The 115,343-nt window shown below is 65.3% G+C and carries 100 protein-coding genes and 1 riboswitch (1 of these 101 running past the window's edge); of the genes, 81 read left to right on the top strand and 19 right to left on the bottom strand.

From position 1 onward, the window contains the following. From rpoC to M2390_RS14210, 3 genes are all read left to right on the top strand, one after another. Positions 1–3,367 carry the 3' portion of a DNA-directed RNA polymerase subunit beta' gene (rpoC, locus tag M2390_RS14220; protein WP_121687523.1) on the top strand. 512 nt of this gene lie to the left of the window's left edge, so 3,367 of the gene's 3,879 nt are visible here — the last part of the coding sequence; the start codon falls outside the window, past its left edge; its stop codon occupies positions 3,365–3,367. Positions 3,368–3,671: 304 nt separating this feature from the next. Beyond that, on the top strand, positions 3,672–4,418 hold the full coding sequence (locus M2390_RS14215) for a hypothetical protein (RefSeq protein WP_259179665.1): 747 nt from the start codon (positions 3,672–3,674) through the stop codon (positions 4,416–4,418). Between the two features lie 32 nt (positions 4,419–4,450). Then, on the top strand, positions 4,451–5,137 hold the full coding sequence (locus M2390_RS14210; RefSeq protein ID WP_259179664.1) for a hypothetical protein: 687 nt from the start codon (positions 4,451–4,453) through the stop codon (positions 5,135–5,137). A 221-nt stretch (positions 5,138–5,358) separates the two neighbouring features. Here the strand turns inward: M2390_RS14210 and M2390_RS14205 are convergent, their stop codons facing one another. Beyond that, positions 5,359–5,622, bottom strand: a complete 264-nt coding sequence (locus M2390_RS14205) for a hypothetical protein (protein WP_259179663.1) — start codon at positions 5,620–5,622, stop codon at positions 5,359–5,361. 55 nt (positions 5,623–5,677) lie between these two features. Here M2390_RS14205 and M2390_RS14200 point away from each other — a divergent pair, with 55 nt between their 5' ends. From M2390_RS14200 to M2390_RS14165, 8 genes are all read left to right on the top strand, one after another. After that, entirely contained in the window at positions 5,678–10,678 is a 5,001-nt protein-coding gene (locus M2390_RS14200) for an SdrD B-like domain-containing protein (protein ID WP_259179661.1), read from the top strand. Between the two features lie 224 nt (positions 10,679–10,902). Next, a complete protein-coding gene (locus M2390_RS14195) occupies positions 10,903–16,023 on the top strand; it encodes an SdrD B-like domain-containing protein (protein WP_259179660.1) in 5,121 nt (1,706 codons plus the stop codon). Between the two features lie 197 nt (positions 16,024–16,220). Further along, a complete protein-coding gene (locus M2390_RS14190) occupies positions 16,221–16,985 on the top strand; it encodes a hypothetical protein (RefSeq protein WP_259179659.1) in 765 nt (254 codons plus the stop codon). A 145-nt stretch (positions 16,986–17,130) separates the two neighbouring features. Beyond that, positions 17,131–17,961, top strand: a complete 831-nt coding sequence (locus M2390_RS14185) for a hypothetical protein (RefSeq protein ID WP_259179658.1) — start codon at positions 17,131–17,133, stop codon at positions 17,959–17,961. 134 nt (positions 17,962–18,095) lie between these two features. Continuing rightward, positions 18,096–19,667 carry a hypothetical protein gene (locus tag M2390_RS14180; protein ID WP_259179656.1) on the top strand — a complete coding sequence of 524 codons (1,572 nt, stop codon included), beginning with the start codon at positions 18,096–18,098 and terminating at the stop codon, positions 19,665–19,667. 9 nt (positions 19,668–19,676) lie between these two features. After that, on the top strand, positions 19,677–20,186 hold the full coding sequence (locus M2390_RS14175) for a GAP family protein (RefSeq protein ID WP_259179654.1): 510 nt from the start codon (positions 19,677–19,679) through the stop codon (positions 20,184–20,186). Positions 20,187–20,247: 61 nt separating this feature from the next. After that, positions 20,248–20,415, top strand: a riboswitch (M-box (ykoK) riboswitch). A gap of 296 nt (positions 20,416–20,711) precedes the next feature. Continuing rightward, positions 20,712–23,462, top strand: a complete 2,751-nt coding sequence (gene mgtA, locus M2390_RS14170; RefSeq protein WP_259179652.1) for a magnesium-translocating P-type ATPase — start codon at positions 20,712–20,714, stop codon at positions 23,460–23,462. 119 nt (positions 23,463–23,581) lie between these two features. Continuing rightward, positions 23,582–24,340 carry an MgtC/SapB family protein gene (locus M2390_RS14165; protein WP_187977418.1) on the top strand — a complete coding sequence of 253 codons (759 nt, stop codon included), beginning with the start codon at positions 23,582–23,584 and terminating at the stop codon, positions 24,338–24,340. 87 nt (positions 24,341–24,427) lie between these two features. Here M2390_RS14165 and M2390_RS14160 read toward each other — a convergent pair whose 3' ends face one another. Beyond that, positions 24,428–29,524 (bottom strand): SdrD B-like domain-containing protein, encoded by a 5,097-nt coding sequence (locus tag M2390_RS14160; protein WP_259179649.1) that lies wholly within the window; start codon positions 29,522–29,524, stop codon positions 24,428–24,430. A 286-nt stretch (positions 29,525–29,810) separates the two neighbouring features. Between M2390_RS14160 and M2390_RS14155 the strand changes: the two genes are divergently transcribed. From M2390_RS14155 to rplQ, 38 genes are all read left to right on the top strand, one after another. After that, positions 29,811–30,449, top strand: a complete 639-nt coding sequence (locus tag M2390_RS14155) for a spermidine/putrescine ABC transporter substrate-binding protein (RefSeq protein WP_259179648.1) — start codon at positions 29,811–29,813, stop codon at positions 30,447–30,449. 404 nt (positions 30,450–30,853) lie between these two features. After that, a complete protein-coding gene (gene rpsL, locus M2390_RS14150) occupies positions 30,854–31,228 on the top strand; it encodes a 30S ribosomal protein S12 (RefSeq protein ID WP_030147978.1) in 375 nt (124 codons plus the stop codon). Beyond that, positions 31,228–31,698 (top strand): 30S ribosomal protein S7, encoded by a 471-nt coding sequence (gene rpsG, locus M2390_RS14145; RefSeq protein ID WP_030147979.1) that lies wholly within the window; start codon positions 31,228–31,230, stop codon positions 31,696–31,698. The genes rpsL and rpsG overlap by 1 nt, the downstream gene beginning before the upstream one ends. 96 nt (positions 31,699–31,794) lie before the next feature. After that, entirely contained in the window at positions 31,795–33,909 is a 2,115-nt protein-coding gene (gene fusA, locus M2390_RS14140; RefSeq protein ID WP_030147980.1) for an elongation factor G, read from the top strand. Between the two features lie 158 nt (positions 33,910–34,067). After that, positions 34,068–35,261: an elongation factor Tu gene (gene tuf, locus M2390_RS14135; RefSeq protein ID WP_030147981.1), complete on the top strand. Its 1,194-nt coding sequence runs from the start codon at positions 34,068–34,070 to the stop codon at positions 35,259–35,261. A gap of 184 nt (positions 35,262–35,445) precedes the next feature. Continuing rightward, positions 35,446–35,661 carry an antitoxin gene (locus tag M2390_RS14130; protein WP_259179646.1) on the top strand — a complete coding sequence of 72 codons (216 nt, stop codon included), beginning with the start codon at positions 35,446–35,448 and terminating at the stop codon, positions 35,659–35,661. Between the two features lie 540 nt (positions 35,662–36,201). Then, positions 36,202–36,510, top strand: coding sequence for a 30S ribosomal protein S10 (rpsJ, locus tag M2390_RS14125; RefSeq protein WP_030147986.1), 309 nt, complete (start codon positions 36,202–36,204; stop codon positions 36,508–36,510). A gap of 8 nt (positions 36,511–36,518) precedes the next feature. Beyond that, complete coding sequence (rplC, locus tag M2390_RS14120; protein WP_030147987.1) at positions 36,519–37,175, top strand: 50S ribosomal protein L3; 657 nt, start codon at positions 36,519–36,521, stop codon at positions 37,173–37,175. A gap of 5 nt (positions 37,176–37,180) precedes the next feature. Then, positions 37,181–37,870 (top strand): 50S ribosomal protein L4, encoded by a 690-nt coding sequence (gene rplD / locus M2390_RS14115; protein WP_030147988.1) that lies wholly within the window; start codon positions 37,181–37,183, stop codon positions 37,868–37,870. After that, positions 37,867–38,169: a 50S ribosomal protein L23 gene (gene rplW, locus M2390_RS14110; RefSeq protein WP_030147989.1), complete on the top strand. Its 303-nt coding sequence runs from the start codon at positions 37,867–37,869 to the stop codon at positions 38,167–38,169. Before rplD ends, rplW begins: the two co-directional genes overlap by 4 nt. Before the next feature lie 18 nt (positions 38,170–38,187). Continuing rightward, positions 38,188–39,027, top strand: a complete 840-nt coding sequence (gene rplB / locus M2390_RS14105) for a 50S ribosomal protein L2 (RefSeq protein ID WP_030147990.1) — start codon at positions 38,188–38,190, stop codon at positions 39,025–39,027. Between the two features lie 12 nt (positions 39,028–39,039). Further along, positions 39,040–39,321: a 30S ribosomal protein S19 gene (gene rpsS, locus M2390_RS14100; protein WP_030147991.1), complete on the top strand. Its 282-nt coding sequence runs from the start codon at positions 39,040–39,042 to the stop codon at positions 39,319–39,321. Between the two features lie 24 nt (positions 39,322–39,345). Continuing rightward, the gene (rplV, locus tag M2390_RS14095) at positions 39,346–39,711 is read left to right on the top strand and encodes a 50S ribosomal protein L22 (protein ID WP_030147992.1); all 366 of its coding nucleotides are present in this window, start codon (positions 39,346–39,348) and stop codon (positions 39,709–39,711) included. Next, complete coding sequence (gene rpsC, locus M2390_RS14090) at positions 39,711–40,463, top strand: 30S ribosomal protein S3 (RefSeq protein ID WP_030147993.1); 753 nt, start codon at positions 39,711–39,713, stop codon at positions 40,461–40,463. The genes rplV and rpsC overlap by 1 nt, the downstream gene beginning before the upstream one ends. Further along, positions 40,463–40,882 carry a 50S ribosomal protein L16 gene (rplP, locus tag M2390_RS14085; protein ID WP_030147994.1) on the top strand — a complete coding sequence of 140 codons (420 nt, stop codon included), beginning with the start codon at positions 40,463–40,465 and terminating at the stop codon, positions 40,880–40,882. Before rpsC ends, rplP begins: the two co-directional genes overlap by 1 nt. Then, positions 40,882–41,202, top strand: a complete 321-nt coding sequence (gene rpmC, locus M2390_RS14080; protein WP_030147995.1) for a 50S ribosomal protein L29 — start codon at positions 40,882–40,884, stop codon at positions 41,200–41,202. Before rplP ends, rpmC begins: the two co-directional genes overlap by 1 nt. Before the next feature lie 2 nt (positions 41,203–41,204). Next, a complete protein-coding gene (gene rpsQ / locus M2390_RS14075; protein WP_030147996.1) occupies positions 41,205–41,504 on the top strand; it encodes a 30S ribosomal protein S17 in 300 nt (99 codons plus the stop codon). Positions 41,505–41,536: 32 nt separating this feature from the next. After that, the gene (rplN, locus tag M2390_RS14070) at positions 41,537–41,905 is read left to right on the top strand and encodes a 50S ribosomal protein L14 (RefSeq protein WP_030147997.1); all 369 of its coding nucleotides are present in this window, start codon (positions 41,537–41,539) and stop codon (positions 41,903–41,905) included. A gap of 2 nt (positions 41,906–41,907) precedes the next feature. Next, entirely contained in the window at positions 41,908–42,267 is a 360-nt protein-coding gene (rplX, locus tag M2390_RS14065) for a 50S ribosomal protein L24 (RefSeq protein ID WP_030147998.1), read from the top strand. Further along, positions 42,267–42,848, top strand: a complete 582-nt coding sequence (rplE, locus tag M2390_RS14060) for a 50S ribosomal protein L5 (RefSeq protein WP_121687508.1) — start codon at positions 42,267–42,269, stop codon at positions 42,846–42,848. Before rplX ends, rplE begins: the two co-directional genes overlap by 1 nt. A gap of 159 nt (positions 42,849–43,007) precedes the next feature. Then, positions 43,008–43,406, top strand: coding sequence for a 30S ribosomal protein S8 (gene rpsH / locus M2390_RS14055; protein ID WP_030148000.1), 399 nt, complete (start codon positions 43,008–43,010; stop codon positions 43,404–43,406). Between the two features lie 6 nt (positions 43,407–43,412). Further along, positions 43,413–43,949, top strand: coding sequence for a 50S ribosomal protein L6 (gene rplF, locus M2390_RS14050; protein ID WP_259179642.1), 537 nt, complete (start codon positions 43,413–43,415; stop codon positions 43,947–43,949). Positions 43,950–43,951: 2 nt separating this feature from the next. After that, the gene (gene rplR / locus M2390_RS14045) at positions 43,952–44,311 is read left to right on the top strand and encodes a 50S ribosomal protein L18 (RefSeq protein WP_030148002.1); all 360 of its coding nucleotides are present in this window, start codon (positions 43,952–43,954) and stop codon (positions 44,309–44,311) included. Further along, complete coding sequence (gene rpsE, locus M2390_RS14040) at positions 44,308–45,033, top strand: 30S ribosomal protein S5 (protein WP_030148003.1); 726 nt, start codon at positions 44,308–44,310, stop codon at positions 45,031–45,033. The genes rplR and rpsE overlap by 4 nt, the downstream gene beginning before the upstream one ends. Then, a complete protein-coding gene (gene rpmD, locus M2390_RS14035; protein WP_030148004.1) occupies positions 45,033–45,215 on the top strand; it encodes a 50S ribosomal protein L30 in 183 nt (60 codons plus the stop codon). Before rpsE ends, rpmD begins: the two co-directional genes overlap by 1 nt. Beyond that, positions 45,215–45,799 (top strand): 50S ribosomal protein L15, encoded by a 585-nt coding sequence (gene rplO / locus M2390_RS14030; protein ID WP_081863945.1) that lies wholly within the window; start codon positions 45,215–45,217, stop codon positions 45,797–45,799. Before rpmD ends, rplO begins: the two co-directional genes overlap by 1 nt. 161 nt (positions 45,800–45,960) lie before the next feature. Beyond that, entirely contained in the window at positions 45,961–47,283 is a 1,323-nt protein-coding gene (gene secY, locus M2390_RS14025; protein ID WP_259179637.1) for a preprotein translocase subunit SecY, read from the top strand. Continuing rightward, positions 47,280–47,864: an adenylate kinase gene (locus tag M2390_RS14020; RefSeq protein WP_259179636.1), complete on the top strand. Its 585-nt coding sequence runs from the start codon at positions 47,280–47,282 to the stop codon at positions 47,862–47,864. Before secY ends, M2390_RS14020 begins: the two co-directional genes overlap by 4 nt. A gap of 45 nt (positions 47,865–47,909) precedes the next feature. Further along, positions 47,910–48,710 carry a type I methionyl aminopeptidase gene (gene map / locus M2390_RS14015; RefSeq protein WP_259179808.1) on the top strand — a complete coding sequence of 267 codons (801 nt, stop codon included), beginning with the start codon at positions 47,910–47,912 and terminating at the stop codon, positions 48,708–48,710. Between the two features lie 76 nt (positions 48,711–48,786). Continuing rightward, positions 48,787–49,665 carry an aminotransferase class IV gene (locus tag M2390_RS14010; RefSeq protein ID WP_259179635.1) on the top strand — a complete coding sequence of 293 codons (879 nt, stop codon included), beginning with the start codon at positions 48,787–48,789 and terminating at the stop codon, positions 49,663–49,665. A 172-nt stretch (positions 49,666–49,837) separates the two neighbouring features. After that, the gene (infA, locus tag M2390_RS14005) at positions 49,838–50,059 is read left to right on the top strand and encodes a translation initiation factor IF-1 (RefSeq protein ID WP_030148010.1); all 222 of its coding nucleotides are present in this window, start codon (positions 49,838–49,840) and stop codon (positions 50,057–50,059) included. A gap of 171 nt (positions 50,060–50,230) precedes the next feature. After that, entirely contained in the window at positions 50,231–50,974 is a 744-nt protein-coding gene (locus M2390_RS14000) for a cupin domain-containing protein (RefSeq protein WP_259179634.1), read from the top strand. Beyond that, on the top strand, positions 50,971–51,963 hold the full coding sequence (locus M2390_RS13995) for a helix-turn-helix domain-containing protein (RefSeq protein ID WP_259179633.1): 993 nt from the start codon (positions 50,971–50,973) through the stop codon (positions 51,961–51,963). Before M2390_RS14000 ends, M2390_RS13995 begins: the two co-directional genes overlap by 4 nt. A 206-nt stretch (positions 51,964–52,169) precedes the next feature. Continuing rightward, positions 52,170–52,283: a 50S ribosomal protein L36 gene (gene rpmJ, locus M2390_RS13990; RefSeq protein ID WP_030148013.1), complete on the top strand. Its 114-nt coding sequence runs from the start codon at positions 52,170–52,172 to the stop codon at positions 52,281–52,283. A gap of 171 nt (positions 52,284–52,454) precedes the next feature. Next, entirely contained in the window at positions 52,455–52,829 is a 375-nt protein-coding gene (gene rpsM / locus M2390_RS13985) for a 30S ribosomal protein S13 (RefSeq protein WP_030148014.1), read from the top strand. Between the two features lie 42 nt (positions 52,830–52,871). Then, complete coding sequence (gene rpsK / locus M2390_RS13980; RefSeq protein ID WP_030148015.1) at positions 52,872–53,270, top strand: 30S ribosomal protein S11; 399 nt, start codon at positions 52,872–52,874, stop codon at positions 53,268–53,270. A 123-nt stretch (positions 53,271–53,393) separates the two neighbouring features. Continuing rightward, a complete protein-coding gene (locus M2390_RS13975; protein ID WP_030148016.1) occupies positions 53,394–54,386 on the top strand; it encodes a DNA-directed RNA polymerase subunit alpha in 993 nt (330 codons plus the stop codon). A gap of 50 nt (positions 54,387–54,436) precedes the next feature. Next, positions 54,437–54,952, top strand: coding sequence for a 50S ribosomal protein L17 (gene rplQ, locus M2390_RS13970; RefSeq protein ID WP_121687502.1), 516 nt, complete (start codon positions 54,437–54,439; stop codon positions 54,950–54,952). 75 nt (positions 54,953–55,027) lie between these two features. On the opposite strand, the gene M2390_RS13965 is transcribed toward rplQ, so the two are convergent. Further along, the gene (locus M2390_RS13965; RefSeq protein ID WP_259179629.1) at positions 55,028–55,765 is read right to left on the bottom strand and encodes a GTP pyrophosphokinase family protein; all 738 of its coding nucleotides are present in this window, start codon (positions 55,763–55,765) and stop codon (positions 55,028–55,030) included. A gap of 164 nt (positions 55,766–55,929) precedes the next feature. Between M2390_RS13965 and M2390_RS13960 the strand changes: the two genes are divergently transcribed. Beyond that, the gene (locus M2390_RS13960; protein ID WP_259179627.1) at positions 55,930–56,955 is read left to right on the top strand and encodes a GNAT family N-acetyltransferase; all 1,026 of its coding nucleotides are present in this window, start codon (positions 55,930–55,932) and stop codon (positions 56,953–56,955) included. 89 nt (positions 56,956–57,044) lie between these two features. Here the strand turns inward: M2390_RS13960 and M2390_RS13955 are convergent, their stop codons facing one another. Further along, the gene (locus tag M2390_RS13955) at positions 57,045–58,940 is read right to left on the bottom strand and encodes an acyltransferase family protein (RefSeq protein WP_259179625.1); all 1,896 of its coding nucleotides are present in this window, start codon (positions 58,938–58,940) and stop codon (positions 57,045–57,047) included. Between the two features lie 73 nt (positions 58,941–59,013). Between M2390_RS13955 and M2390_RS13950 the strand changes: the two genes are divergently transcribed. From M2390_RS13950 to M2390_RS13920, 7 genes are all read left to right on the top strand, one after another. Beyond that, positions 59,014–59,946, top strand: a complete 933-nt coding sequence (locus M2390_RS13950) for a tRNA pseudouridine(38-40) synthase TruA (RefSeq protein WP_259179624.1) — start codon at positions 59,014–59,016, stop codon at positions 59,944–59,946. 185 nt (positions 59,947–60,131) lie between these two features. Further along, the gene (gene rplM / locus M2390_RS13945; RefSeq protein ID WP_030148022.1) at positions 60,132–60,578 is read left to right on the top strand and encodes a 50S ribosomal protein L13; all 447 of its coding nucleotides are present in this window, start codon (positions 60,132–60,134) and stop codon (positions 60,576–60,578) included. Between the two features lie 29 nt (positions 60,579–60,607). Continuing rightward, positions 60,608–61,090, top strand: a complete 483-nt coding sequence (rpsI, locus tag M2390_RS13940; RefSeq protein WP_081863944.1) for a 30S ribosomal protein S9 — start codon at positions 60,608–60,610, stop codon at positions 61,088–61,090. Between the two features lie 16 nt (positions 61,091–61,106). Beyond that, positions 61,107–62,471, top strand: a complete 1,365-nt coding sequence (gene glmM, locus M2390_RS13935; RefSeq protein ID WP_259179622.1) for a phosphoglucosamine mutase — start codon at positions 61,107–61,109, stop codon at positions 62,469–62,471. A gap of 199 nt (positions 62,472–62,670) precedes the next feature. After that, a complete protein-coding gene (locus M2390_RS13930) occupies positions 62,671–67,668 on the top strand; it encodes a glycosyl hydrolase (RefSeq protein ID WP_259179620.1) in 4,998 nt (1,665 codons plus the stop codon). 210 nt (positions 67,669–67,878) lie between these two features. After that, entirely contained in the window at positions 67,879–72,456 is a 4,578-nt protein-coding gene (locus M2390_RS13925; protein ID WP_259179619.1) for a glycosyl hydrolase, read from the top strand. Positions 72,457–72,662: 206 nt separating this feature from the next. After that, positions 72,663–74,222, top strand: a complete 1,560-nt coding sequence (locus tag M2390_RS13920; protein WP_259179618.1) for a hypothetical protein — start codon at positions 72,663–72,665, stop codon at positions 74,220–74,222. A gap of 69 nt (positions 74,223–74,291) precedes the next feature. Here the strand turns inward: M2390_RS13920 and coaA are convergent, their stop codons facing one another. Continuing rightward, complete coding sequence (gene coaA, locus M2390_RS13915; protein ID WP_121687494.1) at positions 74,292–75,245, bottom strand: type I pantothenate kinase; 954 nt, start codon at positions 75,243–75,245, stop codon at positions 74,292–74,294. A 34-nt stretch (positions 75,246–75,279) separates the two neighbouring features. Between coaA and glmS the strand changes: the two genes are divergently transcribed. The 7 genes from glmS (at position 75,280) to tsaD (ending at position 81,533) form a co-directional block, all read left to right on the top strand. After that, positions 75,280–77,130, top strand: coding sequence for a glutamine--fructose-6-phosphate transaminase (isomerizing) (glmS, locus tag M2390_RS13910; protein WP_259179615.1), 1,851 nt, complete (start codon positions 75,280–75,282; stop codon positions 77,128–77,130). Between the two features lie 3 nt (positions 77,131–77,133). Beyond that, positions 77,134–77,496: a holo-ACP synthase gene (locus tag M2390_RS13905; protein ID WP_121687492.1), complete on the top strand. Its 363-nt coding sequence runs from the start codon at positions 77,134–77,136 to the stop codon at positions 77,494–77,496. Next, positions 77,493–78,632, top strand: coding sequence for an alanine racemase (gene alr, locus M2390_RS13900; RefSeq protein WP_259179613.1), 1,140 nt, complete (start codon positions 77,493–77,495; stop codon positions 78,630–78,632). Before M2390_RS13905 ends, alr begins: the two co-directional genes overlap by 4 nt. Continuing rightward, positions 78,629–79,105, top strand: coding sequence for a tRNA (adenosine(37)-N6)-threonylcarbamoyltransferase complex ATPase subunit type 1 TsaE (gene tsaE, locus M2390_RS13895; RefSeq protein WP_396823141.1), 477 nt, complete (start codon positions 78,629–78,631; stop codon positions 79,103–79,105). The genes alr and tsaE overlap by 4 nt, the downstream gene beginning before the upstream one ends. Before the next feature lie 94 nt (positions 79,106–79,199). Further along, entirely contained in the window at positions 79,200–79,847 is a 648-nt protein-coding gene (gene tsaB / locus M2390_RS13890; protein ID WP_259179611.1) for a tRNA (adenosine(37)-N6)-threonylcarbamoyltransferase complex dimerization subunit type 1 TsaB, read from the top strand. Then, complete coding sequence (gene rimI, locus M2390_RS13885) at positions 79,847–80,431, top strand: ribosomal protein S18-alanine N-acetyltransferase (RefSeq protein WP_310503995.1); 585 nt, start codon at positions 79,847–79,849, stop codon at positions 80,429–80,431. The genes tsaB and rimI overlap by 1 nt, the downstream gene beginning before the upstream one ends. Before the next feature lie 25 nt (positions 80,432–80,456). Then, positions 80,457–81,533: a tRNA (adenosine(37)-N6)-threonylcarbamoyltransferase complex transferase subunit TsaD gene (gene tsaD / locus M2390_RS13880; RefSeq protein WP_121687489.1), complete on the top strand. Its 1,077-nt coding sequence runs from the start codon at positions 80,457–80,459 to the stop codon at positions 81,531–81,533. Here the strand turns inward: tsaD and M2390_RS13875 are convergent. After that, a complete protein-coding gene (locus tag M2390_RS13875; protein WP_259179607.1) occupies positions 81,530–82,342 on the bottom strand; it encodes a putative protein N(5)-glutamine methyltransferase in 813 nt (270 codons plus the stop codon). The genes tsaD and M2390_RS13875 overlap by 4 nt on opposite strands. Before the next feature lie 190 nt (positions 82,343–82,532). On the opposite strand from M2390_RS13875, the gene M2390_RS13870 reads away from it, so the two are divergent. Then, entirely contained in the window at positions 82,533–83,072 is a 540-nt protein-coding gene (locus M2390_RS13870) for a hypothetical protein (protein WP_259179605.1), read from the top strand. Between the two features lie 44 nt (positions 83,073–83,116). Here the strand turns inward: M2390_RS13870 and M2390_RS13865 are convergent, their stop codons facing one another. Further along, a complete protein-coding gene (locus M2390_RS13865; RefSeq protein ID WP_259179602.1) occupies positions 83,117–84,304 on the bottom strand; it encodes a class I SAM-dependent methyltransferase in 1,188 nt (395 codons plus the stop codon). A 163-nt stretch (positions 84,305–84,467) separates the two neighbouring features. Here M2390_RS13865 and groES point away from each other — a divergent pair, with 163 nt between their 5' ends. Further along, positions 84,468–84,764 (top strand): co-chaperone GroES, encoded by a 297-nt coding sequence (gene groES, locus M2390_RS13860; protein WP_030148038.1) that lies wholly within the window; start codon positions 84,468–84,470, stop codon positions 84,762–84,764. 63 nt (positions 84,765–84,827) lie between these two features. Here groES and M2390_RS13855 read toward each other — a convergent pair whose 3' ends face one another. The 3 genes from M2390_RS13855 to M2390_RS13845 form a co-directional block, all read right to left on the bottom strand. Beyond that, on the bottom strand, positions 84,828–85,325 hold the full coding sequence (locus M2390_RS13855) for a DUF4190 domain-containing protein (protein ID WP_259179598.1): 498 nt from the start codon (positions 85,323–85,325) through the stop codon (positions 84,828–84,830). Between the two features lie 123 nt (positions 85,326–85,448). Further along, the gene (locus M2390_RS13850) at positions 85,449–85,847 is read right to left on the bottom strand and encodes a DUF4190 domain-containing protein (RefSeq protein WP_259179597.1); all 399 of its coding nucleotides are present in this window, start codon (positions 85,845–85,847) and stop codon (positions 85,449–85,451) included. A gap of 111 nt (positions 85,848–85,958) precedes the next feature. Next, positions 85,959–86,339, bottom strand: coding sequence for a DUF4190 domain-containing protein (locus M2390_RS13845; protein ID WP_259179595.1), 381 nt, complete (start codon positions 86,337–86,339; stop codon positions 85,959–85,961). A 160-nt stretch (positions 86,340–86,499) separates the two neighbouring features. Here M2390_RS13845 and rarD point away from each other — a divergent pair, with 160 nt between their 5' ends. From rarD to M2390_RS13830, 3 genes are all read left to right on the top strand, one after another. Beyond that, a complete protein-coding gene (gene rarD, locus M2390_RS13840) occupies positions 86,500–87,489 on the top strand; it encodes an EamA family transporter RarD (protein WP_259179593.1) in 990 nt (329 codons plus the stop codon). Positions 87,490–87,591: 102 nt separating this feature from the next. Continuing rightward, on the top strand, positions 87,592–89,094 hold the full coding sequence (gene guaB, locus M2390_RS13835; RefSeq protein WP_030148043.1) for an IMP dehydrogenase: 1,503 nt from the start codon (positions 87,592–87,594) through the stop codon (positions 89,092–89,094). Positions 89,095–89,230: 136 nt separating this feature from the next. Next, complete coding sequence (locus M2390_RS13830) at positions 89,231–91,918, top strand: LuxR C-terminal-related transcriptional regulator (RefSeq protein WP_259179592.1); 2,688 nt, start codon at positions 89,231–89,233, stop codon at positions 91,916–91,918. Between the two features lie 64 nt (positions 91,919–91,982). Here the strand turns inward: M2390_RS13830 and M2390_RS13825 are convergent, their stop codons facing one another. Then, entirely contained in the window at positions 91,983–92,657 is a 675-nt protein-coding gene (locus tag M2390_RS13825; protein ID WP_259179591.1) for a GAP family protein, read from the bottom strand. A 175-nt stretch (positions 92,658–92,832) separates the two neighbouring features. On the opposite strand from M2390_RS13825, the gene M2390_RS13820 reads away from it, so the two are divergent. Both M2390_RS13820 and M2390_RS13815 read left to right on the top strand, forming a co-directional pair. After that, entirely contained in the window at positions 92,833–93,789 is a 957-nt protein-coding gene (locus tag M2390_RS13820) for a DUF1254 domain-containing protein (protein WP_259179590.1), read from the top strand. Continuing rightward, positions 93,786–95,096 carry a DUF1254 domain-containing protein gene (locus M2390_RS13815; RefSeq protein WP_259179589.1) on the top strand — a complete coding sequence of 437 codons (1,311 nt, stop codon included), beginning with the start codon at positions 93,786–93,788 and terminating at the stop codon, positions 95,094–95,096. Before M2390_RS13820 ends, M2390_RS13815 begins: the two co-directional genes overlap by 4 nt. A gap of 49 nt (positions 95,097–95,145) precedes the next feature. Here the strand turns inward: M2390_RS13815 and M2390_RS13810 are convergent, their stop codons facing one another. The 3 genes from M2390_RS13810 to M2390_RS13800 all read right to left on the bottom strand — a co-directional run bounded on the left by M2390_RS13810 (position 95,146) and on the right by M2390_RS13800 (position 98,268). Beyond that, the gene (locus tag M2390_RS13810; RefSeq protein ID WP_259179803.1) at positions 95,146–96,297 is read right to left on the bottom strand and encodes a globin domain-containing protein; all 1,152 of its coding nucleotides are present in this window, start codon (positions 96,295–96,297) and stop codon (positions 95,146–95,148) included. Between the two features lie 145 nt (positions 96,298–96,442). Further along, positions 96,443–96,907, bottom strand: coding sequence for an Rrf2 family transcriptional regulator (locus M2390_RS13805; protein ID WP_259179588.1), 465 nt, complete (start codon positions 96,905–96,907; stop codon positions 96,443–96,445). A 107-nt stretch (positions 96,908–97,014) separates the two neighbouring features. After that, positions 97,015–98,268 carry a GAF domain-containing protein gene (locus M2390_RS13800; protein ID WP_259179587.1) on the bottom strand — a complete coding sequence of 418 codons (1,254 nt, stop codon included), beginning with the start codon at positions 98,266–98,268 and terminating at the stop codon, positions 97,015–97,017. Between the two features lie 276 nt (positions 98,269–98,544). On the opposite strand from M2390_RS13800, the gene adhP reads away from it, so the two are divergent. Next, positions 98,545–99,558 carry an alcohol dehydrogenase AdhP gene (gene adhP, locus M2390_RS13795; RefSeq protein WP_259179801.1) on the top strand — a complete coding sequence of 338 codons (1,014 nt, stop codon included), beginning with the start codon at positions 98,545–98,547 and terminating at the stop codon, positions 99,556–99,558. 322 nt (positions 99,559–99,880) lie between these two features. Next, the gene (locus M2390_RS13790) at positions 99,881–101,053 is read left to right on the top strand and encodes a pentapeptide repeat-containing protein (RefSeq protein WP_259179586.1); all 1,173 of its coding nucleotides are present in this window, start codon (positions 99,881–99,883) and stop codon (positions 101,051–101,053) included. A gap of 116 nt (positions 101,054–101,169) precedes the next feature. On the opposite strand, the gene M2390_RS13785 is transcribed toward M2390_RS13790, so the two are convergent. The 3 genes from M2390_RS13785 to M2390_RS13775 all read right to left on the bottom strand — a co-directional run bounded on the left by M2390_RS13785 (position 101,170) and on the right by M2390_RS13775 (position 105,071). Beyond that, positions 101,170–103,461, bottom strand: coding sequence for a heavy metal translocating P-type ATPase (locus M2390_RS13785; RefSeq protein WP_259179585.1), 2,292 nt, complete (start codon positions 103,459–103,461; stop codon positions 101,170–101,172). A gap of 64 nt (positions 103,462–103,525) precedes the next feature. Continuing rightward, positions 103,526–104,362 (bottom strand): siderophore-interacting protein, encoded by an 837-nt coding sequence (locus M2390_RS13780; RefSeq protein WP_259179583.1) that lies wholly within the window; start codon positions 104,360–104,362, stop codon positions 103,526–103,528. A 220-nt stretch (positions 104,363–104,582) separates the two neighbouring features. Next, complete coding sequence (locus tag M2390_RS13775) at positions 104,583–105,071, bottom strand: hypothetical protein (RefSeq protein ID WP_259179581.1); 489 nt, start codon at positions 105,069–105,071, stop codon at positions 104,583–104,585. Between the two features lie 125 nt (positions 105,072–105,196). On the opposite strand from M2390_RS13775, the gene M2390_RS13770 reads away from it, so the two are divergent. The 5 genes from M2390_RS13770 to M2390_RS13750 all read left to right on the top strand — a co-directional run bounded on the left by M2390_RS13770 (position 105,197) and on the right by M2390_RS13750 (position 109,177). After that, complete coding sequence (locus M2390_RS13770; RefSeq protein ID WP_259179580.1) at positions 105,197–106,105, top strand: LysR family transcriptional regulator; 909 nt, start codon at positions 105,197–105,199, stop codon at positions 106,103–106,105. 37 nt (positions 106,106–106,142) lie between these two features. Then, the gene (locus M2390_RS13765) at positions 106,143–106,430 is read left to right on the top strand and encodes a hypothetical protein (RefSeq protein ID WP_259179579.1); all 288 of its coding nucleotides are present in this window, start codon (positions 106,143–106,145) and stop codon (positions 106,428–106,430) included. Then, a complete protein-coding gene (locus tag M2390_RS13760) occupies positions 106,423–106,785 on the top strand; it encodes a ribbon-helix-helix domain-containing protein (protein ID WP_259179577.1) in 363 nt (120 codons plus the stop codon). Before M2390_RS13765 ends, M2390_RS13760 begins: the two co-directional genes overlap by 8 nt. A gap of 103 nt (positions 106,786–106,888) precedes the next feature. Continuing rightward, positions 106,889–108,181, top strand: a complete 1,293-nt coding sequence (locus M2390_RS13755) for an adenosylhomocysteinase (RefSeq protein ID WP_259179576.1) — start codon at positions 106,889–106,891, stop codon at positions 108,179–108,181. Between the two features lie 75 nt (positions 108,182–108,256). Further along, on the top strand, positions 108,257–109,177 hold the full coding sequence (locus M2390_RS13750) for an IclR family transcriptional regulator (protein WP_259179575.1): 921 nt from the start codon (positions 108,257–108,259) through the stop codon (positions 109,175–109,177). Between the two features lie 81 nt (positions 109,178–109,258). Here the strand turns inward: M2390_RS13750 and M2390_RS13745 are convergent, their stop codons facing one another. Together M2390_RS13745 and M2390_RS13740 are read right to left on the bottom strand one after the other, a co-directional pair. Next, complete coding sequence (locus tag M2390_RS13745) at positions 109,259–110,545, bottom strand: cation:proton antiporter (RefSeq protein WP_259179574.1); 1,287 nt, start codon at positions 110,543–110,545, stop codon at positions 109,259–109,261. Positions 110,546–110,610: 65 nt separating this feature from the next. After that, positions 110,611–111,675, bottom strand: a complete 1,065-nt coding sequence (locus tag M2390_RS13740) for a GTP-binding protein (protein ID WP_259179573.1) — start codon at positions 111,673–111,675, stop codon at positions 110,611–110,613. A gap of 78 nt (positions 111,676–111,753) precedes the next feature. Here M2390_RS13740 and ykgO point away from each other — a divergent pair, with 78 nt between their 5' ends. The 3 genes from ykgO (at position 111,754) to M2390_RS13725 (ending at position 115,185) form a co-directional block, all read left to right on the top strand. After that, positions 111,754–111,876, top strand: coding sequence for a type B 50S ribosomal protein L36 (gene ykgO / locus M2390_RS13735; protein ID WP_030148064.1), 123 nt, complete (start codon positions 111,754–111,756; stop codon positions 111,874–111,876). 105 nt (positions 111,877–111,981) lie between these two features. Further along, complete coding sequence (locus M2390_RS13730; protein WP_259179569.1) at positions 111,982–113,100, top strand: GuaB3 family IMP dehydrogenase-related protein; 1,119 nt, start codon at positions 111,982–111,984, stop codon at positions 113,098–113,100. Positions 113,101–113,418: 318 nt separating this feature from the next. After that, positions 113,419–115,185 (top strand): glycerol-3-phosphate dehydrogenase/oxidase, encoded by a 1,767-nt coding sequence (locus M2390_RS13725; protein ID WP_081863940.1) that lies wholly within the window; start codon positions 113,419–113,421, stop codon positions 115,183–115,185. Positions 115,186–115,343 lie beyond the last annotated feature (158 nt).

Raw genomic sequence — 115,343 nt, 5'->3', positions numbered from 1 at the left:
CGACCGCCTGAAGAAGCTCGAGGACGACCTCGCAGCCCTTGAGGCCGAGGGTGCCAAGTCCGACCAGAAGCGTCGTGCGAAGGATGCGGCTGAGAAGGAAATGACTCAGACCCGCAAGTCCTTCGACGAGCAGATCGCTCAGCTCGAGCGCGTGTGGGAAGACTTCCGCAACCTGAAGGTTGGCGAGCTGAAGCCCGAGGACACCGTGTTCCACGAGCTGCAGGACCGCTACGGCATGTACTTCGAGGCATTCATGGGTGCCGAGGCAATCAAGAAGCGCCTCGAGACCTTCGACCTGCCCGCCGAGGCCGAGCTGCTGCACCTCCAGATCGCCGAGGGCAAGGGTCAGAAGAAGATCCGCGCCATCAAGCGTCTGAAGGTTGTCAACTCCTTCATTCAGACCGGCAACTCGCCGGCCGCCATGGTGCTCGACGTTGTTCCGGTGATCCCGCCGGAGCTGCGTCCGATGGTTCAGCTGGACGGTGGCCGCTTCGCGACCTCCGACCTCAACGACCTGTACCGTCGTGTGATCAACCGCAACAACCGTCTGGGCCGTCTGCTGGATCTCGGTGCCCCCGAGATCATCGTGAACAACGAAAAGCGCATGCTCCAGGAAGCCGTCGACGCCCTTTTCGACAACGGTCGTCGTGGACGTCCGGTCACCGGTACCGGTAACCGTGCCCTCAAGTCCCTGAGCGACATGCTCAAGGGTAAGCAGGGTCGATTCCGTCAGAACCTGCTGGGTAAGCGCGTGGACTACTCGGGCCGTTCGGTCATCGTGGTGGGCCCGCAGCTGAAGCTGCACCAGTGTGGTCTGCCCAAGCAGATGGCTCTGGAGCTCTTCAAGCCGTTCGTGATTAAGCGCCTGATCGACCTGAGCCACGCTCAGAACATCAAGGCCGCCAAGCGCATGGTTGAGCGCGCCCGTCCCGAGGTCTGGGACGTGCTCGAGGAGATCATCCGTGAGCGTCCGGTGCTGCTGAACCGTGCACCTACCCTGCACCGCCTGGGTATCCAGGCCTTCGAGCCTCAGCTCGTTGAGGGTAAGGCTATTCAGCTGCACCCGCTGGTTTGTGCCGCGTTCAACGCCGACTTCGATGGTGACCAGATGGCTGTTCACCTGCCGCTGTCGGTTGAGGCTCAGGCCGAGGCTCGCATCCTGATGCTCGCCTCGAACAACATCCTGAAGCCGTCGGACGGTCGTCCGGTGACCCTGCCCTCGCAGGACATGATCATCGGTCTGCACCACCTGACCACCGTGACCGAGGGTGCCACCGGTGAGGGCCGCGCGTTTGCGACCGTCTCCGAGGCGATCATGGCCAAGGACCAGGGCAGCCTGGACCTGAACGCCATGGTGAAGATCCGTCTGAACGACGTGCACTTCTACCCGGCCGTCAAGCCCGAGGGCTACGAGGGTGGACCCATCGTGGTCGACACCACCCTGGGTCAGGCACTGTTCAACGAGCTGCTGCCCGCGGACTACCCGTACGTTCAGGACGTCGCAGACAAGGGCCGCCTGTCGGCCCTGGTCAACGACCTCGCCGAGCGCTACCCGAAGAACGTGGTTGCCGCGACCCTGGACAACATCAAGGACGCCGGTTTCCACTGGGCTACCCGCTCGGGTGTCACCGTGGCACTGTCCGACGTTCTCACCCCGCCGAACAAGCGCGAGATCGTGGCCGGCTACGAGAAGAAGGCCGCCAAGGTTCAGAGCCAGTTCGACAAGGGTCTGACCACCGACGCCGAGCGTCGTGCCGAGCTGATCGCCATTTGGACCGAGGCTACCGACAAGGTCGCCGAGGCCATGCGTGCGAACTTCCCCAAGGACAACACCATCAACCGCATGGTGTCCTCGGGTGCACGTGGTAACTGGCTGCAGATCCGTAACATCGCGGGTATGCGAGGCCTGGTGAACAACCCGAAGGGTGAGATCATCCCTCGCCCGATCATCTCGTCCTACCGTGAGGGCCTGTCGGTTGCGGAGTACTTCATCGCAACCCACGGTGCTCGTAAGGGTCTGGCCGACACCGCTCTGCGTACCGCCGACTCGGGTTACCTGACCCGTCGTCTGGTGGACGTCTCGCAGGACGTCATCATCCGCGAGGACGACTGTGGCACCACCAAGGGCCTCTCGCTCCCGATCGCCGCCGTGGACTCCACCGGTGTTCTGGTTCGTGACCCCAACGTGGAAAACTCGGTGTTCGCTCGTTCGCTGGCAACCGCCGCGGTAGCCGACAACGGCACCCTGGTGGCCGACGCCGGTGCCGACGTGGGTGACGTGCTGATCGACGAGCTGGTTGCCGCCGGTGTTCACACCATCAAGGTGCGTTCGGTGCTGACCTGTGAGTCCGCCGTCGGTGTGTGTGCTGCCTGCTACGGCCGCTCGCTCGCTACCGGAAAGCTCGTGGACATCGGTGAGGCCGTGGGTATCATCGCGGCCCAGTCGATTGGTGAGCCCGGTACTCAGCTGACCATGCGTACCTTCCACACCGGTGGTTCGGCTTCGGCCGATGACATCACCCAGGGTCTGCCCCGCGTCCAGGAGCTCTTCGAGGCTCGTACCCCCAAGGGTGCAACCCCGATCGCCGAGGCCGCAGGTCGCATCACCATCGACGAGACCGACAAGGCTCGTAAGGTGATCCTGACCCCGGATAACGGCGATGAGCCGGTTGTCTACCCCGTGCTGAAGCGTGCGACCCTCCTCGTTGAGGACGGCCAGCACGTTGAGCTGGGTGCTCCGCTGCACGTTGGTGCCGTGGACCCCAAGGAGGTGCTGCGTGTGCAGGGCGTGCGCGAGGTGCAGAAGCACCTCGTGGGCGGCGTGCAGGGCGTGTACCGCTCGCAGGGTGTGCCGATTCACGACAAGCACATCGAGGTTATCGTTCGTCAGATGCTGCGCAAGGTGACCGTGGTTGACCACGCCGACACCGAGCTGCTGCCGGGTGAGCTGGTTGACCGTTCGCGGTACAACGAGCTGAACCGTGCCGCACTGGCAGAGGGCAAGCGCACCGCCTCGGCGCGTCAGGAAGTCATGGGTATCACCAAGGCTTCGCTGGCCACCGAGTCGTGGCTGTCGGCCGCGTCCTTCCAGGAGACCACCCGGGTTCTGACCCAGGCGGCCATGGAGGGCAAGTCCGACCCGCTGGTGGGCCTCAAGGAGAACGTCATCATCGGTAAGCTGATCCCGGCCGGTACCGGTCTGGCTCGCTACCGTAACGTGGCTGTCGACGCCACCGACGAGGCGAAGGCCGAGCGCTACCCGAACCGGATCTTCGCATCCGACGGTGTGTTCGACGAGAACGACCTCTCGTTTGTGGACTTCGACTCCTTCACCGGTGACGACTTCACCCCGGGTACCTACAACTAGTAGATAGCCAGATAAGACCCCGTCCGCCTCCTCGGAGGCGGGCGGGGTTTTGCGTTTTCACCGGGAATTATCGCGACTGGATAACGAAATAGTTTGTGGGTGTAGTTTGCACTGGCGCAGACGGCGGTGGGACATAAACTGGGAACAATTCATCACGCTGGGAACGTGGTTGATCGGGGTGTGGCCGGCACGGGGATTTCTGACCGGGGTGCATCCAGGTTGATCGAGGCTCTGCCTCTCCCGGTACGGCACGGGTCAAACGACCCATTAATTGGCGCGCCAAGACGCGAGGAAAGGAACCATCATGACCACACCCGAGGGCCCCAACGTTCCGGAAGAATTTCCGGCGGAGGCCTCATCCACCGAGTCAAAAAAATCACATACTGGTCTGTGGATCGGTATCGGCATTGCGGTTCTGGTGGTGATTGCGGTGGTGATAGCCGCGGTTTCGGGTGCGTTTGGTGGCGGGAAAACGGCGGAGTCCCCGAGTCCGAGTGCCGAGGTTTCGGCCTCCGCTTCGGCCAGCCCGTCGGTGGCGCCGTCGGAAACGCCGACCGCGTCGGAGGCCCCGACCGCCCCGACCCGAGTGTCCGTTCCCACCGACTGTCAGGCCGTGTTCACCCCGGCATTCTTGCAGAAGATTGACGGTGATCCGAACTACCCGCTGAACAACCCCGATGTGGGCCAGGACAGCAGTCGTGACGACCAGATCATCGCCCTGACCAAGACCCTGGAGCCGCGCATCTTCTGCAGCTGGGGTGCACCCAGCGATAGCGGCGCGAACACCACCGTGGCCGCGGTCACCGAATCCCAGGCCGCGACCGTGAACGCCAGAATGAAGGCCATTGGTGCGACCTGCACCGAGGTTGACGGCGGAACCCGCTGCGTCCTCAGCCGGGTTGCCCCCGAGACCATTGAGCAGTATGGAATGTACGCGGGCGTAGCGGAGAGCTCGTTCACCCGGGACGGGCTGTGGATCAGCACTCAACAGGTGAACTTCCGCGCTGAAGACTACCTTCAGGACTCCATTAACGCGATTTTCGGCTCCTAAACCGAGCTGTTACACGGAAAGTAAAAACACGAATGACTGAACACTCGTCGGAACAAGACGTAGTCCGCCCCCGCCGCACCGGCCTCTGGGTCGCCATTGCCCTGGTTGTCGTGGTGATCGCGGGCCTGATCATCGCGGCCGTCTCCGGCGCCTTCGGCGGTGGAAGTGGCGCATCCTCCAGCCCCTCGGCGTCGGCATCCGCCTCGCCTTCGGCGACGGCCTCGGAGTCACCCTCCGCAACGCCCGAGCCCTCGGCAAGCGCGCCGGTACCCGCTGCGCTGCCTGCGGACTGCACCGCGGTCTATTCGCCGGGGTTCCTGGCCGAATATGCCGAGCGCAACCCGTTGAATGATCCCACGAACCAGCTTGACGGCTCCTCGGATGATAAAACAATCGCGCTGATCAAGGCGGTTTCGGATAAGCAGCTGCGTTGCACCCTGGGTGGTGCCGGAGAGAGCGGGGCATCGACCTTCGTCTCTCAGGTCACTCCCGAGCAGCAGGCGGCAGTGCTCGCCCTGCTGGCCGAGCGCGGTGCCACCTGCGACGCCGAGCTGGACGGCACCCTGTGCCAGGTTCTGACCCTGCACTATGAGGGAATCGATCGCGCGTGGGAGACCAGCTACTTCCGCGACGGACTGTGGATTCAGGCCGAGCAGGTGCAGTTCCTGGACAAGCGCGACTTCATCACCGACATCGTGCACACCGTTTTCGGGTCCTAAACCCGGTCACGGTATCCCGCGTCCCGTCGCTCTCTCCCGAGAGTGGCGGGACGCGGGCGTTTAAGGTGTCGCGCAGGGGATGTCATGATGACGCATATAACGAGCGAATTTTGCGTGTTTCTTCTTGCGACAGGTGTGGCATCATTTTGCGCCATCCCGCGGGAGTATTGGCGGCGGCTCGACCGTGGAACATGACGTCGAGCTCTGACGTCGTCCCGGGTCTAGTCGGCCAGCCACATGCGGTTATCGCCGTCATTCCGCCGCAAAACATAGCGAATGTTTTTGATTGGATAATCCGCCGGACACACGGTGTGGAACAACGCAAATCTGATCGGGTTTTTCAAGTCGAAACGGCCGAAAATATCGAGGTGGCCGACTGATTCGGAGTCGAGATCCCGATGCCGACTACTTGCCCCATTCACGGGGATGATTAACCTATTGGTCAGAACGTAGCCTGGAGCCATGTACGCATCAACGGGGGTCATAGACGGCGAACACCCCACGACACAACGCCGGGGCTTTTCGCGCCTTCTCGCGAGTTTGCTCACACTCATCCTCCTGGTCACCGGGTTTACCGTGCTCGGGGCCACCCCCGCGCAGGCCGCGACCGGGTCCTTTGACGCCGCCAGCATCACCGTCGACAACGACGGGGTCTCGGCGGTCCCGGGAGACACCTCCCGCACCGATGGCATCGTCGCGATTCGCAACTCCGTTGTGTTTAGCTGGCGTACCGAGTTCACCAGTCTGACCGACGGCGTGATGACGCAGACCCTGCCTCCGCTCTGGAAGTGGGATGCGGCAAGCCTCGACAAATCCGGGCTGAACTCCACCGGCGTGACCGGCGGGTACCGTTCGTCCTACGTGCTCAGCGAAGACGGTCGCACGGTGACCGCCACCGTCTCCGCCACCGAGGACGCGGGGGGAACCGTATCCGTTTCGTTCCCGAACCTGATCGCGGTGGTCCCCGAGACCGCCGACGTTCCCGGTAGCAACACCTATGTTCCCACCCTCACCGTGACCGATGGGGCCGGCGAGCGGACGGCGGATATCGCCGGTCCGGTCACCGAACTCACGGTTGTCTCGCAGCAGCGTGCAGACCTACTGACCGTGCAGTGGCAGCTCGGCCCGAACGGGCAGGAGACCACCTTTGACTTCGGTGATGGACTCGAGCCGGCGATTCGCCGTTACTCCGAGGTTCGGCTGACGCAGCCGAACGCGGCCGGGGATCGTCCGTATCTGTGGGCCGACAACGTGCGCGTGCGGGTAGATGTGAACCTTATGCACCATGGTGAGCCCTATACCGGGCCGCTGGGTCTGAAGCAGTCAAATGCCACAAATGCCGCTCAGGGTAAGGCGACGCTGGAGAACGCTTCGTCGGATAATCGCAGCTTTGAGCTCAACTACTATTCCGATGGGCGCGATATCGGGTATTACCTCACCGTCGTGGACTACTTTGTGCCGCTTCGGCTGGCCGATGACCTGGAGATCGCCGGTGGTGAGCAGATCCATCTGAAGGGCACCGTGTCCTATGTGACGCCTCCGACCACCGTCGAGGGCAACACCCTGATCAACGTCAAGCCCAACGGTGAGCCTCTTGCCGTGGACTTCGCCTACGTGCGTGGCATCGAAACTCAGCCTGCGTCGGTCCTGGGCCGGGTCGCGTATCGGAACAACATCGGCTCCACCATTGCCGACTGGAACACCAGCGTGCTCCCCGGTTTCGCCGGCGGAGACCTAGGCGTCACGTTCCGACCCAAGGCCACCCACCCGCGGAACACCACCGAGCCGTGGACGGCTGTTCCCACCACGAACACGAACCTCTACGCCTATACCAAGACGGGCGAGTACGAGCTGGATCTCGATAATAGCTCGATCCAGCTGGGGCAGGGGCGCGGCGGAAAGTGGTTCACCGAGGGAACCGACTATCGGATCTACTACACCACGGATGCCGTGGACACGTCGGTGGTGCCCGGGCAAAACCCCGAGACAATGAACTGGATCGAGCGCTCGGAATACACCGGAGATCTGAAAGATGTCACCGGAGTTCGTGCTGAGTATCTCGCTAACGGAGGGACCTGGGATCCTGCGCCTGAAAAGAACGTGGTTGATCTCAACATGGTGCTCCGTATCCCGGTGAAGGTCACTCGACCTCTGCCCGTACGTACCGACCTCACCGACCGTGGAATGGCCTACATGCAGGGCTGGGTAACCGGAGCGAACACCGAGCCTCTCGCCCTGAGCGAGCGACACTGGCTGATTGTACGACAGGCCATCCTGGATCTGGTGACACGAGTCAACGCGCTGGATGCCGCCGGTGTCCCGGCGGATCCGGCCCGAAACAATATTCTTGCCGGTGAGACAGTCCGTTATACGGTTACGGCCTCGACCCGGGTACTGCCGGCGAATGCGACCGAGGATCAGAAGATTCTGAAAAACGTCGAGTTTGAGATGTGTTTCCCGGCCAACGCCGTGGACTATTCGCTGACCCCGCTTGACCAGGAACTCTGGAACGTGGAGTACTCCGCCGAGCCGTGTGGAGCCGCCCCGAAGTATTCAACGGGCAAGCTGATCCTGACCCCGAAGTTTGATGTGCGGGTGGATAAGCCGATTCCCGCCTTCCAGGTGGATGTGGTCACCGACGTCTTCCCGCCGGCGACCAACAACGGAAGCTTCGAGGGATTCGCCTCGGTTCACTCCGATGGAGTCGGAACCGTCACCAGCCAGTGGGGTTGGGGCGGAGTGACCAACGCGGCAAGTGCCGTTGCCTTTGCCGCGGCTCCCACGGTCGCGCTGTATAGCGTCAACCGAAAGGCACCCGAAGTCGCACCGGGCGTGAACCCCGAGTTCACCCTGACCTGGGGTAACTACCAGCCGGGGCCCGATGGGAAGGCCGCGTTTGTCTCGGTCCTGCCCTATAACGGCGATGCCGCGAGCACCTCGATCAGCGGACCGCTGACCCTGGCCTCGGCCTCGTTGAAGGCCCCGGCGAATACCGGATCTAAGCTCCAGCTCACGATCGATCCGGCCATTCGAGAAGGCAATAACGGAGCGGCGCCGGCCGATTCGGTGACCTGGATCGACTATGCCAGCGCAACACCGGAACAGCTGGCCGCGGCTACCGGCCTGCGTTTCACCGCGGATAAGCTCCCCGTGGGGGCCAGCGGTGTGGGGAGCATGACCTTCACCCTGAACGCTCCGGAATCCAAGAACGGTGACACCGTGCTGGCTTCCGCCTCGGGCATTGTCAACGAGGGGGTCACCGGTTCCCAGGTCATCCTGGCCGCCGGTAAGGCCGCCCGCGTCGATGTGATCGACACCTCGATTCGGGGAACCATCTGGCACGACCTCGACGGCAACGGATCATTTGGGGACGAGCCTGGTCTCGGCGGTGTGAGTGTTGCGCTGCTGCATGAGGACAAGTCGCCGGTGCTCGCCGAGGACGGAACGCCGGTTACCGTGGCGACCGACGAGGACGGAAGCTACTACTTCGGTTCGATCGCCGAGGGGAACTACCGGGTTGCGGTGGACACCTCGACCCTGAGCGCGGACCAGACCTGGACCTACACCTCGGGCACCGGGGACCCGGTCTCCGACCCGGTGACGCTCGCCAAGGGGGATGACAGCGTGGGTACCGACTTCGGTTTCCGTGCGCTGCCCGCGTCGCTGACCCTCACCAAATCCGGTGTGGCACCGGCGACCGTGGCCGCCGGCGAGAACCTCCCGTTCACGTTTGTGGTCACCAACACCGGTGAAACCGCGCTGACCGGCGTCGCGATTACCGATGCCCTCCCGGGGGTCGGTGCGATTACCGTGGCAACCTGGCCGAACCCGGCAACCCCCGGTGTTCTGCCGGCCGGGACCAGCATCACCGCAACCGCCAACTATGCGCTGACCCAGGCCGATGTGGACGCCGGTGGCGTCACCAATAATGCGCTGGTAAACGGCACGAGCCCCACGGGTAACGTGGTGCGTGCCGAGGCCAGCACCACCGTTCCGCTCTCGGGCGTGGCCGGACTGGGTCTCACCCTGACCGGGACCGTGGCGAGCGAGCCGGTGGCGGTGGGGGACACCGTAACCTTCACCTACCTGCTGGCCAACACCGGTAACACCACGCTGACCGATGTGGCTCCCGCATCCAAGCTCACCGGACAGTCGGACTTCGTGCCCGGCCTCTGGCCGAGCGCCGCGGGCACGCTGGCACCGGGGCAGACCGTCAGCTTCACCACGACGATCGTAGTCACCCAGGCCATGCTTGACGCGGGCAAGGTGGTCAACCCGGGTACCGGGGCCGCCACCGATCCCGCCGGGACTCCGGTCAACGCGGATGCCACGGTGACGGTTCCGCTGGTTGCCGCCTCCGCGCTTGACGTGCAGGCGAGTGCGGCGATCCCGTCGGGGGTTGCCGCGGCCGGGGAGAGCGTGGAGTACACGCTCACCGTTACCAACTCGGGTAGCGCCCAGCTGGAGAACGTGCGGCTGGACCCCAACGGACCGTGGGCGGGTAAGGACTTCACCGTCGTCTGGCCCGATCCCACCAAGCCCGGCGTGCTGGGTGTGGGGGAATCGGCCAAAATCGTGATCACCGATACGCTGACCCAGGCTCAGGTTGACGCGGGGCTGGTCTCCGCGGACGACCTGGTTGTCGAGGGAACCGATCCGAGTGCCACCACGGTGATCGGAACCGGAACGGCCTCGCTGGTGCTGAGCCCCGCCGTTGCGGTGAGCCTCACCGCAACCGGCGAGATCATCGGGGAACCGGTCGCGGGCAGCCGAGCCGAGTACAGCATGCTGATCACCAACACCGGTGCCACCACGCTGTCCGGCACCGAGCTGACCTCATCGCTGGCGGGACTGGGAGAGATAACCTTCGGGCCCATCCTGACCCGCGCCGCGGTGCCCGGAGCGCTGGCACCCGGTGCCAGCGTGACGGCACGGGCCGGTATCGACCTCACCCAGGCGCACGTGGATGCGGGCAAGATCGTGAACCCGCTGAGTGTCACCGGAACCGCCCCCTCGGGCGCAACCGCCACGGATACTGACGAGGTTGTGCTTGAACTCGTCGGTGCCCCGGGGATCACGCTCACCAAGACCGCGACCCTCGAGGGTGACCAGATCCGCTATGCGTTTACGATCACCAACACCGGCGCGGTCACCCTCGCCGGGGCGGCGATCACCGACGCCCTGCCGGGTCTTGGAGCCATCACCTACGTGTGGCCCGCCGAGGCGGGAGTGCTGGCACCCGGTGCCACCGCGACCGCTCAGGCCACGCTGACCGTGACCGATGCGCTGCGAGGCACCGCGGTGATCAACCAGGCCAGTGTCACCGCCACGGCACCCAACGGTGACCCGGTGACCGCGACCGATACGGTGAGTGTGGACGTGCCCGCGGCACCCGGCATCACCGACCCGGGCGGACTCGCACTCACCGGTGCGGGCCTGGTGTGGCCGATCCTGATCGCGCTGATTCTGCTGATCCTGGCGGGCGCGGGGCTTCTGATCTGGAAGCGTCGTCGCGACCGGGACCGTGAGGTCACCGAGTAGTACCCGATATCGCAACGCTCCCCGTGCCGTTTGGGCACGGGGAGCGTTGTGCTGTGTGGGTGTGGGAATGGGCCCAGGTGTTCCCGGAAAATGCGGGTATTTTTGCAACAGTCGTTGGCTAATTCGCGGATTAACCTGGTTTTTCTCTCGAAACCGAACGTTGAACGGTCAATATGCGACACTGATATACCGGCATCGAATTACCGCGATTAGCGTTCACTATTATGACGATATTTACGCCCGGGCCGAACGCTGCCCAAGTAACACGCCCTCGTTGGCGGCAGTCACGGCTTCTCGCCGGGATCGTCGCATCGGCCCTCGCCATCGGTGGCCTGGTGGTGCTCGACACCACCAACGCCCACGCGGCCGAGGGCTCCTTCCTGCAGTCTTCCGTCTCGATTGACGACGACGGTATCTCCGGTGTTCCCGGAGACGAATCCAAGACCGACGGCCTCGTGGCCGTGCGCAACAGCGCATATTTCAGCTGGCGGATGAGCCTCAACGAGCTCAAGGACGGCACGATCACCCAGACGCTGCCCCCGCTCTGGAGCTGGGATGTGGCCTCGATCAATGCCTCGGGCATGCACAACCCCGAGGGTGTGAGTGGGTATACCTCCACCTATGCGCTGAGCAATGACAACCGTACCCTGACCGCCACCGTTTCGGGCACGGGTACTTCGACCGGCGCGATGAGCGTGGTGTTCCCGCGGCTGCGCGCGGTCGTGGGGGCCAACGCCACCTCGGGTGAGAGCATCAAGTATGCCCCCGAGGTGATCGTGACCGATAAGGACGGGTCGCGCACCGCGGAGGTTCGCGGCGACGTGAAATCGCTGGATGTCGTCTGGCGCAACCGCGTCCAGACCGTCATCAACGTGAAAAACAATTCCGGTGGTGCCAACGAGACCTTCGACTTTGGTGCCGGACCCGAGGATGCCCTGCGCATCAACGGTGGAATCTGGACCCAGAACCCGGGTCAGGCCGGAGACGCAACCTTTGAACTGGGGAACAACCACAAGTATGTGGGCACCATTGAGCTCAAGACCCGTGACGGCAAGCCGTACACCGGTCCGGTGTCCTTCACGATGCAGCCCGATGACCGCGGCACCTACGGTCTCCTGGACTATAAGTACGACCAGGCCACCGGAAAAATCACCGTAAAGTTTGATCGCAGCGAGGTGCAGACCCAGCAGTTCTCCCTCCTCTACCAGGTGCGTATTCCTAAGAAGAACGCCCCGGATATCTCCACCACTAGCCTGGACAACATCATCCAGGCGCGCTACTCCTTCGTGAAGGATGGCGACTGGAAGACCCAGGACGGTGCCCCGATCGTGGACGCCACCCCGCAGGGTGTCTCTTCCTGGGGTGAGTTCTACTACCGCTCGGAGAGCACCGGTGGTGGCGGCGGTGCCGGTGCGCAGTACAGCTACAACGTGTGGGACAGCACCCTCAAGACGCTCTACAACAATGCCCGTGTGATGCCGGGTACCGATATCAGGACACAGTCGTACTATGTGCCGCTGTCCACTCAGAAGGAGGGCGACGCCACCTTCTATCCCCAGCCCCTCGCCGACACCACGATGTACAACCTGTGGAACGCCGATCAGATGACGCTTAAGGACCCCTCTGGCATTCGATTCCAGGTGCGTACGGCAGCCCTCCCCGAGGAAACCTTCAACACGTTTGTTGAGGGCACCGATTACCGCCTGTACTACACCACCCAGACCTGGGGGCCGCTGATGCAGCGTCAGGACATGAACGCCGCCACGTGGACCCTGCGCTCGGACTTCACCGGCGCGCTCGATACCGTTTCCGGTGTCAAGGTCGAGTACATCAAGAACGGTGGTGTGTACGCTCCCGAGGGGAACGTTGACCGTGACCGCTTTGCTCTGCGCTTCAATGTGCCGCTGACCGTCATCAAGGAACTGCCCAAGGGCACCGATGAGGCAAACGCCGGTGCCGCACCGTCCCAGGGACTGAACTACACCCATATCGCTCCGGTGGGCGAGGCCGTGGGTCCGCTCGCTATCGCCTCGGGTGCCCAGAACGTGTTTGTCCGCATCGCCGAGGCGACCCTGCCGATAGCGGTGAACGCGATCGATGGCAACAAGAACCCGGTGGTTCCCGCCCGTCAGCGAATCCTGGCCGGAGAGTCGGTGCGCTATACGGTGCAGCCGCAGTTCTCCGGGCCCGCCGTGGGCCTGACCGAGGCCGATAAGGTGGTCAAGAACGCTCGTTTTGAGGTCTGCCTGCCGCCCAACGCCAACGCGATTGATCTGGCTCCGATCGACAAGACCCTGTGGAACGTCACGATCTCCCCGGAGGCGTGTGTCACCCCGAACGGTGCCTGGAACAAGCCCTTTAGCGGTCTGGGCAAGCTCGTGGTGACCCCGAAGTTTGACCTGCGTGTGGACAAGCCCGTGCCCTCGTTCGCCGTGGACATCGAGACCTCGATGATTCCGCCGCGGAACCAGGAGGGCTCGTTTGACGCGATGGCCTTCTTCTGGGGTGACGGCTTTGCCCGCAACGGCACCGAGTGGAACTTTGTCACCGTGGCGAACTGGGTGCGTGGCTTTGCGACCGCACCGGCTATCGCCCGCTATGAGCTGACCAATGAGGCACCCGAGGTGGGTGGCGGAGACTCCGTTTCCTTCACCCTGAACTGGATGAACTACCAGCCCGGTCCCTCGGGCCAGGCCAGCTTCGTTGCGGTTTTGCCCTATAACGGAGATGCCGCCGGCACCAAGCTCACGGGTCCGCTGACCCTGGAGAGCGCCGTGCTCGACATGAAGCCCGAGACCGGCTCGACCCTGCAAATCTCGGTGGATCCCGCCGTGCGTAACGGGAAGACCGGCGATGCTCCGGCCGGCGAAGTGGAGTGGATCAACTACGCCGATGCCACCCCGGAGCAGATTGCCGCGGCCACCGCGATCCGGGTCTCGATCGAGACGCTGACCGTCGGCCCGGACGGCGTGGGATCGGTGACCATTAACATGGCCGCCCCGCAGTCCCAGGCCGGCGATGAGATTAAGCTCAACGCCACCGGCATTACCAACATCGGTGACCCCGGTTTCGAGGCCACCCTGGGTAAGGGACAGCCGAGCACGGTGAGTGTTGTGGACAGCGTCATCTCCGGCGTGATCTGGAACGACGCCGACGGCAACGGCATTCGTGCCGCGGGTGAGGACGGACTGCGTGCGGTCACCCTCACCCTGGTGGACGCCGCCGGCAACCCGGTGCTGGATGGCGCGGGTAAGCCGCGTCTGGCCACGACCGATGCCGCAGGAGCCTATGCGTTTGGCAGCCTCACGGCCGGGTCCTACCGCGTAGCCGTAGACGTCAAGACCCTGCCCACAAGCGAGCAGTGGAAGTACACCTCGGGTACCGGGGAGCCGATCTCCGCCTCGATCTCGGCCGTGCTGAACGGCGAGGTTGCGGATATCGACTTTGGTTTCCAGGCGCTGCCGGTGGGGATCACCTTCATCAAGTCGGGAACGGCTCCCGCCAAGATCGCCGCCGGTGAGCCCGTCACCTTCACCTTCACGGTGACCAACTCGGGGGGAACCGAGCTCCAGGGTGTGGCCATCACCGATAAGCTCGCCGGCCTGGGTGCCGTCGAGTTTGGTGCCTGGCCCGACGCCGCACGCCCCGGTGTGCTGCCGGTGGGTGCGAGCGTATCCGCGACCGCACTCTACCCGCTGACCCAGGCGGATATCGACCGCGGCAGTGTCACCAACGACGCCACCGTGACCGGTAAGAGCGCCGAGGGTAAGTCGGTCACCGAGAAGGCTCAGGCCGTGGTGCAGCTGCCCGGAACCTCGGCGATCGCCCTGGTTCTGACCGGAACCGTGGACTCCGCGGACCCGGCCAACAACGCCAGCGGCGACCCGGTGAACTACGAGTACACGGTGACCAACACCGGCTCGCAGACCCTGACCGGTGTCACCCTGACCTCGGAGCTCAAGGGTCTCTCGACCATCACCTTCGGGACCTGGCCGAAGACCGCGGGCACCCTGGCACCGGGTGAGTCGGTGACCGCTACCGCGAGCACCAAGCTGACCCAGGCACACATCAACGCGGGAGTCATCACGAACCCGAGTGCGGTGACCGCGCAGAACCCCGCCAAGGCGGATGTGACCGCGGCACAGAGCCTGGATATTCCGCTGGGAGCAACCAGCGGCATCCAGATTGTGGCCAGCGGCACGGTTCCCTCCGGGGTCTCCGCCGCGGGGGAGGGCGTCGAATACTCGGCGACCTTCACCAACGGTGGCGGCACCACGCTCACCGATGTGAAGCTGGACCCGGCCTCGCCGTGGGCGGCCAAGCCGCACACCATCGTCTGGCCGAACCCCGCCGCCCCCGGCGTGCTGGAGCCCGGCCAGAAGGCCTCGGTTGCCTTCACCGACGCGCTGACTCAGGCGCAGGTGGATGCGGGTAAGGTCATCGCCGATGACTTCGTGGTGGTGGGTACCGACCCGTCGTCCGCGACCGTGACCGCCTCCGCACCGGTAGAGATTCTGCTGGACCCGGTGGTTGCGATTAGCCTGACCGCAACCGGTGAGATTGTGGGCGAGCCCATCGCCGGCAGCCGGGCCGACTACGAGATGGTCATCACCAACACCGGTGCGGCCACACTCACCGAGACCGAACTGCTGTCCGATCTCAAGGGTCTGGGCGACATCTCGTTTGGGAACAAGGCCGCCCGCGGCATCGTTCCGAGTGAGCTTGCTCCGGGTGCCTCGGTAACCGCGCACGCATCGATCGATCTGACCCAGGCCCATGTGGACGCGGGCCAGATCGTGAACCCGGTGAACGTCACCGGAACCAGCGCGCTGGGTAAGACCGCGGTGGACACCGACGAGGTTGTGCTGGCACTGCCGGGCACCTCGGGTCTGGCCCTGGTCAAGACCGCCGAGCTGGTGCGCGACGGTGCCGGAATCGACTATGCGTTCACGATCACCAACATCGGAACCGTGACCGTTTCCGAGATCGTCCTCGCCGATCGGATGCCGGGCCTGGGCGCGATCACCGTCGTATGGCCGGGGGTCGAGGGTGTGCTGGCCCCGGGTGAGGTTGCGACCGCGACCGCAGCCTACGCCACCACCGAGGCGGATCACGGGACCACCGTGACCAACCTTGCCTCGGTGACCGGTGTTGATCCCGCCGGCGACCCGGTGGAGGCCTCGGCCACCGCCCAGACGGATGTTCCGAAGCTGGCAGATCCCCCCGGGATCCTCTCGCTTACCGGTGCCGAGGGCGCGGGGCTGTTTGCCACGCTGGTTCTGCTGCTGCTCCTGGCCGGTGCCGCGCTCATCCTCTGGAACCGTAAGCGCGAGCGTAACGCCTAGCGAGACGCCGTACTGAACACCGCCGGGGTGGATCGTGATGATCCACCCCGGCGGTGTTTGGCGTGGAGCCAGGGTCGATCGCAACTCGGTAACAAAGTGGTGATTCCCCACCCAAATCACACGGGGAGCTCGCGCAATGCGCTTATTCTAGAACGGGCGTATTTGCGCCGGATGACTGTGCCATGGGAGGAACCAGGATGACCGAACCCGGTCCGGGAACCGACCCGTTAACCCCCGAGGATGCCGGGCAGGTCGTCGAGCCCACCCGAGACTCGAAGCGCACCACCTGGATCATCGTGGCCGCGGTGGGTGCCCTGGTGGTTATCGCGTTGGTCGTGTGGGCCCTGGTGGTTCGGGCCGCACCCGCGGGCCATGCCGATGCGTCCGCATCCGCCACGGCCTCGGCCTCTCCTCCCTCCTCATCCTCGCCCACGGCCTCGGAAACCCCGAGCGCGTCCCCCTCTCCGGTCGTCTCATCGAGTCCGAGCCCCACGGTTCCCACGCTCGAGCTGCCCACCGACTGCTCGGCCATCTATTCGGGGCCGATGTTCGCCTCGCTGCGGGCTCTTCAACTGCCGCTGAACGATCCCTCGCTGGCCGACGAGACCGGCACCGCAATCCCCGAACTCGATACCCTGCTGCGCGCCAACCCCGGTTTGCACTGCTCCTGGGGGCTGCCCAGCGAGCTGGGTATCAACACCAACGTCACGCTGATTGACCCCGCCGCCGCCCAGAACATCGAGGCCACGCTGGTTGCTCGCGGGGCAACCTGCGAAGAAAAGGACGACGGTACGCTGTGCACCCTGGTGCACGTGGGCCCGGGCATCGAGGACTGGGCCGAGGGCGACCCGCAGGCCGGCGAGAACCACTTCTTCCGGGATAACGCCTGGATCGCCACCCACTGGAGCACCGTCGAGATGAACGGGTACACCCCGGACATCGTGCACACCCTGTGGCCCTAGCGGCCGGACCGGCTTCCTGTGTACCGCCTCGATATGAGCCGCGGTACCCCGCGCCCCGAGCACGACAGCGAGGCGAACATGGCAGACTGGGTGTACACCGTGCTGCCGATCCGATCGGCACCACTTCGCGACTGAAAGGGCGAGCGTGAGCGATCTTCCCCCTTACCCTCCCCGACCCCAGGGACCCGATAGCGCCGGAATCACCCCGGAACCGATCGGGGAGACCCCCGACCCGCTGGTGACCGGCGGAATTCCCGCGCTGCCGCTCACGGTCCCGCCAACCCCCGCGCCCCGACGCGCTCGTGGCCCGCGCTGGGTGCTGGGGATCATTGCCTCGATTCTGGTCCTGATCGCGATGATCGCCGGAGTCATCGCGATCGATAACGGTGCGCTCAATCTGTCGGCACCCAGTTCGACCAGCGGCAGCGCGAACGAGCGCCCCCGTCCCGAGGTGGTTCCCGGACCGGTCCCCGTGGTCACCCCCGCACCCTCGGATGTGCCCTCGGCCACCCCCTCCACCTCGCCGGTCGCCGAGGGGCTGCCCGCCGACTGTGATGCGCTCTACTCGGATGCCTTCAAGGCGGCGCTCGCCGCCGATGGTGCCCCCAATACCGCGGCGGGTCTGGCCTACAGGCCCACCACCGATTCGCTGCTGGAACCGCTGCTGGCGACCCCGGGGTCGCTGCGATGCAGTTGGGGCGACCCCACCTCCCGGGGACTGCTCACCACGATCGCCTCGATTGGGAAAACCTCGGCCGCCAATGTGGTTACCCGGCTGGAAAGCCTCGGGGCCAAGTGCTACGCGGAGTTCTCCGGGACCCGCTGCGTGCGCAGCATGACCGGAACCGGCGGCGGCCCCCGCGGCGAATCGCACCTGCTGCGCAACGGCATCTGGATCTCCACCTACTGGACGGCCCTGAGCCCCGATGGCTACACCGCGGAGCTTGCCAAGCACGTTTTCCCCGCCGGTCGATAGCTTCGGCACGGGGGTCACGGTCGCCAGATTTTGCGTCCTGACCGGCCCCGCTCCCACCAAAGTGGTCGTTGTGGCGATAAAGTATGCCCAAGCGAGCGCGAAATCACGACCCGCAGTGAGTGAGGAGTATCGACATGCCCGAGAACACCACCGGTGCCGAGCAGCCGGATTCTGACGCAACCACGCCGGTAACACCGCCGCTTTCGACCCCCGCGAATGGGCAGCCGACGCCGCCATTGACCAAGCCCGCCGATCCCGCCACGGCTACCTCGGCCGAGGACACCACCGTGACCGCGACCGTACGTGACCTGGGTGAGGAGATCACCGGAACGACCGCGGATGCGGTCACCGCGGGACCACCCACCGAACCCGCACCGATTCCGTCGGCCGCGTGGAGTCCGCTGGGGGAGGCCGCCGATGGCGAGCCTGCCGCGGGACCCGTGGCTGTTACCGGAACTGTGGACACTGCCGGACCCGTGGACGCTGCCGGCGAGCCCGCCGAGCCCTTCGTGGTGGATGCCTCGGGCGCCATCGATCTGCCTGCGGCCGAGAGCGTTGCCGGTGAACCCGCGCTCCCCGAGAGCGTGGTCGACGCCCGCGCAGCTGCCGAGAGTGCGGCTGCCGAGAGCCTGGCTGCCGAAGAGTCCGCACCGGTCGAGTCGGCCGCCACCGCCGAGGCTGCCGTCCCCGTCGAAGTTGCTGCTCCTGTTGAACCTGCCGAGCCGACTGCTTCTGCCGACGCTGCCGCCACCGCCGAGACCGTTGCTCTGCCCGAGACAGCTGCCCCCGTCGAGCCTGCCCCGCCCGCCGAGCCCGCTACCCCGGCCGAGCCTGCTGGCCCCGCCGTCGCCGCCTCGGGTCTGCCGCTGGTAGACCCGGCACCTCCGGTGGATCCCGCACCCCCGGTGCGCCATTCGGGGGTGGTCCCCGATCCCGCACCCCAGCCCGATCGTGGACTGGCCGGCCAGTCTCGTGCGGTCCCCCTCACGGCACCCGCATCGGTAGCCGATGAGGAGTGGGTGGGCACCGAGACCGTGGCTCTGGACGCCTCCGAACTTCCGGGTGCCGCATCCGCCGCGCAGGCGGCCGAACCCGCGCCGACCATTCTGCCGCCCGAGCCGCAGCCCGAACCGGATAGCGTCCCCGCCCCGGTCCTCACCACCCCGGCCGTCTACGTCGAGGCCCCCGAGCGTCCCCGCCGTGCCGGAAACCGCCTGGCGGGCATCCTGATCGGGATCCTGGCGACGGTCGTATTTGCCGCCGCATTCTTCGGCGCAAACTATGGTGTGCGTGTGCTTTCCAACGAGCCCACCGAGCCGCTGCCGCTCATCTCGGCCGCCTGGTTCTGGGGCGCGACCGCATTCTTCTTCCTCGGTACGGTCTTGATGGCGGCGATTATCAATCGCGGTCCCTGGTGGACGCACGTCCTCGGGGGCCTGCTGGTGGGCTTGTTCGCGGCCGCGGGGACCGTGGGCGGGCTGCTGCTCGCCGACGCCTACACGATCTTCCCCGAGGACCTGGGTGCCGCGCTGATCGAGCGCACCTTCAGCGTCCCGACCCTGATCGCGTTTATCGTCGGACGTGAGGTTCCGGTGTGGTTCGGCCTGTGGGTGTCGGCTCGTGGCCGTCGCCTGACCCTGCGGAACCAGGAGGAACTGGCCGAGTACGAGCGCCAGATCGACGCGGGCCCACAGCTGGCTAGCTAGCCGGTCCGGATGACCACCCCTCGCCCCTCCCTCGCTCGCGCTCTCGGTTATGCGGCCGCGGCCACGCTGGTGTACCTGGCCGGGGTGATCGCGGGGTTTGGGATGGTGAGCCTGTTCACCGACACCGAGGTTGTCGACGAACCCGCGCTCGGCACCCTTCCGGGACCGATCGCGATTGTGGTGACCGGGGTGCTGTTTGCACTCGGTGCCCTCCGGGCTCTCGACCGTGCGGGCCGCCGGGACGCTCACGCACAGAGTTGGGCGACCCGAATCCTCAGCGCGTTCTGGATCGGACTGGCGGTGCTGGCCGGGTATACCGCGAGCCTGGTGATCGCCCTGGTGTGGAACGGTCTGGATGAGTTTACTTCGGCCCTTGTCCACACCCTCCTCAGGCCCTACCCGTGGACCGCGGCGGCGATCGCCAGCGCGATCATCCTGGCCCTGCTGCCCCTTTCGGCGGCGGCTCTACGCGGCCACACCCCGCGTCGCTGGTACTGGGAAGACGACGAATCCGAGTAGTTCCTGAGCGCGGAACACAAACGGTTGTGCGCGGTCGGCAAAGTCGTGCTATGTTTTTCCCGCAGCACTTCGTTAGGCGAGGCTCCTGCACGAATATAGGCCACTGATCTGACGACGTCGAGAGACGCCCAAGATTAGGACAGGTTCTCCCGGATTAAGGGTTAACCCCAAGTGGCTTCCCGCGAGGGATACGTCGTGCAGTGCCAAAGCTCTTACGTGGAGGTAGCGCACCGAAGCCCCCTAAAGCTTCATGCCTTCACGCGCGTGGGAGTGTGTGCATATGTGAAGGAGGTGACCGCGATGAGCGCGGACCATAGTCGTTCGTACCTGACTACCCCAGTACGCGGCCGCCTGGAGAATACTCCGGCCCTGTAGCCGCATGTCCCGATCCTCAGCGAGATCGGGGCGAGTTTATGTCCCGTTGCGAGCCCTCGTAACCGGTGTTTGTTGATGATTCGTCTCCCCAATTGAGGCGGTAATTGTCGCGCCCGGATTCGATCTCGCCGGTTTGAGAAGAGATTCATCATGCGTTTCCCCACCAGCGGCTTCGATGAGGCCACCACGAGCTTCGAGGCGGCAACCCCGCCGCCCACCCGTCCCACCCGCAACCCTCGCCGGTTCACCGAGACCGCCGGCAAGGGTCTGAGCGCCGCGCAGCAGGAACTGCTCCTGCTGGCCACCCACCGCGAGGCCGAGGCCACCATCCTCGCCCAGCAGAGCACCCTCAACGGCCTGACCCCGGATCAGGTGCGCGAGCGTACCGACCGCTTCGGTGCCAACGAGATCGGTCGGGACAAGCCGGCCCCCGCGATCGTCCAGTTCCTGAAGACCTTCCTCAACCCGTTCATCCTGATCCTGCTGTTCCTGGTGGGCGTGATGTGGGTGACCGATGTGTGGATGGCCGACCCGGCCGACGGTCCCGACTACACCGGCATGATCACCGTGAGCATCATGGTGCTGGTCTCGGCGGTGCTGCGCTTCTGGCAGGAGTACCGCTCGGCCAAGTCCGCACAGAAGCTCTCCGCCATGGTGCGCACCACCACCGCGGTGACCCGCCTGGTGGACGGGACCGCGGTGACCCGCGAGCTGCCGATCACCGACGTGGTTCCCGGTGACGTGCTGCAGTTCGCCGCCGGCGACATGCTGCCCGCCGATGTGCGCTTCCTGCGCACCAAGGACCTGCAGCTCAACCAGGCCATGCTGACCGGTGAGGCGCTGCCCGCCGAGAAGACCATCGAGGCCGCCCGGAAGGTGCAGATCGCGGACATCCTGGATGCCCCGAACCTGGGGTTCATGGGTACCTCGGTGGTATCCGGCTCGGGTACCGCAATCGTCATCGGAACCGGCGACAACTCCTACTTCGGCACGATGGCCCGCACCCTGGTGGGAGCCCGACCGGAGACCGCGTTTGATGTGGGTATCCGCCGGGTATCCTTCACCCTGATCCGCTTCATGCTGATCATGGTCCCGGTGGTGTTCATCATCAACGGTCTGACCAAGGACTGGACCACCGCACTGCTCTTTGGTGTGACCACCGCCGTGGGCCTCACCCCCGAGATGCTCCCGCTGATCGTAACCGCCAACCTCGCCAAGGGTGCCCAGCACATGGCGAAGCACAAGGTGATCGTCAAGCGTCTGAACTCGATCCAGAACCTCGGGGCGATGGACATCCTGGCCACCGACAAGACCGGCACCCTGACCGAGGACCGGATCGTGCTTGAGCGTCACCTGGACGTGGACGGCCGCAGCAGCGAGTCGACCCTCGGCTACGGCGCGATCAACGCCCACTTCCAGACCGGTCTGCGCAACCTCCTGGACGGCGCGGTACTGACCGCCGCCGGCGAGGACGAGCTGGACCGGATCACCGCCGAGTACACCTACGTCGACGAGATGCCCTTCGACTTTGTGCGCCGCCGGATGTCCGTGGTGGTCGGGGACGGGTTCACCCACACCATCATCACCAAGGGTGCGGTCGAGGAGGTCATGGGCCTCTGCACCACCGAGCTGCACGGCATGGAGCAGCGTCCGCTGTCGGCCATGCGGCTGATGGAGCTCGAGGACCTGGTCGCCGAGCAGAACGCGCTGGGGCTGCGGGTGCTCGCCGTCGCGATCAAGACCATCGACGAGGTGGGTCCCGAGGGTGATGAGACCGAGTACACCCTGGCCGATGAGCAGAACATGACCCTGGTTGGGTTCCTCGCGTTCCTCGACCCGCCCAAGGCCAGCGCGGCCGAGGCGATCCGTCAGATCCAGGCTCACGGCACCACGGTCAAGGTCATCACCGGCGACAACGCACTGGTGGCCGCAACCGTGGGCCGTGAGGTGGGGCTGGATGTGGGCACCATCGTGACCGGACCCGAGATCGAGAACCTGACCCTGGTGGAGTTGGGTGAGCTCGCCGAAACCACCACCATCTTTGCCAAGATCACCCCGACCCAGAAGGCCCGCATCGTCGAGGCGATGCGCACCCACGGACACACGGTGGGCTTCCTGGGCGACGGCATCAACGATGCCCCCGCCCTGCGCACCGCGGATGTGGGTATCTCGGTGGACACCGCGGTGGACATCGCCAAGGAATCGGCCGACATCATCCTGCTGGAAAAGGACCTCACCGTGCTTGAGCAGGGCATGATCGAGGGCCGCCGCACCTTCATCAACACGATGAAGTACATCTCGATGACCGCCTCCTCCAACTTCGGCAACATGTTCTCGGTCCTGGTGGCCAGCGCCCTGCTGCCGTTTATCCCGATGATCCCGATCGTGGTGCTGGTGCAGAACCTCACCTACGACCTCTCGATGCTCACCCTGCCCTGGGACAAGGTGGACCCCGAGGACCTGAAGAAGCCCCGCGCCTGGGAGAGCAAGAGCCTCAGCCGGTTCATGATTCGGATCGGACCGCTGTCCTCGATCTTTGACATCACCACGTTCGCCCTGATGTGGTTTGTCTTCGCCGCGAACACCCCCGAGCACGCCGCCCTGTTCCAGTCCGGCTGGTTCATCGAGTCGATCATCTCGCAGACCCTGATCGTGCACCTGCTGCGTACCCGGAAGCTCCCCTTCATCCAGTCGCGGGCCAGCCTCTCGGTGCTGCTGGCCACCGGCGCCGTGTGTGCCTTTGGTCTGGTCTTGCCCTTCATCGGATGGGGCCAGAGCCTCGGCCTGGTGCCGCTGCCCTGGACCTACTTCCCCTGGCTGATCGCCACCCTGGCCGCCTACTGCGTGGTGGTACAGCTGGCCAAGCGCCGCTTCATCGCTCGCTTCAACTCCTGGATCTAACCGGCAGATTCCTTCCTAAAACCCCTGTCGGCCGGTGCCGCGTGTTTACCCACGCGACACCGGCCGCACCTATGCTTCCTGGCGCGGTCACCCCGCGTCCGCCTCGATCGGAGACCCTCATGACCATCACCACCCTGACCCCAGAATTCTTTGGCATCGTGTCCGGTTCGCCGGTCGATCTGGCCCTGCGCGTGGGGATCGGCGCGTTCCTCGGTGCGGCCATCGGCTTCGAACGGCAGTGGCGTGCCCGCACCGCCGGGGTGCGCACCAACGCCCTGGTGAGCCTCGGAGCCGCCCTGTTTGTGGTGATGGGGGCGTTTAGCTTCAACGGCCCCGATGCCGATCCCACCCGGGTGGCCGCCCAGATCGTCTCGGGCATCGGTTTCCTCGGTGCCGGCGTGATCATGAAGCAGGGGGCCACGATCTCCGGGCTCAACACCGCGGCGACCCTCTGGGCCTCGGCGGCGGTGGGCGCGCTCGCCGGGGGCGGGCTCTACCTGGTGGCGCTCGGGGGAGCGGCGGCGATCATGCTGGCCAACACCCTGCTGCGTCCGCTCGGGCGTGCCCTCGATCGTCGCCGCGGCGAGGAGGGCCGCGAGCACCCGGCCGCCGAGTACCGGTTCGAGGTGTACTGCCCGGTGGATGCCGAGGGCGCGGTGCGCTCGCTCGTGTTCGATGCGGTTCACCGTCCGGAGTTCACCGTGCTCTCGATCGACGCGCTGGACCTGCCCGATGACAAGGGGGTGCGCATCACCGCGATGATCCGCTCGGATGAGCGCAACGACCGCGAAATCGAGGAGGCCATCGCCGAGGTAATCCGTACACCCGCGGTGACCGCCGTGCGCTGGAGCGCCGAGGAGATGGCCGAGACCGATTAGGCGTGCGCCCCGTCACGACCGGGAAAACACACGCGGGGTGTGTCCTCAGGACACACCCCGCGTGGTGGTTACCGCGAACCGTTCGGACTAGCCGAGGGTGGTTCCGGTGCGACGACGCCTATTCCAGAACAGGAGTCCGGCACCCGCCAATAGGAACACACTCAGCACCGCCGAGAACAGCGGGACTCCGCCGGCACCGGTGAGCGACAGGATGCCGCCCGGGTCCTTGGGGAGCTTCGCTACCGCGAGCGTGGCCGTGGCCTTGGCCGAGAGCGCGGTCCCGGTCGGGTCGGTCCCCGATGCCGTCGCCACATTGACCACGGTGGTGCCACGGTTGGCATCGGTGATCGAATAGGCGGCGGTGGCGGTGACGGTCTGACCCGGCAGCAGCGTGCCCGCGGTTCCCGGCCAGACGTAGCTGAGCGTACCCAGCGCGGTCATCGGGTCACTCACGGTGACCTTCTTCAGCGTCACGTTTCCGGTGTTCTTCAGCGTGAACGCGTAGTTGATCTTCGACCCATCGGACGAGAGCGTCGCGGTCTTGGCAAAGACCACGGTCCGCTGTGCGGGAAGCAGCAGGGTCACGCTGGCGGAGGACTCCGCCGTGGCCTTGCCCGCGGTTTTCGAGCGAGCCGTGATGGTGTTGACGATCTTGCCCGCATCCACGTGATCCTGGGTCAGCGCGATCCTTGCCCGCGCATTCACCGAGGCACCCGGGGCCAGGACTCCGGCCGAGGCCGGGTCCGCCGTGTTGTCGAACTCGAAGTCACCGAGACCGGTGAGATCCGAGGTCAGCTCGGTTTCGGTGAGCGTGGTGGCACCGGTGTTGGTGATGACGGTGTCATAGGCCGCGGTGCTGCCCTCCGCCGGGTCACCCTCAAGGGTGCCGGTTGCGGCCAGATCAACCGTGGTCACCGGGGTGAGCACGATGGTGGCCGTGGTGGTTGCGGTCCGCTCGGTGCCGCGCGGGTCGGTACCGGTCACGGTGAACGGATCGGAGGTCAGCGAGCCCGCATCCACCTGCTTCTGCGTCAGCTGTGTGACGAAGGTGACCGTGGCCTGCTCGCCGGGCTTCAGCACACCGGGGCTGGCCGGGGTGGGCCAGGTGATGGTGTGCGGAACCGAAGCCCAGGACGATGCCGGGTCCAGAACCACGCCGGTCAGCGTGTTGCCACCGGTGTTGGTGAACGCAACCTTGTACTCCACATCCTCACCTGCGGCGGCGACTCCCGAGGGAACGCTGCCGGCGGCGGTGATGTCGAGGGCACCGGTTGAGGACAGGGCCACATCCACCGAGGCGGCGGCCCGAACCGTGGTTCCGGCCGGGTTCTTGGCCGTTGCCGAGCTGGCGTTGGTCACGATACCCGCATCGATCTGCTGCTGAGTCAGCGCCAGGGTCGCGGTCGCGGTGACCGTTTCTCCCGGGGCCAGCACGCCCGTCTTACCGGGCCAGGTTCCCGGCGTGATGGCCGAGATTCCGGGCAGCTCCGAGGCGATGTCGAGATCCGTCAGCGTCTGATTGCCGTTGTTGGTGACCGCGTAGCCATACGAGACCGCGTCTCCGGGCTTCTGATCGCCCGCGGCAACCGAACCGCGCAGGGTCATCCCCAGCGCCGAGGTACCCGAGAGCAGAACCGTGGCCGAGGCCTTCTCGGTGACGTTCTTTCCCCCGGGGCTGGTGCCCGAGGCGACGGCGGTGTTGAGCACCGATCCGGCATCGATATCGGCCTGGGTGATCGGGTAGGTGGCACTCGCCGAGAGGGAGGCTCCCACCGGGATGGTTCCCGGTCTGGCCGGATCCGGCCAGGCCTCGACGCGCGGGGCGCTGACACCCGGGAGCGCATCATCGATGGTCACCTGAGAAACGTCGACCGAGCCGGTGTTGGTCAGGGTGAAGGTGTACTCGATCGGGTTCCCCGCGGCGATGGTGGCCGGAGCCGCACCCGACTTGGTGAAGGAGAGCGTCGGAGTCTGCGACTGGAAGCCGAAATCGGCATCCGCCACGGTGTTTCCGATGATCACCGGGATCGGGTCGGAGATGGGCTCACCGATGCCGCTGGTGAAGGCCCAGTCCTCGCCCGCGGGAAGCGTCGAGGTGTCTACGCCCATCCGGTAGCTGGCGGTTGCCAGGCCGGTGACCCGGTAGGAACCGTTGGCATCGGTCTGCACCGTGCGTGGCGTTCCGTCGGCACCGAGGATCGGGGCACCCGTGGCATCCAGCAGGTTTACCCGGACATCGGCGAGGCCGGGCTCTCCGGCGGTGCGCGTTCCGTCGCCGTTCTGGTCGTTCCAGACGCTTCCGGTGATGCCGGTGTCGGCGACCTTTACCTCGCTCGGGGTACCTCCGGCGAGCTTGGTCTCAAACGCCGCATTGCCGAGGTTGGTGACCCCGTTTGCGCCGAGGCGAATGCTGTCACCGGCACGAGACTGCGGGGCATCGAGGCGTACATCGAGGCTTCCGGTGCCGTCGGTGCCCACGGTCAGGGTGTCCACCGATACGCGCAGCGCGGTGGCCTGGGTGATCTGTTCCGAGGTTGCCTGGTCATAGGGTGTCCAGGCGACCTTGTCGGCGGGGGCGTCGGACTGATTGGTCCCACGGATGCTTGCATCGGTGGTGAGTTCCAGTACCGACCCGGTTCCCGCATGCGCGTTGAGGGTTGCATCGGACAGCGAGAGCGGTCCATTGACCCGGGTTCCACTCTGATCGCCGTTGGTGGGGAGCACGGCGATGAAGCTCGCGGCGCCCGCGGGGCCGGGCTGATAGTTGAGCCACGAGAGACGGAACTCCGCCTCATCCCCGGGCGCGATGACCGGGGCGCTGTTGCTCACTTCATACTGGGCGATCGCCGGAGCGTTGCCCCACATGTCGAGGTAGGCGATGGCCGCGGTGTAACCGTAGCTGGCATTCTGGCCCAGGCCGTCACCCCAGAAACCGGTGTGTAGACGGAACGCGCCGCCGCCGTTCTTGGTGGGAATGATCGAGGTTTCGATATCCACGGTGAAGGCGGGGATGGGCTGATCGGCACGCATGTCAAACTTCGGGGTGACAATCAGACCACCCTTATTGGAGGTCATCCCGGGCACGGTCTCGCACTTATTCTCGGGGAAGTAGGTAACGTTCCAGAGCTTGGTATCGATCTCCTTGGCCGAGTATCCCACGGTGTTCTCGGGGAAACAGACCTCAATCTTGGCGTTCTTGATGATCGCGTTGGTGTCGTTCAGGCCCTGAGCCAGGTAGCGGTTCGCCGGCGCGATGGTATAGCGCACGGTTTCGCCGGCGACGATGTTGCGTCGGTCGGGGCTTGCGGGCTTCCCATCGAGGTTAAACCCGGTGGCACCCAGGGTGATGTACGCGTCGGCGAGGCGAACATAGAGCTGACGGACGACGTTGCGGCCGTAGTACACGCTGTCGCTGCCATCGGCGTTGCGGGTCGACACGTTGACCACACCCGCATGACGTACGGTGGCATCGTCCAGGGTGCTGCCCAGCTCGGCCAGCGCCCGGGTGAGCTTCAACGGCACAAACATCTGAATCGTGAAGTTCTTGTAGTTGTCGGTCTGGGCGGGGGCATAGACGCCGTTGTTCCCGATCCATTCGAACCGGACACCGGCCACGTCACTGAGCTTGCCCTGATAGGCAGAACGCTCGGTCCAGCTCAGCCCCGCCGGGTTTCCCGGGCGGTTGGGATCGGCCACCACATCGGTGGTGTACGAGAGCCGGTAGTCGGTGCCCTCCACCAGGTCGCCGAGGGCGGTGTTCACCTGGATTTTTGCGGGATCGCGGAACTCGGTGTCCGCGGGATTCCAGAGCGTATAGAGGTTGATCGCGCTATCGGCCGAGGCCTGCCACTTGTCGGTGCTCCCCGCGGGACGCGATGCACGTGGGCGGTAGGAGGTCCGGGACTTATAGTCCAGGCCCGGCAGCGTGCGCAGGTCGTTCAGAGCCTGGCTGCCATCGGGGGAGAACAGGTCGTGAGCCCAGTCCTGGGCGACACTCTCGTCCCCACCGGGACGTCCGTCGGTGTGGAAGAACTGCACCGATCGCTTGGTGGAACCCACACCGGTGATGTCGGTGATGGTGTTGCCGGCCGCGTCTTTCCAGGTGCCCGTTGCGGTGGGCGCCACGGTGAGGAGCAGCGGCTTCTGATCCTTGTCGTTGAGGTTCGGGGCCAGGCGGCGCGGGATATACACGTAGGTGTGGATATCGAAGCGGTTGATGCTTTTCCCGGCGGCATCGAGGCGAATGTTCATGGTGCGCGGATTGCTGCCGGACACCGTGGTGGTTGAGGTGCCGTTCTCGTCCAGATACTTATCGAATCCGAACGGTCCGTTCCAGGGCTGACCGTCAATCGAGAGGGTGAGCGGGGTGGTGATGTTGAGGTTGTCACCCATCTGAAGCGGGCGATCGCCCAGCCCGGTCGCTCCGACGACGCGGAATGCCAGGTGGTTACGCAGCGCCTTTTCGGGACCGTTACCGAAATCAAATTCGGCGTCCGAACCACCGGCACCGCTCACGGCACCGTTGTAGTCCATCACGATGTAGGCGCGGGACTGGGCGACCACGTCGAGGGTCTTGACCTTGCTGGTGGTGGGGGCAACCCGGGTTCCGGTGGCATCGGTAATGCTCAGCTCCGGGGTATAGCGCTTGCTCTCGGGCTGCTCGGCGCGATCGGTCACGATCGCACGCAGTCGCGGGAATACCACGTTCAGTGCACCGTTGGCCCCGTTGCCGCCGCTGAGGTTCAGGGTCAGCGTGCGGTTGGCCTCGGAAAGTTCGTAGGTGGAGGTGTATCCTCCGACGCCGGTGGGGTTGTCCAGCCCGGCGGATTTGAATGACGTGGCGTCCCAGGCCCAGTTCGGCGGGAGGGTCTGCGTCATGGTGCCGTTCTCAAGCTCGTGCAGGTTTACCCGCCACGTCAGCGAGACGCCATTGCGCAGTGCGACCTTGCCATCGTCGATCGCGTCGTCCCCGGGGACGGGAGAGGTGCCATCGTCATCGATCGTGAGCGCGGCATCGGTAAAGGTGCCGGCCGGCGTGCCTGCAGCCTGGGCGGCCCCGGCGTCGAGGGCGATAATGCTGCCGACCGCGAGGAGGGTCGAGAGTGTTGCGGCGAGGAGGCGGGGTGTGCGTTTACGCAAACCCGGCGAGGGGTCATCAGTGTGGAGATTTATGGGGTTGGTCATGCGGGAAAAAATAACAATTTTCCGTCCCCCGAAATAGGGGTTGGCGCGGATTGTATGACGGCCGTTCGTAGATAACAAATGGGCAATTGATCAGGGTTTTCCCGAAGTCCGGATTGACCGGGTGTGCGGCGCGTGGATGCTGTCGCTAAAACGGTGGCGGGATGGCGGAATCGGGGGAGCGACGAGCCAATTTTCCGGAAAGTAATCAGGTCGGCTGGTGTAGGGGCGGTGAATCGGATGTTCGAACCCCCTGGTGTCGCGAGCGAACGCGGGTTACGCTCGCCGTATGGATCGGACGCTGGAGGACCGGGTGGCCGCCGCCGTGCGCTCCTGGGGTCGCTGGGTTCCGCGCTGGCAGCCCGGGGATTCGCGTGCGCGCACCCGGCCGTGTCGCCTGTGCCTCGGCTCCCCGCTGCTGCGGCAGGCCGGGCTCGATGCCGACGTGCCCCACGCGGTGGGACATGCGCTCGCCACGCGGTTGAAACGCATCACCGATGCCGAGGTGGCATCGTATACGGATCGCAACCTGCCCACCCTCTCCGCCGAGCTGAGCCACGCCGAGGATCGCGCCCGGGTTGCCTATCGGCCGCAGGAGGGCCTGGATCCCGAGTTTGAAGGTCTGCCGCTGGATCCCGAGCCCGAACCGGGCGCACCCTTTCTCTTCACGATCGAGGGCCTCGCCCGCCAGAGTGCCCGCGACATGCCCGCGCCTCCTCCGTTGAGCGAGGAGGCTAAGGCCGCCCTGCGCACCGAGATCCGCCTGGCCGATGAGTGCGGGCAGCACGCAACCGCGCTGATCTCCCGTGTTCTCGAGGGTCATCGCCAGGAGATCCGTGGGGTGCTTGCCCGTTATGTAGAGCCTCAGATCCAGGCGCTCCTGGCGGACCTTCAGCGTGAGCTTGATTTCCCTCCGCTCTCGGGCTGACCGTATCCGCGGAGGCGGTCCGGACAACTCGGGCGTGTCCCCTGTCGCATGGTGGCGGGTGTTCGGGCGGAATTACGCGCGAAACCCCGTTTGACCGCAGCCTTCGGAGGGCATAAGATTGGTGGGTGTGCGTTTTGGCGTGCCTGCTCGAAAAAATCCCCGGATTTTGAGGGAATTTACGTCGTCATGTCACACACCCGGGTGCATCTGTTTCGATAGATGACCCCCACGGCATACCCACGGTTTTCGGTCCGGCCATCTTGGCGGACTGGTGGGTCATATGAGACCGGGCCGAGCAATCGGAACGGACGAACATGTAGATACCGCCTCGGGACTCGTCTCGGAGTGGTCAATGCTAAAAACATGTCATTGCTGTCACCGTGCAGCACAAACAAGGAGAAGTAGTGCCAACTATTCAGCAGTTGGTCCGGAAGGGGCGTACGCCGAAGGTCACCAAGACCAAGGCTCCCGCTCTGAAGGCCAATCCCCAGCAGCGTGGTGTTTGCACCCGTGTGTACACCACCACCCCGAAGAAGCCGAACTCGGCGATGCGTAAGGTCGCTCGTGTGAAGCTCTCCAACGGCACCGAGGTCACCGCCTACATTCCCGGCGAGGGCCACAACCTGCAGGAGCACTCGATGGTGCTCGTGCGCGGCGGTCGTGTGAAGGACCTCCCCGGTGTGCGTTACAAGATCGTTCGCGGCGCTCTCGACACTCAGGCAGTGAAGAACCGCAAGCAGGCTCGTAGCCGCTACGGCGCCAAGAAGGAGAAGAAGTAATGCCTCGTAAGGGACCCGCTCCGAAGCGCCCCGTCGTTGCCGATCCGGTATACGGCGCTCCGATCGTCAGCCAGCTCGTAAACAAGATCCTCGTCGATGGTAAGAAGTCCCTCGCCGAGCGCATCGTGTACGACGCACTGGCTGCCGTTTCCGCCAAGAACGGCCAGGACGCCGTTGTGACCCTGAAGAAGGCGCTCGACAACGTGCGCCCGACTCTTGAGGTTCGCAGCCGTCGTGTTGGTGGTTCGACCTACCAGGTGCCGGTTGAGGTTAAGCCTCACCGTGCCAACACTCTCGCACTGCGCTGGCTCGTGTCCTACGCCAAGGGCCGCCGCGAGAAGACGATCATCGAGCGTCTCACCAACGAGATTCTGGATGCATCGAATGGTCTGGGCGCCGCTGTGAAGCGTCGTGAAGACACCCACAAGATGGCCGAGTCGAACCGGGCATTCGCTCACTACCGCTGGTAGCGAGAGTTCCATTCGCGGGCGGGCAGGATTTTTTCCTGTCCGCCCGTGGATGGGCCCGAGTTCGGCTTCCCGACCTACTAAATATCGGAGGAACCCGTGGCACTTGACGTGCTCACCGACCTGAACAAGGTCCGCAACATTGGCATCATGGCGCACATCGATGCCGGTAAGACCACTACGACCGAGCGCATCCTTTTCTACACCGGTGTGAACCACAAGATCGGTGAGACCCACGACGGCGGTGCCACCACCGACTGGATGGAGCAGGAGCAGGAGCGCGGCATCACGATCACGTCTGCCGCCGTGACCTGTTTCTGGAACAAGAACCAGATCAACATCATCGACACCCCCGGTCACGTTGACTTCACCGTTGAGGTAGAGCGTTCGCTCCGCGTCCTCGACGGCGCCGTCGCCGTGTTCGACGGCAAGGAGGGCGTTGAGCCCCAGTCCGAGACCGTGTGGCGTCAGGCTGACAAGTACAACGTTCCGCGTATCTGCTTCGTCAACAAGATGGACAAGCTGGGTGCTGACTTCTACTTCACCGTAGACACCATCGTCAACCGCCTGGGTGCCAAGCCGCTGGTTATCCAGCTGCCCATCGGCTCCGAGAGCGAGTTCGAGGGTGTTGTTGACCTCGTCGAGATGAACGCTAAGACCTGGCGCGGAGACGCAAAGGGTGACGTTCAGATGGGCGCCAAGTACGCCACCGAGGAGATCCCCGAGGACCTCAAGGAGAAGGCTGCGGAATACCGCACCGCTCTGCTGGAGACCGTCGCCGAGACCGACGACGCCCTCATGGAGAAGTACTTCGGCGGCGAAGAGCTGACCATCGCCGAGATCAAGGGCGCGATCCGTAAGCTCACCGTTAACTCGGAGATCTACCCGGTTCTGTGTGGCTCGGCCTTCAAGAACCGTGGTGTGCAGCCGATGCTGGACGCCGTTGTTGACTACCTCCCCTCGCCGCTGGACGTTGGAGCCATCGAGGCTCGCGACGTGCGCGACGAAGAGGTCATCATCGAGCGCAAGCCCGACGCTTCGGAGCCCTTCGCGGCTCTGGCCTTCAAGGTTGCCGTGCACCCCTTCTTCGGTCGTCTGACCTACGTACGTGTCTACTCGGGTTCGGCTGAATCCGGTGAGGGCATCTACAACGCCACCAAGGGCAAGAAGGAGCGCATCGGAAAGATCTTCCAGATGCAGGCCAACAAGGAGCTCCCCGTTGACCGCGTTACCGCCGGTCACATCTACGCCGTGATCGGTCTGAAGGACACCACCACCGGTGACACCCTGACCGACCCGAACAACCAGGTTGTTCTGGAGTCGATGACCTTCCCCGAGCCCGTCATTGAGGTTGCTATTGAGCCCAAGACCAAGGCCGACCAGGAGAAGCTCGGTACCGCTATCCAGAAACTGGCTGAAGAGGACCCGACCTTCCGGGTTGAGCTCAACCAGGAGACCGGTCAGACCGTCATCAAGGGTATGGGTGAGCTTCACCTGGACATCCTCGTTGACCGTATGAAGCGCGAGTTCAAGGTTGAGGCCAACGTGGGTAAGCCCCAGGTTGCCTTCCGTGAGACCATCCGTCGCACGGTTGACAAGCACGACTACACCCACAAGAAGCAGACCGGTGGATCCGGTCAGTTCGCGAAGATCCAGTTCGGCATCGAGCCGATCGAGGTCACCGAGGACACCATCTACGAGTTCGACAACAAGGTCACCGGTGGCCGTATTCCGCGTGAGTACATCCCCTCGGTTGACGCCGGATTCAAGGATGCGCTTCAGGTTGGTGTGCTCGCCGGCTACCCCGTCGTGGGTGTCAAGGCGAACCTGCTTGACGGTGCTGCGCACGACGTCGACTCCTCGGAGATGGCGTTCAAGATTGCGGGCTCGATGGGTATGAAGGAGGCTCTGCGCAAGGCGAACCCCGTCCTGCTCGAGCCGCTCATGGCCGTTGAGGTCCGTACCCCCGAAGAGTACATGGGTGACGTTATTGGTGACCTGAACTCTCGTCGTGGACAGATTTCTTCGATGGAGGACGCCTCCGGTGTGAAGGTTATTCGCGCCGCTGTTCCGCTTTCGGAGATGTTCGGATACGTCGGTGACCTGCGCTCGAAGACCTCGGGTCGCGCCGTCTACTCGATGACTTTCGAAAGCTATGCTGAGGTCCCCAAGGCTGTTGCCGAGGAGATCATTCAGAAGAACCAGGGCGAATAGCCCCTGCGCTGCCTGGCGCGTCGTCGCTGACCTACGCTACATTTGCGACGACGCGCCGGGACACCGGCGAAACCTAGTAACATATATTGACAATCCCTGTGGTGTGCCGCGTGCAATCCAGCGCGTGAACACATTGCACAAGTCCTGAGGAGGACCCAGTGGCTAAGGCCAAGTTCGAGCGGACCAAGCCGCACGTAAACATCGGAACCATCGGTCACGTTGACCACGGTAAGACCACCCTTACCGCGGCCATCTCGAAGGTTCTGGCTGACACCTACCCGTCGGCAACCAACGTTCAGCGCGACTTCGCTACCATCGACTCCGCTCCCGAGGAGCGTCAGCGTGGTATCACGATCAACATCTCCCACGTGGAGTACGAGACCGAGAAGCGTCACTACGCACACGTTGACGCCCCGGGTCACGCCGACTACATCAAGAACATGATCACCGGTGCCGCTCAGATGGATGGCGCAATCCTCGTGGTTGCCGCTACCGACGGTCCGATGGCTCAGACCCGTGAGCACGTTCTGCTCGCCAAGCAGGTTGGTGTTCCCTACCTGCTCGTCGCACTGAACAAGTCCGACATGGTTGAGGACGAGGAGATCCTGGAGCTCGTTGAGCTCGAGGTTCGCGAGCTGCTCTCCAGCCAGAGCTTCGATGGCGACGACGCTCCGGTCGTGCGCGTTTCGGCTCTGAAGGCCCTCGAGGGCGACGAGAAGTGGGTCGGCCAGATCCTCGAGCTCATGAAGGCTGTTGACGAGAACATTCCGGACCCGGTTCGTGACCGCGACAAGCCCTTCCTGATGCCCGTTGAGGACGTCTTCACCATCACCGGTCGTGGAACCGTTGTGACCGGCCGCGCCGAGCGTGGAACCCTCGCCATCAACTCCGAGGTTGAGATCGTTGGACTGCGTCCGACCGTCAAGACCACCGTGACTGGTATCGAGATGTTCCACAAGCAGCTCGACGAGGCATGGGCCGGCGAGAACTGTGGTCTGCTGCTCCGCGGTACCAAGCGCGAAGACGTAGAGCGCGGTCAGGTTATCGTGAAGCCGGGTTCGGTTACCCCGCACACCAACTTCGAGGGCACCGCCTACATCCTGTCCAAGGATGAGGGTGGCCGTCACAACCCGTTCTACGCGAACTACCGCCCGCAGTTCTACTTCCGCACCACCGACGTGACCGGCGTCATCACCCTCCCCGAGGGTGTCGAGCTGGTTCTCCCCGGTGACACCGTGGACATGACCGTTGAGCTGATCCAGCCCATCGCCATGGAAGAGGGCCTCGGCTTCGCAATCCGTGAGGGTGGCCGCACCGTTGGTGCTGGTACCGTCACCTCGATCACCAAGTAATTTCGGTTACTTTCTGATCTAGCGACTAGCTAAACAAAACCCCCGCAGACTTCGGTCTGCGGGGGTTTTGTGATTCTCGCCCCGAACGGGGGCCACGGGGAAGGTTGTGCGGGTTTCGGGTGCGCGCGAGAATAATCGCACGCCGCCACTTTCGCGGCTGCTCGCGAATAAAAGGGGAAGTGCAATGGGACTGGATGATCTGGTGAACAAGGCCAAGGGCCTCGTTGGCGACAACGCGGCGGCGATTAACGATGCGATCCACAGCGAAAAGGCCGAGGAGATCAGTGACAAGGTGCTGGATGGTGCCTCGGATCTGGCCAATAAGGTCACCGGCGGCAAGTTTGCCGACCAGGTGCAGTCGGCCCGCGACGCCGCGGATAAGGCGATCGGTAACGAGTAGCGTTACCGCCCAAACCACCGAATTCGGGGTTCGATGCGAAGGCATCGGGCCCCGAATTTTTGTGTTCGGGAGAGGCCACGGAGGGGGTATTTGCATCCCGGGCGTGTTGTCAGGGCGGGCGCCCCGTTTTGCCGCATGAAATCAAGGCAGACAATCCGACACGCGCGGGTTGCATAAAGTGCCCGTCTCTGCCAGAATCGAGAGGTTCGACTTTTTCTTGGGGCACAGCTGTGTCCGGGGAAATAACCGGCCGATCGTGTCTGTGGATTGTGAGTAATCATACGCCGCGGGCCACGTCCGGGTAGACACAACATAATCTCCACTCCTCGAACAGGTGGCACCTCGGTGCCGGCCGAAAATCAGGGGTGGGGAACCCATCGTCGGAACCGGGAAACCGAAGCCGCGCGGTAGGTCACGTTGATAGCGAAATAGTGGTGCGACACCTAGGAGTACCCCACGGGGGAGCTGCAAAGCTCTAGCCGTGATGAAGCGCGTCCAATGCGGGAGACCGTAAGACGCAAGACAGAATGAGAGTCACTAATGGCGGGACAGAAGATCCGCATTCGACTTAAGTCGTATGACCACGAGGTCATCGACTCCTCGGCACGCAAGATCGTTGACACGGTCACCCGTGCCGGCGCAACCGTAGTTGGCCCCGTGCCGCTGCCGACCGAGAAGAACGTGGTTTGTGTAATCCGTTCTCCCCACAAGTACAAGGACAGCCGGGAGCACTTTGAAATGCGCACCCACAAGCGTCTGATTGACATTGTCGACCCGACCCCCAAGGCCGTTGATTCGCTGATGCGTCTCGACCTGCCGGCGGACGTCAACATCGAGATCAAGCTGTAGGGGCAATCATGGTTACGCAGAACAAGACCGTTAAGGGTCTGCTCGGCACCAAGCTCGGCATGACTCAGGTGTGGGACGAGAACAACAAGCTCGTACCCGTTACCGTTATCGAAATCGCTCCGAACGTTGTCACTCAGGTGCGCAACCTCGAGGTAGATGGATACGCTGCCGTGCAGATCGCTGCCGGTCAGATCGACCCGCGCAAGGTGAACAAGCCCGACGCAGGTCACTTCGAGAAGGCCGGGGTTACCCCGCGCCGTCACCTCACCGAGGTGCGCACCGCTGACGCCGCTGAGTACGCTCTCGGTCAGGAGCTCACCGTTGAGGCAACCTTCGAGGCCGGCCAGAAGGTCGACGTCGTTGGAACCTCTAAGGGTAAGGGTTTCGCCGGTGTGATGAAGCGCCACGGCTTCGGCGGCGCTCCGGCATCGCACGGTGCCCACCGCAACCACCGTAAGCCCGGTTCGATCGGTGGCGCGTCCACCCCGGGTCGCGTTTTCAAGGGCCAGCGCATGGCCGGCCGGATGGGTGGTGAGCGTGTTACGGTTCTGAACCTGCACGTCCACGCCATCGACGCCGAGAAGGGTCTCCTGCTCGTTAAGGGCGCGGTTCCCGGTGCGCGTGGTCGTCTCGTATTCGTCCGCACCGCCGTGAAGGGAGCCTAATTTCCATGGCTACCAAGATTGACGTTCTGGACGCGAAGGGCAAGAAGGCAGAGGCTGTAGAGCTTCCCGCCGAGATCTTCGACGTCGTTACCAACGTCCCGCTGATTCACCAGGTCGTCGTCGCGCAGCTTGCTGCCGCACGTCAGGGTACCCACAGCACCAAGACCCGCGGAGAGCGCTCCGGCGCCGGCCGCAAGCCGTTCAAGCAGAAGGGAACCGGTCGCGCTCGTCAGGGCTCGATCCGTGCTCCTCAGATGGTTGGCGGTGGAATCGTCCACGGACCGACCCCGCGTGACTACGCACAGCGCACCCCCAAGAAGATGATTGCCGCCGCCCTGCGCGGTGCACTGTCCGACCGGGCCCGCGGTGAGCGTCTGCACGTTGTGTCGACCCTCGCACTGAGCGAGACCCCGTCGACCAAGGTCGCCGCTACCTACCTGGACACCATTGCTTCCTCGCGTCACGTGCTCATCGTTATTGAGCGCAACGACGAGGTCGGCGCTCTGTCCGTTCGCAACATCCCCGAGGTCCACGTGATCCACCCGGATCAGCTGAACGCCTACGACGTGCTCGTCTCCGACGACATCGTTTTCACCAAGGGTGCCTTCGACGCTTTCGTCGCCGGTCCGGTGGCAGGCAAGTCGGCTAAGTCCGTGGCTTCGTCGGCCGAGGTGACCGAGGAGGTCTCCGCATGAGCATCATCGTAAACAAGGACCCCCGCGACGTCATTCTGGCTCCGGTTGTCTCCGAGAAGAGCTACGCTCTGATCGACGAGGGCAAGTACACCTTCGAGGTTGACCCCCGTTCGAACAAGACCGAGATCAAGCTCGCGATCGAGAAGATCTTCGATGTGCAGGTTGCATCGATCTCGACCCTGAACCGTAAGGGTAAGACTCGTCGTACCCGCTTCGGTCTGGGCAAGCGCAAGGACACCAAGCGCGCGATCGTCACGCTCAAGTCCGGTTCCATCGACATCTTCACCGCTGTCGGCTAGGGAGCATAAGGAATAATTATGGCTATTCGCAAGTACAAGCCGACGACCCCGGGTCGTCGTGGATCGAGCGTTTCGGACTTCGCCGAAATCACCCGTTCGACCCCCGAAAAGTCGCTGCTGCGCCCCCTGTCGAAGACCGGTGGACGTAACAACCAGGGTCGCATCACGACCCGTCACATCGGTGGTGGCCACAAGCGCCAGTACCGCGTGATCGACTTCCGTCGTAACGACAAGGACGGCGTGAACGCTCGCGTCGCTCACATCGAGTACGACCCCAACCGCACCGCACGTATCGCGCTGCTGCACTTCGTTGACGGAACCAAGCGTTACATCATCGCTCCGGACAAGCTGAAGCAGGGCGACATCGTCGAGTCGGGTGCCGGCGCTGACATCAAGCCCGGTAACAACCTGCCGATGAAGAACATCCCCACCGGTACCGTGATCCACAACATTGAGCTCCGCCCCGGTGGCGGCGCCAAGATGGCTCGCTCCGCTGGTGCTTCGGTTCGTCTCGTCGCCAAGGATGGCCCCTACGTGCAGCTGCGTCTGCCCTCGGGTGAAATCCGCAACGTTGACGCTCGCTGCCGCGCCACCATTGGTGAGGTCGGAAACGCCGAGCAGTCGAACATCAACTGGGGTAAGGCTGGACGTAACCGCTGGCGCGGTATCCGTCCGACCGTCCGTGGTGTTGCCATGAACCCGGTTGACCACCCGCACGGTGGTGGTGAGGGTAAGACCTCCGGTGGTCGTCACCCTGTGTCCCCCTGGGGCCAGAAGGAAGGCCGTACCCGTCGCCCCAACAAGGAAAGCGACAAGCTCATTGTTCGTCGCCGTACCGTCGGTAAGAAGCGTAAGTAGAGGACGTAGAAGATGCCACGCAGTCTTAAGAAGGGCCCCTTCGTTGACGATCACCTGCTTCGCAAGGTCGTCAAGCAGAACGAGGCCAAGAGCCAGAACGTGATCAAGACCTGGTCGCGCCGTTCGATGATCGTTCCCGCCATGCTGGGTCACACCATCGCGGTACACGACGGTCGCAAGCACATCCCGGTGTTCGTCACCGAGACCATGGTCGGTCACAAGCTGGGCGAGTTCGCCCCGACTCGTACCTTCCGCGGTCACGTGAAGGACGACAAGAAGGGCCGTCGCCGCTAAGGCGGCGACGATTAGGAGGAAATAATGGTGGAGTCAATCGCACGCGTGCGACACATCCGCGTCACCCCCATGAAGGCCCGTCGCGTTATCAACCTGGTGCGTGGAAAGCAGGCCGTTGAGGCCCTCGCTATCCTGAAGTTCGCACAGCAGGGTGCATCCGAGCCGATTTACAAGCTCGTCGCATCCGCCATGGCTAACGCCCGGGTGAAGGCCGACAAGGACAACCTGTTCCTGGACGAGGCCGACCTGTACATCAAGAGCGCATATGTAGACGAGGGGACCACGCTCAAGCGTTTCCAGCCTCGTGCTCAGGGTCGCGCTTTCCAGATCAAGAAGCGCACCAGCCACATCACTGTTGTGCTCGCCACTCCTGAGGAGGGTACGAAGTAATGGGTCAGAAAGTAAACCCTTACGGCTTCCGCCTGGGCATCACCACCGACCACGTGTCGCGTTGGTTTGCCGACAGCACCAAGCCGGGCCAGCGTTACGCCGACTACGTAGCCGAGGACGTGAAGATCCGCAGCTCGCTGCAGACCTCCCTCGACCGCGCAGGCGTTTCGAAGATTGAGATCGAGCGCACCCGCGACCGTGTACGGGTGGACATCCACACCGCACGTCCGGGTATCGTTATCGGTCGCCGTGGAGCCGAGGCCGAGCGCATCCGCGCCGACCTGGAGAAGCTCACCGGCAAGCAGATCCAGCTGAACATCCTCGAGGTCAAGAACCCCGAGGCCGACGCTCAGCTGGTTGCTCAGGGTATCGCTGAGCAGCTCACCGCACGTGTGGCCTTCCGCCGCGCAATGCGTAAGGGCCTGCAGGGCGCACAGCGCGCCGGCGCCAAGGGTGTTCGCATCCAGGTGTCGGGTCGTCTGGGCGGCGCCGAGATGAGCCGTTCGGAGTTCTACCGCGAGGGTCGCGTGCCGCTGCACACCCTTCGTGCGAACATCGACTACGGCTTCTACGAGGCCAAGACCACCTTTGGTCGGATCGGCGTTAAGGTCTGGATCTACAAGGGTGACATCACCAACAAGGAACTCGCTCGCGAGCAGGCCAACACCAAGGGCCGCAACGAGCGTAACGACCGGCCCCGTCGCGCCCCGCGCGCTGCTGAGGCGCCGGTGGCAGAAGGAGCTAGCGCCTAATGTTGATTCCCCGTCGTGTAAAGCACCGTAAGCAGCACCGTCCGCACCGGACCGGTCACGCTACCGGTGGCACCACCGTAAGCTTCGGCGAGTATGGCATCCAGGCTCTGACCCCCGCTTACGTGACCAACCGTCAGATCGAGTCCGCTCGTATCGCCATGACCCGTCACATCAAGCGTGGTGGAAAGGTGTGGATCAACATCTACCCCGACCGTCCGCTGACCAAGAAGCCCGCCGAAACCCGCATGGGTTCCGGTAAGGGTTCGCCCGAGTGGTGGGTCGCCAACGTCAAGCCGGGCCGCGTGCTCTTCGAGGTTGCTGGAGTCCCCGAGACCCTGGCCCGCGAGGCACTCACCCGTGCAATCCACAAGCTGCCCCTCAAGGCACGCATCATCAAGCGCGAGGAGGGCGACGCATAATGGCGATCGGTTCCAAGGAGCTCACCCCGAGCGAGCTCGACACTTTTGAAAACGAACGACTGGTAGACGAGCTGCGGAAGGCAAAGGAAGAACTCTTCAACCTGCGCTTCCAGTCCGCTACCGGTCAGCTGGAGACCCATGGACGCCTGCGCGCCGTGCGTCGCGACATCGCCCGTATTTACACGGTGATCCGCGAGCGCGAGCTGGGTATTCGGGCCACTCCGGCTCCGGTGGAGGCTGCCCCCAAGAAGGCTGCCGCCAAGAAGAGCAAGAAGACCGAGGCCGCTGAGGCCGAGGTCGCCGACACGAAGGAGGCCTAGGCATGGCTACCGCTAAGGAAAACGCGGCCGCAGCCGACGTCACGGAGACCGCTCGCGGTTACCGTAAGACCCGTCGTGGCTACGTTGTCAGCAACAAGATGGACAAGACCATCGTCATCGAGGTTGAGGACCGCGTCAAGCACGCTCTCTACGGCAAGATCATCCGCCGTACCTCGAAGATCAAGGCTCACGACGAGCAGAACACCGCCGGTATCGGTGACCACGTTCTGATCGCCGAGACTCGGCCGCTGAGTGCTACCAAGCACTGGCGCCTGGTCGAGATCCTCGAGAAGGCCAAGTAGTCCTTCGGGCCTACTTTGTAAAGGAGTAAATAGTGCTTCAGCAGGAATCACGACTCAAGGTTGCCGATAACACCGGCGCCAAGGAGCTGCTCACGATCCGCGTTCTCGGTGGCTCCGGCCGTCGTTACGCCGGTCTCGGCGACACCATCGTTGCAACCGTCAAGGACGCAATCCCCGGTGGAAACGTCAAGAAGGGTGACGTCGTCAAGGCCGTCATCGTTCGCACCAAGAAGGAAACCCGTCGTCCCGACGGTTCCTACATCAAGTTCGACGAGAACGCTGCCGTTATCCTCAAGGCTGACGGCGAGCCCCGTGGAACCCGTATCTTCGGACCGGTTGGTCGCGAGCTTCGCGACAAGAAGTTCATGAAGATCATCTCGCTGGCTCCGGAGGTGCTGTAACTATGGCGAACATCAAGAAGGGTGACCTGGTTCAGGTCATCACCGGTGCTACCCAGGCCCGCGGCGGCGACCGCGGCAAGCAGGGCAAGGTTCTCTCGGTTAACAACGAGACCAACCGCGTCGTGGTTGAGGGCGTAAACTACGTCACCAAGCACGTGCGTCAGGGCCAGACCCAGCGCGGCACCAAGACCGGTGGCATCGAGACCGTCGAGGCAGCCATCCACATCTCCAATGTGGCCCTGGTTGACCCCGAGTCGAAGAAGCCGACCCGCGTCGGACACCGTAACGAAGAGGTAGTGAAGGACGGCGTCAAGAAGACTGTCCGCGTTCGCTACGCCAAGAAGTCTGGTAAGGATCTCTAATGACTGACACCGCTGCCGCGTCGGCTGGCAAGATCCAGCCGCGCCTGAAGCAGAAGTACCGTAGCGAGATCGCTCCGGCACTGAAGGAAGAGTTTGGCTTCGCCAACGTTCACCAGATTCCGGGAATCGTTAAGGTTGTCGTGAACACCGGTGTCGGTGAAGCCGCTCGTGACTCGAAGGTGATCGAGGGTGCTATCGCAGACCTCATCAAGATCACCGGACAGAAGCCCCAGGTCACCCTGGCCCGTAAGTCCATCGCACAGTTCAAGCTGCGCGAGGGCCAGGCCATCGGCGCCCACGTCACCATGCGTGGAGACCGTGCCTGGGAGTTCCTGGACCGCCTGGTCAACCTGGCCCTGCCCCGTATCCGGGACTTCCGCGGCCTGAGCGACAAGCAGTTCGATGGAAACGGTAACTACACCTTCGGTCTGACCGAGCAGAGTGTGTTCCACGAAATCGACCAGGACAAGATCGATCGCGTGCGCGGTTTCGACATCACCGTCGTGACCACCGCCAAGACCGATGACGAGGGTCGCGCGCTGCTCAAGGCGCTCGGCTTCCCGTTCAAGTCCGGGAACTAATTCCGTTCGATTGAACGCGGGCGCGGTTCATGCTGTAGAGTATGCACCGCGCCCGTTTTCGGGCGGTACTTAGGGTGCTCGCAGCCGCGGCACCCTCCCACCACAGGTCGCCTGTCGTGTAACGGCAGTCGAAACCTGGTGTTTAAAGGAAAATTAAACATGACAATGACAGATCCGGTCGCAGACCTGCTGACCAGACTGCGCAATGCCAACTCGGCACACCACGACTCCGTGTCGATGCCGAGCAGCAAGCTCAAGAAGAACATCGCATCCATCCTCGAGCGCGAGGGTTACATTGCTGGTTGGAAGGTGGAGGCCGCCCGCGTGGGTGAGACTCTGTCCCTCGACCTCAAGTACGGCCCCAACCGTGAGCGTTCGATCGTCGGCATCAAGCGAGTTTCGAAGCCGGGCCTGCGCGTATACGCAAAGTCCACCGAAATTCCTCAGGTTCTTGGCGGCCTCGGTGTTGCCATCCTGTCCACCTCCTCCGGTCTGCTGACCGACCGTGAGGCCGAGAAGAAGGGCGTGGGCGGAGAAGTTCTCGCCTACGTGTGGTAATCCGACATGTCGCGTATTGGAAGACTTCCCATCCAGATCCCCGCGGGTGTCACCGTAGCCGTCGACGGCCAGAACGTCGCGGTTAAGGGACCCAAGGGTGAGCTGAGCCTCGTAGTGGCCAACCCGATTGAGGTTGCACTCGAGGAGAACCAGGTTCTGGTTACCCGTCCGAACGACGAGCGCGACTCGCGTTCGCTGCACGGTCTGACCCGTACCCTGATCAACAACCAGATCATCGGTGTGACCGATGGTTACACCAAGGGCCTTGAGGTCGTTGGTACCGGTTACCGTGTTGCACTGAAGGGCGCGAACCTGGAGTTCGCTCTCGGCTTCTCGCACCCGGTTGTTGTCGAGCCCCCGGCCGGCATCACCTTCTCCGTTGAGGGCAACAACAAGGTCACCGTGGCCGGCATCGACAAGCAGGCCGTCGGTGAGGTTGCCGCCAACATTCGCAAGATCCGCAAGCCTGAGCCCTACAAGGGTAAGGGTGTGCGTTACGCCGGCGAGATCGTACGCCGCAAGGCCGGAAAGGCTGGTAAGTAACCATGGCTGTAAAGTCAAAGTCGGCCGCTCGTAAGCGTCGCCACACTCGTCTGCGCAAGAAGGTCGTCGGCACCGAGCTGCGTCCGCGCCTGGTCGTTACCCGTTCGGCACGTCACGTGTTCGTTCAGGTCATCGACGACAGCAAGGGCCACACCGTGGCCTCGGCCTCCACCATGGAAGCCGACCTGCGTACCTTCGAGGGCGACAAGTCCGCTAAGGCTCGCAAGATTGGTGAGCTGGTTGCTGAGCGTGCCAAGGCCGCCGGCATCGAAGAAGTTGTATTTGACCGTGGCGGTAACCGCTACGCCGGTCGTGTCGCAGCGATCGCCGATGGAGCTCGTGAGGGTGGGTTGAACCTGTGACCGAGGCAAGCAAGGAGCAGACCGTGGCTACTGAAGAAGCCGTCGCCGAGAAGCCGGTTGAGACCGCTGCCGGCACCGACCAGTCGGGTCGTGGCAACGGCCGCGACAACAACCGCCGTGGCGGTCAGGGTGGACGCGAGCGTGGCCAGGGCCGCGACCGCAACAGCCGTGACGCCGAGAAGAGCCAGTTCCTGGAGCGCGTTGTTACCATCAACCGCGTGTCCAAGGTTGTGAAGGGTGGTCGTCGCTTTAGCTTCACCGCTCTCGTAGTTGTCGGTGACGGCAACGGCCTGGTAGGCGTTGGCTACGGAAAGGCGAAGGAAGTTCCCCTCGCTATTTCCAAGGGTGTCGAGGAGGCGAAGAAGAACTTCTTCCGCGTCCCGCGCGTTGGTTCGTCCATCCCCCACCCCGTCCAGGGTGAGGCCGCAGCCGGCGTTGTCCTGCTGCGTCCGGCCGCTGCCGGTACCGGTGTTATCGCCGGTGGTCCGGTTCGCGCCGTACTCGAGTGCGCCGGTATCCACGACGTTCTCTCGAAGTCGCTGGGTTCCAGCAACACCATCAACATCGTTCACGCGACCGTTGCCGCTCTGAAGCAGCTGGAAGAGCCCCGCGCTGTTGCAGCTCGTCGTGGCAAGTCGTATGACGAGATCGCTCCGGCGAAGCTGCTGCAGGTTGAGGCTCGCGCCGCAGCCGCCGCTGCCGCCGCAAAGGTAGGTGCCTAATGGCCAAGCTGAAGATCACTCAGATCAAGTCCAAAATTAGTGAGAAGCAGTACCAGCGCGACACCCTGCGTTCGCTGGGTCTGCGTCGCATCGGTGCCGTTGTTATCCGCGAGGACAACAAGCAGAACCGCGGCTACGTAAACACTGTTGCTCACCTCGTGAAGGTTGAGGAGGTCGACTAATGGCTGAGGAAAAGGCTGTAGCCGACGAGAAGAAGACTGCCGCTAAGGCACCCGCCGCGAAGAAGGCACCGGCTGCTAAGGCAACCGCCGCCAAGAAGCCGGCCGCCAAGGCAGCTGAGAAGAAGACCGAGGAGACCGCTGCGCGTCCCCAGGTCCTCAAGGTTCACCACCTGCGTCCCGCCGAGGGTGCCAAGAAGGCCAAGACCCGCGTCGGTCGTGGTGAGGGCTCCAAGGGTAAGACCGCGGGCCGTGGTACCAAGGGAACCAAGGCACGCTACCAGGTACGCCCCGGCTTCGCCGGTGGGCAGCTCCCGCTGCACATGCGCGCACCGAAGCTGCGTGGTTTCAAGAACCCGTTCCGGGTCGAGTACCAGGTTGTTAACCTGTCGACCCTGGCTGAGCTCTACCCCAAGGGTGGCGACGTAACCGTTGCTGACCTCGTGGAAAAGGGCGCAGTCCGCAAGAACGAGCTGGTGAAGGTTCTGGGCAACGGCGAGATCGCCGTGAAGCTGAACATCACCGTCGACAAGATCTCGGGCTCGGCCCAGGAGAAGGTCGTCGCCGCAGGCGGTTCGGTTAACTAAGTTCGGCAGATGAATTCCGCTTAAATTGAGCGGATTTCGGTCCGAAATTGCGAATTGGGTCCGATAATCGAGTAGATTCGATTATCGGGCCCTTTTTCGTAGGGTCCATCAGCAGGTAAGCAGAGTTCGCGCCGTGAGGCACGCAACCAGGAGGCTGTTTTTTGTTTAGTGCCGTCGCGCGGATTTTCCGCACTCCCGATCTTCGCCGCAAGATCGGATTCACGCTCGGGATCATCGCGATCTACCGACTGGGTTCGTTCATTCCGGCGCCGTTTGTCGACTTCAAAAACGTCCAGGCCTGTCTGGTATCGGACCAGACCACCTCGGGTGCGTATGAGCTGATCAACCTGTTCTCGGGTGGTGCTCTGCTGCAGCTCTCGATCTTCGCGCTGGGTATCATGCCCTACATCACCGCGTCGATCATCACCCAGCTGCTGCGCGTGGTTATTCCGCACTTCGAAACCCTCTACAAGGAGGGCCAGACCGGTCAGGCCAAGCTGACCCAGTACACCCGTTACCTGACGATCTTCCTGGGTGTGCTGCAGTCCACCACCCTGATCACCGTGGCTCGTACCGGTGCACTGTTTGGTAACACCGGTGTGCCCGCCTGTGAGAACCTGCTGACCACCGACACCTGGTACGCGGTACTGCTGATGGTCATCACCATGACCGCCGGTACCGGTCTGATCATGTGGATGGGTGAGCTGATCACCGAGCGCGGTATCGGTAACGGTATGTCGCTGCTGATCTTCACCTCGATCTCGGCCACCTTCCCCGCCGCCATGGCTTCGATCTGGTCCGCCAAGGGTCCGGAGATCTTCTTCATGGTGATCGCCGTGGGTATCGTCATCATGGCCCTGGTTGTGTTCGTGGAGCAGTCCCAGCGCCGGATTCCGGTGCAGTACGCCAAGCGCATGGTGGGTCGCCGTACCTACGGTGGTAACAACACCTATATCCCGATCAAGGTCAACATGGCCGGTGTGGTCCCCGTGATCTTCGCCTCGTCGCTGCTGTACCTGCCCGCCCTGCTGGCGCAGTTCAACCAGCCCGCCGCCGGTCAGGATCCCGCCGCCTGGGTCACCTGGATCAACGATTACCTCACCAAGGGTGATCACCCGCTCTACATGCTTCTCTACTTCATGCTCATCGTTGGGTTCACCTACTTCTACGTTGCCATTACGTTCAACCCCGAAGAGGTAGCCGACAACATGAAGCGCTACGGGGGCTTCATCCCCGGCATCCGTGCCGGCCGCCCCACCGCCGAATACCTGGACTACGTGCTCACCCGCGTGACGCTGCCCGGTTCGGTTTACCTGGGTCTGATCGCGCTGATCCCGCTGATCGCGCTCGGCCTGGTTGGTGCCAACGCGAACTTCCCGTTCGGTGGCGCCTCGATTCTGATCATCGTTGGTGTGGGTCTGGAGACGGTCAAGCAGATCGACTCGCAGCTGCAGCAGCGTCACTACGAAGGGTTACTCCGTTGAGCCGTCTCCTCATTGTTGGTCCGCAGGGATCGGGCAAGGGCACCCAGGGTGTCGAAATCGCCGGTCTCCTGAACATCCCCGCCATCTCCACCGGCGACATGTTCCGGGCAAACATTGGTGGCGAGACCGAACTGGGTCTCAAGATCAAGGCAGTTATCGAAGCCGGCAACCTGGTGGACGACGCCCTGACCGGCGAGGTCGTGCGCGACCGCCTGTCCCAGGAGGACGCCGCCGCCGGATTCCTGCTGGACGGCTACCCGCGCAACCTGGTTCAGGTCGCCGACCTGGACGAGTTCCTCACCGCCCGCGGCGAGGCCCTGGACCTGGTTGTTGAGCTGGTTGTTCCCCGCGAGGAGAGCATCACCCGCCTGGTGGCTCGCGCCGCCGAGCAGGGCCGCAGCGACGACACCGAAGAGGTCATCAGCAACCGCCTGAAGATCTACGAGGAGCAGACCACCCCGATCCTCGACGTGTACCGCGAGCGCGGTATCGTCGCCGAGGTCGACGGCGTCGGTTCGATTGCCGATGTGCTGGCACGGATCACCGAGGTTCTGCGCGAGCGCGACCTGCTCGCGGCGTAGTTCGTGATCTTCCGCAAGAAAAACATCTATAAGACCCCGGAGCAGATGCGCCGGATGGTCGCCCCGGGTCTCGCCACGGCCGCATCGCTTGCGGCCGTGCGCGAGGCCATCCGGCCCGGCATCACCACGCTGGAGCTCGACGCCATCGCCGAAACCGCAATCATCGCGGCCGGCGGTGCGTCGAACTTCAAGCTGGTGCCGGGCTATCGGCATACCGTGTGCGCATCGGTGAACGCCGACGTGGTGCACGGCATCCCGAATGATCGTCCGCTTGAGCCCGGAGACATTCTCTCGATCGACTCCGGTGCGATCCTCGACGGCTGGAACGGCGATTCGGCCTTCACCACGGTTCTGGACAATTTCGCCGATCCCGAGCTTGTGGCCCTGCGCCGCCAGCTCAACGACATCACCGAAGGCTCCCTGTGGGCCGGTATCGCCCGTTTGGCCTCGGCCAAGCACCTGAACGAGGTGGGGGCCGCGATCGAGGACCACATCGTCGCACAGGGCGGCGGACACGACTACGGGATCCTCGAGGATTTTGTGGGTCACGGCATCGGCCGCGACATGCATGAGGATCCGCCCGTCTTCAACTATCGGGTACGCGAAAAGGGTCCCGAGGTTCGCCCCGGGCTCGTCGTTGCGATCGAGCCGATGGTGGTTCGGGGCAAGATCGACACCATCATCCAGGACGATGAGTGGACGGTGACCACCGCCGATGGCGAGCCCGCCGCCCACTGGGAGCACAGCGTCGCCGTGCATCGAGACGGCATCTGGGTGTTGACTGCCGAGGACGGTGGGGCCGCAGGGCTGGCGCCGTTTGGGATCACGCCGACTCCGATTCGCTAGCAACACACACTCACCCGGCCCCACTGGGGGCCGGGTTTTGTGTGCGCGGCGCGGGACGCGGGTTTATGGTGAATGCATGAGCGCAGTGTTTTTTCTTTCGCCCCTGGCCGCCGATGCACCCGAGCCCGAGGGCGGGTTCGCCCAGACGGTTCGTCCCGCGGCCGAGGCCGTGATTTCGCTGCGCGACGCGGGGATCGTGCGTGGGGATGGCATCTTTGAAACCTTTGGTGTGGTCAATCGTGTTGTTCAGGCCGAGGGTGCACACCTTGCCCGGCTGGCTCGATCTGCCCGGCTCCTCGACCTACCCGCACCCCATCTGGACCAGTGGCGGGCAGCCCTGGCCATCGCCGCCGCCACCCTGCCCGAGACGGGTACCGGGTCGCTCCGGCTGAGCCTGACCCGCGGTGTACCGGGGGAGGGGCCGAGCGCCTGGCTGGTCGCCGATGAGACCCCCGCAGATCTGCCCGAGCGTCACTCGGGGCTTGCCGTGGTGAGCCTGGAGCGCGGTCTGTCCGTGCACGCGAGCGAGCGAACCCCGTGGCTGCTGGCCGGTGCCAAGACCCTGTCCTACGCGATCAACATGGCGGCCCTGCGTGAGGCCGCATCCCGTGGCGCGGATGACGTGCTGTTCATTTCAACCGAGGGCCTGGCGCTTGAGGGGCCGACGTCCTCGCTGATGGTGTACACCGATGGGGAGTTCGTTTCGCCCCCGCGGGATGAGGCCATTCTTGCCGGCACCACCGTGGACGCCGCTTTCGAATGGCTGCGCACCCAGGGCTACACCTGTGTGTATCGTCAGATTCCGGCGGTGGCGCTGGGCTCGGTCGACGGTGCCTGGCTGCTGTCGAGTGTGCGCATGGCGGCCCCGATTCGGACCCTGGATGGTCAGCCCGTGACCCAGCAGCCCGAGTTAAATGAGTCTCTGGTGCACGCCCTGTTGGCGCGTACGCACTAGGCAATTCCGCCCCGATTATGGGGCGGCATGATAACGCGCGGTGGCGCATCGTCGCGTAATGACATATTCTTGTTTCTTGGTGCGCTTTCGGCGTGCCCCGATTTGGGCGCATGAGTGCCCCGCTGGCTCAGAACGAGCCGATCGGACTTCGATACTGAGTGACAGTGAGGCTATGGCCAAGAAAGACGGCGTCATCGAGATCGAGGGCCAGGTTGTAGAGGCCCTCCCCAACGCGATGTTTCGAGTGGAACTGACCAACGGACACAAGGTCCTGGCCACGATCAGTGGCAAAATGCGTCAGCACTACATTCGCATCCTGCCCGAAGACCGCGTGATCGTAGAGCTGACGCCCTACGACCTGACGCGTGGGCGGATCGTCTACCGCTACAAGTAGTACGGATTTATCGGGTGACACCAGCGGGGGCTGGTGTCACCCGTTTTCATAACGCTAGTCTGGGGGCTAGCCGGGTCACGATCCGGTTAGGGGGGAGAAAAGATGTCCGACAGCACGGAGATCTGGAATTTAGGTACACGCGGCTCTAATCAGCTGCAGCACCATCGCTACTTGGGATTTGAGAGCGTTCCGCACTCGTCCGGTATGCAGCTGGTGGAGGGGCAACGCCCCGAGGACTTTGTGTTCTCGCAGGACTCGGTACGCATCGGCGGATATCTGTTTCGCCGGTTTGCGGTGACCCCGGTTCTCCTGCATCGTCCGGCCACGCCGGACACCCACGAAAAGATGCTTTTTGTCTATGTCCTGAGCGGCAAGCTCCGGTTGACCCAGGCGGGCCGTACCGTCGAGCTGGGCGCGGGGGAGAGCGCGATCGTGATCGGGTGGCAGCCCTACCTGGCGGAGATCGTCGAGTCCGCAAGCGGCATCTCGGTCGCGGTGGACCGCGATGTCCTGGACTCCGGGGGAATCTCGTTTCCCCATGCGGTGCGCAAGGTGGTGGCGCCGGCGCTGCTCCCCTCGGGTATGGCCGGGTTCTTCCTTGGGCTCTTTGAGGCGCGCCTCTACCCCCTGGGTCTCGAGCAGGTCACCCGGCTCTGTCGCGTCTTCGACTCCTTTCTGGTTGAGCTGCACCTCGGCTATGTGGAGGCCGCGCGCACCCCCGAGGAGCGGCTGGAAGAACAGCGTCAAGCCATCCTCGAATACGCCTTTACGCAGCGGGGTACCGCCTCGTTCTCGGTCGCGAATATCGCCGAACACTACGGGATGTCCACCCGTTCGCTGCAGCGCCTGTTTCAGTCGGCACCACGCAGCCTGCGCGATGAACTCCGCGACATCGCCGGACGGGAGATCTCATGAGCGAGGCAAGAAAACGACTACTCAACCCGCACACCGCCGATAACTCGATTTCGGACCGCGCCTATTTTGGCCCCGAGGGTGTAGCGATGCTGGCGGCCTCGGACGGGGTTACCACCTCGGATGCCGAGCACTTTGACCTGCGCACCCGGGTGGCCCGAATCGGATACTTCCGTATCCAGAGCATCCTCACCACCTCGCTCAACGTGTCGCTGGCGACCGACCACTACGATGCCCCCGATAAGGTGCGTTTCACCTTTGTTCGTGAGGGCCGGCTGGAAATTGACCAGCGTGGCCGGCACGTCGTGCTGACCCCCGGGGATGCGGTCATCGGCTTTGACACCGTGCCGACCCAGATTCACCTGCCCGAGCGCACCCGCTATGTCACGATCACCGTGGACCGAGAACTCCTCTTTCCCGCGGGTCTGGCCCAGGAAAAGCAGATGCGCTACATTCGCCGCGATGAGCTCTTCAACGGTGCCACCGCATCCTTCTTCGAGGCGCTGCTGCGCCCGGCCGCCTTCCCGCTGGCACCGGTGGATGAGCTGCGGGTGAGCCGCACCATCACCAAGATGCTCAACGAGGTCTTTGTTGCCACGCTGCCCAGCCAAGATTCGGTGGCTACCCGTCGGGCCGAGGAGCGCGCGGTGGTTCGTGGCTACATCGGGGCGCACTTCACCCGCCCCGATCTCTCCGTTTCCTCGATCGCCGCCCACTATGGGATGTCTCCGCGTTCGTTGCAGCGGCTCTACTCCGACTACGGCGAGAACGTGTCCAACGTGATTCGCAAGCGTCGGCTGGAGCATGCGGTCTCGATGCTGATGGATCGCCGGTTCGATGACGTGTCGATCGACGATGTGGCCATCCGCTCGGGATTTGCCGGTGCCAATCAGCTGCGCCGGGTCATGAACCAGGTCATGGATCAGACCCCCACCCAGCTGCGCGCCGTGCACGGTGGTCGCGACGAGGACGCGGAATCCGCCTCGGACTAGGGACTTTGTTCCCCGCGGTTCGAGCGTTCCCGCGGGGCGAAACGCCCGGGTGGCGAAACGCCCGAAAATGCCGTAGTGTTGACCCTTGGTATTTTGTGTGCGTTTCGGCGTGCCTATTTCCGCCAGACCAGCGCCGATACTTTCATTGGTGCTGTAAGTAACGGCCCGGGATTTTCCGGGTACGAGGACAGCGAAAGAGAGTTGCCGTGAAGGTCAACCCCAGTGTTAAGCCCATCTGCGAAAAGTGCAAGGTGATTCGTCGTAACGGCCGCGTTATGGTCATCTGCGAGAACCCGCGTCACAAGCAGCGTCAGGGCTAATTAAGCTCGATCGGTTTACCGATCATCCGGCCGCGGTTATGCGTGGCCACAGCAGTAACAGAATATATAGGCGTTTCCAAGAACTTCCCTCGTGGAAGGGACACCCCGGGTCGGAGGCCCGGGACCCCGGAATTGCCCCACACCTCCGCACTACTCCTAGGAGAAGCCAACATGGCACGTCTCGCCGGCGTTGACATTCCCCGCGATAAGCGCGTGGAAATCGCACTGACGTACATCTATGGTGTCGGTCACACCCGTTCGCTGCAGACTCTTGCAGCGACCGAGATCGACCTGAACATCCGAGTCAAGGACCTGACCGACGAGCAGCTCGTCGCTCTCCGTGACTACATCGAACAGAACTTCAAGGTAGAGGGTGACCTCCGCCGTGAGGTCGCCGCCGACATCCGCCGCAAGGTTGAGATCGGTTCCTACGAGGGTCTGCGCCACCGCCGCGGCCTGCCGGTCCGTGGTCAGCGCACCAAGACCAACGCACGTACCCGTAAGGGTCCGAAGCGCACCGTTGCCGGCAAGAAGAAGGCTCGCTAGGCCCTGCCAGCGCCCTCATAGGACCTAAGGAGATCATTCACAATGGCATCAACTAAGTCGGCTGCACGCAAGCCGCGCAAGAAGGAAAAGAAGAACGTCGCCGTGGGCCAGGCCCACATCAAGTCGACCTTCAACAACACGATCGTCTCGATCACCGACACCACCGGTGCGGTTATCAGCTGGGCTTCGTCCGGTGGAGTTGGCTTCAAGGGTTCGCGTAAGTCGACCCCGTTCGCCGCTCAGCTGGCAGCAGAGTCGGCCGCGCGCCAGGCTCAGGAGCATGGCATGAAGAAGGTTGACGTGTTCGTGAAGGGCCCGGGTTCGGGTCGCGAAACCGCCATCCGTTCGCTTCAGGCCGCAGGCCTCGAGGTTGGCTCGATCAACGATGTGACCCCTCAGGCTCACAACGGTTGCCGCCAGCCGAAGCGTCGCCGCGTTTAGTCCTTCCCTGGGCTGTGGCCGAGCGGTTCTCCGGAACCGCTCGGCCGCGGATTCAGCACTGTACGTCAAAACCTCGCACACGCAAGTGTCATATAGCGGACACTTAGCCGAAAGGAACCAATAGTGCTTATTGCACAGCGCCCGACGCTCACCGAAGAGAACATTTCCGAGTTCCGCAGCCGGTTCGTTATCGAGCCGCTCGAGCCCGGTTTTGGTTACACGCTGGGTAACTCCCTGCGTCGCACCCTGCTGTCGTCGATCCCCGGAGCCGCCGTTACCAGCGTCCGCCTCGACGGCGTTCTGCACGAGTTCAGCACCATCCCCGGTGTGAAGGAAGATGTCACTGAGATCATCCTGAACATCAAGGGTCTGGTTGTCTCGAGCGAGCACGATGAGCCGATCACCGCTTACCTGCGTAAGACCGGTGCCGGTCAGGTTACCGCCGCCGACATCTCGGCTCCGGCCGGTGTCGAGGTTCACAACCCCGAGCTCGTCATCGCGACCCTGAACGAGAAGGCCAAGTTTGAACTTGAGCTGACCATCGAGCGTGGCCGTGGATACGTGTCCGCCGGTCAGAACCGCAACGAGTTCTCCGAGGCCGGTCAGATTCCGATCGACTCGATCTACTCGCCGGTCCTGAAGGTTACCTACCGCGTCGAGGCAACTCGTGCCGGTGAGCGTACCGACTTCGACCGCCTGGTGGTCGACGTGGAGACCAAGTCCGCCATCTCCCCCCGGGATGCCATCGCTTCGGCCGGCACCACCCTGGTAGAGCTGTTCGGTCTGGCTCGTGAGCTGAACACCGCAGCCGAGGGCATCGAGATCGGCCCCGCGCCGGTTGACGCTGTCCTGTCGAGCGAACTGTCGATTCCGATCGAGGACCTGGACCTGTCGGTCCGTTCCTACAACTGCCTGAAGCGCGAAGGCATCAACACCGTCTCGGAGCTGGTTGCTCTGTCCGAGACCCAGCTGATGAACATCCGCAACTTCGGTCAGAAGTCGGTTGACGAGGTACGCGACAAGCTCGTTGAGATGGGTCTGTCCCTGAAGGACTCGGTTCCCGGGTTCGATGGCGCCCACTTCTACTCGGGCTTCGAGGACGACGTAGCTAACTAACCTTCCCGTCGGTTCGCCGACGTCACCCTTTTTCTAACTGGAGTTTCAACATGCCTAAGCCTTCCAAGGGCGCCCGCCTCGGTGGCGGTCCCGCTCACGAGCGCCTGCTGCTCAACAACCTCGCCGCTGCGCTCTTCGAGCACAAGCGCATCACCACCACCTTCACCAAGGCCAAGCGTCTGCAGCCCGTTGCAGAGCGTTACGTGACCTTCGCGAAGCGTGGCGACCTGGCTTCGCGCCGTCGTATGCTCGGTGTCATCACCGACAAGGGCATCGTGCACGAGCTGTTCGCCGAGATCGCCCCGCAGGTTGCGGAGCGTAACGGTGGTTACACTCGCATCACCAAGATCGGGAACCGCAAGGGTGACAACGCCCCCATGGCAGTGATCGAGCTCGTTCTCGAGCCCGTCACCCCGAAGAAGAAGGCTGCCAAGCCGGCCGCCGAGAAGGCTGCCGCTCCGGTAGCCGAGGAGACCGTCGAGGTCGTCGCCGAGGAGACCCCCGTGGTCGCCGAGGAGACCACCGAGGTTGTGGCTGAGGAAGCCGCTGCCGAGGAGACCAAGTAGTCTTCGGCTTCTTACTACGACGATGCCGCATCCCCGTTGGGATGCGGCATCGCCGTTTAACCGGGTGCTTGGTGCCTATTCGCCGCGGGAGGTTTCCTCGAGCAGCCCGGCGAAGAGTTTGCTGAGCGTGGTGGCCTCGGCCAGGGTCGAGCTGTGCTCGGGGAGCGAGGGGGTGGCCGCATCGATATAGCGCACCTGTTCGCGCAGCCGGAGCATCTTACGGTCCAGGGCCGCGGCGGTTTCGGCGGCCTCCTTGAGCTCGGCCAGGACGTCACCGGGGACGTCCTTTTCGAACTTGTAGTAGATCTTGTGCTCCAGGCTCGCCCAGAAGTCCATCGCGACCGTGCGAATCTGAATCTCCACCGGCACCGATTCGACCCGGTCGGAGAGAAACACCGGAACCTCAACCAGGACGTGCAGGCTCTGGTAGCCGTTGGGCTTGGGGTGTTTGATGTAGTCGCGCACCTCGATCACGGTTACATCCTGCTGATTGGTGATCAGGTCCGCGACGGTGTAGATGTCGGGCACAAAGCTGCAGGTGATGCGGATACCGGCGATGTCGCGAACCTCCCGGCGCAGCGCTTCGACGGTGGGTTCGATGCCGCGTCGCTTGGCCTTTTCGATGATGCTCGCCGGGGACTTGACCCGAGAGCTCACATGCTCGATCGGGTTGTACTCGTGGACGTAGGTGAACTCGTCCCGCAGGATCTTGATCTTGGTCGAGATCTCATCCAGCCCAAAACGGTAGGCCATCATCATCCGGGTCATGTCCTGGCCGAGGATCCTGCGTTCGGCGGGGGAGGGGAGGGGCATTCTTCTGACCTTTCGCTGGAAACCTGCTGATACGAGGCTATCGGCCGATCCTGCACGTGTGATCCATAAGGCACAGATAAAGAAGCCGTCAGAGTCGGGGGCGGGATCGGATACACCGCGTTCGGGGCCTAGCAAATCGCCCGGCGCGAGCGTAGCCTGAAGGCATGAGCTCACAGCCGAGTTTGCGTGACCGCCTGGCGGAGCGCCCCGCAGTACCGGTGCCGAATCACCCGGATGTGGTGACCTGGCGCGCGGCCGGACCCGAGGATATTGACGCGATCTGGCGGCTCCAGCGGGCCGCCGACGAGATTGATAGTCCCGAGCGACTCAGCCCCCGATCGGCGATCACCGAAACGTTTGAAACCTCGAATGTTGACCCCACCCGGGACACCCTGGTGGGCCTGGCCGAGAACGGTGAGTATGTGGCCCATGCGCTGTGTGTGGTTGCCGGTGGGCATGCGACACGGGTGCAGTCATACCTGTTTGGGGCGGTGCATCCGCTCTGGCGGGGGCGTGGGATCGGCGGCGAGGTGCTGGCCTGGCAGCTCGCGCGTTCGGCCGAACAGCTGGCCGAATACGACCTCGGCCTCCCCGGCTGGAGCATGCTCTACGCGGATGCGCAGAACCCGGCGCTGCAGGCGTTGGCGCGCACCCACGGACTCGTGCCCGAACGCTACTACCAGGAGATGCGACACCCGCTGGGGGCACCGGTCACCCCGCTGGCACCGCCCGAGGGGGTGCGGATCGTCAACTGTACCGAGGAGTACTACGACCGCACTCGGATCGCCCGTAACGATGCCTTCCGCGATAACTGGGGATCCCAGCCCAACACCAAGGAACGCTGGAACCGGCTGGTGCGCGGTGGCCACTTCCGCGGAGATCTGTCGTTTGTAGCCCTGGCCAATGATGATGGGGGCAAACAGGAACGGGTTGTGGGGTTTGCACTGAGCACGGTGACCGAGCCGGCCGAGGATGCACTGATCGAGCTGGTGGGGGTGATTCGCGACTGGCGCGGCCGCCGGCTGGCTCCCGCGCTGCTCACCCACCTGCTGAACGCCGGGGTCGAGGGGGACCTTCCCTCGGTTATTCTTGAAGTCGACTCGGCCAGCCCCACCGGTGCCAACACCCTGTATGCGGGGCTGGGGTTTGCCAGCGTCGGGGAGACCACGGTCTTTATTCGGGAGTACTAGACGGGATCGGGCCGGATCGATCGCTGACCAGACGACGGCGGGCCGGAACGCACCGACCCGGAAGACGGTGGGCGAGACCGGCCGCGGGGCTAGGCGTGGGCGGGCTCGTGGCGTCGGTAGGACGGGGCCTCGGGTGGCCCGTCGGATTTTGCCAGGTTCTCGAGGGTGGTGTGTAGGGTCGCCGCATAGAGCGCCCCGCCGCGGCTGCCCGGATGGATTCGGTCGGAGGCCAGCAGATCACCGGCCTGCGGATCGATCGCGCTCGCCCAGTCGGACAGCCCCACCCGGGGATGCCCCGCCACATAGTCGCCGAGGCTCTGGTTGACACCGGCGATCCAGGGCCTGGGGGCGTAGGCGTTTACCAGGACCAGGTGGCGGCTGGGACCCACGATCCCCGCGAGGCGATCAAGCTGCGCGCTACTGATGGTGGCATTGGTGCCCAGTCCCACCACCACTACCGGGCGCAGGAGTCCGGCCGCGGCCTGTTCCTGGATGAGGTCGAGTCCGGCATTCATGTTGCGGGAGACCGCCGCGTCCACCGCAATCCCGGGGAATGCCTCCTGGAGTGCGGGGGCTGCGGCCAGCATGACGGAGTCCCCGATGGCGCTGATCTCCGACCCGTCCGCGAGGCCCTCGGGGTCAAGCGTGGGTTTGGGGGCAATCGGCCCCGGATAGCCGGTTTTCAGGCTCTGTGCACCCTCCTCGATCAGCTGCTGGGCGCTCCCCTGCGCCGGGGCAAACACCAGACCGGACACCCCGACGCCGGCCGCCAGCGCGGCAACCGTGACCAGCGAGGCCAGTACGATGCGCGGCTTGGGGAATCGCCAGATACGCGCGTGCAGCGCGCGCAGGTAGGGAAGGAATCCCAGCTTGCGAATCGGGTTCTCCACAAAGCGGTAGGAGAGGACCGCGAGGACCACCGTGAGCGCGATGGCCACCAGGGCGAGCAACGGCGAGGGTGCACCGGTGGGCGCCTGGTCGGGGAACGCGGCGATCAGCAGCACCAGCAGCGGCCAGTGCCAGAGGTAGAGGCCGTAGGAGCGTGCACCGATATAGCGCAGCGGTGCCATATCCAGCACCCGGGACCAGATACCGCCGCTGATGGCCGACCACACCAGCACCACGGCCAGGATCGAGACCACCGGCAGGCCCCAGCGGAAGGTTGCGTGACCGCTCTCCCGCAGGCCCCAGACGGCGACCGCGATGCAGGACAGTGCGATGATGCCCACCAGGTCGCGCTGCCAGCTCGGGCGCTCGAGGCGCTCGAGCACACGCACGGGCTGACGAGCCTGGGCAACCAGGGCCGCTGCGAGGGTGGCTCCGATGAGGAGGCCAAAGCTGTGGCTGTCGGTACCGTAGTAGATCCGGGTGACGTTCGCGCCCATCGCGGTCAGGACCCACATCCATCCCATCCCGGCGAGAGTGCCCGCGGCCAGCAGACCCACGCGCAGCCAGGGGCGGCGGATCAGCAGCAGGGCGAGGAGCAGGATCGGCCAGATCAGATAGAACTGTTCCTCGACCGAGAGCGACCAGAGGTTTCGCAGCAGCTCGGGGGTTGTGGTGTCGAAGTAGCCGTTTCCGGTGGCCAGGGCGACCCAGTTATAGGCGAAGGTGGCCGCACCGAGAACCTGGGTGCGCAAGCCCACCAGCAGATCCCCGTGGATCAGGGGAGCGAGGGCGGTGGCGGTTCCCACCACGAGGACCAGCGCGGGCAGGAGCCTGCGCGCACGCCGCAGCCAGAAGCGACCCAGCCGAATCCGACCGGTCTGGGCATGCTCGCGGAGCAGCAGCGTGGTGATCAGGAATCCACTGATCACGAAGAACATATCCACCCCGATAAAACCGCCGGGGGCCAGCGTGGGAACCGCGTGGTACACGATGACCAGGATCACGGCGATGGCGCGCAGGCCATCGAGCCCGGGCAGGTGAAAACGCCCAGCCGGCGGGGCGGCGGGGATGCTGGTGAGGGTGGGTGCGCTGCTCATATCTCCCTCCAGCGTAGACAGGTCCCTCCGACAGGGCCGAATCGGTCGCGCATTTGGCCGGTAAACTCGCAGGGTGACATCTCAAGACTCCACCTCCGTGCCCGCCGAGTCCACCCGCATCCGGCTGGACCTCGGCTATGACGGCACCGACTTTGCCGGCTGGGCCAAGCAGCCCGGCCTGCGCACGGTGCAGGAGGTCCTCGAATCGGCGGCCCACCAGACCTTCGGCTATCAGGGTGACCCGATTCGGCTGACGGTGGCCGGCCGCACCGACGCGGGTGTGCACGCCGAGGCCCAGGTGGCACACCTGGATCTGACCCCGGAACGAGTCGAGCGGATGCGCCGGGCGCGCACCTCCGACGGCAATCCCGAACCCGATGTGGCCCACGCGCTGCTGCGCCGGATCAACGGGGTCCTGGGCCTGCACTCGGATGTCTGGCTGCACTCGGCTCGGGTGGTCGACGCCGGATTCAACGCCCGCTTCTCGGCCCTCTCGCGCAGCTATCGCTACCGGATTGCCGATGCTCAGGCCTGGAAGGATCCGCTGTCTCGGCGCACAACCCTCTGGTATCCGCGCCCGCTGAGCCTCGAGGTGCTGGACCGCACGGCCGCGAGCCTGGTGGGTCTGCACGACTTTGCCGGGTTCTGTCGTCCCCGGGCCGGGGCCACCACGATCCGCAACCTCACCGATTTTCGCTGGCGTCGGGATACCGACGGCGTCCTGATCGCCGAGCTCTCCGCCGATGCGTTCTGTCACTCGATGGTGCGCTCGCTGGTGGGCGTGTGTATTGCGATGAGCGTGGAGTCGCTGCCCGCGGATGCGATTGCCGGGCTATTGCAGGCCACCAAGCGCGGGCACAGCAACGGCTTTGCCACCGCACCCGCCCACGGGCTGAGTCTCACCAACGTGGAGTATCCCGAGGATTCACTGCTTGCGGCCCGAGCCGAGCTCACCCGGCAGCGTCGTGAATCGACCACGCCGATGCCCGGAGAGCCCGGATACTAGCGTCCGCCGCGTGGTCTCGGTTTGACCGGGCCGGTACTCTCGCGTAAGCTCGTCTATTGGTGTGTGTTCCCGTCATGGGACGCGCGCCCGAAGTTGAGCCCTCCACCTTGTGTGTTCCCGTTCGGGAACACCGCACGGAGTGGGATTCACGAACATCCAACTTACGACGAGAAAGCAGCACTATCGTGACGCGCACTTACTCCCCGAAGGCCAGTGAAATCCAGCGTGACTGGGTCATCATTGACGCCAACGACATCGTTCTGGGCCGCCTGGCCAGCCACGCAGCAAGCATCCTGCGCGGCAAGAACAAGGCAACCTTCACCCCCCACCTGGACATGGGTGACTTTGTCATCATCATCAACGCCGACAAGGTAGCCCTGACCGGCCAGAAGGCCGCTCAGAAGCGCGCCTACCGCCACTCGGGCTTCCCGGGTGGACTCAAGTCGGTCGGCTACGCCGAGCTGCTCGAGAAGAACCCGGTTCGCGCCGTGGAGAAGGCCATCCGTGGCATGCTCCCCAAGACCAGCCTGGGCCGTGCCCAGCTGCGCAAGCTGAAGGTCTACGAGGGTGCCGAGCACCCCCACGCCGCACAGCAGCCCAAGCCGTACACCCTCACCCAGGTCGCGCAGTAAGCGCCGAGTCAGACTTAAAGGACATAAACGTGGCGAACATCGCAGAAACCACCGAGCAGGCTCCGGAGAGCTACTCGACCGAAACCCCCGCCGCCGAGGCTGTTAAGCCGGCGCGCGTTGTCTCCGTTCCCGGCGCAGCCGTGGGTCGTCGCAAGCAGGCCATCGCCCGCGTGCGCATCGTCCCGGGTACCGGTGTTATCACCGTCAACGGTCGCGAACTGGCTGACTACTTCCCCAACAAGCTGCACCAGCAGCTGATCAACGACCCCTTCACCGTCCTGGAGCTGAACGGCTCCTACGACGTGATCGCCCGTATCTCGGGTGGTGGCCCCTCGGGTCAGGCCGGTGCACTGCGTCTGGGCATCGCCCGTTCGCTGAACCAGGTTGACGAAGAGAACAACCGCGCCACCCTGAAGAAGGCCGGCTTCCTGACCCGCGATGCTCGCATCAAGGAGCGCAAGAAGGCTGGACTCAAGAAGGCACGTAAGGCTTCGCAGTTCTCGAAGCGCTAAGCGCCCGAATCCCCTTATGGCTGGCCTGTTTGGAACAGACGGCGTTCGCGGCCTCGCGAACGGCCTGTTGACGGCAGACCTGGCCCTCGGCCTCGCTCAAGCTACCGCATCGGTGCTTGGGCGGGGCCGTAGTGCTGAGGTCCGTCAAGCCGCCGGAAAGCGTCCGGTGGCAGTCCTTGCGCGTGACCCGCGTGTCTCCGGGGAGTTCCTCGGTGCCGCGGTGGCCGCCGGACTCGCCTCCAGCGGCGTGGACGTGCTGGATGCGGGCGTGATTCCCACCCCCGCCGCCGCCTTCCTGATCGGAAACATCGACGCCGACTTCGGCGTGATGATCTCCGCCTCCCACAACCCCGCCCCGGATAACGGGATTAAGATTTTCGCCCGCGGTGGCACCAAGCTGCCCGACGAGGTCGAAGAGCGGATCGAGGCGGCACTCGCCTCGGATCACCTGCTGCCCACCGGCGGAAACGTGGGTCGGATTAGTCGTTTTGCCGACGCCGAGGATCGGTATGTGGTGCACCTGCTGCAGTCGCTGCCGAACCGCCTGGACGGGATCCACGTGGTCCTGGACTGCGCCCACGGTGCGGCCGCCGGTGTGTCTCCGGAGACCTTCCGCGATGCCGGAGCGACCGTGACCATCATCGGTAACGACCCCGACGGTGTGAACATCAACGACGGCGTGGGCTCAACCCACCTCGACGTCCTGCAGCGCGCGGTGCTGGAGCACGGTGCCGACGTGGGCATCGCCCACGATGGTGACGCCGACCGGTGCCTCGCGGTGGATGCCGCCGGCAACATCATCGACGGTGACCAGATCATGGCGATTCTCGCCGTTTCGCTCAAGGAGCGCGGGCTGCTGACCGAGGACACCCTGGTGGCCACGGTCATGAGCAACCTGGGCCTGAAGATCGCGATGGCCGAGCACGGCATCACCGTCCTGGAGACCAAGGTGGGCGACCGCTATGTGCTCGAGGCGATGAACGAGGGTGGTTACGCCCTCGGTGGTGAGCAGTCCGGCCACGTCATCATGAGCGAGCACGCGACCACCGGTGATGGCATCCTGACCGGCCTGCAGCTGCTGGCCGAGATGGCCCGTACCGGCAAGAGCATTGCCGAGCTGGCCGCCGTCATGACCGTGTATCCGCAGATCCTGGTCAACGTCTCCGGCGTTGACCGCGACCGCCTGGGCCACGACGCCGTCCTCGACGAGGCCATTGCCGCGGCCGAGGCCGAGCTGGGTGACACCGGCCGGGTACTGCTGCGTCCCAGCGGAACCGAGCCTCTGGTGCGCGTGATGGTGGAGGCTGCCGATCAGCACACCGCCGACACGCTGGCACACCGTCTCGCCGATATTGTTCGGGAGCGTTTGGCTATCGCCTAGTCGCCTTATTCGCAGACCCCCGTTTCCGCATGGAAACGGGGGTTTTGTGTTTCTATGCGGGGGCTATGTCCACACAAAGGGGGACATTTCAGGACGTCTGTAATTGAAATATCGCCTGGTCAGACGTAATTTTTCGGACACAATGGTGCGCTACTCTATCGGTGCGAAGCCTCTTCGCCATGACCCTAGAGGAGCCTCAGTGAAACTTTCCCCCTCGGCGGTGCGCGCGCTGGGCCTCGGCCTGGTGCCGACGCTCACGCTGGCCGGCGTGCTGATTGCCAGCCCCGCGCTTGCCGCCCCCGCCCCGCATCCCTCACCCGCGGCACCGCTGGCGCGTGTGCAGGCCGAAACCCCTGCCCCGCCGGCCGACGGTATCCGGGTGGGCAGCGGCTCGGTGGCCGCCACGCCCCCGCCCGAGGTGGGTCAGGGGGTGCAGGACACCCTGCACCAAAAGCTGTGGATCGACAAGTCGCTGGACGGCACCCCGATCCCCACCAACGCGTGGTGGACCGACCTGGTGGTCTCCAAGTACTCGGGGGATCTGTGGGCCAACCCGCTGGTGGTCTCCAATAGTGCCGATGGTGCGCTGGTGAGCTCCCCGCGCAGCTGGAACAAGGACGGCACCACGATGCAGCTCGGCGAGGGTGTGCGCGTGGGGGGACGGGTTGCCCCGCAGCCCGATCCCAGCGACACCGTGCTAGCGGACTTCGAGCACGGACTGCCGCAGGGATGGACCGCCACCGGTTCGGCCTTCGCCGGCACATCCACGGGCACCGGCAAGGGACAGAGCGCCGTGTCCGGCTGGCTGGGCAAGGGCTTCCTGAACAGCTTCACCGATGCCGACGGCGACGGGGCAACCGGTTCGGTGCGTTCCGAGGACTTCACGATCGATCGCAACGCCCTGGTGGCCAAGATCGGCGGCGGAAACCACCCCGGCAAGACCGAGCTGCGCGTGGTGGTGGGCGATCAGACCGTGGCCTCGGTCACCGGCGACAACAGCGAGAACCTCACCTGGAAGACCCTGGACCTGACCCCCTGGGCGGGCCAGACCGCCCACCTGGAAATTGTGGATGAGCTGACCGCCGGATGGGCCCACATCATGGTGGACCAGATCATGCTCACCAATAAGACCGATGGGCTTGAGGACCGGTTCGGATCGGCGTTCAAGGCCGACGATGCGGTGGCCACCGGCTGGGGCGACTGGAACGTGAACTGGCGGCTGGAAAATGCCCAGGGGCCCGCGCACATCAACGTGAGCGCCGCCCGCGGTGTGCCCTACACCTGGTTCCAGTTTGACCACGTGACCCCGCAGCTGAGCGTCGCCAAGGACGCCAAGTTTGTGGACGCCGACGGAAACGACCTGAGCTTCCCGGTCACCACCGACCGCTTTGAGATCATCCAGAACGGTGCCAAGTTTGGTGTGCACGCCCCGGCGAAGACCACCTTCGACCGGGTGGGCGATCAGATCCTGGCGAGCGAGGGCGTGGATCACCTGGTGATCAGCGCGGTCCCCGATAACGGGTTTGACCTCAACACCCTGCAGAAGTACGCCTTCGCCCGGGTCACCGGATCCAAGATGACCTACGTCAACAACACCCAGACCGGCATGATCGAGCAGAACTGGGCGCTCACCACCGAGCCGCTCGAGGGCACGGGCACCGACACCATCCAGGGCTGGCTCCCGCACCAGTATCGCGAGGCCGACCGGTTCGACCCCAAGCTGACCGGGACCACCTACGCCACCCCGCGCGGGGAGATGCGCATCAGCATCGGCCACGATAACTGGACCATGGCCTATGCCTTCGACGGAATGACCCCGGTCGCCGGCACCCCCGAATCCCTGCCCGATGCCCCCAAGGGCACCGACTACTCGCATGACGTCATGGCCAAGTTCCTCAGCGACTATGCGGCCAAAACCACCTACGGTAACGACACCTACTGGGGTGGGAAGGACCTGATCCAGCTGGGTGAGTACATGCTCGCCGCCAAGCAGCTGGGCGAAACCGACTCATATAACAAGCTCAAGTCCACGCTGCGCACGGCGATGACCGACTGGTTCACCTACACCAAGGGCGAGTCCAGCCACTTCTTCGCGCGCTATGACAGCTGGAAGGCCCTGATCGGGTTTAGCGAGTCCTACGGCTCCTCGCAGTTCACCGACAACCACTTCCACTACGGGTACTTCACCGCCGCCGCGGCAATGCTGGCGATCGAGGATCCCGAGTGGGCCAAGGGCTACGGCGGGGTCGCGACCCTGGTGGCCCAGCAGTACGGCAACTGGGACCGCGCGTCCAAGGACTACCCCTACCTGCGCACCTTCGACACCTGGAGCGGACACTCCTACGCGGGCGGATTCTCCTCCCCGGGCGGCAACAACCAGGAGTCCAGCTCCGAGGCGATCCAGTCCTGGGCGGGCCTGTACCTGCTGGGCGTGGCCCTGGGTAACACTCAGATGCGTGACGCCGGGGCGATGGGCTATGTGACCGAGCGCGCCTCGGTGCGCGAGTACTGGCTCAACGTGGGCGGCGCGCTGCCGGCCTCCTACCAGCACTCGACCACCGGAATTCTCTTCGACAGCGGACAGGCGTTTGCCACCTACTTCTCCGGGGACCCCGCCTGGATCTACGGTATCCAGTGGATGCCCACCGCACCGTGGATGAACTACCTGGGTTGGGACCGCAAGGCCGCAACCAAGCAGCTTGATGACATGTTCGCCCTGCGCCCCGATAACCTGGGCGGTGAGGGGGTGCGCGCCGGCAATAAGGCGGGCATCCAAACCTTCGCCAAACAGTGGTGGGGGATCGGGACCTACGGGGATATCAAGATCACCGAGGACCGCAAGTCGGCGATCGAGGTGCTCAAGAACATCGTCCGCGACAGCGAGAAGAATAACCCGGGCTATACCACCCGGAAGGTGCCCGAGAACCCGCTGTACAACGCGGACACCGATTCGCTGATCATCTCGATCGCCCAGGACGGCAGCGTCGTCTTCCCGGACCAGTACTGGACCCCGGACACCCTGCCCGCCTCGCTCATCCCCACCAAGTACGACGGCGCGATGGTGGATGGTGACCCGGCAAACTGGTCGCCGGCCAGCCCGCTGCTGCCCTATTTCTCGGTGAACTACACCCCGAACCTCGTTGTGATCAACTCGCTGTACGGGATCAAGATCGACGGGTACACCCCGGGTCGGGACACCGCCGCCGCGGCGCGCGTGATCTCGGGCATGGGTGACGCCCTCGGCCAGGTGGTGCTGGGCGAGATGGCTCAGTCGCACCCGGACATCTACGCCGACATCTTTGCCGAGCTCACGCGCACCAAGGATCCGATGATCTCGGCCGTGTCGATGGCCGGCATGGTCTACTACAACGCGATGGCCAACCGCGGGCTCGGCGTCGAAACCCGGGACCGCCGGGTGGGGGCCGACCTCGCCCAGGTGTATAAGAACGACGCCGGCGAGTACAGCTACGTGGTGAACAACATCACCGACCAGCAGCAGCGCTACCCGGTGTATCAGGGGACCGAGCGCATCGGCTGGATCGATGTGCCCGCCCACACCCAGGTCACCCACCACCTGGACTCGCACCTGGCGAAGATCACGCTGAGCGCGACCCCGGATGCCACCACGATCACGCCCGGTTCCACCCTGGCGCTGAGCGCGACCGGAACCGACCAGTACGGCGCCACCGTGGAGATTCCGAACCTGGGATGGAGCGTGGACCGCGGCGGCAAGATCGGTGCGGACGGCGTCTTCCACGCCGAAACCAAGACCGACAAGGCCACCATCACCGCCACCTCCGGTGACATCAGCGCCACCCGCAGCGTGCGGGTGGGGGATGCGCCGGCGCTCACCTCGGTGGCGATCACCCCCGGTCCCGTGCGGATCGCTCCCAACGCCCCGGTGACCTTTGCCGCCGCCGGTGTGGACCAGTACGGTGATCCGTTTGCCCTGCCCGGTGCGGTGACCTGGAGCACCAGTGCGACCGGCGCGATCACCACCGACGGCGTGCTCACCGCCACGGCCCCGGGCTCGGGGCTGGTGCGTGCGAGCGTGACCACCGCGGCCGGGGAGATCCGCGGATCCACCGTGGTCGCCGTGAGCGATCCGAGCGTGAACGTGGCGCTCGGAGCGACCGTGAGCGCGACCTCGGAGGACGGACCCAACCTGGCCAAGTATGCGGTGGACGGCGATCCCGGAACCCGCTGGGACAGCGTCCACGGGAGCGACGACCAGTCGATTACCCTGGACCTCGGCGCCAACTATGACCTCTCCGGTGCCCATATCGTCTGGGAGGCCGCGGCCGCCGCGAGCTACCAGATCGAGACGGCCACGAGCGAGAAGGGACCGTTCACCCCGGTCCTCACCGTGGCCAAGAATAACGCCGATCCCGATTCCCTGACCCTGAACACCACCGCCCGCTACGTCCGCATGCACGGACTCAAGCGCCTGGGGGACTACGGATACTCGATCTATGAGTTCCAGGTGTTTGGAACCCGGTCGGTGGATGCGATCACCCCCACCGCGCAGTACCTGCTGCCGGAAACCGCGACCGTGGCCCCGGGTGCCCGGGTGCCGCTGAGCGCCTTCGCCTACGATGCGACCGGCGCCGGCGGGCAGGTGACCGACACGCTGCCGACCCTGAGCGGACCGGGCTCGATCGAACGGGACAAGAAGGGGAACCCGGTGTATGTGGCCGGGGACGCCGGTACCGCGACGATCACGCTGACCCGGGGTGGGCTGACCTCCACCGCGACCGTCACCGTTGCCGGTCAGGATGCCCCCACCGGTCCGGTGACCGAGCTCTCGCGGAACCACCCGGTCACCGTGTCGAGCACCGAGGACGGCCCCTGGGATGCCAAGCATGCGGTGGACGATGATCCCGGGTCGCGCTGGTCCAGCGGCTGGTCCGAGGGACAGTGGATCGTGGTGGATTTGGGGGCCGTGCACACCCTGGATCGGGCCGAACTGGTCTGGGAGCGTGCCTTTGCCCAGGAGTTCGAGATTCAGACGGCCATGACCCCGGATGGTCCCTGGACCACGGTCGCCCATCCGACTGACGGTGCCGAAGGGGGACAAAAGATTGCCCTCACCGGTGCCTCGGGACGCTACGTTCGAATCCTCTCGATCAAGCGTGGAACCGGCTACGGGATCTCGCTCTACGACCTGAAGATCTTCGGAAACGGGCCGGCAAGCTAGGCGCCGACCCGGCGAATTCGGGCGTTCCCGGGGGGAGAATTTCTCCCCCCGGGAACGCTCATTTTTTCTGCCCGGGTCCACTCGTTGGGGGACATTTGAGGACGCGTGTTTTGCTTACATTGTGCCTGATCCGAGGGACTTTACGTGCCCCGTTCGGGTCGCTAAGCTGGCTGCGCGATCCCCCTCGCCACCGACTTTGAGGAGTCCTTTGTGAAACTCTCCCGACCGCCGGTTCGCCGGTTGAGCCTGGGTGTCATCCCATTAGTGATATTTACCGGGGGGATCATCGCGTCCCCCGCCATCGCGGCCCCCGAGGGAAAGCCCGGCAGTGCTGCCGGCGCACTCCCGCGGATCGCCGCGGCGGCCCCCGCACCGCGAGCCGACGGCATTCCCGTCGGCTCGGGATCGATCGCCGCCACACCGCCGGCGTCGCTCGGTCAGGACGTGCAAAACACGCTGAACCAGAAGATCTGGATCGACCAGTCGCTCACCGGTACCCCGGTGCCCACCAACAGCTGGTGGAGCGACCTGGTGGTCTCGACCTACTCGGGCGACCTCTGGGCCGACCCGCTGGTTCTCTCCAACAGCGCCGAGGGAACCCTCGTGCGTGATCCGCGCAAGTGGAACGCCGACGGCACCGCAATGGTGCTCGCCGACGGCGTCCGCGTGGGTGGGCAGGTTGCCCCGCAGCCGGATGCCAGCGACCGCGTGCTCGCGGACTTCGAGGACGGTCTGCCCGCGGGCTGGACCGCAACCGGAACCGCCTTCGACAGGGTCTCCACCGGCACCTCGCCCGGGCAGAGCCCGGTCAGCGGCTGGCTCGGCAAGGGCTTCCTGAACAGCTTCACCGCCGAGGAGGGTGACGGCGCCACCGGGAGCCTGCGCTCCCCGGACTTCACCATCGACCGCAATGCCCTGGTCGCCAAGATCGGCGGCGGAAACCACCCGGGGCTCACCGAGTTGCGCGTTGTGGTGAACGGACAGAGCGTCGCCGCCGCGACCGGTGAGGACAGCGAAACCCTCAGCTGGAAGACCCTGGACCTCACCCCCTGGGTAGGTCAGAACGCCCACATCGAGATCGTCGATGAGCTGACCGCGGGCTGGGCACACCTGCTCGTGGACCACGTGATGCTCACCAATAAGCCCGACGGGCTGGATGACCGCTTCGGTACCGCTTTCCGCGCGGCCAACGCCGTGGCCACCGGCTGGGGTGACTGGAACGTGGACTGGCGGCTCGACCCCGCCGCGGGGCCCTCGAACATTGCCGTGAGCGCGGCACGCGGTGTGCCCTACACCTGGTTCCGTTTCAACCAGGTGACCCCCGAACTCACCGTCGGAGAAAACGCGACCTTCACCAAGGCCAATGGGGATGAACTGACCTTCCCGGCCACCACCGACCGTCTGGTCATCCGCCAGGGTGACTCGAAGATCGGTGTGCACGCCCCCGAGGGCACCACCTTCGAGCGCTCGGGCAACCGCCTGATCGCCAGCGTGGGGACCGGCTACCTGGTGCTCAGCGCGCTGCCGGATTCGGGCTTCGACCTGAACACCCTGCACCGCTACGCGTTCGCCCGGGTGACCGGCACCACCATGTCGTATCAGAACCACACCGACTCGGGCGAGGTGCGCCAGGACTGGGCCCTCACCACCGAGCCGCTGCAGGGAACCGAAACCTCGACCATCCAGGGATGGCTTCCGCACCAGTACCGCGAGGCTAAGCGCTTCGAGCCCACGCTGACCGGCACCACCTACAAGACCCCGCGTGGTGAGATGCGCACCAGCATCGGCCGCGATGGTTGGAAGATGGCATATACCTTCGAGGGCATGACTCCGATCACCGGGGCACCCGAATCGAAGCCCGGTGCCCCCGCGGGCACCGATTACGAGCACGCGGTGATGGCTAAGTTCCTGCGTGACTACGCCGCCAAGACCACCTACGGTAACGACACCTACTGGGGCGGCAAGGACGTCATCCAGCTGGGTGAGTACATGCTGGTGGCCAAGCAGCTCGGCGAAACCGCGTCCTATGAGGCCCTGCGCTCGACCCTGCGCACCGCGCTGAGCGACTGGTTTACCTACACCGAGGGCGAGGAGAGCCGCTTCTTCGCACGCTATGACACCTGGAAGGCGCTCGTGGGGTTCAGCGAGTCCTACGGGTCCTCGCAGTTCACCGACAACCACTTCCACTACGGGTACTTCACCGCCGCCGCGGCGATGCTGGCGATGGAGGATCCCGAGTGGGCCGCCGGCTACGGTGACGTGGCGACCCTGGTCGCCCAGCAGTACGGCAACTGGGACCGCAGCAGCCAGGACTACCCCTACCTGCGCACCTTTGACACCTGGAGCGGGTTCTCCTACGCGGGCGGATTCTCCTCCCCGGGTGGAAACAACCAGGAGTCCAGCTCCGAGGCGATCCAATCCTGGGCGGGTCTCTACCTGCTCGGCGTGGCCCTGGGCAACCAGGAAATGCGCGACACCGGCGCAATGGGTTACGTCACCGAACGTGCGGCAATCCGTGAGTACTGGCTGAACACCGGGGGCGTGTTCCCCGAGCAGTACAAGTACTCCACCTCGGGCATCGTGTTCGACAGCGGCCAGGCCTTTGCGACCTACTTCTCGGGCGACCCCGCCTGGATCTACGGTATTCAGTGGCTGCCCACCGCGCCGTGGCTGAACTACCTCGGCTGGGACCGGACCGCGGCCACCAAGCTGCTGGACGACATGTTTGCGCTGCGCCCCGACAACATCGGCGGCGAGGGCACCAAGGCCGGCAATAAGGCCGGGATCCAGACCTTCGCCAAGCAGTGGTGGGGGATCGGAACCTACGGCGACATCAAGATCACCGAGGACCGTGAATCCGCGGTCAACGTGCTCAAGAACATCGTCCGGGATAGCGAGAAGCACAACCCCGGCTACACCACCCGCAAGGTTGCGGCCAACCCGCTGTTTGACCCGGCGACCAACTCGCTGCTGATCTCGGTGGACGCGGCTGGCACCGTGGTCTTCCCGGACGAGCACTGGACCCCGGCTACCCTGCCGGCAAAGCTCATCCCGCACCAGTACACCGGTGCGATGGTGGATGCCGACCCGGCAACCTGGAACCCGGTCAGCCCGCTGCTGGCGTACTTCTCGACCGACTTCCAGGCAAACCAGGACGCGATCGATTCGCTCTATCGGATCAAGGTTGCCGGCTACACCCCGGGCCGAGACACCGCAGCTGCCGCCGCCGTGATTTCGGGCATGGGCGACGCTCTCGGACAGGTTGTGCTGGGCCAGATGGCTCAGTCTCACCCCGAGGTGTACGCGGACATCTTCGCCGAGCTGCGCCGCACCAACGACCCGATGGTTTCGGCCGTCTCGATGGCCGGCATGGTCTATTACAACGCGATGGCTAACCGGAACCTCGGCATCGAGTCCCGCGATCACCGCGTCGGGGCAGACCTCGCCCAGGTGTACAAGAACCCGGACACCGGGGTGTACAGCTACGTGGTTACCAACCCCACCGACACTCAGCAGCGCTACCCCGCCTACAACGGGAACACCCGCATCGGCTGGATCGACGTGCCCGCACACAGCCAGGTAACCCACCGTCTGGATGCCAAGCTCAAGCGGATCGAACTGGTTGCCACCCCGGATGCCACCACGATCACCCCCGGTTCCACGCTCGCGCTGAGCGCGGTCGGGTATGACCAGTACGGGGCAACCGTAGATATTCCGAATCTGGAATGGAGTGCGAACCGCGGCGGAAACATCGGTGCTGATGGTGTCTTCCACGCGACCACCGCGACCGAGAAGGCGACCATCACCGCGAGCTCCGGCTCGGTCAAGGCCACCCGCGATGTGCGGGTGGGCGAGGCCCCGGTGCTGACCTCGCTGCGGGTAACCCCGGGACCGGTGCGGATCGCACCGAACAGCCCGGTCACCTTCAGCGCCGCCGGACTGGACCAGTACGGTGACGCGTTTGCCCTGGCCGATGCGGTGACCTGGAGCACCACGGTTCCCGGATCCATCACCGCCGCCGGTGTGCTGACCGCAACCGCGACCGGTTCCGGCCTGGTGCGCGCCAGCGCCCAGAGCGGCGGCGCAACGCTCGCCGGTTCGGCGGTGGTTGCGGTGAGCGATCCGAGCATCGATATCGCTCGCGGCGTGAGTGTGAGCGCAACCTCGCAGGGGGCCGAACACGTGGCCGCCCACGTGGTGGATGGCAACCCGGCCACCCGCTGGGAGAGCACCCACGGACTGGATGATCAGAGCATCACCCTGGATCTGGGTGCGAGCTACGATCTCTCCGGCGTGAAAATCACCTGGGAGGCCGCCGCGGCCGCCCGCTACCGACTGGAGATTGCCCAGAGCGAGAACGGTCCGTTCGAGCCGCTGATCACGGTCTCCAAGTCGACCGCCGCCCCGGACGAGCTGACCCTCACCGGAACCGGACGCTACCTGCGCCTGCAGGGGATTGAGCGTCTGCTGCCCTACGGATACTCGATCCACAACTTCGAGGTATTCGGAACCCGTTCGGCCCAGGCGATCACGCCGAGCGCGCTGTACCTGCTGCCGGAATCCTCGGTGGTGAGTACCGGACGCGAGATTCCGCTGACGGTGTTCGGGTACGACGCGGCCGGTGCCGGTGGTGCGCTGTCGGGCATCACGCCGACGCTGAGCGGACCGGGCGAGATCCGCACCGGTGCCCAGGGCACCCCGGTGTTTGTGGCCCAGGCCCCGGGTGAGGCGACCATCACGGTCACCCACGCGGGCCAGACCGCGACCGCCACGGTGCTCGTGCGCTAGCTCTGCGGGAGCCGAAGGCTCCACCCAACTCCACACACCCCGGGGATGCCGATGCATCCCCGGGGTGTGTGCTCTGTTCCCGTGAGTTTCCTGTACGCCCGTTATTTCTGCGTCATGATTCGACCGAGTCTTGCTCCCACAGATGTACCTTCTCGCGCCGCCCACCGGGTGTGCGAGACACATCACACGAGGGGACAACACCCGAAATGACTCTTGCGCTACCCGACGCACAGAACACAAGACGGAAGCGGACGCACGCCCGCGCTCGTGGGCGGAGGGCCCTGGCTCTCGGCCTGCTGGGCGTGATGCTCGCGGGCGCGGGCGCCGCCCTGATGCCCGTTCAGCAGGCCCAGGCAGCCACCCGCTCCGGGGACGACGGTCTTGTTTTGACCATCACCCCGGAACGGTTGAACCAGGGCGATCCCAACGGATTCGAACTGGCGATCGTGGACGGGAATCTGAGTAACACCGCATTCGAAAACTACAAGATCAGCGGGCTTCCGGCCGGCTGGTCGCTGCTCACACTCGCCGGCGATAAGCTCGAGCCGGTATCGCCCAGCCCGCTGATCTATGAGATCAACCGGGACACCACCGGACTGCGCGTGGTTCCCCCGACCGACTTCGCCGGAACCCTGCCGGATGTGCAGCTTGCGCGAATCTCACAGGCTCGCAACCTGATCACCGACTTCGATAACGGAACCTTTGACTACCTGGGGCAGGCAAAGCCGCGACTGGATGCGACCTCAACACCGTATGCCTTCCACGATCCGCACACCCTGACCGGTCAGCCCAGCGTGGTGCAGTACTCGCCCGTAGACGGCGAGTACTCGATCTGGCCCACCGGCATGATGAACGGCCCCGATGTTGAGCGGACGTCGTACTGGAACCAGACCAAGGCCTACAACAATTACTGGGCCGACCTGCGCAGCACCACCAACGCCATGGTGACCCCCACCACCCAGGAGATCACCCGCAACTGGAACGCCTCCTGGCTGATGCCCAACACCCGGGCCGTCACCAACGAGGAATCCGCACGCTCGGGCAAGTTCCTGATCGTCAACGGCTCCGAATCGCTGGGAAACCCGCACGATGTGCTGACCACCACGGTGACCGGTTTGACCCCGAACACCGAATACACGATGAGCGGTTTTGTGGCGAACCTCAGCGATGATCCGCGTCCGGGCAATACTGTGGCACCGGTTCAGATCGGGTTTGTGGTGAATGACACATTTATCGGAACCTCGCGAGACATGCCGCGACAGAGTGGACCCACCACCGCCGATGCCAAGTGGACCCGGTTGACCTCAACCGTGAACACCGGAAACTCCACCTCGCTCACCATCGGGGTGCGCAACTTCAAGGCCGGCGGACACGGAAACGACTTCGGGATTGATGAGCTCTCGCTGTACCCGATGGCGACCGTACGCACCGACCTGCAGGTGATTCCCCGGACCGAGCCGACCCCGACTCCGACGCCGACGCCCACTCCGACTCCCACCCCGACTCCCACGCCGACCCCGACTCCGTCTGACCCGCCGAGCGTGCCGCCGACCACTCCGCCCACGACTCCGCCAACCGATCCGTCCACCGGCATCACCCCGCCGCCCGGACCGGATGCGCAGCCTCCGTCGTCCACCACGCACCTGAGTAACACCGGTTCGGACCTGATCCTGGGCATCGCGCTCGGGCTGGCCGGACTGCTGCTCGCCGTGGGTGGAGGCATCGTGTTCCTCGCCCGTCGCCGCTCCACCGCGCCGCTGGACTAACCAAGCGACCGGGTAAAAAACGGCCGCCCCATCCCCGAATTCGGGGGTGGGGCGGCCGTTTGATGTGGCCTAGATCTTGCGGAGCAGGACCGAGCTCACCGAGTGGTCACTGTCCTTTTTGAGGACCAGTTTGGCGCGTGCCCGGGTGGGGCGAATGTTCTGCTCCAGGTTGGGCCGGTTGACCTCGTCCCAGAAGTAGTGGGCGCGTGCCCGTGCCTGCTCCTCGGTGAGGTCCGCGTACACGTTGAAGTACGAGTTGGGGTTGGTGAATGCCCCGCGCTGCAGGGTCATGAAGCGCTCCTCGTACCAGCGGGCGATATCACTAGACCGGGCATCCACGTAGATGCTGAAGTCAAACAGATCACTCACGGCGAGGCCGCCGCCGCGCGGAGGCTGGAGAACGTTGAGGCCCTCGACAATCAGCACGTCGGGCTGTCGCACCACAACCGACGCGTCGGGGACGATGTCATAGCTCTGGTGTGAATAGAACGGCGCGCGCACCTCGGGCGCACCGCTCTTGACCTCGGCGATAAAGCGCAGCAGTGCGCGCCGGTCATAGGACTCGGGGAACCCCTTGCGCGACATGATGCCGCGACGCTCAAGCTCGGCGTTGGGGTACAGGAACCCGTCGGTGGTGATCAGCTCAACCCGCGGGGTGTCCTCCCACCGGGAGAGCAGCTCGCGCAGCAGACGCGCGACGGTGGACTTGCCCACGGCCACCGAACCGGCGATGCCGATCACAAACGGGGTGGAGGGTCCGTCGGTTCCCAGGAAACTCGTGGCTTCGGCGTGCAAGCGCTTGGCATTGGCCACGTAGAGGCTGAGCAGACGGCTCAGCGGCAGGTACACCTCGGCCACCTCGTCGATGTCCAGGCGGTCGCCCAGCCCGCGCAATTGGACGATCTCGGCGCTGGTCAGCGGGATCGGCATGGAGGGTGCCAGACGCGCCCACTCATCCCGGGAAATCTCGACAAACGGGGTGCGGGTGGTGTCAGCGGATGAATCGACGCGGAGCTCGGACATAGAAAGTCATTCTATTCCCGGTATTGTTCTCTATATGTGTGGAATCGTTGGATATGTAGGTAGCGGCGCGAGCGTAGACGTGCTGATGTCCGGTCTCAGCCGACTCGAATATCGCGGATATGACTCCGCGGGAGTCGCGGTGATCGACGCCGAGGGTGGTCTGTACACCCGTAAGCGCGCGGGGAAGCTCGCCGTGCTGGCCGGAGATCTGGAGGCCTCCCCGCTGCCCGAAAGCCATGTGGGAATTGGGCACACCCGCTGGGCCACCCACGGTGGACCCACCGATGTGAACGCGCACCCGCACCTGGGTGACGAGGGCAAGCTGGCCCTGATCCACAACGGCATTATCGAAAACTTTGCCGTTCTCAAGGCCGAGCTGGTTGAGGCCGGTTACACCTTCGAGAGCGAGACGGACACCGAGGTCGCCGCCGTGCTGCTGGGCCGCGAATACCGCGAGACCGGCGATCTGCTGGCCGCCTTCCGCGCCGTGGTCAACCGCTTCGAGGGTGCCTTCACCCTGCTCGCCGTGCACCGCGACCAGCCGGATCTGGTGGTCGGCGCTCGCCGGAACTCCCCGCTGGTGATCGGTCTGGGCGACGGGGAAAACTTCCTCGGCTCGGATGTGGCCGCCTTCATCGAGTACACCCGCAGCGCCCTGGCCATCGGCCAGGACCAGATCGTGGCGATCACCCCGGACGCCGTGGAGGTCACCGACTTCGATGGCAACGTCGTCGAGGTTGAGCCCTTCGAGGTTGAGTGGGACGCATCCGCATCGGATAAGGGTGGCTGGCCGAGCTTCATGGCCAAGGAGATCACCGAGCAGCCCGACGCCGTGGCCAACACCCTGCGTGGCCGCATCGCCGCCGACGAGACCGTGGTCATCCCCGAGCTGGACGGCCTGGATGAGCTGTTCACCGGCATCAACCGCATCGTGGTGGTTGCCGCCGGTACCGCCTCCTATGCGGGCCTGGTGGGCAAGTACGCGCTGGAGAAGTGGGCCCGCATCCCCGCCGAGGTGGAGCTCAGCCACGAGTTCCGCTACCGCGACCCGGTGATCGATGCCCACACCCTGGTGGTCTCGATCAGCCAGTCCGGTGAGACCATGGACACCCTGATGGCCGTCAAGTACGCCCGCGAAAACGGCGCCAAGACCCTCTCCATCTGCAACACCCAGGGCGCGACGATTCCGCGTGAGTCCGACGCCGTGGTGTACACCCATGCCGGACCCGAGGTTGCCGTGGCCTCGACCAAGGCATTTGTGGCGCAGATCACCGCGATCTACCTGCTGGCCCTGCACGTGGCCCGGGTGCGCGGCACCGTCTCCACCGAGGAGTTGGCCGGCTTCACTGCCGAGCTGCGTGCGATCCCCGAGAAGATCGTCACCGTGCTCGAGCAGACCGAGAGCATTACCCAGCTCGCGCACTGGATGAGCGACTCGCGCGCGATCCTGTTCCTGGGCCGTCACGTGGGCTTCCCGATCGCGCTCGAGGGTGCGCTCAAGCTCAAGGAGCTCGCCTACATTCACGCCGAGGGCTTCGCCGCCGGTGAACTCAAGCACGGTCCGATCGCACTGATCGAGCCGGGCCAGCCCGTGTTTGTGGTGGTTCCGAGCCCGCGCGGCTCCTCGACCCTGCACTCCAAGGTTGTGTCGAACATTCAGGAGATCCGCGCCCGCGGTGCCCGGGTGATCGCGATCGCCGAGGCCGGCGACGCCGCGGTGCTGCCCTTCGCCGACACCGTGATCCACATCCCGCTGGCCGCTCCGCTGTTTGAGCCGCTGCTGGCCGTGGTGCCGATGCAGATCTTCGCGATGGAACTGGCCAACGCCAAGGGCCTCGACGTGGACCAGCCGCGTAACCTGGCCAAGTCCGTCACGGTGGAATAAAGCATGATTGTGGGAATCGGGGTGGACCTCGTGGACCTGCCCCGATTTCTGCGCACGCTGGAACGCACCCCCGCGCTGCGCGAGCGCCTGTTTACCCCCGCCGAGCGGGAGCTCAACGGGCGCTCGCTCGCCGGGCGGTTCGCCGCCAAGGAGGCGCTAATCAAGGCGCTGGGTGGCAGCGAGGATGTGTTTTGGCAGGAAATTGAGGTGCTCGGCGACCCCTCGGGTGCGCCGATCCTCACCACCAGCGGGAGCACCGCTCGCCGGCTGGCGGAGCGGGGTATCGAGAGCGTCCACCTCTCGATCTCGCATGATGGGGATGCGGCCATCGCGTTTGTGGTGGCCGAGGGAGGGGGACCCCGATGAGTCCACGTCGCGAAATTCTGGTGGATGCCGCCCGCGTGGAGCACAACGTGGCGTCCATCGTCGCCCGGGTCGCCCCGGCCGCGGTGCTCGCGGTCGTCAAGGCCAACGCCTACGGGCACGGCGCGCTGCTGTGCGCGCGGGCCGCGATGCGCGGGGGTGCTCGGGGGATCGGGACCGCCGATCTCGGTGAGGCGCTGGCGCTGCGGTCAGCGGGTTTTGAGGGGCCGATCCTGTGCTGGCTGCACGGATCCGATACCGACTTTGCGGCGGCCTTCACCGCCGATATCGCGCTGGTGGCCTCGGGCCCCGCGCAGCTCGCGCGCATGCGTGCGGCAGCCGAGGCCATGGGACGTGCCGGCGAGGTACACCTCAAGGTGGACACCGGTCTGTCCCGTAACGGCACCGCGCCCGCCCAGTGGGAGGCGCTGTTCGCCGATGCCCACGCCGCCGAGCAGGCGGGTGTGCTGCGAATCACCGGACTGATGAGCCACCTGGCCAATACCTCCCCCGAGGAGGATCGCGCGCAGCTCGCACGCTTCGCCGAGGCCGAACGCCTGGCCAAGGCAGCGGGCCTCAACCCGCAGTGGCGACACCTGGCCGCCACCGCCGGTGCGCTCAAGCTTCCCGAAACCCGCGGCACCCTGGTGCGGATCGGCATCGGGATTCTCGGCCTCAGCCCGTTTGAGGACGATACCCCCGCCGACTGGAATCTGCACCCCGCGCTGCGCCTGGAAACCGAGGTCGCCGCGGTGCGCACGGTCCCCGAGGGCACCGGAGTGTCCTACGGATACCGCTATCGTGCCGACACCGAAACCACCCTGGCCCTGATCCCGCTGGGCTACGCCGACGGGATACCCCGGCACGCCTCGGGCCGCGCCGACGTGAGCATCAACGGCACCCGATATCCGCTGGTGGGTCAGATCGCGATGGACCAGTTTGTGGTCAACCTCGGCAGCGATACCGCGGCCGTGGGGGACCGGGTTGTGGTCATCGGGGATCCCGCCGCGGGCGAACCCGGGGCCGATGACTGGGCGCGCGCCGCCGACACCATCAACTATGAAATCGTGACCCGACTGGGTGGACGCATCACCCGAGCGCCGCAGCCGGCTCACCCGAGTGGAGACGAACCTCGATGACCGACCAGACAGTGCTGACCCCCGGCACCTTCCCGATGCCCACCCCCGCGGATATGCACGCGTTCGGGATCGCGCTGGGCCGGGAACTGGGTGCCGGTGACCTGATCGTGCTGACCGGTCCGCTGGGCGCGGGCAAAACCACGCTGACCCGCGGGATCGGCGAGGGCCTGGGGGTGCGCGGTCCGGTGACCAGCCCCACCTTTGTGCTCGCGCGTACCCACCCGAGCCTGGTCGGCGGCGTGCCGCTGGTCCATGTGGACGCCTACCGGCTGAGTAACGCCCTCGAGGTGGATGACCTGGATCTTGACCTCGATCACTCGGTGGTCATCATCGAGTGGGGACACGAGGTGGCCGGGGTGCTCGCCGACGAGTGGTGGGAGATCGTCATCGAACGGCCCACGGCCGGCGCGGCCGACGACATGGACGTCGAGTCCGAACCGCGCACGGTCCGTATCGAGCGGGCCGGCGTCTAACTCGGACGTCGAGTCCGAACCGCGCATGGTCCACATCGAACGGGCCGGGGTTTAGCGGGCGAGCATCGCGCGCGGTCGGCGGTATCCTGGACATATGTTTTTGGCCATTGATACCTCCACCGGAACCGGCGTCGCCCTCGTGGACGGCACCGGGAAAATCCGCGCGTCCCGCGTCCTGGAAGACACCCGGCGGCACGTCGAGGTGGTTGGCACCTTCATCCAGGAGGTGCTGAGCGAGACCGGCACCGCCCCGGCGCAGATCACCGCTGTAGCCGCGGGGATGGGCCCCGGGCCCTTCACCGGCCTGCGGATCGGGATCGCCGCCGCGCGCGCCTTCGGGCAGGGCGCAAACATCCCGGTGATCCCGCTGGTGAGCCACGACGCCCTGGCCCTGGAATGGTACGAGAACGGCGGGACCGGCGAACTCCTGGTCACCACCGATGCGCGTCGTCGCGAACTCTACTGGTCGCGCTACACCGGGCTGGACGCCGACGGCATTCCGGTGCGGGTGGCCGGACCCTCCCTGGATCGTCCCGATGACCTCGACGCCGCCGAAACCGCACGGCTGGCGGACGGCATCGTGGCCCCGCACCGGGTAGACGCGGTCGGGATCCCCGCCGGAGCCCTGGGCATCCTGGCCCTTCGGGTGCAGACCACCGGGCGCGAACACGCGGCCGATGAGGCGCTGTACCTGCGCCCGCCGGACATTGCCGCGCAGGGTCCGCGCAAGCGGGTGAGCTAGTGGGCGAGAACCCGCAGACACCCGAAGCCGCCATCCCGCAGCCCGGTGTCCCGCAGCCCGGCGGTACACTGCCGACCGGCCCCCAGATCGACCCGGTGTGGAGCCTGCGCACGGCCACCGCCGAGGACCTGGATGCGATCATGGCGATCGAGACCGCCGAGTTTGTCAGCGATGCCTGGTCCAGCCAGGCCATGGCCGCCGACCTCGCCTCCCCACACACGCACTACCTGGTGGCCTCCTTCGCCGGGGGACCGCGAGAGATCATCGGCTACGCGGGCCTGTTCGCCCCGGCCGGTGGGCTGGACGCCGACATCCAGACCATCGCCGTATCTGCCCGGGCCCGCCGGCTGGGGATTGGCCGCGGCCTGATGACCGCGCTGATCGAGATCGCCCGCGCCCAGCGCATCCGCGAGATCTTCCTCGAGGTGCGCGAGGACAAGCCCGCGCCGCGCACGCTCTATCGCGACCTCGGATTCGAGGAGATTGCCGAGCGTCCGGGGTACTATCAGCCGGATAACGTCACCGCAATCGTGATGCGTCTGAGCATCCCTCAGCCCGAAACCGGCATCGGCCGGAACGCCTAGTTTTACCCCGTCAAAAAGGAACACCATGAACCGCGAAAACCCGCTTGTCCTCGGGATCGAAAGCTCCTGCGATGAGACCGGCATCGGCATCGTGCGCGGCACCACCCTGCTGAGCAACACGATCGCCTCCTCGATGGATGAGCACGCGCGCTACGGCGGCGTGGTCCCCGAGGTCGCCGCCCGGGCACACCTGGAGGCGATGGGGCCCTCGATCGAGGCGGCGATGACCGAGGCGGGTGTGACCTTCGAGGAGCTCGACGCGATCGCCGTGACCAGCGGGCCCGGTCTCTCCGGCGCGCTGATGGTGGGGGTGGGCGCGGCCAAGGCGCTCGCGCTGTCCACCGGCAAGCCGTTCTATGCCGTGAACCACCTGGTGGGTCACGTGGGTGCGGACATCCTGGACACCCGCGGGGAACCCTTTGACTATCCCACCATCGCACTGCTGGTCTCCGGTGGGCACACCTCGCTGCTGCTCGTGCGCGACCTGGTCGGAGACGTGGAACTGCTCGGCGAGACGATCGACGATGCCGCCGGTGAGGCCTTCGATAAGGTTGCCCGGATCCTCGGCCTGCCCTACCCCGGAGGCCCGCAGATCGACCGCGCGGCCGAGGGTGGCAACCCCGCCGCGATTCGTTTCCCGCGCGGGCTGAGCCTGCCCAAGGACATGGCCGCACACCGCTATGACTTCTCCTTCTCGGGGCTCAAGACCGCGGTTGCTCGCTGGGTCGAGCGCGCCGAGGACGCCGGGGAAGAGGTACCGATCGCCGATGTGGCCGCAAGCTTCCGCGAGGCCGTCGTGGACGTGCTGGTGACCAAGGCCATCAATGCCTGCAAGGATCTCGGCGTGCCTCGCCTGCTGCTCGGTGGCGGTGTGGTGGCCAACGCGCGTCTGCGCGAGGTCGCCGCCGAGCGGGCCGCGGCCGCCGGTGTGGCCCTGCGGATCCCGCCGTTCTCGCTGTGCACCGACAACGGGGCGATGATCGCCGCGCTCGCCGCCCAGCTGATCATGGCCGGCAAGGAACCGTCGAGCCTCGGTGTCGCCGCCGATTCAACCCTGCCGGTGACCGAGATCCAGGTGGCCGAGCTCACCACGGGTAGCTAGCGAGCGGATCCTTCTCCGGGGAGCGTGCCCTCCAGCACGGTGGCCTCGCGAGCCGGATCATGGCTCGCGTGCGGACGCAGCCCGGCGGCGGCAAACGCCTCGCGCAGGGTGCCGAGCTGCGCGGCCGAGATCTCGATCAGCAGGCTCCCTCCCGGACGCAGCCACCGGGCGGCATCGGCGAGGATGCGCCGGTGGATGACCAGGCCATCGCTTCCCCCGTCCAGGGCCGCTGTGGGCTCAAAGTCGCGCGCCTCGGCGGGCATCCCGGCGATGCTTCCGGTGGGCACATAGGGGGCGTTGGCCACGATCACATCGAAGCTGCCCAGCAGGCTCGGGGGAAGCGCCGAATAGAGGTCGCCGAGATACAGCGGGACATCCGCGCCGAGGTTCTGGCGGGCCCACTCGAGGGCGAGGGCATCGCTGTCGGTGGCGATCAGGCGGGCATCGGGGACGTGTTCACGCACGGCCAGTGCGATGGCACCCGAGCCCGTGCAGAGATCGAGGATCTGCGCCCCCGGGGTCTCAAAGGAGCGGGCGATGGCACGCAGCGCCAGGTACTCGGTGCGTCGACGGGGAACAAAAACCCCCGAACCCAGCCGCACCCGCAGCCCAAGAAAGGCCGCCCAACCGAGTACCTGCTCAAGAGGTTCCCCGGCTATTCGTCGTCGGATCAGGGCCTCGGTCTGCGCCGGTCCACGGATCTCCCACACCTCGGCGAGCAGGGCCGCCTCTTCGGCGGCAAACACACAACCAGCCGCACGGAGCCGGTCGGTGACCGGTTCCCAGGGGAATTGCGTCGTGGAGCGCATGGCGACATGGTACGTCCGAGCGCCGTGAGAAGCCAGGGTTTTGTCGGAGATCGGCCCCGAATGGGTGGGGATATTCGCGGTCGCTCGACGACATCCACCCCGATTCGTGGCCGGATTCGGATAGTCTACCCAGGACGTGGGTGCCCGCCCGCGTGTGTGGATCGCGACAGCACTCGTCTCGGAGGACCCCATGACCACCCCAGGATTCCCGAACCCCGGCACACCCTCGGGTGGGGCCCAGCCGGCACCCGGGTGGAGTGACGCGGCCGCCGGAATTTCCGGAGCACCCGTCCCTCCCGGCCAGACACCGCCGCTGCCCGGCCAGGCTCCGCCGCCCGGCCAGATTCCGCTGCCCGGCCAGGCTCCGCTGCCCGGCCAGGCTCCGCTGCCCGGCCAGGCTCCGCCGCTGCCTGCTCAGACTCCGCCGCCGGGCTGGAGCGATGCCGCCGCAGGCTATGCCGGGTTTGGGGTCGCCGCCGCTCCGTCCACCGGGCGCGCCACCGCCACGTTTGTGTGGGGCCTGATCGGTTTGGTGGGAGGCATCGTATTCGGGTGGGGATTCCCCGCCGCGATCATCGCGCTGGTCCTCGCCCCGGGCGCCCTGCGCGGAGATCCCGCCGGCCACGCGCGTGCGCGCCACGGCCGCACGCTGGCGGTGGCCGGGCTGATCGCCACGGTCCTGTGGGCGGGATACAGCGTGCTGCGTATCGTGGAGTTGATTCTCGCCTAGCCACGCGGGGTGAAACCGTCCGGGGGAGTTACTGCTTTCGGGGGTTAGGCGCGTTCGGCCAGTAGTGCCGCGTGCTGCCCGTCGATACGGGTCAGGAACAGCGTGGCCGCATTTTTCCCCGAGAGGGACATCTTTTTGCGGAATGTTGCCGGGTCGATATCCACCCCGCGCTTCTTGACCTCCAGCGTGCCGATTCCGCGCGCCTTGAGCTCCCGCTTGAGCTTTTTCTCATCCAGGGTGAAGCGCTCCAGGATGCGGAAGCGCGCGGCAAACGGGGTCTCGACCGCGGTGTCTCCGGTCAGGTACGCGATGCCCGGGCTGAGCATGCCCGCATCCAGTTCCCGGGCCAGATCGCCGATCAGGCGGGCGCGGATGACCGAGCCGTCGGGCTCATACAGGTACTCGCCCGGCTCGCGCACCTCAACATCCGCGCTGTCCGCGGCGGCGGTCATCTCGTGGCTGCCGGCATCGTTCAGTACCAGGGCGGCGCGGGTGATGCCCGGACGGGCCAGTCGCGGGGACCACAGACCGAGCTCCACAACCTGCCCGTCCACGGTGATCCACTGGGCCTCCCAGCCCTCGGGAATGTCTTCACGGTCAAACCCGGGGCCGAGTTTGATGCCCACCGCCCGCGTCTCGGCCAGGCCGAAGGCAAAGTCGAGGCTCGGGGAGTAATCGGCTGCCCGGGTGAGCCGGGTGGTGTTGCTGTGACCGGAGGTGCGCCGGGCGGGGTCGAGATAGATCGCGTCATATGCGGTGAGATCGACGTCCTCGGCGGCGGCGTTGAGGACGTCGGCGTTCTCGAACGGGGCCAGGTTGTAGCTGGCGAGGGTTGCGGTGACCTCGTCGCGGTCCACGGCGGTGACCCGCAGGCCGATGGCGGCGGCGGCCAGCGCATCCCCGCCGATCCCGCAACCCAGGTCGACCAGGTGGGTGGGAGCGAGCGCGCGGAAGCGTCCGGCGTGCAGTGCGGCGACGCGTAACCGGGTGGCCTGTTCGAGGCCCGCCTGGGTGAAGAGCATGCGCTCGGCAAACTCACCGAACTTTCCCACCGCCTTGCGGCGCAGTCGGTCCTGGGTCAGCGCCGCCGCCACCAGTGCCGGGGAATGGCCCTGGGCGCGCAGACGACTCACCCGCGCCACCGGGTCGGTACCCGCGGGTTCCTGCGCCAGATCATCGAGGAGACGCAGCCCCTCGGGGGTCAGCAGTTCGAGTAGCTCGTTTCTGTCCACCGCCCAAACCTACCAATATCGTGAGTCGCGTGTGGTGGGCATGCCGCCGAATGTGTCGCCGCGTTGGCACTCGCGTTGCAAGAGTGCCAACGGATCCCTAGACTGTGATTAGCACTCTCGACGTGAGGGTGCTAACCACGCTTAGTCTAGAAAGAGGTCAACCGTGTCGGTCTCCATCAAGCCGCTCGAGGATCGCATCGTCATCAAGCAGGTCGAGGCGGAGCGTACCACTGCTTCGGGCCTGGTCATCCCCGAGTCCGCAACCGAAAAGCCCCAGGAGGGCGAGGTTGTTGCGGTCGGTCCGGGTCGCATCGACGACAACGGCAACCGCATCCCGCTCGACGTCGCCGTCGGCGACAAGGTCATCTACTCCAAGTACGGCGGAACCGAGGTGAAGTACGGCGGGGAAGACCTGCTCGTGCTCTCGGCTCGCGACGTTCTCGCCGTGGTGGTTCGCTAACCACGCAGGAGACAACACAGCGCCCATCCGGTTTTCCGGATGGGCGCTGTGTTGTGCGAGGGGTTAGTAGGTGCTGTAGTCGGACGGGATGTTCGCGAACAGGAACGCATAGAACGCGATCATCAAGATTCCGCCGATGATGTACAGGGCGGTGAAGATATAGCTCAGCACGAGACCGGCGGTTGCCAGACCCGCGCCGCCCTCACCGGAGGTCTTGAGCTGCTTCTTGGAGATGTGTCCCAGCACGATACCGGCCGGGGCGAAGACAAACGCGAAGACCAGCGAGAGGATTGCCAGCAGGTTCGTGCGCGGCGGGGTCGCCGGGTAAGCGGGCTGGGCGTATCCCTGCTGGGTGCCATAGGCCTCGGGAGCGGGGTAGCCCTGCGGGGTCGGGTACCCAGCCTGTTCGGGCTGAGCAGGGTAAGCGGGCTGGCCGTAGGGCTGCTCGGGCTGTGCCGGGTAGGCGGGCTGGCCGTAGGGCTGCTCGGGCTGTGCCGGGTAGGCGGGCTGACCCTGGGGCTGCTCGGGCTGCCCCGGGAAGTTATTGTTGTTGTCGCTCATGGTGGGTTCCCCTCGGTGGTTATGTCCCCTAATTCTGGCATACCTGCATATTTCGGGGCCAGTGCGGGACTTTTGGGTAAACAAAACGCCCGCTCGGTGAAGCGGGCGTCTCGTGTGCGGCGGCTAGTAGCCGTAGCTGCTGCTCGCACCGGCGAGAGCCGTAATCACCCCGACAATATTGATCAGGATCCACAGTGCAAAGAAGATGTAGCCGATAATCAAGCCGGCCTTGGCCAGACCTTCACCGCCCTCGCCCGAGGTTTTTAGCTGCTTGAGGGCGATGTGGCCCAGGACGATGCCGACCGGCGCCACCAGGATGCCGAAGATGAGCGCGAGGATGGCCATGACGCTGGTCTTCTGCGGTGCGGCGGCGTAGCCGGGCTGAGCATACCCCGGCTGCGGGGCGGCGTACCCCTGCTGCGGAGCCGCGGCGTACCCCTGAAGTCCCGGGGCGGGCTGCTGGGCGGGATATGCGGCGGGCTGTTCGGCACCCGGCTGAGGGGTGAAGTTGGTGTCGCTCATGTTCGGATCTCCTTGATAAAACCGTTTTCCTCCACGCTTTCACACCCGTGTGGGACGGGGCTCGGGGAAGTCGGAGCGAGTACCGAGTGCTGTCGCATGATCCACGCGGCTTTAGACGTACATCTCGCTGAAGATCGCTCCGAGCAGGAACCTCATCAGGACAAAGAACAGCACCACGCCGATAATTGCCAGGAGTGTGCTGACGTAGCCCACGATCAGACCCGCCCGCGCCATTCCTCTGCCGCCCTCTCCTGAGGTTTTGATCTTTGAAAGTGCGATATGCCCGAGCACGATGCCAACCGGGGGAAGTAGGATCCCGAAGATGAGCGCCAGGATCGCCATCGTCGCGATGCGTGGAGGTGCCGTCGGGAAGGCCTCCGGTCCTCCTGTCGAATACGGTGCCGTCGAATACGGCACTGTCGAATAGGGCACCGTCGAATAGGGGGGATACCCCGACCTCTCGGACGGAACTTCGGGTGTGATGTCAGTCATGTCTGCTCCTGGAATGCCGGTGAGTCCACGCTTTCACGCCCGCGATGCTCGTGGGCCGGGGCGGCGGAACCGGTGTCGAGGGCTGTCGCATGCCGAGACACGGAATGGCCGCCGCACAATTCGGGTTATCCTCGGGTGTTCCCACAAAGAAAGCACACCCTTGACTTCCCCTACCCCGTCCGAGTCACGCCGCGGCCTCGCCTATGCGCTCCTGTCCTACCTGATCTGGGGCATCCTGCCGCTGTACTTCGTCCTGCTCAGCTCCGTTAACCCGTTCGAGATTGTCGCCTGGCGAATCGTGTTCACCGCGATTCTCTGCGCCCTGCTGATCACCGTCACCCGCACCTGGCCCGAGGTGCGTGAGGTCCTGCGTCGCCCGCGCATGGTTGGGGTGATCGCCGCCGCCGGGATGGTCATCTACATCAACTGGCAAACCTATGTGATCGCGACCACGAGTGGCTATGTGGTCGAGGCCGCGCTGGGATACTTCGTGAACCCGGTGGTCACCATCCTGCTCGGCGTGCTCATCTATCGTGAGAAGCTGCGCCCCACCCAGTGGTTTGCGCTGGGCATGACCGTGGTGGCGTTTGTGATCATCTCGATCGGCCTGGGTCGGGTTCCCTGGATCGCGCTGATCCTCGCGGTGACCTTCGGCATCTATGGCGTCCTGAAGAAGGGCATCGGGGCCCGGGTCAGCGCGCTGACCGGCCTGTTTGTCGAGACGATCCTGCTGCTCCCGGTGGCCGCGGTCATCATCGGCATCGTCTGGGCACACACCGGCAGCCTGGATCTGCTGCACTCCTCGCCGCTGCTTACCGTGCTGATGATCGCGACCGGCATCACCACCGCAGCCCCGCTGCTGCTGTTCGCCTCGGGCGCTCGCCGCATCTCGCTGACCGCCCTGGGATTCGCCCAGTATCTCGGCCCGACCCTGATGTTCCTGATCGGATGGCTGGTGCTGGGAGAGCAGTTGCCGCCCGAGCGGTGGATCGGATTTGGGATCGTGTGGCTCTCACTCGTTATCCTGTCGGTAGACCTGGTTCGTCACGGCCGGGCGAACCGGCTCGCGGATGCCGCCCTGGCTCAGGCGCAGACCGGCGCGATCCCGATCGTCGCCCCCACACAGAAGCCTGAGAACCAGGGGAAATAAATCACCCGCAATATCGCTTAACATGGACTATCGGGTCCCTACCGGGATTCGAGTGGACATCCGCGACCCCCACCCGGGCCCAGAGACAGCAAAAGAGGAAATATGGAACAGCCGGATCCGTTCGGATTCTTGGGATTGACCTATGACGACGTGATGCTCCTTCCCGGGCACACCGACGTGATCCCCAGTGAGGCACGCACGACCACCCGGCTCACCAAGCGCATCACCATGAACTCGCCGCTGCTGTCCTCCGCAATGGACACCGTGACCGAGTCCCGCATGGCGATCGCAATGGCCCGCCACGGTGGTATCGGCATCCTGCACCGCAACCTCTCCATCGAGGAGCAGGCCGCGCACGTGGACAAGGTGAAGCGCTCCGAGTCGGGCATGATCACCAACCCCGTCACCACCCGTCCCGAGGCCACCGTGGCCGATGTGGACGCGATCTGCGGCGAGTTCCGCGTATCGGGTCTGCCGGTTGTGGAGTCCGATGGCACCCTCGTGGGCATCATCTCCAACCGCGACATGCGCTTTGTGGACAACGACAAGATGGCCACCACCAAGGTGTCCGAGGTCATGACCCCGCAGCCGCTGATCACCGCCCCGGTTGGCATCTCCAAGGAAGACGCGCTGGCGATCTTCGCCCAGCACAAGGTTGAGAAGCTGCCCCTGGTGGATGAGGCCGGCAAGCTGCGCGGTCTGATGACCATCAAGGACTTCGACAAGACCGAGCGCTACCCCGACGCGACCAAGGACGACGAGGGTCGTCTGCGCGTGGGTGCGGCCATCGGTTTCTTCGGTGACGCCTGGAAGCGCGCCTCCGCCCTGCGCGACGCGGGTGTGGACGTGCTCGTGGTCGACACCGCCAACGGCGACAGCGCCGGCGTGCTGGACATCATCCGTAAGCTCAAGGCCGACCCGAGCTTCGCCCACATCGACATCATCGGCGGCAACGTCGCGACCCGTTCGGGTGCGCAGGCGCTGATCGACGCCGGTGCCGACGCGATCAAGGTGGGCGTGGGCCCGGGCTCGATCTGCACCACCCGCGTGGTGGCCGGCGTGGGTGTGCCCCAGGTCACCGCCGTCTACGAGGCCTCCCTGGCCGCTCGCGAGGCCGGCGTTCCGGTCATCGCCGACGGTGGCCTGCAGTACTCCGGTGACATCGCCAAGGCCCTGGTTGCCGGTGCCGACAGCGTGATGCTCGGTTCGCTGCTCGCGGGCTGCACCGAGAGCCCCGGAGACCTGGTGCTGGTCAACGGCAAGCAGTTCAAGAAGTACCGCGGCATGGGTTCGCTGGGTGCGCTGCAGACCCGCGGCAAGAAGACCTCGTACTCGAAGGACCGCTACTTCCAGTCCGACGTACCCACCGATGACCAGCTCATCGCCGAGGGTATCGAGGGTCAGGTTCCCTTCCGTGGACCGCTCTCGGCCGTGGCCTACCAGCTGATCGGTGGCCTGCGTCAGTCGATGTTCTACGTGGGAGCGCGCACCATCGCGGATCTCAAGCAGAACGGTAAGTTCGTCCGGATCACCGCGGCCGGCCTCAAGGAGAGCCACCCGCACGACATCCAGATGGTGGCCGAGGCCCCCAACTACCGCGGCTAATCTCGCATCCCAAAACGGGCCGGTGATCCTGATCACCGGCCCGTTTTGTGTGCACACACGATACAACCGGCCGGAGTGTGACGGAGTTCGATAAGGATTTCCCCCGCAGACCCATGACAGCCAGTATGCTGCCAGCGTGGAGGGAAAATTTGACGGGGTCTGGCGGGAATCGCCGTGGTTTCTTACCACGCCTCCGGAACCGCGCAGCGACGCTCCGGCACGCGCCCGGGTGTCGCGTCTGATTGATGAGGCCGTGGCCGAGGTCCCCCTGGTGCTGGTGCTTGCACCACCCGGATACGGGAAAACCGGGGCGCTGGCGGCCTGGGCGCTCACCCGGCCCGAGACCACCGCCTGGCTCACGCTGACCCGCAGCCATACGGATCCGCGCGGCCTGGTGGGCGGCATCCTCTCGGCGCTGACCCACGGCGACCGGAGCCCCGGAGCCGCGACCGCACGGGCGGGCGTGAGTGCGCTGCTGGGCCGCGATGCCGATCCGCTGCGTGCGGCCGACCTCCTCCTGACCTTCCTCGCCGAGCGGGACCGAGACACCCTCACGTCGACCCTGGTCATTGATGATGCGCACCTGATTGCGGATCCGGCGAGCGTGGAAATCCTTGAGCACCTGACCCGGCACGGTACCGAAGCCGGCCTGACCCTGGTCCTGGCGGGCCAGGGCGGCCTTGAGCGTCTGCTGAGTCGGGCTCGGGCCTATGGGCGCTCGCGTACCCTCGGCGCCGAGGACCTGTCGATGCGTGCGCCCGAGATCGCCCAGAGCGCTCAACACGCGGGCCACGGTATCACCGACGCCGAGGCCGCCGGAATTCAGGCTCGGACCCAGGGGTGGCCGATCGCGGTCCACCTGGAGCTGATCGGTCGACACACCGCCGGGGAACGGGTGAGCCTGGCATCTACCGAACCGGTCCTGACCGACTATGTGACCGGCCTGATCCTGGGATCGGTCCGGCCGGAGCTGGCCGAGTTTATCCTGCGGGTGACCACGTGTGACCGGGTGAGTGCGCGGCTGGCCGAGGAACTCTCCGGACGCACCGACAGCGCCACGCTGCTGGCCGAGTGTGAGCGGGCGGGCCTGTTCCTCACCCGCTTCGTGGATGGCGAAAACAGCGTCTACCGGTGGCACGATGTGTTCGCCCGGCACTGCCGGATCGCGCTGCGCCGAGATCATCCGGCGCTCGCGGTGACCCTCGACTCGATTGCCGCCCGGGAACTCGCCACCGACTATCCGATCGAGGCGAGCGGGCACGCCCTGCGTGCCGGACAGCCCGAAACCGCGGTGGAGATTCTGCGGTCCAGCTGGCTCCGGCTGGTCCTGGAATCCGGGGCCGAGACCCTGCGCGAACGCTGTGTGACCCTGCCCGATGGCTGGCCGGATGATCCCGAAATTCTGCTGATGCGTGCGTGCGCCCTCGACGCCCTGGGGGATCCTCCCGGTGCCGCAAGCCTCGCCGCCCGTGCCCAGGCGCGGCACCTCCGCGACCGAGCCACCGGAGAGGAAACCCGGGTTCTCGCCGCACTGATCCTCGCCTCCGAATGGGGTGAACTCGCCGCGGCCGCCGACCGGATGCGCGAGCTGATCGAATCCGGAATTCGCCTGCACACGCCCTACGCCTATCTGCTGTTTGTCCTGGGCCTGGCCGAAACCAGGCTGCGTCGCAATCCCGCCGAAACCATGCGGCTGCTGCGGGCCGCGGCGGGGGAGGCCAGGGCGTCGGGATTGACCGAGCTCACCCGATGGGCGCTGATTAACCTGCGCTTCGCGTGCGTCTATGGCGGACAATTCCGAGCCGCCGATGCGCTGGCCGAGGAGATTGCGGCACATGTCCGCAACCATCACGGGGCGGATGAACCGCGCCCGGCCGATGCGCCGGGTGGAAATCACAGCACCCGTGCCCTTGAGTGGGATGAACCGGGTCACCCCCACGTGGACGGCGGCATCGATCGTTTCGCCACCGGCTTTACCCACTTCTGGCGGGGGGATCGTGCGGGAACCCGGAGGGCCTTTGAGGCGGTGATCATCCGGGATACCTCGGCCACGTCCTTCGCCGGCGTCGCCCGGGTGCTGCTGGCGGTGCTGGCCGCAGAAACTCCGGATCCGGCGGCGTGGACCCGGGCCCGGCGCACCCTGACCGCGGTGGCCCCGCGGGAATACTACGGGGTGCCCTGGCCGCTCTACCGTGACCTGGGTGAGGCCGTGCTGGCCTTCGCCGCCGGGGACCGGACCGCCGCGCTTGAGCGGTTGGCCAGCCTGGACGGTCGCGAGGATGTGCCGATGTGTCAGGCGCTCGCCGCCGAGGTGTATCGCCGAGCCGGGGAACCCGAGCGCGCGCTCGGGGCGCTGGCCCTGATCGGTCCGGGTAACCGGGTGTCCTATCTGCGGGTGAGCGCCCTGGTGACCTCGGCATTGATTCTCGCCGCCCGCGACGATCACGCGGGCGCCCACGACCGGCTGGAACGGGCACTGGATGCGGCCGTCCCGCAGGGCATTCGCCGCCCGTTTCTCGCCGAGGATCCCGACCTGCTGGGGCTCCTTGAGGCGCACGGCCGCTGGGGGAGCGCGCATGAGGGGTTCCTGGCGAGCCTGGATACACATCCGCGGGGAATTACCGCACCCGGCACCACCCTCTCGGCGCGTGAGCGGGAGATTCTGGGGTATCTGCGGACCACGCTGACGGCCGAGGAGATCGCCCGCGAACTGCACGTCTCGGTGAACACCGTGCGCACCCATCAGCGGGCGATCTATCGCAAGCTCGGGGTGACCACCAGGCGGGACGCGGTGCGGCTGCGCGACCTCACCAACCGTGGATGATTCCCGCGGCCGAGGCTAGCCGCCGACACCGTTCGTGGGCGAGGGTAAAGGGGATCCGGTCGGCCTAGGAGAAACTGGCGATGCCCTTGCCCAGCAGCACGAATGCGAACACCAGCAGCAGCGTGGCCATGATCGCCGCGTTGTTTTGGGTGAGCCAGATCCGCAGCTGTTCCAGGGTTCCGGCCAACCGGTTTGCGGCAAACAGGTATCCGACCACGGGGACCAGGATGGTCAGCGATCCGATCACCGTGAGGACCACCACCGCGGTGACCACCTCGCCCGTGCTCAGTGCGCCGGCGGTGCCGATCGCGAGCCCGGCCGAGAGTACGAGCACCAGGTTTTTGGGATTCACCGCCAGGATCGCGCCCAGGAGCACCGCACGCAGCACGCCGAGGCCGTTGATCGAATCCATCCAGCGGGGCAGGGGCGCGCTCTCTCCGGGGGCCGGACGCGACTTCCAGCGCCGGATCGCCAGCAGGAGTAGCGCGAGCGCCAGCACAATCTTGATCACGCCGATGACCGGGCGCGGGCCCTCCTGGTCGGCCTGTGGCAGCACCGAGGACAGCGCGGTGGCCGCGGTCAGGATGATCGCCAGTCCCAGCACCCAGCCCAGCAGGAATGCCGGGGCGGTGGCCCGGGCTCGCGGGGAGAGCAGCATCAGGATGGCCGCGATCATCGGGACCGGGCTGAGCGCCACACCGATCATGAGGGGGAGTCCATCGCCCAGGGCATCGCCCATGTTGTGGTGTCCTTTCGGCCGTGACGCGATCTCTGACCGGATCGCGATTCGGGACCAACCTAGGCGGGCGAGCACCGCGCGTCCATCCCCCACCACCTTTTTCATCCACCATGCATGAGACCCACATCAGCGTTCGAGACCCACATCAGTGTTTGAGACCCAGAGAAAGAAGACCATGACCGCGACCCGCGTAACCGTCGATAATTTTGTTCGTGCCGAATCCAACCGCATGTTTGCCGCGCTGCTGGCGGGAACGCCGGGGGTGGGGCACTGGGTGCACCACCGTGCCCCGTCCGCGCTGGATGATCAGCGGGTCATTCGCCAGAACCGCGACACCCTCTACAGCTCGATCATCCTGGATGTGAGCGAGGGGGCCACCCTGACCCTGCCCGATGCCGGTGGGCGCTACCTCTCGGCGGCGCTGATCAGCCAGGACCAGTACACGCCCCGGGTGTTCCACGAGGCGGGAACCCACGAGATTACCCGCGCCGAGGTGGGCAGTGACTATGCGCTGGTAGCCGTTCGGGTGCTGGTGGATCCCGATGACCCCGCGGATGTGGCCGAGGCTAACCGGGTGCAGGACGGATTCGCGGCGAGTGCCGGGGCCGCGCGGGCGTTTGAGCTGCCCGACTATGAGCCCGAATCCCTGACCCGGACCCGCGATGCGCTGCTGGAACTGGGGCGCGGATTCGCCGGGTTCGACCGAGCCTTCGGCCCGAGTGATGAGGTGGACCCGATTCGTCACCTGATCGGTGCCGCCACCGGTTGGGGTGGCCTGCCCGAGAGCGAGGCGTACTACATCAACGTGGACGATTCCCTGCCGCTGGATGCGTATGAGCTGACCCTGCGCGATGTCCCGGTGGACGCGTTCTGGTCGGTCTCGCTGTACAACGCCGAGGGCTACTTTGAAGCCATCGAGGGAACCCTGACCAGCGTCAACAGCGTGACCGGGGAGGCAAACCCCGATGGTTCGGTTACCGTACGCTTTGCCCCGGCCGCCACGGGTGCCCCCAATGAGCTGGGCATCATGCCCGGCTGGAACTACCTGGTGCGCTTCTATCAGCCGCACCCCGAAATCGTGGACGGCACCTGGGTGCTGCCCGCCCCGACCCGGACGGAGGCCGCAGCATGAGCACCGAACCTCGTCCCAGCGCCTACCTGTTTCACTATCCGCTGGTGGAGAACCTGCGTCAGGTCACCCGCTATCTGACCACCGGCATCGGGTCCAATCCCGCCGCTGCGGCCAACACGTTCTCCCACGCCCGCACCCTTGCCGGGCCGCAGGATACGTTTGTCACGATCAACAACGACACCGTCTATTCGATGGCGCAGCTGGACCTCTCGGTCGGGCCAATCCGCCTGGATACCCCCGAACTCGGTGAGCGCTATTTTGTGCTGCAGTTCGTGGACGCCTGGACCAACAACATCGCCTATGTGGGAACCCGGGCCACCGGAAACGCGGCCGGCTCCTTCCTGATTGTGCCCCCGGGATGGAGCGGGGAGAGCGAGCTGCCGGTGATTCGTGCCTCGACCGATATCGTCTCGATCGTGGGACGGTTTGCGTGTACGGGACCCGCGGATCTGCCCGCGGTGCACCGGCTGCAGGATGCCACGCTGCTGACCCCACTGGACCCGAACCAGGTCGGCCGGGGCATCCCCGAGGTGGCTCCGGTCGCGGGCCAGGCCGAAGCGGCGTTAGGGGATTCGGCCGGAGTCGAAGCCGAGGCCGAACTGTTCTGGCGTCAGGCCGCGGCCTGGGCCGCACGCTTCCCGGTCCCCGAAGCCGATGCGGCGCTCGCCGCCGAGTATCCGATCCCCGCGCCGGATCTGTATACCGAGACCTTCACCCAGGGGGTCTCAGATCTGGAGCTCGCCACCACCACGGGAGACGCTCCGTTCTACAACGGCTGGGGTGTGGGTATGCACCTGTTCGACTACAACGTGCACGTGCTGGGCCTGGGCACCGTCGCGGATCCGCGCTGGCTGACCACCGATCCTGACCGCCGCGTCCTCGACCGGGCGATCAGCTGCCGGCTGGGCCTGTGGGGTAATCACGCCTATGAGGCGGTGTATGCGCAGGCATTCACCGACATCACCGGGGCACCGCTCGTGGGTGAATCCACGTATCGGATCCACTTCCCGGATCGCCCGCCGGTCGGCGCATTCTGGTCGATCACCCTGTATGACATCCCCCGCTACTACCTGGTGGACAACCCGATCGATCGCTATTCGATCGGCGATCGCACGGCGGGGCTGCACTATGGGCCGGACGGGTCCCTGGATGTGATCCTGTCCCACACCGAACCCACCGATCCCGACGCGCGTGCCAACTGGCTGCCCGCCCCGGCGGAACGGTTCCGGCTGGTGATGCGCTTCTATATTCCGGGCAGCGAGATCCTCGATGAAACCTATGCCTATCCCGAAATAAGGGCGCTCTAAACCCAAATGGCGGGCCGGTGACCCAGGTCACCGGCCCGCCATTCTGTGTCTAGTCGACCTGCGGCAGCCACACGTCCGGGCCGAAGATTTCGTAGTGGACCCGGCTGGCGGGCAGCCCGAGGGCAAGTGCCTGTTCGCGGATGCGCTGCATGAAGGGCTGCGGACCGCAGACAAACAGCTCGGCATCGGCGGGGATGTTGTGGCGACTCAGATCGATGGCTTCGCCGCTGCCCTCGCCGAGCCAGGTGTGCACGCTGGCACCGGGCAGGCGGGCGATATCGGTCATCATCTGATCGCGCAGGGCCCAGACCTCGGGGGACTGGTCGGCATGCAGGACCTGGACCCGGCGGCCCGAACCCGCCAGGGCGAGGGTGCGCAGCATCGAGGCACTCGGGGTCGAGCCGATGCCGGCGGAGACCAGAACCAGCGGGTGATCTCCCGCGGGGAGGACCACGTCACCATACGGGTTGGAGAGTTCCACGACGCTGCCCACGGGCATCCGGTCCTGCAGGATCGGGGAGACGGCACCGTCATCGCGGCGACGGCTGGTGATGCGGCGCTCGGCCCCACCGGGACTGGTGAGGGTGAACTGGCGGGCCTGATGGGTGCCCGAGTCCAGGCGGACCTTAACGCTGACGTACTGGCCGGGGCGTGCCGGGGTGATCGGGGTGTCATCGGCCGGGGTGAAGGTGATGTTGACGGCGTTGCCCACCTCGACACGCTCGGAGATCTGCCACGGCATCCATACCCGATCATTGGCCTGGCTGGCGTAGAGGTCGCGTTCAAGCTTGATCAGCGCATGCGCCATCAGCCAGTACACCTCGCTCCAGGCGGCGGCGATCTCCGGAGTAATGGCCTCCCCGAGATCGGCGGCGATCGCGGCAAACAGGTGTGTGTATACGATGTCGTACTGGTCGGCGGTGACGCCGAGGGAGGCGTGGCGGTGGGCGATACGTGAGAGCAGTGCCTCGGGGTAGGTGCCCGGGTTTTTCAGCAGATGAGTGGCGAAGACGGCGATGCTTCCGGCCAGTGCCCGCGGCTGCTCGCCGGTGCCCTGGTTGGCGGTGTTAAACATGCCGTCCAGCAGCTCGGGGTGCGCGGCAAACATCCGCTTATAGAACTCGGGGGTGATGAATTCGATCCGCTCGGCGATGAGCGGCAGGGTCGCTTCGATCAGGGGACGGGAGGTGGAGGAGAGCATGGTTCCCTTTCGGTTGAAATGTGCGTTCATCGGCGCATTCACAATGCGTATATGAGCAGCTTGCAGCCTCCATGGACCGTCCTCGGGAGTTTTGACGCATCCTGAGCGCTCGATTGGCGCACCAAGATGGGGTATCGGGTCGGTTTTACAGCGCGGCCGCAACCGGGGTGCATACGGGAATCGTGGGAAACATGATGTGGATCTGCCGGGGCGTGGGAAGATCCACGATCAGGTGCCGATCCAGCGATCGATAAAACGCCTCCCGCGCCTCGGCCAGGATGCTGCGCAGCGCGCAATCGGCAATCAGCGGGCACTGGTTTCCCTCGACGCTGACACACTCCGCCAGATCCGAGCGCGGATCCAGGCGACGCAGCACCGCCCCCACGCTCGCTTCCCGCCCCGCCGCGGTCAGCTGAGCGCCGCCATATCGTCCGCGGGCCACCTCGACCAGCCCAAAATCCGAGAGCCGGGAGATCGCCTTGCTCAGGTGCGTGACCGGTACCTCGATCACCTCGGCCACCTCGCGAGCCGTGCGAATCTCGCCGGGCGGGAGGGCGGCCAGCATGACCATCGCCCGCAGGGAGGCGTCGGCAAACATGCTGAGTTTCATGCCGTCAGCATAGGCAGCGCCCCGGGGCAATGGGCGGGGCTGTCGGAAACCGTATGTCGGGGCGTCCTATCGTCTCCGCGCCGATTGCGGAGGGTACTGCCGGAGGATTACACGCGCACCTGGCCGTCGAGTTCGCGCGTGATCCGGGTGATCTCGCGCAGCACTCCGGCTCGGCGCGGGGAACACGCGGGCAGCAGGTGGAGGCACATGCGCCAGATTTCGAGGTCGTCGATCCCGTGCGGACCGCGGGCGAACTCCAGCAGCGGTTCCACCGCGGCACCGGTCAGCAGCGACTCCCGCAGCCGCTCGCGGACCTGCTCGCGGATGGTCAGAATGCCCGGTGCCCGGGAGGAGGGCAGGACGTCGCCGGTAAAGGCGGCCAGAGCCCTGCGGTGCGCCCCGCGGTCCAGGAGACAGAGCACCCGGCGTACATCGGTGTCCAGCTCGGGATCCAGGCGATAGGGGCGGGTGCCCAGCGTCGAGATGCCCACCTCGGCGAGGACTCGGCGCAGCCGGACGATCTCGGCGCGCAGGGTCACCAGTGGAGCCTTGCGCTCGTACAGCAGATCGGCAAGCCGTTCGGCGGTGAGCCCCTGGGGATGCCAGGCCAGCAGGGTGAGGATCTCGGCGTGCCGTGCGCTCAGTCGTGCCTCGCCCGTGGGGCCTCGCAGGACACCCAGATCGCGGCCCAGCACGTCGAGGCTGGGCGTGCCGCACGGGGCGGCATCGGGGGCTAAGACCGGGACCGACCGATGTGGCGAGGCAGCCTTCTCTCGCAGCCGGCGCACCAAGAGCTCCTGCTGGAGCGCGTAGGCGGTGGCGATGAGGAGGCGCTCGCCGTGGGTGCGAATATCCCCGGTCCGATCGGTCAGATCCAACACCCCGAGAACGGTGCCGGTCTCGGGATCGCGCAGCGGCACGGCCAGGCAGCTCCACGACTTGGCGGCGCTGGCGAAATGCTCCCCGTGGTGGACCCGGACCGGCCGCTCGAGCGCGAGTGCGGTGCCCGGGGCGCTGGTGCCTACCGCCGCCTCGGACCAGTCGGTTCCCGGCATGAAGGACATCGACTCGGCCGCATCGCGCAGGTCGTGATCGCCCTCCACCCAGAGCAGCGTCCCGTCGGCATCGCCGAGGGCCACCAGTGCGTCACCATCACGTGCATTTTCACCCAGGAGGAGCGCCCGGGCGATGGGGATGAGCTCGGTCAGCGGGCTGTGGGTGCGCCGATTGTGCAGCTCGTCCGGGGTCAGCTGGGTGCGTCCGGGGCGTCCAGCCGGGTCCACTCGGTGTGCGGCCGATCGGCTCCATGACTGGCGAACCAGCTCGCTCTGCCCGGGGGTGGGGGAAACCGTAGACCACATAATTGTGTCCCTTCGCCGTGCTGTGGACGACCCCAATGGTCGCGACCCTGGGCCCGCCGGAAGGGTGGTCACACCCCGAATAGCGGGCAGCGCTCACCGCCAGTCTAGGGGAGCGCCGACGGCAAAAACAGCTTTTCATGACATCGGTTATAGACCGCAACTGAATGCAACCCGGGCGGTCCTAGCATGAGGGTGACCAACGGGTCATCGCCCCGAATCCGTCATCACGGTGGGGTGAATCATTTCCATACGATTGGAGTAAACGTGTCGAACACGATGCGCGCCGCCGTCGCCCACTCCGCCGGGGCACCCCTCACCATTGATCAGGTCACCGTCCCGACTCCGGGGCCGGGCCAGGCTCTGGTGAAGGTTCTCACCACCGGGGTCTGCCACACCGACCTGCACGCCGTGCAGGGAGACTGGCCGGTCGCCCCGAAGTCCCCGCTCATCCCCGGGCATGAGGGCGTGGGCACCGTCGTCGCCGTGGGCGAGGGCGTCTCCGATCTGGCCGTGGGCGACCTGGTGGGCAACGCCTGGCTGTGGTCCGCCTGTGGCACCTGTCAGTACTGCCGCACCGGGTGGGAAACCCTGTGCGAGAAGCAGCAGAACGGTGGCTACTCGGTGGACGGCAGCTTTGGCGAGTACATGCTCGTGGACGCCACCTACGCCGCCCGCCTGGACCCGAGCATCGACCCGGTCGAAATCGCCCCGATCCTGTGTGCCGGTGTGACCGTATACAAGGGCCTCAAGGTCACCGATGCGCGTCCGGGCCAGTGGGTCGCGATCTCCGGTATCGGCGGCCTCGGCCACATCGCCGTGCAGTATGCGGTGGCGATGGGCTTCAAGGTTGTGGCCATCGATGTGGACGATGCCAAGCTGGAACTCGCCCGTCACCACGGTGCCGTGGTGACCGTCAACGCACTGACCGAGGATCCCGCCACCGTCGTTCAGGCGCAGACCGGTGGTGTGCACGGTGTGCTGGTGACGGCCGTTCACCCGCAGGCTTTCGCCCAGGCGCTAGCGATTGCCCGTCGCGGTGCCACCATCGTGTTCAACGGCCTGCCCCCGGGGGACTTCCCCGCCAACATCTTTGACATCGTGCTGCGTGGTCTCACCATCCGTGGATCGATCGTGGGAACCCGTCAGGACATGATCGAGGCCGTTCAGTTCTACACCGACGGCAAGGTTGTGCCGACCGTGGAGACCGCAAAGCTGGACGACATCAACGCGGTGTTTGACCGGATGAAGCGCGGCGCAATCGACGGCCGCATCGTGATGGACCTGCGCTAGTCCTAGTCACCTGTCGTAGAGATGGCCCCGCGTCCCATTCGGGGAGCGGGGCCGCCTTCGATTTCGTGTCTCGCGTTCCTAGTCACACGCACGCCTTGAGGGAGAGGTCTCGCCCGGCGAATCAACTGACTCAGCTGCTAGCAAATGCGGCGAGCTTCCTGGCTAAAGACTTCAGGATTACTAGAGTAGGTCACTTCGGCGAGGTTCGCACTGTGAGTAATGGTCCTTTGAATCGAGAACAGTGGTGTGTCGCTTTAGGTCCAAGAAATCATTGCCGTTGGTCAGACCAGCTTTGTCCAAACCGGCGCGAAAGGAATAACCTGTGTCGCGTAAATCCGCTGTATGGTCTTGGGTGCTCAGCGGGGGAATTGCTGTAATTCTGATTGGGGTTCTTGGCTTCAGTGTTTGGCAGGTCCCTCGGTTTCTCATGGTGGATGATGGCATCGATGAAACGGACCGTGCGGCCGCAATCGCGAGTGCCCGTCAAGGAACCCTGTGGGCCGCGGGTGGAGTTATCGCCGTTGTAAGTCTTGTGTTCACCTGGCAGCGGGACCGAATCACGCGGCACCGGGCGGACCTGGAACGAGATTCGAATTTCACTGACCGGTACACCGAAGCGATCGCTCAGCTCGGAAACACGGACAGTCTCGCCATTCGCATTGGCGGGGTTTACGCGCTTGAGCGCATAGCCTTTGATTCCAGTCGGGATAGGCTCACCATTGCTCATGTCTTGGAGACGTTCGTTCGGGAGTTATCCCATGTACATAGCACCGTCACGCTCCAACCGTCGAGGGCGACTCAACGTGCTGCTGAAAGCACTAACAAAGTGTCGGCTCGACCTGGAGCGGAAATAGCGTCCGCGATTTTAGCGTTGGGCCGTATGGCCTCATTCATGAACACGAATATAGATTTCGATCTTGTTGGAGCAAATTTGGGTGAGCTTCGCGTTGCCGGAGTGAACCTAGAGAACGCAAACCTCCGGGACGCAGATCTTTGTGGTATCGATCTAGTCGGTGCAAATCTCAAGGGCGCGAACCTTGGTAATTCCAACCTAACCAGAGCCAATCTTGCGAATGCAGATTTGCGAGGTGCATACTTCTACCCGAAATGGTGCCAAAAGTTATCACTCGAAAAGGCGAATTTGTCGGGTATGGAACTCTGGTTCTTTACTCTAGACGCTGTCCGTCTTCACGGTTCAGATTGCGGAAATGCAAAATTTTATCAGGGCGAACTTTCGCGGGTTTCCTTTTCTAGTGCAAATCTGACTTCGACCGTTTTTGACGGGTGTGAGTTGAAAACTGTCGATTTTACGCGCGCTAAGCTACAGGGAACGGAATTCACGGATTGCAACTTTACTGACGTTTCGTTCGAAGGGGCCTCTCTGAAAGACGTGACTTTGCGAGGGTGCGATCTCACTGGTGCTAGCTTCGTGGGTTGCGACACGTCAGACGTAGACTTCTCACAGGCGATGAATCAGGATCTAGCTAAGTTCTAAGTCGAAGACTTCCCACGGGCATCTGCCGGGCCCGCTAGTGCGCTCATGTTATCGAATGCATTTGACCGTGGCTGAATGGCCAACTTAGGCATTTGCTTGCCGCCGATGCGTTCGGGCTAGCGTGCCCGGGCTGCGCGCACCCCGGCTTCGGGGGAGAGATCGAGCCGACGCAGTAGCTGGGCGTTGGCGGCCACGATGATCGTGGACAGCGACATCAGAATCGCCCCCACCGACATCGGCAGCACAAACCCGATCGGCGCGAGCACCCCGGCCGCGAGTGGGACCGAGAGCAGGTTGTAGCCCGCGGCCCACCAGAGGTTTTGGCTCATCTTGCGATAGCTGGCCCGGGAGAGCTCGATGACCGAGAGGACCGAGCGGGGATCATCGCTGGCCAGGATCACCCCGGCCGAGGCGATGGCCACATCCGTGCCCGCCCCGATCGCGATGCCCACATCCGCCCGGGCGAGAGCCGGGGCATCGTTGACGCCGTCGCCGACCATCGCCACGACCCGTCCCTCGGCCTGCAGCTCGGCCACCCGAGCCGCCTTGTCCTCGGGGCGCACCCCGGCAAAGACCCGGGTGATGCCGAGCTCGGCGGCGACAGCGTGTGCGACGGCCTCGGCGTCCCCGGTGATCATCACCGGCTCGATGCCCAGGTGCTGGAGTGCCTCCACGGCCTCGCGGGATTCCGGACGGATCTCATCGGCAAGCTTGAGTGCGCCGATGACCACCCCGTCGGCAAGTACGTGCAGGATGATCGCACCCTGGGCCCGCCACTCATCCGCCGCGGGAAGCTCCTGGGCCTGGTACTCGCGGAGCAATCCCGGACCGCCCACGCCGATCTCCCGCGTGCCCACCCGGGCCCGTACACCCAGCGCCGGGGCCGAGGTAAAGTCACTCGCGCGTTCCCGGGTGAGGTTGCGCTCGTCGGCGGCCGCCACGATGGCGCGGGCCAGCGGGTGCTCGGAATCCGACTCGGCCGCGGCGGCCAGTGCCAGCACCGCTTGCTCGTCGAGGTCGGAACCGGCGGCTACCGCGATCTCCTCGACCCGGGGCTCCCCGCGGGTCAGGGTTCCGGTCTTGTCGAACAGCACGCTGCCGACCCCGCGCATGCTCTCCAGGGCGAGTCGATCGGTGATCAGGATGCCGCCGCGGGCCGCCCGCTCGGTGGCGATCGAGACCACCAGTGGGATCGCCAGGCCCAGCGCGTGTGGGCAGGCAATGACCAGCACGGTGATGGTGCGCACCACGGCGTCATCGGGCATCCCGAGCAGGGTCCAGACCAGCGCGGTGATGATCGCGGATCCCAGCGCAAACCAGAACAGCCAGCCGGCGGCGCGGTCGGCCAGGCGCTGGGCGCGCGAGGACGAGGCCTGGGCATCGGCCACCAGACGCTGAATCCCGGCCAGGGCGGTGTCCCCACCCACCGCGGTGACACGGACCCGCAGGCCCGAATCGGTGGCCACGGTGCCGGCGATTACGGTGTCCCCGGGCTCGCGGTGCACGGCGCGGGATTCGCCGGTGATCATCGACTCGTCCATGTCTGCGGAACCGGACTCGATCCGCGCATCGGCGGGGACCCGGCCGCCGGGGCGAACGATCAGCAGGTCGCCCACCGCGAGGGTGCTCGGGGCTACCCGTTCGATCCGCTCGGTACCCGGTACGTCCGCGTCGTGCGGCTCGGGTGCTTCGTGACGGTCGTGCGTGGCGTGTGGTTCATGGGCGGCGTGCGCTTCGTGTGCCGAAGCGTTTTGCGCGAATGCGGCGTGTGTGGCGGTGTCCTCGATGACCCGCTCGGCCTCATCGGGCAGCAGGGCCGCGAGTGAGTCCAGGGCCGAGGACGTTTGGGCGAGGGAGCGCATCTCGATCCAGTGTCCCAGCAGCATGATCACGATCAGCAGCGCGAGTTCCCACCAGAAGTCCAGCTCGTGGCTGAGCAGCCCGAGACTCGATCCCCAGGAGGAGAGGAAGGCGACGGTGATGGCCAGCGCGATCAGCAGCATCATGCCGGGCTTGCGGGCTCGCAACTCATCCACCGCTCCGGTTAGGAAGGGCTTGCCACCCCAGACATACATGACGGTGCCGAGGGCCGGGGACACCCAGGTGATTCCGGGGAGATCGGGCAGAGCATAACCGAGGATATGGGCGAACATGCCCGAGAGTGTGACCACCGGGAGGGCGAAGACCAGCATGATCCAGAACAGGCGGCGGAACGCGGCGACGTGTCCGGCATGGCCATCGTGCCCGCCGTGCCCGGCATGCTCATCGTTCCCGCCGTGGCCCGCGTGCTCATCGTGGCCGCCGTGCCCGGCGTGCTCATCGTGCCCGGCGGGATCGGGATGGACGTGGTGGTGCGGATTCTCTCCGGTACTCCCGGGAGAGCGATGGGTGTTCTGCTCGTCGGTCATGGCACCCAGGCTATACCCCCAAGGGGTATACGTCTAGGTGTGGATGTTCGACCGGAGCGATGGCTTAGGCGGGGAAAATCTTGCCGATCGGCTCGCGCTTTTCCGCCTGGAAGCGATCTTCGGCGCGGCCATAGGCCCAGTACCCGGAGAGCGAAAGCTGGGAGCGCTCGAGCTCGCGCTCGGTGATGAATACCTCGCGCAGCGCCTTCATCGATTCGCGCTCACCGTGGGCAAATACCTGGACGCGGCCCTCCAGCCAGGTGAGGGAGCGCACGGCTTCGGCGAGGAGGCGCGGGGTCTCCTCGGTGCGCTCGCCACGGATGATCCAGTGCACGGCAACCCCATCGGGACCGGCCAGGGTCGGGCGATCATCCTCGGACTCAATCTCGATCACAACGATGCCTCGGGCATCCTCGGGCAGGGACTCCGCCGCGGCGGCAATCGCCGGGAACGCCGATTCGTCGCCCACAAACAGGTGCCAATCGGCCTCAAGGTCGGGCGAGTAGGCGCCACCGGGACCGGCGAAAACCACGCGGTCGCCGAGGGCGGCGTTCGCGGCCCAGGGGCCCGCGAGGCCCTCGTCGCCGTGCACCACGAAGTCCACATCCAGCGTGCGCTCCTCGGCGTTCACCCGGCGTACGGTGTAGGTGCGGGTTACCGGAAGGTCCTCGGGCGCGAGGGTTTCGCGCAGCGCGGCCACGTCGTAGGGCGGCTCGAGCTCCAGCTCGGGCTTGGTGAAGAAGATCTTGATGTACTTGTCGGTGGCATCGTTGGAGACGAAGTCGTCAAATCCGGGGCCGCCGAGGGTGAGGCGCACGAGGTGCGGGGTCAGCCAGTTGCGCGCGACCACCTCAAGAACGGTCTGTGGGCGTGCGGGGCGAGGCGTAGGGGACGTGCTCATAATGCTCATTCTGCACCGTCCGGGGCCGAATTGCACGACCGTTTGTCCATTTTCCGACTGACCCACGTTCGAGGGGTGTCTGATAGGTGGATATCTGGACGACAGGAGCCCGGGATTCCGCCGGAAACGGCACCTTATGCGCGGGTATGGATCAACACGCGCGAGAAAACGAAATGCCCCCGCGTGCGGCGGTGCCGAACGCGGGGGCCGTGGCGGTGAGCTAGACGCCGATCGACACGCGGCCGGTGTCGGTGCCCTCGTGGGCGTGGGTCTGTGCCCGGCGGGCATGCTCCTCGGCGAGCATTGCCTGGGTGATGATCGGAATGGCCACGGTGGGCGGCAGGATCTCGTCGAGGACGTCGACCTGCTCGCCGATGACCGAGACGGTGCCCGTTCCGGTGGAGGTTATGGTGGGCAGCGCGTCGGTCATCGGGTTGCTGGCGGCTGAGCGTGCACGCTGCCGGGCTCGACGCACCAGCATGATTGAGGCCTGCAGGCCGATGACGATCCAGATGCCGTTGACCACCGCCGAGGGCCACGCGCCGTTGGAGGCCGCGCTGATCAGCAGCATGCCCGCACCCACGATGTTGCCCACCTGGAACCAGGGTGAATCCGCTGCGAGTTTGCCCGCGCTGAGCAGGCCGTACGCGGCGACGGTGAGGATGGCGCCGATCCAACCGGCGGCAACGATGAGAAGCGAGAAATCCACGGGGTACTTTCGGGGGCAGAAGTTCAATGAGCGGGGGCGGCAATTGGGGTGCCGAGAAATAAGTTTCGGTGATTTCCGACCTAAGCACAAATAACGTTTTGTGATCTAGGACATAAGCTTTACTTATGGCAGAAATTGACCCGACGCGACTCACCTTTTTGCTCGCCGTTGCCCGCCACGGCAGCATCCTGGCCGCGGCCGATTCCCTGCACGTGACGGCGTCCGCGGTGTCCCAGCAGATCTCCCGTTTGGAGCGCGAACAGGGGGTCGCGCTGTTGGATCGAGGCCCCCGGGGAGTGACCCTGACCCTGTCCGGGAGAATCCTGGTGGAGGCGGCCGAGAGTATCGAACGTGAGCTCACCGACGCACGTGGACGCCTGATCGAGGCGCAGCAGGAGGTGACCGGATCGGTGTCGATCGCGGCGTTCCAGACCGTGCTGTCCGGTCTCATCGTGCCGCACCTATCGCAGCTGCTGGACTCCCTCCCCGGAATCGAGCTGCGCCTGCACGATGCCTCAACCCTGCGTCTGCCGCGGATGCTGCGCAGCGGCGAGGCCGACCTGATCATCTTCGACCGCGAGCTGGATGAGGGCTCACCCGCGTACACCCGGGACGTGCCGCTGCTGGATGATCCGTGGCGGCTCGTGGTCCCGCAGGCGACCCCGGCGGATCTGAGTCTGGACGAGCTGGTCGCGCTGCCCTGGCTCGGGGTGGCCACCGAGGGGGCATCGGCGCGGGCGGTCGAGCGGGCGCGAATTCGGCTGGGGGTCACCACCGCTCCGGTCCACGGATATGAGGACTTCCCCGCCGCGCTCTCGCTGGTCTCAGCCGGACAGGGGGTGACCCTGCTGCCCGACCTGGCGCTTCAGGAGGCGCTGCCCGCCGGTGTTTCGGTGCGCGAGATGCCGGGCCTCGGCACCCGCTCGCTGACCCTGCGTCACCGCGCGACGAAGCGCGAACCGGTCGCCGCCACCGCGATTGTGATCGATGCCCTGGTGCGCCTGGCTCGAGACTGGCAGGCCTCGCGGGTGTAGGGGTGGTCGCCCGGGGGTATCCGAGGTATTATTTTGTATGGCAAAAATAGTATTCACATCGGGGGGATCGGCATCGAAGCACGGTGTCTCGCTTGCCGATGTTGAAAACGCTATTCGCGTCGATCGTGCGCGCTGGATTCGCCATTTTGATGAACCCCGTTCGCCGAACCATCCGCGTCCGGATCTTTTTATCGGATATGACCTGGCAGGCCTTCCGATTGAAGTGATGGGCAACTGGGTGGAATCCGGAGATTTTGTGGTTTTTCATGCAATGCCGCTTCGGCAAAAGACTCGGAACCGAGTAAGGGAGATTGAACATGGCTGACATCCAGCACAACGCGCCGAAGGATGAACGCGAACGCTTTGCCGAAGAGATGCCCGCGTTTGGCTCGGAAACCGTGGTGTTTGTGGGAGGCGAGGGGCAGGACATCCTTGATGATCTTTTTGGGGAGGTTCCGGCGATTGGCGGAGAAAACGAGGTCACGCGTCGTCTCCGCGGGCGCCCGCGGCTTGATCGACGTGTGGGAGCCGGGGTTTCTTCTCCCAAGCTCAATATTCGACTGAGTGAGTCGCTGCGATCCGAAATGCGCGGATTTTTGACCGGGTCCGAGTTTTCCACCGAGTCGGAGTTTGTTCGTGCGGCAATTAGCGAGTACATCCAAAACCATCGGGCGAGCTAGTCATCCGAGGCGATTTCATAGAAGAAATTAAGTTGCGTATGTGAGAAGTGGGTGTCAAACTCGAACCGACCGGGGTCGTCCCGGTCGGAACCGAGGAGTACCCGTGAGCACGACCCCTGACACCGACGTCACCCCCATCGATTCGACCCCCGCAGTCGATCCTTCAGCTCTCAAGGACGCCGCCGTCGCGGCGGAGGGCGTTGATGATGCCGAGCCGAGCCGGGCCGAACTGGCTGCCGCCGGAGAACGCCGCATCGCCTGGATTCGCACCCGGATGGGCATGTTGGCGAATCTGCGTGAGCGCTTTGCCGCCGAGCGTCCGTTTGAGGGCATCACGATCGGGCTGTCGCTGCATGTGGAACCCAAGACCGCGGTCCTGGTGGAAACCCTCGCCGCCGGTGGTGCCCGCATCGTGGGAACCGGTAACCACGGTTCGACCCAGGACGATGTGGTCGCCGCGCTGCAGGAGCGCGGGATGACCATCTTTGGCCGGCGCGAAGACTCGATCGAGGAACATCACCGAAACCTTGCCCGCACGATCGCCGAACGCCCGCAGATTCTGCTGGATAACGGTGCCGATCTGGCGGCGCTCGCGGTCACCGAGGGGCTTTCGGGGTCGCTGATCGGCGGCACCGAGGAGACCACCTCGGGGGCGTTCCGCCTGCGCGAGGAGATGAACGGGGAGGTGCCCTTCCCGGTGATTGTGATCAACGACAGCCCGCTCAAGGCCATCGGCGAAAACAAGCACGCGGTGGGGCAGAGTGCGGTGGAATCCTTCATGCGCCTGACAAATGTGCAGGTGCCCGGACGCCGCTTCGTGGTGGCCGGCTATGGCTGGTGCGGTCGAGGGATCGCCCAGTATCTCCGCGCTCTCGGCGGCCGCGTCTCGGTGGCCGAGGTGGACGAGCTGGCCGCCTATGAGGCCGCGTTTGACGGTTTCCGGGTGGCGCCGCTGGCCGACCTGGTGTCCTCCGCCGACGTCATCATCACCGCGACCGGCCGCGCCGGCATCCTCACCGCCGAGCACTTCGACCTGCTGCGAGACGGCACGATCCTGGGCAACATCGGTCACTTCCCCTGGGAGATCGATGTGCCCGCGCTGACCTCTGCGGGTGCCGTGGCTCCGGTCACCGAGGAGATCGATGCGATCACCCTGGACGAGGACCGTACCGTCTATCTGCTGACCGGCGGGCGCATGTATAACCTCGCCGGAACCGCGCCGCGGGGTAACTCGATCGAGGCGATGGATGTGGGCTTCATGATGCAGGCCCTCTCGCTCGAGCGGATCGCGCTGCGTGCGGCGAACCTGCCCACCGGGCCGCAGCCGGTCCCCGATGACATCAACCGCGATATCGCCCGGCAGACCCTGAGCCTGCTGGGTAGCTCGCTCGCCTAGGCCCGCGCAGATGGGCCACCGATGAGCATCGGGCCCACGCGGGAAACCGCGGCGGGATCGGTACACTCGAACACTATGAGCATCGATCCCGCCGCTGCGTCCCCGGCCGAGTCCGCGCCCGCCTACGCCGCCCCGGCGGTGGAGAAGGCGCTCGACATCCTGGAGTTTCTGGCCGAGACGCCGGGGCCGGTGAGTCAGCAGGCGATCGCCCAGCGCACGGGCCGCTCGGCCGCGCAGATTTTTCGGGTGCTCAGCGTGCTGGAGCGTCGGGGATACATCGCCCGAGATGAGGGTTCGGGTCTCTACTCGCTGAGCCTGCGACTCTTTGAACTCGCCCATCGGCATGATCCGATTCGCTCGCTGGTGTGGCTGGCGCAGCCCATCATGCGCCGCCTGGCCACGAGTGTGGGGCAGTCCTGCAACCTGGGCTATCGGGCGGGCGATCACCTGGTGATCCTGGCCGAGTCCGCCGGTCCCGGAGACTTCGGGTTCCGGGTGCGGGTGGGTGCGGAGTTCGATCTGCGCGGCACCAACGCGGGTCGGGTGCTGCTGGCGTTTGCCGATGCCGGCGGGGCAGGCGCTGCCGCTGCTGTTGCAGCCGCTGATGCGGCACCCGCTGCCGATGCTGATGCCGCTGCCGCCGCCGCTGCCGCTGCCGCTGCCGCTGCCGATGCCTCTGCCGGTTCCGATGCCGCCGGCGTGGACGCTTCGCTCGCCGACACCCTGGCGATCATCCGCACGGCCGGGATCGCCGAGCAGCCCGACGGGCTCTATCCCGGGGTCACCGACCTCAGCGCCCCGATCCTCTCCCGGGAGGGCGTCGCCCTTGCCTGCCTGACGGTTCCCTATGTGGCCACCTCGCTGAGCACCCACCCGGCCGGGTTTGTGCGTGAGGAGCTTCTCGCCGCCGCCGCCGCGATCACCGAGCTGCTCGCGGGCGCGGATGCCGCGCCTTCGGGTGCATCCGGTATCCCCTCGGCAGCGAACGCGGGCTAGCCGGACGCCGAGCCTCGCCGGTGAACGCGGGCTAGCCGGACGCGGGCTAGTTTGAGGCCGAGCCTCGCCGGTGAACGCGGGCTAGTTTGGGGCCGAGCCTCGCCGGCGGTCGATTTCACCGAGCACCGCCGGTGCAACAACACCGTGGATAAGGACGCTCCCGACCACGGTGGCGACGGCGATCACCAACACATAGTCGGCCTCCGTGCTACCGGAGGGCAACGCGTTGTAGGCGAGGAGCGCGAAGACGATCGAGGCCGTGCCGCGCGGGCCGAGCGCGCCGATGAGGAGTCGATCGCGACGGCCAACGGTGCTCCGCAGGAGCGACAGATAGGCGGGGCCGATGCGCAGGAGCGTGAGCGCGAGCAGGGCAAACACGATGAGTGTCCACTCCACTCCGCCGGAAAACGCAACCAGCATGGTGCCGCCGAGCATGAACCACACAAAGTTTGTGGTGAGCACCCCCACCTCGTCGATAAATCGAAGCTCGGTGTGGGGGATCGACCGCACCTCCATCCCCCGGGTTCTCATGATGCGATACGCGAGCCCGGTCACAAAGGCGGCCACAAAACCGTTGGCGTTGATCTCGGGGATGACGGCGGCGGTTCCAAACGCGATGAGCGGCAGGAGCATGGTGACCAGCCGGATCCCCGCATCGCTGGCCCAGCCGACTCGGTGGAGGTGGCGCACCGCCAGCCCCAGGCAGGTCCCGAGCGTGATACCCACGGCAATGGCCGCCAGGATCGACGGCGCGGCATTTGCGAATACCCGCGCGAAATCCTCGGCACCCTGATCGAGAATCCGGTTCTGATCTCCGGGCTGGGCTTCGATCGCCTTGATGATGGCCACGGATACCGCCAGCGACATGCCAAAGAACGGGGCAACCAGACCGTCGTTATAGCCTCCCTCGATGGTGAGGATCGAGCGCACCCGCGGGGGCAGGCTGCCGAGCCGTAGCATCCGAGCGGCGGGCGCCAAATCGATCGGCATCACCACACAGGCGATTACCAGGGCGACCAACAGCGCATCGGGAACCAGGAAGACACTGATCAGTGCCGCGAGCATGATGGAGAGGGGGAGCGCGATCAGCAGCAGGCGCAGTGTCGCGTTTCGTTCCCCGCCAAACAGGCCGCGACCGCGTACCTCCATGGCGTCGGTGAATAGCAGAATGGCGAGGATCAGCTCGACCACCCGTGAGCTCACCTCGGTGTCGATGGCCGCGGCAAAAGCCGGAACGTTCCAGACCGTGGTCAGGGCTCCGAGGACGATCAGCGCGGCCGGACCGGCGATTCCCCAGCGTTCGAATCGGTGGGAGACGAGGGACCACACCGCGACAGCCGCCAGTCCGATTAACACCAAGGGGGGCATCGAACTCTCCTTATACCGGGGCGGATGCGTGGCTGCACCCGCGGCCAGCTTACCCGGGGTAAGCGCTAATCGGCGGTGTTTTCGGCGGGCGACCAGGTCGGGAACGGGTCGGGGAACCGTGCCCAGGTGGTCGGTCCGGCCTCAAGCTCGGCGTCGGTGAGGGCGGCATCGTCGAGCGCGCGGGTGAGGGCGTCGAGGTCCAGGTCGAGACCGATGAAGGCCAGGTCCTGGCCGACGGACATGAGTTCCTCCGCGGCCGGATGATCGTCGATGCCCACCAGACGGTCGTGCTCCGAGAGGACCTGGAACGCGATCGTGCACCCCACGTGCTCCCACTGCATCGTCTCGCCGGGGCGGGTCGCGAAGCGGCAGAATCCCGCCGAGCGGACGATCAGACCAAACTCACCCGGTTCGATCCGTTCATCCAGCACCCGCTGGAGTCGCCCGGGGTGCAACGGGCGCAGCTGCTGGTAGTGCAGGGTGCTCACCCGACGGTCGGTCATATGTGGGGCGGCGTCCTCGTTGAGGATGCTGACCCACCCCGCGCGGTCCTGGGCTGCGGCGTAGGCGGGACCCGCAGAGATCGGGTCAATGGTATCCACGTGCAGACGCAGCCGGGCACGCGGACTCAGGGTGCTCACCAGTGCCATCACGCTTGAGAGGTCGGGGGTGCTGAGCACATCCCAGTTGACCAGCACGATGGTTGAGGCGTACTCGAGCTGGGTGACCGTGAGGAGGGCCCGGGCGGTGAATTCGCGGGGCTGGCCGGTCGGTGTGCGGGCGGTCACGATGAAGTCTTCGGCGGCGAGGTCGTCCAGTAAATGGGCGGCATCCACCACGCAGATGACCGCGCCCAGGCGCGTGTGTGCCGCGGGGTCGGTGAGGGCTCCGATGAGTTCGATCGCCGAGGCCGTGGCCGGGCACTCAACCACGACGCCGGCCGAGACGTCCACAGTCGCGGATCCATCCGCCGAGGTTTCGGCCCAGGTGAGTGCGTCGACGGCGGACGGCCGGCTCAGGTGTGCGGCGGGAATCAGCGCGCGCCCGGACTCCTCCGAGAGTCTGCGCGCGTACAGTGCCCGCTCCGGCGCGCACGCCCCCACCACCGCAACCACGTCTACCTGATCCACCGATTCTCCCTTGCTGTTCCCCGACGTGGGTCGTCGGTGTATGTTAATGATAACAGTTCTCAATAGTAAGGAAATTCGATGAAGGTTCGTTCATCCCTCAAGTCGCTCAAGAATCAGCCGGGATCGCAGGTGGTTCGCCGCCGCGGCCGCACGTTTGTGATCAATAAGCTCAACCCGCGCTTCAAGGGTCGTCAGGGTTGACCGGGCGGCGGGGTTCCGGACGCGGAGCCCCGCGTGTTCCCGCGGCTGTTGGGCAAATGCGCGCACTCGATGGGCCGAGCCGCCCGGGCACGGTAGGCTATACGGGTGAGTAATGAAATTGAGATCGGTGTCGGTAAGCGCGCCCGTGGCGTATTTGGATTCGACGATGTTGCCATCGTCCCGGACCGGCGTACCCGCGATCACCGCGACGTCTCGGTGAGCTGGGAGATCGACGCCTTCACCTTCGACACCCCCTTCATTGCCGCCCCCATGGACTCGGTCGTCTCGCCGACCTCGGCCATCACCATCGGCAAGCTCGGTGGCCTGGGTGTTCTCGACCTCGAGGGCCTCTGGACCCGCTACGAGAACCCCGAGGTGCTGCTGGCCGAAATCGCCGAGCTGCCCGCCGAGCGTGCCACCAAGCGCATGCAGGAGATCTACTCCGCCCCGATCATCCCCGAGCTGGTGACCGCGCGCATCGCCGAGATCCGCGCCGCCGGTGTTCCGGTGGCCGCCGCGCTCTCGCCGCAGCGTACCCAGGAGCTCTCCGACACCGTGGTCGCCGCGGGTGTCGACATCTTCGTGATCCGTGGCACCACCGTGTCCGCCGAGCACGTGTCCAAGGAGTCCGAGCCGCTGAACCTGAAGAAGTTCATCTACGAGCTCGACGTGCCGGTCATCGTGGGTGGCGCCGCCACCTACACCACCGCTCTGCACCTGATGCGTACCGGTGCCGCCGGTGTGCTGGTGGGCTTCGGTGGCGGTGCGGCCTCGAACACTCGCGCCACTCTGGGAATCCACGCGCCGATGGCCACCGCCGTCGCCGATGTGGCCGGCGCTCGCCGTGACTACATGGTGGAGTCCGGTGGACGCTACGTGCAGGTCATCGCCGATGGCGGCCTGGGTTCCTCGGGCGACATCGTCAAGGCCATCGCCTGCGGTGCCGACGCCGTGATGCTGGGTACCACCCTGGCCCGCGCGACCGACGCTCCCGGACACGGCTTCCACTGGGGTGCCGAGGCCTACCACCCGCAGGTCCCGCGTGGCCGCCGCGTCGAGGTGGGCACCGTGGGTACCTTCGAGGAGATCTTCCACGGCCCGGCATCCAGCTCCGAGGGCACCGCGAACCTCACCGGCGCCCTGCGTCGCGCGATGGCCACCACCGGATACTCGGACCTCAAGGAGTTCCAGCGCGCGCCGCTGGTCACCCGCCGCTCGATGTAGTTTTTGTCGCCTCGGCCGGGTCTGTGCCCGCCGTGGCTCGATGTAACACTTCCGCGGTGTTACGGCACCGCTCACGAATGCGTCGTCCCCACTTCGGGGCGGCGCATTCGTGGTTTTCCGCGGGGGATCGGGCCATACGCGGTGCACGCTGCGTGGTGTCGTTCCGCACGCTCGGTAATTGCTCAGAATTTCGAGCGGACCCCTGGTTTCTGCCTGCGTGACTGGCTAGGCTCGGTGGTGGCGGTGTGACCGTTCCGGTCGCCCGCAATCAGCTTGGCCGGAATCGGCTTGCCGGTTCCCACCACCGAGGGAGGGCACATGGCAGCGGAAAAAAAGTCCACGAAGTCGACGGCGGGGCAGGGGTCCCGTGCGGAGGAGCCGCGGCGTGTGGGGCTCGGCCCGGAACAGCGTTCGGCCGCGATCGAGGCACTCAAGGAGCGTGAGCTCGACGTTCTGGTGGTGGGTGGCGGAATCGTGGGTGCCGGATCGGCACTGGACGCGGTCACCCGTGGTCTGAGCACCGGAATCCTCGAGGCCCGCGACTGGGCCAGCGGAACCTCCAGCCGCTCCTCCAAGCTGGTGCACGGTGGCATCCGCTATCTGGAACAGCTCGACTTCCGTCTGGTGCGCGAAGCCCTGATCGAGCGTGGCCTGCTGCTGCAGCGTCTGGCCCCGCACCTGGTGAAGCCCGTGCGCTTCCTCTACCCCCTGAACCGGCCGGTGTTTGAGCGCTTCTACATCGGTGCCGGCATGATGCTGTACGACATCTTCTCCTACACCGGCGGCCGTCCGCCGGGGGTGCCGCACCACCGGCACCTGAGCAAACGACAGGTGCAGCGGGCGATCCCGTCGCTGCGCAATAACGCGTTTGTCGGCGGCCTTACCTACTACGACGCCCAGGTGGACGACGCCCGCTATGTGGCCTCCCTGGTGCGGACCGCCGCGAGCTACGGCGCGCACGCCGCGAGCCGCGTGCGGGTTGAGGGCTTCCTCAAGGTGGGACAGCGCGTGGTGGGCGTGAAGGCACACGACCTGGAGACCGGCGAGCACTTCGAGGTGCGCGCCAAGCAGGTCGTGAACGCCACCGGTGTGTGGACCGATGACACCCAGGCCCTCGTGGGCGAGCGCGGGCAGTTCAAGGTGCGCGCGTCCAAGGGCATCCACCTGGTGGTGCCGCGCGATCGCTTCCAGTCCAACATGGGTCTGCTGCTGCGCACCGAGAAGAGTGTGCTGTTTGTGATTCCCTGGGGTCGGCACTGGCTGATCGGTACCACCGATACCGACTGGGACCTGGACAAGGCGCATCCCGCCGCAACCGCCGCGGATATCGACTACCTGCTGGAGCACGTCAATAAGATCCTCGCGGTTCCGCTCACCCGGGACGATGTCGAGGGTGTGTATGCGGGCCTGCGTCCGCTGCTGGCGGGGGAGAGCGATCAGACCTCGAAGCTCTCGCGCGAGCACATCGTGACCCACTCGGTCCCGGGGCTCGTGGTCGTGGCCGGCGGAAAGTGGACCACCTATCGGGTCATGGCCAAGGACGCGGTGGATGCGGCGGTGGATGCGCTGGATGGCAAGATCCCCAAGTCCGCGACCGAGAACATCTCGCTGGTGGGGGCCGAGGGCTATCAGGCCGCGTGGAATAAGCGCGCCAAGATCGCCCGTGCGTTCGACGTGCACCCGGCCCGGATCGAGCACCTGCTGAACCGCTACGGTACCCTCGCCGATGAGGTCCTCGACCTGATCCGTGAGCGTCCCGAACTCGGGGAACCGCTGCCCGGTGCCGACGACTATCTGGGTGCCGAGGTTGTCTACGCGGCCACCCACGAGGGTGCGCTGCACCTCGACGACGTCCTGGCCCGCCGCACCCGCATCTCGATCGAGGCGTGGGACCGCGGAGTCTCGGCAGCCCCGGTGGCCGCCAAGCTCCTCGGCGACGCCCTGGGCTGGGACGCTGCCCGCGTGCAGAAGGAAACCGACCTGTACCTCGAGCGGGTCAAGGCCGAGCGCGCCTCCCAGGAACAGCCGGACGACGTCTCGGCCGACCGCGTGCGCCTGGAAGCCCCCGAGGTGGGCGAGGCATAGCCCCAAGCCGAATCACAACGGCGGGGGGGGGGGGGGGGGGGGGGGGGGGGGCGCCGGGGCGGGGGGGGGGGGGGGGGGGGGTTGTGGGCGGGGGGGGCGCGCTGGGGCGCGTGGCGGGGGGGGCTGGTGGGGGGGGCGGGTCGGGGGGTGGGGGCGTG

Source organism: Mycetocola sp. BIGb0189 (assembly GCF_024810155.1).
Lineage (GTDB): Bacteria > Actinomycetota > Actinomycetes > Actinomycetales > Microbacteriaceae > Mycetocola > Mycetocola lacteus.
The sequence above is the reverse complement of the archived record's forward strand: the minus strand, read 5'-3'. Positions and strand labels throughout refer to the sequence as shown.

Bases quoted from the DNA above. Each gene is read 5' to 3' on its own strand.
- M2390_RS14215 (WP_259179665.1), top strand. From the start codon at position 3,672: ATGACCACACCCGAGGGCCCCAACGTTCCGGAAGAATTTCCGGCGGAG.
- M2390_RS14210 (WP_259179664.1), top strand. From the start codon at position 4,451: ATGACTGAACACTCGTCGGAACAAGACGTAGTCCGCCCCCGCCGCACC.
- M2390_RS14205 (WP_259179663.1), bottom strand. From the start codon at position 5,622: ATGACCCCCGTTGATGCGTACATGGCTCCAGGCTACGTTCTGACCAAT.
- M2390_RS14195 (WP_259179660.1), top strand. From the start codon at position 10,903: ATGACGATATTTACGCCCGGGCCGAACGCTGCCCAAGTAACACGCCCT.
- M2390_RS14190 (WP_259179659.1), top strand. From the start codon at position 16,221: ATGACCGAACCCGGTCCGGGAACCGACCCGTTAACCCCCGAGGATGCC.
- M2390_RS14180 (WP_259179656.1), top strand. From the start codon at position 18,096: ATGCCCGAGAACACCACCGGTGCCGAGCAGCCGGATTCTGACGCAACC.
- M2390_RS14175 (WP_259179654.1), top strand. From the start codon at position 19,677: ATGACCACCCCTCGCCCCTCCCTCGCTCGCGCTCTCGGTTATGCGGCC.
- mgtA (WP_259179652.1), top strand. From the start codon at position 20,712: ATGCGTTTCCCCACCAGCGGCTTCGATGAGGCCACCACGAGCTTCGAG.
- M2390_RS14165 (WP_187977418.1), top strand. From the start codon at position 23,582: ATGACCATCACCACCCTGACCCCAGAATTCTTTGGCATCGTGTCCGGT.
- M2390_RS14160 (WP_259179649.1), bottom strand. From the start codon at position 29,524: ATGACCAACCCCATAAATCTCCACACTGATGACCCCTCGCCGGGTTTG.
- M2390_RS14155 (WP_259179648.1), top strand. From the start codon at position 29,811: ATGGATCGGACGCTGGAGGACCGGGTGGCCGCCGCCGTGCGCTCCTGG.
- rpsG (WP_030147979.1), top strand. From the start codon at position 31,228: ATGCCTCGTAAGGGACCCGCTCCGAAGCGCCCCGTCGTTGCCGATCCG.
- M2390_RS14130 (WP_259179646.1), top strand. From the start codon at position 35,446: ATGGGACTGGATGATCTGGTGAACAAGGCCAAGGGCCTCGTTGGCGAC.
- rpsJ (WP_030147986.1), top strand. From the start codon at position 36,202: ATGGCGGGACAGAAGATCCGCATTCGACTTAAGTCGTATGACCACGAG.
- rplC (WP_030147987.1), top strand. From the start codon at position 36,519: ATGGTTACGCAGAACAAGACCGTTAAGGGTCTGCTCGGCACCAAGCTC.
- rplD (WP_030147988.1), top strand. From the start codon at position 37,181: ATGGCTACCAAGATTGACGTTCTGGACGCGAAGGGCAAGAAGGCAGAG.
- rplW (WP_030147989.1), top strand. From the start codon at position 37,867: ATGAGCATCATCGTAAACAAGGACCCCCGCGACGTCATTCTGGCTCCG.
- rplB (WP_030147990.1), top strand. From the start codon at position 38,188: ATGGCTATTCGCAAGTACAAGCCGACGACCCCGGGTCGTCGTGGATCG.
- rpsS (WP_030147991.1), top strand. From the start codon at position 39,040: ATGCCACGCAGTCTTAAGAAGGGCCCCTTCGTTGACGATCACCTGCTT.
- rplV (WP_030147992.1), top strand. From the start codon at position 39,346: ATGGTGGAGTCAATCGCACGCGTGCGACACATCCGCGTCACCCCCATG.
- rpsC (WP_030147993.1), top strand. From the start codon at position 39,711: ATGGGTCAGAAAGTAAACCCTTACGGCTTCCGCCTGGGCATCACCACC.
- rplP (WP_030147994.1), top strand. From the start codon at position 40,463: ATGTTGATTCCCCGTCGTGTAAAGCACCGTAAGCAGCACCGTCCGCAC.
- rpmC (WP_030147995.1), top strand. From the start codon at position 40,882: ATGGCGATCGGTTCCAAGGAGCTCACCCCGAGCGAGCTCGACACTTTT.
- rpsQ (WP_030147996.1), top strand. From the start codon at position 41,205: ATGGCTACCGCTAAGGAAAACGCGGCCGCAGCCGACGTCACGGAGACC.
- rplX (WP_030147998.1), top strand. From the start codon at position 41,908: ATGGCGAACATCAAGAAGGGTGACCTGGTTCAGGTCATCACCGGTGCT.
- rplE (WP_121687508.1), top strand. From the start codon at position 42,267: ATGACTGACACCGCTGCCGCGTCGGCTGGCAAGATCCAGCCGCGCCTG.
- rpsH (WP_030148000.1), top strand. From the start codon at position 43,008: ATGACAATGACAGATCCGGTCGCAGACCTGCTGACCAGACTGCGCAAT.
- rplF (WP_259179642.1), top strand. From the start codon at position 43,413: ATGTCGCGTATTGGAAGACTTCCCATCCAGATCCCCGCGGGTGTCACC.
- rplR (WP_030148002.1), top strand. From the start codon at position 43,952: ATGGCTGTAAAGTCAAAGTCGGCCGCTCGTAAGCGTCGCCACACTCGT.
- rpmD (WP_030148004.1), top strand. From the start codon at position 45,033: ATGGCCAAGCTGAAGATCACTCAGATCAAGTCCAAAATTAGTGAGAAG.
- rplO (WP_081863945.1), top strand. From the start codon at position 45,215: ATGGCTGAGGAAAAGGCTGTAGCCGACGAGAAGAAGACTGCCGCTAAG.
- map (WP_259179808.1), top strand. From the start codon at position 47,910: ATGCGCCGGATGGTCGCCCCGGGTCTCGCCACGGCCGCATCGCTTGCG.
- M2390_RS14010 (WP_259179635.1), top strand. From the start codon at position 48,787: ATGAGCGCAGTGTTTTTTCTTTCGCCCCTGGCCGCCGATGCACCCGAG.
- infA (WP_030148010.1), top strand. From the start codon at position 49,838: ATGGCCAAGAAAGACGGCGTCATCGAGATCGAGGGCCAGGTTGTAGAG.
- M2390_RS13995 (WP_259179633.1), top strand. From the start codon at position 50,971: ATGAGCGAGGCAAGAAAACGACTACTCAACCCGCACACCGCCGATAAC.
- rpsM (WP_030148014.1), top strand. From the start codon at position 52,455: ATGGCACGTCTCGCCGGCGTTGACATTCCCCGCGATAAGCGCGTGGAA.
- rpsK (WP_030148015.1), top strand. From the start codon at position 52,872: ATGGCATCAACTAAGTCGGCTGCACGCAAGCCGCGCAAGAAGGAAAAG.
- rplQ (WP_121687502.1), top strand. From the start codon at position 54,437: ATGCCTAAGCCTTCCAAGGGCGCCCGCCTCGGTGGCGGTCCCGCTCAC.
- M2390_RS13965 (WP_259179629.1), bottom strand. From the start codon at position 55,765: ATGCCCCTCCCCTCCCCCGCCGAACGCAGGATCCTCGGCCAGGACATG.
- M2390_RS13960 (WP_259179627.1), top strand. From the start codon at position 55,930: ATGAGCTCACAGCCGAGTTTGCGTGACCGCCTGGCGGAGCGCCCCGCA.
- M2390_RS13955 (WP_259179625.1), bottom strand. From the start codon at position 58,940: ATGAGCAGCGCACCCACCCTCACCAGCATCCCCGCCGCCCCGCCGGCT.
- glmM (WP_259179622.1), top strand. From the start codon at position 61,107: ATGGCTGGCCTGTTTGGAACAGACGGCGTTCGCGGCCTCGCGAACGGC.
- M2390_RS13920 (WP_259179618.1), top strand. From the start codon at position 72,663: ATGACTCTTGCGCTACCCGACGCACAGAACACAAGACGGAAGCGGACG.
- coaA (WP_121687494.1), bottom strand. From the start codon at position 75,245: ATGTCCGAGCTCCGCGTCGATTCATCCGCTGACACCACCCGCACCCCG.
- glmS (WP_259179615.1), top strand. From the start codon at position 75,280: ATGTGTGGAATCGTTGGATATGTAGGTAGCGGCGCGAGCGTAGACGTG.
- M2390_RS13905 (WP_121687492.1), top strand. From the start codon at position 77,134: ATGATTGTGGGAATCGGGGTGGACCTCGTGGACCTGCCCCGATTTCTG.
- alr (WP_259179613.1), top strand. From the start codon at position 77,493: ATGAGTCCACGTCGCGAAATTCTGGTGGATGCCGCCCGCGTGGAGCAC.
- tsaE (WP_396823141.1), top strand. From the start codon at position 78,629: ATGACCGACCAGACAGTGCTGACCCCCGGCACCTTCCCGATGCCCACC.
- tsaB (WP_259179611.1), top strand. From the start codon at position 79,200: ATGTTTTTGGCCATTGATACCTCCACCGGAACCGGCGTCGCCCTCGTG.
- tsaD (WP_121687489.1), top strand. From the start codon at position 80,457: ATGAACCGCGAAAACCCGCTTGTCCTCGGGATCGAAAGCTCCTGCGAT.
- M2390_RS13875 (WP_259179607.1), bottom strand. From the start codon at position 82,342: ATGCGCTCCACGACGCAATTCCCCTGGGAACCGGTCACCGACCGGCTC.
- M2390_RS13870 (WP_259179605.1), top strand. From the start codon at position 82,533: ATGACCACCCCAGGATTCCCGAACCCCGGCACACCCTCGGGTGGGGCC.
- M2390_RS13855 (WP_259179598.1), bottom strand. From the start codon at position 85,325: ATGAGCGACAACAACAATAACTTCCCGGGGCAGCCCGAGCAGCCCCAG.
- M2390_RS13850 (WP_259179597.1), bottom strand. From the start codon at position 85,847: ATGAGCGACACCAACTTCACCCCTCAGCCGGGTGCCGAACAGCCCGCC.
- M2390_RS13845 (WP_259179595.1), bottom strand. From the start codon at position 86,339: ATGACTGACATCACACCCGAAGTTCCGTCCGAGAGGTCGGGGTATCCC.
- guaB (WP_030148043.1), top strand. From the start codon at position 87,592: ATGGAACAGCCGGATCCGTTCGGATTCTTGGGATTGACCTATGACGAC.
- M2390_RS13825 (WP_259179591.1), bottom strand. From the start codon at position 92,657: ATGGGCGATGCCCTGGGCGATGGACTCCCCCTCATGATCGGTGTGGCG.
- M2390_RS13820 (WP_259179590.1), top strand. From the start codon at position 92,833: ATGACCGCGACCCGCGTAACCGTCGATAATTTTGTTCGTGCCGAATCC.
- M2390_RS13815 (WP_259179589.1), top strand. From the start codon at position 93,786: ATGAGCACCGAACCTCGTCCCAGCGCCTACCTGTTTCACTATCCGCTG.
- M2390_RS13810 (WP_259179803.1), bottom strand. From the start codon at position 96,297: ATGCTCTCCTCCACCTCCCGTCCCCTGATCGAAGCGACCCTGCCGCTC.
- M2390_RS13805 (WP_259179588.1), bottom strand. From the start codon at position 96,907: ATGAAACTCAGCATGTTTGCCGACGCCTCCCTGCGGGCGATGGTCATG.
- M2390_RS13800 (WP_259179587.1), bottom strand. From the start codon at position 98,268: ATGTGGTCTACGGTTTCCCCCACCCCCGGGCAGAGCGAGCTGGTTCGC.
- adhP (WP_259179801.1), top strand. From the start codon at position 98,545: ATGCGCGCCGCCGTCGCCCACTCCGCCGGGGCACCCCTCACCATTGAT.
- M2390_RS13785 (WP_259179585.1), bottom strand. From the start codon at position 103,461: ATGACCGACGAGCAGAACACCCATCGCTCTCCCGGGAGTACCGGAGAG.
- M2390_RS13780 (WP_259179583.1), bottom strand. From the start codon at position 104,362: ATGAGCACGTCCCCTACGCCTCGCCCCGCACGCCCACAGACCGTTCTT.
- M2390_RS13770 (WP_259179580.1), top strand. From the start codon at position 105,197: ATGGCAGAAATTGACCCGACGCGACTCACCTTTTTGCTCGCCGTTGCC.
- M2390_RS13765 (WP_259179579.1), top strand. From the start codon at position 106,143: ATGGCAAAAATAGTATTCACATCGGGGGGATCGGCATCGAAGCACGGT.
- M2390_RS13760 (WP_259179577.1), top strand. From the start codon at position 106,423: ATGGCTGACATCCAGCACAACGCGCCGAAGGATGAACGCGAACGCTTT.
- M2390_RS13750 (WP_259179575.1), top strand. From the start codon at position 108,257: ATGAGCATCGATCCCGCCGCTGCGTCCCCGGCCGAGTCCGCGCCCGCC.
- M2390_RS13745 (WP_259179574.1), bottom strand. From the start codon at position 110,545: ATGCCCCCCTTGGTGTTAATCGGACTGGCGGCTGTCGCGGTGTGGTCC.
- ykgO (WP_030148064.1), top strand. From the start codon at position 111,754: ATGAAGGTTCGTTCATCCCTCAAGTCGCTCAAGAATCAGCCGGGATCG.
- M2390_RS13725 (WP_081863940.1), top strand. From the start codon at position 113,419: ATGGCAGCGGAAAAAAAGTCCACGAAGTCGACGGCGGGGCAGGGGTCC.